A 112,370-nucleotide genomic window follows, 5' to 3' on the forward strand; every position below is an offset into this window, starting at 1 on the left:
AAGTAAACAACATTAAACAAAATAAACAGCGCAAAATACTATTCTTTTTCCCATCCAATATTCTGTTGATTTTCAGTTAGCAAACGATCGATTAAATTCCCGGTTTCCTATTTCGATGAATTCTCGTGGGTTCTCTGTGGCAGACTGTCTCTATGACTAATCAGACACCTAACTCCGATGTGGTTAACCTGGCTTCTTCTGAGGGCGAGGCTCAAGACAACTTCACTCCCGTAACGACCGAAGAGGGTAAGCTGCAACAGCTTATTGAATGGCTCGAAGAACACGTCTCGGCCTATTCCTACTTGAGCGAGGTTGTCCCGTTGGGTGCCTCTGAAGAAGACATCAGGAAGGCTCGTGCGTCAGTCAATGACCGCGGTGCTCGTATGCCCGACGCTATTATTCACGGTTCGATGATGGTCTTGGGGGCGGCCGTCAACCATTCTTCGCCATACCTTGCGTATGCCGATGGCAAGGTTGAAGTAACGGATACGACGGTGGGGGATAGTCCTAGCGTTCCGGTTCGAGTTTTTGTTCCGCAGGATCCAACCGGATCTGTGGTAGTTGCCGCACACGGTGGCGCTTTCTGGATGGGTGACGGCAGTCTGCGTGAGAATTCCTTCGGCCCAAATATGGCGGCCCTGGCAGCCCGATCCGGCGCAATTGTTGTGGATGTGGACTACCGGCTCGCACCAGAGCACAAGGTGTCTGAGGCCGTCAATGACATCGCGCGGGTAGTCACATCTGTCGCAGATGATTCGTTGCAGCTTCAGAAATTGGGTGCAATGCCCATCAGAGATCAGAACCCGATAGTTCTCTACGGTGTCTCTTCAGGCGGGCACAACGTTGTTTCCGCGGTAAACCAGATTAGTCAGGACACGCCGGTTGCTTTGTTGCTCGTTGCTCCGGCCCTAGACTTGCGTGGTGCGCCTGCGGTGTGGTTGCAGGCATTCTTCGGCACCTCTGACGATTCGGCAAAGGAAGTGTCACCGGGATTGCATGAGCCGTCGCGAAGCATGCGTGTCCACGTTCAAGCGGCCTCCCGCGATACTGTCGTTCGTCCAGCTACCGAGTACCTGAAGAAGGTCGAGGAGTCGGGCGGAGAGGCCTCTCAGGCGGAATTCTTGGCAACTCACCAGATTGCGGTTCCAAAGGTTCAGCGAGAGCAGATTACGGACGCGGCGCGGTTCATTTTAGAGGCCACTCACACGGAACGTGAGCTGCCAGAGGACCCGGCAGGTGAATACGATAAGGAAGCGATTGACCGGCAGAATGAAGAGTCCTGGGGCAAGAGCTAGCCAACCCGTTTCAGTTCCCAATGGCGCTCTCGCTGTGCATGTGAGCGCTGCGGAGGGGGCGCCGGTAGGGAAACCGGGGGCGGAGCTAGAACAGCTCAGTGCCAGAAGGCCGGGGGGCGAACAGGCCCCGACTAGTTCAGCGGCAGGAGGTTGCGCTTCGTTGCGTGGACCTCTTCCACCCGGTCGATGTTGCGTTCGAGGACATTCCAATCGTTGACCGGAATATTGCGCTGGGCTTGGGCAATGACTGACTTGTCAGGAGTGGACCACGCGAGGGGCACTGGGGTGATTTCATCGTAGAACTCGGTGCGGCTCTTATGCGTGCCGGCCACAGCAACAGCTGGCACCTTCGCGCCCACGCGGCGGGGAACCCCGGAAATCGTGGTGACAGTACGTGTAGCCAGGGCCGGGACGGGCTCTCCATCGGAGGGGTTTTTACGCATGTCCACCAAGGTCATCAGCACCATGGTTCGCTCATCCACACGCGCAATCATGGCCGGAACCAGCGGGGATTCGTCGTAAAGCTCTTGCGGATCCTTGATTGCGCGTCGCACCTGGAAGGTAACGCCGACGTAGAGAGTCGCGAGGGCGAAAAGCACAACCGCGCTGCCGATAACAAACGGCGTGCGGTCGAAAACTACTAGAACCAGCACAGCGCCGACGAGCAGCAGAGCAGAGAAAATGCCGGAGGAGATGAGCAGTCGGCGGGCATCGCGGTAGTACTCGTTGTTGGCGTTGGTGTGCTCGCGGTTGACGGGGAAGTGAAAGTTCATGGCAGTCCTTTAGTTATCCATTTTTCTAGGATTCCGAGCTAGCGGTGGAATCGCCGGGCAGGGTTGGGCCGAGGTACTCATCTGCGTCGATGATTCGGTAGGCGTAGCCCTGTTCCGCCAGGAAACGCTGGCGATGAGCTGCATATTCAGTATCGAGCGTATCGCGAGTCACCACCGAGTAAAAGACGGCGCCACCACCATCGGACTTCGGGCGGAGGAGACGCCCCAGACGCTGTGCCTCCTCCTGTCGGGAACCGAAGGTGCCGGAAATTTGCACAGCGACAGAGGCTTCGGGAAGGTCGATGGAGAAGTTCGCAACCTTGGAGACCACCAGCGTGTTGATCTCGCCGCGCCGGAACTTCCCAAAGAGCTCCTCGCGTTTGGCGTTGGACGTCTTTCCTTCGATGACATCGACGCCCAGTTCCTCGCCAATCTCTTCGAGCTGATCCAGGTAGGCACCAATCACCAGAGCGGGTTCGCCCTCGTGTCGGGCGAGGATCTGCTTGACGACGGGAATCTTCGTCGGCGTCGTTGCGGCCAGGCGGTACCTGTCGGAGGCTTCAGCTGTGGCGTAGAGCATGCGCTCGGACTCGGTCGGGGTCACGCGGACCTCAACGCAGTCAGCCGGTGCGATCCAGCCCTGGGCTTCGATGTCTTTCCATGGGGCGTCGTAGCGCTTCGGGCCAATCAGGCTGAAGACGTCGCCCTCGCGCCCATCTTCGCGCACCAGGGTGGCGGTGAGCCCCAGTCGACGGCGCGACTGCAGATCCGCGCTCATTCGGAACACAGGAGCGGGCAGGAGGTGGACCTCGTCGTAGATGATGAGGCCCCAGTCGCGGGAATCGAATAGCTCGAGTGCGCGGTATTCCCCCTTGGTCTTGCGCGTGACCACTTGGTAGGTCGCAATGGTGACGGGGCGAATTTCCTTCTTTTCGCCGGAGTACTCGCCGATTTCGTCCTCGGTTAGCGAGGTGCGTCGCAGCAGTTCGTCGCGCCACTGCCTACCGGCAACCGTGTTGGTGACCAGGATCAAAGTGGTGCGCTGCGCGTCTACCATGGCCGCCGCGCCGACGATTGTTTTGCCTGCGCCACAGGGCAGCACCACAACGCCGGAGCCGCCTTCACGGAAGGAATCAGCCGCCATGCGTTGGTAGTCGCGCAGTTCCCAGGTGTCGTCACCTCCGGTGCCCTGATCCTGCCAAGCGATGGCGTGTGCCTCACCGTCAATGTAGCCGGCGGTGTCATTGGCAGGCCAGCCGACCTTCAGCAGCTCCTGTTTGATTCGGCCTCGCTCGGAGGGGTGCACGGTCCAGGTGTCGGCATCGATTTGCTCACCGAGCATCGGGCGAATCTTTTTGTGCTTGGTCACCTCGGCCAGTACCGCAGGGTCGTGTGAGACCAGAATAAGGCCGTGAGCTGGATGCTTGGTCAGGCTCAGGCGACCGTAGCGGTCCATGGTCTCCGCGACGTCGATAAGCAGGGGCTGTGGGACGGGGAACTTGGAGAAGCGCTCGAGGACGTCGACCACCTGCTCCGCGTCGTGACCGGCGGCGCGGGCATTCCACAGCGCCAGCGGGGTGATGCGGTAGGTGTGCACATGTTCAGGAGCACGTTCGAGCTCCGCGAACGGTGCCAGCGCTGCGCGTGCCGCATCCGCCTCCGGATTATCGACCTCCAGCAGCACCGTCTTATCCGATTGGACGATCAGAGGACCCGTACCGAAACCCATTATCTCCTCGCCTCGCAGACATTCGAGCAAAAATAAGCTAAAGGTCAATTCTGCCACGATTACGCAGAAGATGCGGCACGGGCTCGAATCATCCCGAACCGCCACATTCGCTTTTGCATCGCTTTACGACGGTCCCCGCGCCCGCCGCCTAGTCGACAGGATGTACTTCGGTAATGCGATGCAGCAGGAAGCGCAGCACTTGGCTGGTGGCCGGGTCGATAGCATCGACCTGCCCACCGGAGACGGTGACTGGGCGCACGCGCTTGCGGCCGGGTTTGCCGTTGCGGTCAACGTAGCTTAGATACAGGTCGTCACCGTGGCGAGCCGCGCGCTGCAGAAGCTTGAATGCCTCGGTGCCGGAGGCGTAGTCGCTCGTGCCACCGGTGCTAGCGCTGGAACCGGCAGCCGTTCCCGTACCTGTCCCCGAATCCGCAGCCGAGCCAGAGACCCCAGCAGTGCTGCCACTGGCTGTAGCGCCACTGGAACTACCGGCGTGCTCGGCAGCACGGTTGCCATCGGCAATAACCGTCAACGCCTGGCTGATGCGTTCCGGTTCGGGCATCGTTGTACGCGCGGTGGGCACCGGAGCTGGCGCCTCAATGCGACAGGGAGCGCGACCGAGATCCAGTACCAAACCCTCTGCATCTTCGGCGATGATGGAAAAGCCCCCATTTCTAGCGGTCTCAATCACTTGGGCAAGCGGGGCCTGGCTAATCAGCACCGTTTCGGCAATCTTCCGTAACGCCAGGCTTTGTCCAGCCTGGTGGCTTTGGAAAGAGGCCAGCAGGGCCGGATCGTCACAGCGGATAAACGAAGCTGCGGGGCCACCGCGGAGACGACCGTGGCGGCGGGCGACGTCGTCAAGCAGATAGGTAATGGACTGCGGCACCTCGCCGACGGCGTAGCGCGAGAGAAATTCGGAGATATCGGCGGCGTTGATGCCGGCGTCGAGGGCATCGCGAAGGCTGTCTTCGGTCACGCGGTAGACGCTGGCGAGGCCGGGAGATTCCAGCTGCGCAATCGAACTGAGCATGCGTTCCATCTCCGGGGATGCGGGGCCCGGCACGACGATGGTGTTGTCCGCCTGGACCATCAGGTACGAGGCGTTCGGCGGCAAGAGGTTGTTACAGGCAGCACGCAGATTGTCGAAGGCCTCGGCGGTACCGGATTCGATGAGCGCGACCATGGCTTTGCCAACCTCGCTAAGGCCGACGGAAATCGTTTCCACACCAGGGTCGCGCACGACGATGCCGAGAGCGACCAGTTCGTCGACCACGCCACTGAGAGTCTCGTCCGTGCACCTCGCGTTGGTGATCGGGTAGTAGTAGGCGGCGCATTCACGCAGGTCGGTCAGAGCAACGACGTTGTTGTCGCTTGCCGACGACGCCACCTGCGCACAGCAGGCCAGCACCATTTCCCGGATTGACGGTACCCCGGAGAGCCGAGTTTGAGGTGAGAGCAGAGCAATGCGCTTGCCTTCCTCATTGAGCTGGTCGACCCGCCAGGGCGCTGCGTCGCTAGTGCGAGTGCCGACTGTCAAGCTCACCCACCGGTCAACCAGATCGGCGTCGAGGAAGCCGTCGGCTGCCAGCGTGGGTGCGAAATAGTCACCACCGGTGTCGTGCAGTGGCAGCGGATGCGGAGTGCCGACATGAACCAGGCCCGCTGCACCGAGGTTAGCCACGCCGCGAGCCAGCTCCGAGATGTCGACACCGAGCTCCTCGATGAGATTGCGGGTTTCCCGCACTCCGATGACACCGTTTTTCAAGGTCGGTGCGGGGTTGGTTCCCAGTAGGTCCAGGAGGTCAGTCGCCTGTCGCAAAGTTTCCCAGGCGGTGGCGGCAGCACGGTCGTTACCGCTGGCAATTACATGGGTAGCGGGGGTTTCGGGGCGCAGGGGGACATCGTCGTCGGCAAGCCCGACTCCACGCATAAGCGCGCGAACGGTGGCGGGTAGACGGACGGTGCCCTCGTCGATGCGTTCGAGCAGGCCGGCGTTGATGAGCGCTGGGACCGGCAGCGAGGGGTCGGCATCCGGATGAGCGTCCTTTGTGACGCCGAGACCTCCGGAGTTGGCGAGGGTGTCCAGGAGACGCTGCTGCCTGTCTGTGACCTTGGTGAGTGCCGTGCGTAGCTGGCTGCGGCTGGGGCCATCGGGATTGGGCAGAAGATACCAGCCGGGTGGCAACGAGGTGGCGACCTCATCGCTGAGACAGAAGTAGTCCTGCCAGGGCAGAGGCTTCTTGCGGGTGGACTTGCCGGTGAAAGTGCCGCGTGGGCCGGCGCCGTTTCCCCAGATGAGTCCGTATGCGCGCAGGGTATCGAGGCCTGTCCGAATATGTGCGGCCGTGGGCCGTTGATTGGCGGGAACCTCTGCTCGAGAGAGTAAGTCGAGAATGTAGTCGATGAGGGCGTCCGCAGTGACGGGTTCGGCGTCGGCACCGAGGTCAGCGGCAGCCTCAATGCAGGCGAGCTCCAGTGCGGGCAGTTTGGTCAGCGCGCGGGAGACAGAAGCGCGGAGCTGGAGCCTTGCCGCTAGCACCTGGGAAGACTTCGGCGGCGGCGACAGCGCATCGGGGCGATTGCTGAGGATAGTGCCCACAAATTGGTCTGGTTGACCTGCCAGCCAGTCGGAAAAGAGTGCAAAGGGGGTGGTGCTAGTCATGACAATCCCCACTTTAGTGAGGTTTAAGGAGGGGAGAAGGTGACTGGGGAGAAAATTTTTGGGATAATCTCAGCATGGCTAACGTTGCAAAGAAATCCTATGTCGATCCCGGCTGGCCGAAGGACCTCGAGCCTGGTCAGCACGCTGTTACTGAATTGATTGCTCACCACGCTGGTGCAGATTCGCCTTTCGGCGACATTGAGTTTCCGGTTGATCCGGAGACTTTGGGTTACGTGCACCCGACCACGGTGATTAACAAGTAATCTTTTATATTTTTAGCAGAGCTAGATCTGCAGGAGGCCCGCAGCCGTGACTGCTAGTTCAGTCGTGGCTGCGGGCTTCAAATATGAAACTGTGCGAGTTTATGACACTTTCAAGCCATTTTTCGGGCCATTTTTTGTCATAAACGCAGTCACTAACTCGCGTTGGCACGCGGTCGCCAGCCATAAACGCAGGCAGTAACTCACGCAGGCAGTAACTTACATTGGGCCGGTACCGCCAACCTGTTGAAGACAAATAGTAGCCCCGAAGGTGAATCACCCTCGGGGCTACTGTGATGAGCTGGCTAGCTCGAAAGCCTTAAATCAGACCCTGCAGCTTCGACAGGTCGAACGGAATGGCTGCGACCAGTTCCTGCGGAAGCTCAATCTGACCGGTCAGTGCACGGAACTCAGCGATGAGTGCCTGGGCGTCGGACAGGCTGTCGACGTTGGAGAGGCGGTCAGCGAACTGCTGGATCAGGTCGGTCTTGGAGTCGGAAGCAGCAGCTGCCGGAGCGGCCTGTGCGCGAACAGGAGCGACGCCCTGGCTCGGGTGCGGACGATCGGTCGGGCCGGAAGAGAGACCCAGGCTTGCGGAGCAAGCCGGCCATGCGCCCCAACCCTGCTGAGCCAGAACCTTCTCAGCAACGTAAATCTGCTGCTCGCGGGAAGCCTGATCAGCGGTCGAAGCGAACTCGTTACCACCGAAAGCGTTCCAGGTGCTTGCGGAGAACTGCAGGCCACCGTAGTAGCCGTTTCCGGTGTTGATGTGCCAGTTGCCACCGGACTCACACTGTGCCAGGCGGTCCCAGTCGGAGTCTGGAGCTGCAGAAGCGGTCGGTGCGAAGATAGCGGCACCGGCGCCGAGGATTGCGCCGGTCAGTGCAACCTTTGCCGAAGTGGAAGCGAAGGTGTTGGTCTTAGCTGCGTGGCGAGCCATATGAAAATTTCCTTTTCGTCGATTTTCTTTGTGGCGCCAGTGGGGCTAATGCAACCCCATCTCACTCTTATGGAAAGTTCTTCACGTTGTTGGTAGCGGGCCGATGTCATCGCACTGGAGTGAGATGAAGGCGATCTATGCGACTTCGTCCGTTAAACGTGTCGATTGCACACCGTAGCGGTTGGTAACGAAATAGTCACGCGAACCGCCGGATTCTTAATTTTGAGCGCAGGTTGGAAATATGGATAAAAGTAGGTGAAACTGCAGGTAGGAGATGTGACTGTTAGTGGTGATGTGTAAGTTAAAACATCATAATGTGATAAAGCTCACGTTATCGTCTTGTTATTTTTCCTGTTTTGGCGCGTCTCCGGCACTTGAAAAAGAGGCCATAAGAGATAGCCAAGAAGAACCAACGCTGGCAGTTCGTTGCAGTCTCTGTGCGTCAATCCGCGAGGGTGCTCGCTTCCCACAAATCCATCTTCCCTTTATGTCCCCATCTATGGGTATAATTGAGTTCTTTAGGTAATCGGAGGTGACGTGCACATGCACGCCGCTACCGCTGCCGCCACTTCGCACTAGTAAGCAGTAATAAATAATGTGTTCCCGGTTGGAGTGCGTCCCGTTTTGGTCGCACCTTAATTAAAGGAACACCATTAAGACAGCGCCCGGCCCGGCATATCCTCGCGGTCCTGTCTGGCCAAGCTCGCCTCAATCGAGCCTCTAACTCTGGCCGTTTGTGCGTGCGAGGACGGTGGCGAGTGCGGAAGAATTGCATCTCCGATCCGAAGACCCCGAAGGGCAGTCACCGCTGCCCAAGGGGAACGAGGTTGAGTGCCCCCAGTCGTAGGGCACGGGAAGGTTAGGTGGAAAGTGCCCATCGGTAAGGTCAGGTGGTACGACAAGGATCGCGGTTTTGGCTTCGTGTCGAATCCGGACGGTGAAGATGTCTACATCGGCAAGAACGTGCTGCCGAAAGGCGTGGAAGAGCTTGTAACTGGTCAGCGCCTGGAGTACGACTACGCTGACGGCCGCCCAGGCCCACAGGCCCTCCGGATCAAGGTGCTCGACGAGGGACCGCGCAGTGCCCGTCACCGCCGTGGCGGGGCAGGTGGGGGCGCAGGTGCCCGTCGTCAAGCGAAGAAGTACAGCCCCAGCGATCTCAACGGCATGATTTCGGACATGATTTCCATGCTGGAGTCGACGGTGCAGCGTGACCTGCGCGCCGGGCGTTACCCGGAGCGTAAGGACGGCCACCAGATGGCTGAAGTCCTGCGTGCGGTCGCGCGCGAGCTGGACTCGTAAGTCGTTAGAAGACGTGAAAACGCCCGCTCATGAAAGTGGAAAACCTCAGTGAGCGGGCGTTTTGCTGTGCTTTACGACGGTTCGTTGACGATCGACCAAGTAATACCGTAGGTGGTCTCTTCGCCCTCGGAGTTCTTTCCGATGAGCGCGGTGGAAACCTCCACGACCCCGAGTGGGGTGCGTTTGCCGGCAACAGCTGCGGAGCCAGCGATGGTCTCGGTCGTGGCTTCGCCCGGATCCTTGCGAGAGGTGGAGTTGACCGCATCGTCGGAGAAGAAGCGCTGCAGAGTCCAGGAGTTAGAGCCAACAGTGGAGCCGACGTTAACCTCAGCCGTCTCCTGCTCGCCCAGGGAGATCTTGGCGGCGTTGGCCTCAGTCGTGGTGCAGGCATTCTTCTCAAAGAGGTCGCAGACGCGGTAGGGAAGAACCTCTGTGGTTTCGCCGTCCTGGTTGACCTCGATGGACAGCGCGTGTGGGTCGTCGATTGCCTGGTTGGTCCACTTATTGACAGCAAGGACGATGCCGGTGACGACAAGACCCACCACGACAATAGCGCCGACAACCACGAACGCCTTACTATTCTGTTGCCAGCGGCGCCTACTCGATCCCATCAACTCTCACTTCCCGACATTCGTAACGGAATTGAAGCTACGTTCAGTCACACTAGCCGTTCTCGGGCCAGATACTGCTATTCACTCACGGTAACACGGTAGGCTGTGGGCCATTTCTTCCCTGTAAGCAGGAACTGACGGGTTCCATTGGGCGAGGTAGACGAAGAATCCGGCATCAGCGCAATGCCGTTGAGCACATCAACACTCTGTTGCTCTGCCGGAGAGAGCTGCGCGTACAGGTCGCGGAAGAGTTCGGTGGCATCGACGATGCCTGTGACCTTTCCGTCTTCTGGGTTGATGCGGTAGATGAATGGACTCTGCCAGACGTTGGCCCAAATCTCGCGGTGCGATTGCGGGGTGTTCGTTCCGTGTGAATCGCTCGAGCCCTCCGGATCTACGTCGGTGTCGACAGCGACGCACTCGAGTTCGTTGAGCCACGTTGTCTCCGTGCCTGCCGCAGTGACGGGCAGTTGACGCAGGGGCGAGAGGTCATCAGGGGAGCGGAAAGTGAGGGTGCCACTGCCATCGGAGGTCACGATGGTGTCATCGAAGGAGCACGCGCCCCAGCCCTCGGTGTCGAAGGGAACCTCGCGACGCTGCTTGAGAGTAGCCGCGTCACGTTCTATGGCGCGTCCTTCCTTCCACGTCAGCTGCCACACAGTATCTCCATGGCGGGTGATGCCCTCGCCGAAGAGGTCAGGCTGCAAATCTTCCACGTTGGTCGGCTCGGCCGCAGAGTTGTCGAGCCACTGCGGCAATCGGTAAATCTGGGACTCACCGTAGAGGCCGGTGCCCATCAACAAAGAACCATCGGGTTCGAACTCAAGTCCCTGGACAAAAGGCGCAGCGACATTCTTCTCCGTGGGAAGTGGCGGAGCCAAGACAGGATGGGACTGCTCGATGGTCAGTTTCAGTGTCGGAACGTCACCGAGCCCCGGCACCTTATCGGCACCGACCAGCTCGGAGGGATTAACCGATGCCGAAGTCGATCTCGGGGCGGTGCCGGAGTTCGAGTCCGCACTAGCTCCACTAGAAGGGGCCTCGCCTGAGGGATTGCCACCTGAACCAGTTTCAGCCGCACAACCGGCCAACAGGGCGGCGGTTGCTACTGAGAGGATGGCAGCTCGGGCCGTCGTAAAGCGTGATGCGTGAAAAGAGCGGGCGGGTTTTGCATCGCCCGACGGGAATCTGTCCATAGCTTCACTCTAGGATAGGAAACGTGACTGAAAATCGACGACGTTCCCGAAACAGCCGCCGACGGGGGAAGGTGATGAATCACCAGGCGGTCGACACCGCCCGTACCGCGATTGAAGAGCTCGGGGAGGGGCCTGCCGGCGCGCACACCGGTGTAAGTGTCGTAGGCGAGGGCGTTGCGGTGCATCGTTTTGCGGCTGACCTGCCCGGATATAGGGGCTGGGAGTGGCATGTGGTGGTCGCGTGCGCGCCAGGCACTCAACAGGCGACGGTCAGTGAAGTGGCTCTTGTCCCTGGCGAAACCGCGCTGCAGGCGCCCGAATGGGTTCCTTACGAGGAGCGGTTGCGCCCCGGTGACCTCGGTCCGCGCGATCTGTTGCCGGCTGCAGTGGGAGATGAGCGACTCGACGGCGATGACTTGCAGACCCGCACGTTGTCGGCGCATGGTGTGGAAGATACCGATCAGCGCTGGGTAGAGGGCGATACCGGCCCCGAGAGTGACTTTGCTCGGGAAGCATTGCACCGTTGCCGAACCTGCGCCTTTATGGTCCCGCTGACCGGGCCGCTCGGTAAGAACTGGGGAGTGTGTGTCAACGAATGGACATTCGATGCCACGGCCGTAAGCTTTGACCACGGCTGCGGTGCTCACTCAGCTATCCCGGAAGTAACGGGGCAGGGCGCACCGGTGGCGGAACCCTACCAGGATTCGCACCTGTAGCTTCCCGCCTAGGCAAACGCGATGACGAAGACGGTGCAGCTTCGACGCCACCGTGGCCCCAGAGACTGCACCGTTACGGCTTTCGGCACAAAAATTCCGCTTTGACACGGATCAACACGTGACACGGATAGTAAAGAGACTCTAGAGAGGCATAAAAAATGGACAAAGGTACGTCCACCTCTGCAATATCCTCAGATGAGGCGAAGGACTCCAAGCCTGCACGGTCGGGGAGCCATCTTTCAGCAGTGGACCGCTATTTTCACATCACGGAGCGCGGTTCGACGACCGTAACCGAGATTCGCGGTGGCGTAGTGACCTTCTTCGCGATGGCCTACATCATTCTGCTCAACCCGCTGATCCTCGGCAATATCGAGGATGTCAACGGCAATAGCCTGGGGATACCGCAGGTCGCCGCTGTCACCGCGCTCGCCGCGGGCGTCATGACCATTACTTTTGGTCTCTTTGCCAAGTACCCCTTCGGCATTGCGACGGGCCTGGGCATCAACACCCTGGTTGCCGTGACATTCGTTGCTAACGAGGGGCTGGCCTGGGAAGAAGCGATGGGCCTGGTCGTGCTGGACGGCGTGATTATCGTGCTGCTGGCGCTGACCGGATTCCGAACAGCTGTCTTCCACGCGATTCCGTCCGATATGAAGGCCGCGATGAGTGTGGGCATCGGCCTATTCATCGCCATGATTGGTCTGGTCGACGGTGGCCTGGTTCGCCGTATTCCCGATGCCGCGGGCACGACTGTTCCGGTGCAGCTCGGCATCAATGGCCAGATTGCCTCGTGGCCGACCGCCGTGTTCGTCCTCGGGCTGATTATCTGCGGCATCATGGTTGTCCGCAATATTCCAGGCGGCCTGTTTATCGGCATCGTGCTGAATACCATCATTGCGCTCGCAGTCGAGGCCTTGACGGATGCGGGCCCCTCCTTCGCTGATGGCAAGCCAGTGCCGACCGGTTGGAATCTCGCGGTGCCGACTCTGCCGGACCGTGTAGGTGGTATGCCGGACTTGTCCCTCGTTGGCGCTGTGGATTTTTTCGGCTCCTTTGCCCGCGTCGGTGCCCTCAGCGCCACCATGCTGCTGTTCACTTTGGTCCTGGCTAACTTCTTCGATGCCATGGGCACGATGACTGGTCTGGGCAAGCAGGCCGCACTTGTCGATGAAGACGGTGTGCTGCCGGACATGAAGCGCGCACTGGTTGTCGAAGGCACCGGTGCCATCGTCGGCGGTGCAGTCAGCTCCTCGTCGAACACTGTCTTTGTGGACTCCGCAGCGGGCATCGCCGATGGTGCACGCACTGGCCTTGCCAACATTGTCACCGGCATCCTCTTTCTAGCGGCGATGTTCTTCACCCCGCTTTATGAAATCGTGCCCATCGAGGCTGCCGCGCCTGTGCTGGTCATCGTCGGTGCCATGATGATTGGGCAGATCACCGAGATTGATTTCACCCGTTTTGACATCGCACTGCCGGCATTTTTGACTATTGTCACCATGCCATTTACCTACTCGATTGCAAATGGTATCGGCATCGGTTTCATCACCTTTGCTGCGATGGCTATCTTCTCGGGTCGTGCCAAGTCCGTGCACCCGCTGATGTGGATTGTCTCCGGCCTGTTCGTCATCTACTTCGCTGCCGATCCGTTCACCGCTCTGCTGGGCGGCTAAAGAGTTTCCATGAGTACCACCACATCCCTCGAACGCTTTGCGCCCATCGTCGTCGACGATCCCGCCGACAGCCGTCTCGATGACATCCGCAACCTCAACAAGTCCGATTCCCGCCCCGATTTGCCCGGTGGGAAGGGCCTGGTCATCGCCGAAGGCACGCTCATTGTGCCGCGGTTAGTGCGCTCACGCTTTCCGCTCCGCGCAGTCTTTGGTACTCGCCAGAAGCTCGCATTGCTTGCCGACGGACTGACCGCGAGCGAGGCCGATATTGCGGAAGCTGTGCCCTGGTTTGAACTCGACCGCGAGGTTCTGGCCGCAGCGGCCGGATTTGATCTTCACCGTGGCCTGCTGGCCACCGCTGACCGCGCGCCGGAGCTTTCGGTGGACCAAGTTCTGAGTGGAGCAACCACCTTGGCTGTGATGGAGGGTGTTGGGGACCACGAGAACATCGGGGCTCTGTTCCGTAACGCGGCGGGCATGGGCGTGGATGGGGTTGTCTTCGGCGCGGCCTGCGCCGATCCGCTGTATCGCCGCAGCGTGCGTGTTTCCATGGGGCATGTGCTGACAGTCCCATTTGCGACTCTGCCCGGTACTACGACCACCTGGCAGCGAAGCCTGGACCAGCTCAAAGAGCAGGGCTTCCGCGTGGTGTCGATGACCCCTGCGGGCACGGTGGACCTGTGGGATGCCATGGACACGGACAAGGTCGCGATTCTCGTTGGTGCTGAGGGGCAGGGACTTACCGAGCACGCGATGGCAGCCACCGATGTGCGTGCCCGCATTCCCATGTCACCGGGAACTGACAGCCTGAATGTGGCTACCTCCGCAGCGATTGCGTTCTACGAGCGACTACGCGTTCAGTCGCAGCGCGCAGGGCAGTAGAAACTATTTCCCGAACTTGCCTCGCGCCCGCTGCCAGGTGCGGCCAGCGAAGTTCTTGGCCTTAGCACCAAAGCGACTGAGCTCCTCCAGAAAGTCTCGGTTCGGCTCTGCGTTGTGAACTTCGTAGTCGTCGTAGGCGCGGTCAAGCTCTGCGCCAGACTCGGAGGAACCCGGCTCACTCATTAGCCCGCGCGGACTACGAGATGTCGAATACGAAGTTCCGGGAGCCGCACGACGGCCATCGACCGCAAAACCACTAACAGGGATATCTGTAGCGGGCGAATGCGGGTCGAATCCAAGCCAGTCGGTGATGACGGCGTCGGCAAGCTCTGTCGGAATGAACGGCAAACCGACCCCTTCGCGTGGACGTGAAGCCGTACCTTCGGAAGCGTCGGGTATTGGGCGGTGCTTGCCCGCCCAGAAGCTGCCCTCTGCGGGGCAGGGAAGACCGATGTCTTCCAGTGTGCGGTAGCGAGTAGCGGAGAAAGCGCGCTTGAGCTCACCATCGTGCCAATGCGCAAAGGCACCGAAGCCCGTGGATTTATTCGACACACTCGCGTAGACGTCCGTGGCGGCAATCTCCTGGCGCAGACGAGGCGACAGCTTGGACAGCTGCGAGACATCGTCGAGAACCGTCTGCAGTACGGCAACGCCTTCAAAGCCGCCGATGTAGTATTCGCCGTCACCGGTTTCCGCCGAGCGGTTGAGCGGGAAATCACCAATCGGTGTTACCGGCAGCGTCGAATCATAGAGAGCTAGGAAACGACGCCCGAAACCGCGGTCATGCTGAACACCTGTCTCCAGGGTTGCAGCAGGGTCATTGGTGCTGATAAACCAAATCGTGACTACACCGCGGCGAATCGCGGAGAATTCGAAATCAGAAGCGTTGCCACTGGTCATGGAGCTCATTGTCGAGGAAAACTCCTACTTCTTCGGGCCGTTCGGACGTACGCCGAGAAGCACATCCTCCCACGACGGCATGACAGTCTTCTTCTTGCGCTTCGGCTGCTCCGCGTCCGGGTGCTGCAAGAACTCCGCCTCGTCAACATCGTCGTCGGCGTCGCTTTGCGACGGAACGTCCTGCTCCCCGTGGCCTCGCTGCGGCTCCGCCGAAGACTGCCATGCGGCTGGCATCTCAGAGGTATCCGCGGTATCAGCAGCTCGATTGGCCTGCGGAGCCAAGTCTCGGTTGCGGCGGGCAAAGTCGGGGTCAATCAGCTCTGCTGCCAGCTCATTGCGAGCAATGGTGAGCGCGGAAAGTCCCTCCGCCTGGTAACTCCACTCGGCCACGTTGGTGGTGTGGCCGACATTCCAAGTAACCGTCACAATCCACTGTCCGCTCGGGTCGCGGTAGGCATCCCACGAGGCATCGGCGAGTTCCTGACCACGGGCGGCGAAAGCGGTGGCGAGAATCTCCCACAAGGACAACTTGGCCGGGCCATCAATGCGACGTGGCTTTGACTGCTTGCCGAGCTCCGCAATACGTGCGCGCTCCGCAAGCACCGGGTAGGCGAAGGACTCAATCTTGCGCGGCTGCATGCCGCTGTACTCAATGAGCTCCTCGACCGTCTGGCCGCTGCGAATGCGATCCTGAATCTCGCGCGGCGACAAAACGACACGAGGCTCTTCCAGAACTGGCTTCGGCGCCGTTGGAGTCTTTTTCGGTGCCCCGCCTGACGCACCGGAGTTGTCAGCCACCTCGCTGCCTTCGGCCGAGCCGCCGCTTGCAGTGGTGGCGTCCGCTGTGCTGCCACCAGTGGAACTTTCGTCGGTGGAACCGCTCTCTGCGGTAGCACTCTCCCCAGAGCTACCGCTGGCAGTGGCGGTGGTGGTGCTTGATCCGTCGGCAAGCGATGCGGAATCAGCTGCAGCAGGGGAACCGGTGGCATCGGCGAGCTCGAAGTGCTCGACCAGGAAAGTGCGCAGGTTCTCGTCGAGAGGCAGCGTGAAGCGAAGTCCCTCCTGCCGTTCCTGCTCGGTGATATCAGCGGGAACGAGAATCAGTGAATCGGTCACATCGCCGTCCAGAACTGGCTTCAGCTCCCTCATGCGAGAACCTCCTTGTTGGTCGACGTCATAAGTAATGCTCACTAATCATGGTAAACGACAAAACTCCCGCGTCACGGACAATTGGGGCAATGCCCTTGCGCGTGGCGCGGGAGTTAAGCGGCTGAGGCCGGTAAAAGGCGGCTGCTTTGCGACTAATTTGGCGTTACTTTGCAGTGGCCATGCCGCTACTTGGCAGCTGCCATGCTGCTAGCTGCTCTGCTATTACTTGGCAGCGTAGCCGTTGTCCAGAACCCAGTCGATAGCGCCAGTCAGACGACGGATGTCCTCCGGGTCGATGGCCGGGAACATACCGATGCGTAGCTGGTTGCGGCCCAGCTTGCGGTACGGCTCGATATCGAGGATGCCGTTGGCGCGCAGAACCTTGGCGATCTGTGCGGCGTCGATGTTGTCCTCGAAGTCGATGGTGCCGACGACCAGCGAGCGCTTCGCAGCATCGGTGACGAACGGAGTTGCCTCCGCGCGGTTCTCAGCCCAGTTGTAGAGGTGGGAGGAGGACTCGGTGGTGCGAGCGACCATGCCGTCGAGGCCGCCGTTGGCGTTCATCCACTTGACCTGATCAGCCAGCATCAGCAAAGTACCGACGGCCGGGGTGTTGTAGGTCTGGTTCTTGCGGGAGTTATCAACGGCAGTTTGCAGGTTCAGGAAAGCCGGGATGAAACGGTCGGAAGAATTGATCTTCTCAATACGCTCGATGGCAGCCGGAGACATTGCAGCCAACCAGATACCGCCGTCAGAAGCGAAGCACTTCTGCGGGGAGAAGTAGTAGACGTCAGCCTGGGACATGTCGACCGGGAGGCCGCCGGCGCCGGAGGTGGCGTCGATAGCCACGAGCTGGCCCTCGGAGCCTGCCGGGCGGGTGACCGGAACCATGGTGCCGGTGGAGGTCTCGTTGTGAGCCCAACCAATAAGGTCAACGCCCTCTTCACCAGCGACAACCTCAGGTGCGGAACCCGGCTCTGCTTCGATAATCTGCGGAGCGTCGAGCCACGGAGCCATCTTGGAGGCCTTGGCGAACTTGGAGGAGAACTCACCGTAAGTCAGGTGAGCGGACTTCTTCTCGATGAGCCCAAAGGTGGCAGCATCCCAGAAAGCGGTTGCGCCGCCGAGGGACAGGACAATCTCGTAGCCTTCCGGAAGCTGGAAGAGCTCAGCCAGACCCTCGCGAACGTCACCAACAACGTTCTTCACTGCCGGCTGACGGTGGGAAGTACCCATGATAGAGGTACCGCCGTCAACGATTGCCTGAATCTGCGCCGGGCGAACCTTCGACGGACCGCAGCCAAAGCGGCCGTCGCCGGGCTGGAACTCTTCAGGGAGGACTGGGAATTGATCGCTCATATGAGGCGCAACCTTTCAAAGTGTATTCAAAGTGAAGCTTGATATACAGCCGTTGTCTTCAAACTCTAGCGGTAATCGGGGGTACTTATCGCAAAAGGGTGGGGTTCAATTGCCCCCGCTTCCGTACTTTGCATAACAAAACAGGGTGGATTGACGTATTTGCAAAGTTTGCGAAGAATTTTTTCCAGTTTTGTTGGCGTTGAAAACTTAGCGATGTGGGGCCTCTGGTGGGCAGGGAGGGGTGGATTATTGTGGATTTAGTCGATGTGTTTTCGGGCGTTGGTTCGATGACTTTTGAACTTTTAAAGACATCGGCTGTTGAATGGGCTCCTGGTTAGTAAATGAGCAGTGACAACGTAATAAACCCGTTTTTTCATTTGCATTTCAGGGTGAAGAGGGGTCAAGATTGGGTAAGCCCAGGCTGCCCGAATGGGGTAGAGGGTGTTGCGCTGCTCACACTCTTTGATATTGTGTGTTCTAATCCACTGCAGGTGTCGGTTCTTTATGGTTACGACACGGTCGATGTGAACTAAGCAAACTTTTTCACTGGACAAGATGCAATGGAACGCAAATGTCGCGCATAATTGAATCATTGGAAACAATGCGACCCCGAAGGGGTGGCGTGGAGTTGGGAGGCAGCATGCTGTTTTCCGCTGTGCCTGCTTCCCCCGCACTCTGGAGTCGTTAAGAAGAATTTTTCTGTGAAAGGGAAGTTGTGGCTACTAAAGACGGCAAGGCTGTACTCCACTACCCGGGCGGCGAGTTCGAGATGGACATCGTCAAGGCAACCGAGGGTAACGACGGTATTGCTCTGGGCAAGATGCTCCAGGAAACTGGACTGACCACCTTCGACCCGGGCTACACCGCCACCGGTTCTACCGAGTCCAAGATCACTTACATCGACGGCGGTAACGGCATCCTGCGCTACCGCGGTTACCCGATTGAGCAGCTGGCTGAGAAGGCCACCTTCAACGAGGTTTCCTACCTGTTGATTCACGGTCACCTCCCATCTGAGGAAGAGATCGCACAGTTCAACCACGACATTCGTCACCACACCCTGCTGGACGAGGACTTCCGTCGCGCATTCAGCATCTTCCCGCGTGGCGCACACCCGATGCAGACCCTGGCTTCTTCGGTCAACATTCTGGCTTCCTACTACCAGGACGAGCTGGATCCGCTGAACGAAGAGCAGCGTAACCTGGCTGCAGTTCGCCTGATGGCTAAGGTTCCGATGCTGGCTGCATACGCTTACCGCGCATCCAAGGGTGAGCCGTACATGTACCCGGACAACAACCTGAACGCTCGCGAGAACTTCCTGCGCATGATGTTCGGTTACCCGACCGCTGACTACGAGGTTGACCCGGTTGTGGTTGACGCTCTGGACAAGCTGCTCATCCTGCACGCTGACCACGAGCAGAACTGCTCCACCTCCACCGTCCGCATGGTCGCTTCCTCCGGCGCTTCCATGTTCGTCTCCATCGCTGCTGGTATCAACGCTCTGTCTGGCCCGCTGCACGGTGGTGCTAACCAGGCTGTTCTGGAGATGCTCGAGGACATCCAGCAGAACCACGGTGGCGACGCTACCGAGTTCATGAACCGCGTAAAGAACAAGGAGCCGGGCGTCCGCCTGATGGGCTTCGGTCACCGCGTCTACAAGTCCTACGACCCGCGTGCAGCTATCGCTAAGAAGACCGCTCACGACGTGCTCGAGCACCTCGGTGGCGACGAGCTGCTGGATCTGGCCATGAAGCTGGAAGAGATTGCACTGGCTGATGACTACTTCGTCTCCCGCAAGCTCTACCCGAACGTTGACTTCTACACCGGCCTGATTTACCGCGCCATGGGCTTCCCGACGGACTTCTTCACCGTCCTGTTTGCCATCGGCCGCCTCCCGGGCTGGATTGCTCAGTTCAACGAGCAGGTCACTGACCCGGCATCGAAGATCAACCGTCCTCGCCAGATTTACACCGGCGAGACCGAGCGTGACTTCGTTCCGCGCGACCAGCGCTAAGGTTTTAGCGATTACCGCGTAGGGGTTCCTCGCGGGTAGCTCAGCATAGAAAGTCCAGCGTTGAAAACGCGAAAAGGCGCGTACTAGCCTTCGAAAGGTTGGTACGCGCCTTTTATTTTTCCTAGAATTTTAAGAAACCCCATTTGAGTTGGGTCCATTTAAGTTGGAATAATTGCCAGCTTTGATAAATGCCAACTGTGATAGGAGATTGTCTTGTCCAAGCCAGAACTCACTGCTAAGTCCGGTCCGGCTCCGACGGAACTCGTCATCAACGACCTCACTGTCGGTGACGGCAAGGAGGCCACCCCGGGTGCTCGCGTCGAGGTCCACTACGTGGGTGTTGACTACGAGACCGGTGAAGAGTTCGACTCTTCCTGGAACCGCGGCCAGTCCATCGAGTTCCCGCTGAACGGTCTGATTGCCGGTTGGCAGGAAGGCATTCCGGGCATGAAGGTCGGCGGTCGCCGCGAGCTGATTTGCCCGCCGGAGAAGGCTTACGGCCCGGCTGGTGCAGGACACTTCCTGTCTGGTAAGACCCTGGTCTTTGTCATCGATCTGTTGGACGTTAAGTAAAACTTCTCCCCGATAGTAAGGCCCCGGATCTCCAGCGGAGAAAGTGACTGCGTTTATGACGCTTCAGGCGTGAAAATTTGCCCAAAAGTGCCATAAACCCAGTCACTTTCTTGCTTTCTGAGATTGGGGTGGGGCTGAAGGCCTGAACCAGGCCCAAACCAGCCCCCGGCCCCCTACTCACCCAGTGCGAAGCGACGGTAGTGGTCGAAACGTTGCTCACGGCCAACGCGAGCCGGGTTCTTCTCCAGTTCCCAGAGGGCGTGCTCGATAGCGCTCAGGGCACGGCGGGGCAGTTCGGCCGGATCCGCAGGTTCGGCCACGATCTCGTCGATGACCCCGGTCTTCAGCATGGCCTCGGCGCCAACGCCCTGTTCCTCCATCATTTCTGGAGCATGCTCGGTGTCTCGGTAGATAATCGCCGAAGCACCCTCCGGAGGCAACGGAGACATCCAGGCATCGTGCATTGCCAGCACGCGGTCAGAGGGCAGCATGGCCAGCGCGCCACCACCGCAGCCCTGGCCGAGAATGAGAGACACGGTCGGGACCTTCAAGTTCACCAGCGTGGTCAAGGTGCGGGCAATCTCGCCGGCCATGGCATTTTCCTCGGCATCTTTGGTCAACTCAGCGCCGGGGGTATCAATGACCGTGACCAGCGGAATGTTCAGGCTCTCCGCAATGCGCATCGCGCGGCGGGCAAAACGCAGCGAACCCGGCCCCATTGGGTGTGTGCCCAGCGGCGGCTGGTTATGCCGGTCCTGGGCGACCAAAATCACCGGCCGCTCACCAATCCGCGCTAGGCGAGCCCGGACCGACAGCGATTTGTGGCCATCGCCAGTGCCGGAGATTGGCACGGAGCAGTCGACAAGGGCATCGATAATATCGCCGCCACCTGGACGAGAAGTATCGCGGGTGCGCAGGATAGCTTCCCAGGTATCGCGACCATCAATGTCTGCTGCTGGCGGTGGGGTGGGTTCGCTGGGGTCTCCGTCGGCAAGCACGTCGATGGTGCGGCGGACAGCGCCGCGCAGACCTTCGAGCGGAATGATGCCGTCGATAATGCCCTGCTTGAACAGGTTCTCGGAGGTCTGAACGCCTTCGGGCATGGGTTCGCCGGTAGCGAGCTCGACGACGCGCGGGCCGAGGAAGCCGAGAAGCGCGCCGGGCTCTGCGAAAGTGAAGTGACCTGCCGACCCCCACGACGCCATGACACCGCCGGTGGTGGGATTGCGCAGGTACACCAGGAAGGGCAAGTGAGAATCCTTGTGGCGCGCCACTGCGGTGGTAATAGAGATCATGAGCGCGAACGCCGCGGTGCCCTCCTGCATGCGAGTGCCGCCCGAGGTTGGTGAGAGCAACAGCGGCAGCTGCTCCGCGGTCGCGCGCTCGATGCTGCGGATAATCCGGCGAGCGGTAGCGGTGCCGATAGAACCGCCGAGGAAGCCGAACTCAGAACAGATGACGGCGACGCGCTTGCCGCCGACGGTGCCTTCGCCGGTGATAACGGCCTCATCGAGACCTGTTTTATCAGAGGCGCGGGACAGTGTGCCGCGGTAGGCCTCGTCGATGTCACCGTGCTCGGGCGCGCCGTCCCAGGATGTGAAACTTCCGTGGTCGAGGACGGTATCTATTACTTGTTGGGCGCTGATTCTAGCCATACCTCCACGGTAGTAAACAAGGGGTAAACCGGCTTAGTTGATGGTGGGCGGAAAGGGGTAGCGCTATTGTCGGAAAAAACATGTCCGCACTACCGAGGAGTCGAACCAATGCCGATTACTGAGCGCCTCACCGAGCTGGCTAATCAGCGGCCAAACGTATGTGTCGTCGGTTCCATCAACGCAGACCTGACTGTCACTGTGAAGCGCCTGCCGCATGGTGGTGAGACTATCGAGGGGAGTCCCTTGCGTATTCTGCCGGGCGGTAAGTCGGCGAATCAGGCGGCGACGGCTGGCAGGCTGGGCGCGGCCGTGGAACTGGTCGGCGCGGTCGGTTCGGATCCCAACGCACAGTTGCTGCGCGACGCGCTTACCGACGCTCACGTGGACATCTCCGCAGTTGAGACCGTCGACTCTGCCACTGGCACAGCCATGATTGTTGTTGATGATGCGGCGGAGAATTTCATTGTCATCTCCGCTGGCGCCAATGGTGAAGTCGATGCTGAGACGGTGCGCAGTCATGCGGACAAGATTCAGCGGGCGGGGTGCCTCGGTCTGTGTCTGGAGATTTGTGATGAGGCGGTCCTGGCCGCCGCGCAGATTGCCCACGATGCGGGCGTGCCGGTGGTGTTCAACCTGTCGCCGATTCGGGCGGTCAGTGAGGATCTGCTCGCGCTGGTCGATGTCCTCATTGTCAATGAGCACGAACTCGCAGCCATAATCGGCTGCGAGCGCGCGGTCGCCGGTTGCGAGCACGGTCAGTGGGACGCGGTTGGTCGCGCGCTTGCCGACGAACACGGGATTTCCACGGCCATTGTCACACTTGGTGGGGAGGGGTCTGCGGTCCTGAGGACGTCGGAAAGCGAGGTGTCAGTCACACGCATTCCGGCGCTGCCCATCGAGGTCGTGGATACCACGGGCTGCGGTGACGCGTACATGGGCACGGTCCTCACCGCGTTGGCCGCGGGCGATGATGTGGTGACGGCAGCTCGTCTTGCGGGGGTGGTCTCGGCTCATGCGGCGACAGGCGTGGGGGCGCAGACCTCCTATGGCGAGACAGGAAAAATCGCGCAGTTTGCGGCGGACCATGGGCTATAAGGTGCGCTGAGCAAACTACGCGATTGACGAATATTCGGTTTTAGGTGACTGTGGCCGAAGGGGCCACGCTCCTTTTTTGGCAGGGCTGGGGCTAGCTCTTGGCCGTTAGGGCTTTCTTCCAGCTGACCGCGGCACCGGTGCGCAGGACATTGCGCGGGTAGATCCAGGCTGCGAGTGCGATGACTGCGGCTACCGCCACAACCATGATTAGCAGTGAGGCAACCAACTGGAGTGCGGAGAAGTTGCCAACGGCATACTGCAACGGAGCGGTGGTGATGGAAACTGGCGGAATCCACGAGGCAATCTGCATGACGGTGGAGTCTAGCTTGCTCCAGCCAAACAGCGGAACATACATCGTAATCAGCGAGAACACCAGTACTGGCATCTGTGCGCCCTGGAAATCTTCCATACGGCTGACCAGTGATGCGGAGGCTGCATACAGCGCGGCGAAGAAGAAGTAACCGAGGATGAAGCACGGGACCAGCAGCCAGACTGCGGACCACGGGACATCGAAGCTCTCCGCCAATCCGGTAATCATGAGGGCAACTGCGGCGCTGGCGGTCAGCACGCTCATCATGATGATGCCGGCCAGGCCGGCTCCGAGGATCTTGCCGGCCAGCAGATGCGCCGGGCGGACTGTCGAGAGAATGATCTCGATGACGCGGGAGGACTTCTCCTCGATGACGCTGGTGGCCACTGCGCCACCGAAGACGAGGATGGCGGTCATCATTACCATCACACCGATTAGAGTGATGAGCATCGCAGGCATCTTCTCGTCTTTTGCTTCATCCAGGGATTCCACCGACACGGCCGCGCTTTGAGTCTTGGAGAAAAACTCGCCGGGGTTGATTCCGTTTTCGCTGAGCAGCATGGCTTCGTTCTGTTTCTGCAGCGACTCCTGCAGCATTGGGGCCAGCCAGGATGGGGCGTCGTCGGCAAGCAGCTTCCACGAGCCCTCCTTGCCTTCTGCGGTGTCGGGGACGAGAGCGGCGTCGGCATCGCCGTCGGTGACGGCAGCGCGAGCAGCCTTGTCGTCTGCCGCGGACGTAATCTCCAACGGTGACAGCGATGCCGTGGCAAATGCGCCGGCTGCGGCATCCGCACCTTCAGCGCCCTTCATTTCGGCGGTGGCGTCGGCGAGAGAGTCCGCGAACGGCGCTTCTCCGACGACCGCGATCTTGACAGCGTCATTATCGGACTTGGAAGTCATGTAGTCGGCAACGAAGATGCCGCCGACAGCCGCCACCGCCATGATGATGAGCGTGATTAGCGAGCTCTTCTTCAGCAGATGCTCGCGGAGTTCGCGGGCGAAAACAGTCTTGATGGCTGTTGAGGCGTTGTAGGTGTTGGTGCTCATTGCTGTACGGCCTCCTGGTAGAGCTCGGTAAGTGGAATTTGCAGAGGCCCAAACGAACGGACCGTTCCCGCTGCCATTGCGCTGTGCAGTAGCTTCTGGTCGGTGTCGACTGGGGCGTTGGAATCGAGGTGAACGACGGTGGAGCCGTGGGCATCGCGTTCCACGCTTGTCACGCCCTCGACGGTGGTAGCCCAATCCTGGGACGCACCATCGAGCTTGACGACGAAAGCCCGTGGGCCACGTGCTCGCAGCTCATCAACGGTGCCTTCCACGAGCATGCGGCCGTCGCGGATGATGCCGACGCGGTCACACATGCGCTCGACGAGGTCGAGCTGGTGGGAAGAGAACACAATCGGAGTGCCGCGGTCGGCGTACTCCTTGAGCACGGAGCTCATCACCTTGACCGCCACTGGGTCGAGGCCGGAGAAGGGCTCGTCGAGGACGAGTATCTCTGGGTCGTGGACGAGGGAGGCTGCCAGCTGCACGCGCTGCTGATTGCCGAGCGAGAGCGTGTCGACCTTGTCGTTGGCGCGTTCGGTGAGACCGAGGCGCGCCAACAAGTTATCGGCGTTGGACTCCGCGCGCTTGGTGGGCACACCGTGTAAGCGAGCAAAGTAAATCAGCTGCTTGCGGACCTCAGTCTTGGGGTATAGACCGCGTTCTTCTGGCATGTAGCCAATCGTGCGGCGTAGCGAGTCATTCATCGGGGTATCGCCGATGCGCACTTCGCCTTTATCGGTGGCCAGCACGCCGAGGGCAATGCGCATGGTGGTGGTCTTGCCGGCACCGTTGGAGCCGACGAAGCCGTAGATTTCTCCAGGGTGAACTTGGAAGCTCATGCCACGGAGAACCTGCAGGTCTCCGTAGGACTTCTCAAGCCCGTCAATAATGAGGCTGTTCATAGTGATCCTTAGATTGAGGAGTAAAGGGCAGGGGAGGGATGTGAGTTTTTGAACCCGTACTAGTCGTCCCGTAGGTTCCAGGCATAGACGACGGTGGGAAGCGAGGAAATGTAAAGGAAAGCGATAATTCCGAAGATCCCAAAGCTGTACGGAATGTAGTGTCCCCAGTCAGGTTGTGCGTTCAGAACATAGGTGCCCACCAGAACTAGAGCGAGGAAGGACACTAGGCCGAAGTAGAGGAAGCAGCGGTAAGTGAGTCCGCGCAGGTTCAAAATTTGTTCTTGCTGGTACTCGTCCAGCAGTGAGATGGGCGCACTGTCAACCATGTCGACTGTGATGTTGAGGCTGGTCCAGACGGCAATCGTAATGAGGGAAATCACTGGCCAGAGCAGAGAAAGCCAGCCCGGGAAAATATCGGTCAGAGTGCCGAGAAGCGCGATGCCGCTCAGCAGCATCAGCACAAGGCATACCTCGAATGCGATGACCAGCTTCCGCCGCGCCGCCTGGTTGCGCCACTTAGTCAGCCAGCCCGACATCTGCTCGACACGCTTTGTGTACTTCGCCTCGCGCCGGGCTTCTAGCTTCTCGAAAAAGTTCGGTGTTGCGTTTTCAGTCCGAATAGTTGGCATCGTTAGCTTTCCTTTCGGTATAGGGCAGAGGACATGGGCTTGAATTCCTCGCGAGAGAACACCGCCTCAACGGGGAGATCGAACACCGCGCAGATACGAAATGCCAGATCCAGGCTGGGGTAGTGGTCACCTCGCTCCAACGCGCCAATCGTTTGAGGATTGACCTCTACTTGTTTGGCTAGTTCTGCTCGGCTGAGTCCGTGTTCTGCCCGCAGCACTGAGATTCTGTTGAATATCGGTTCTTTGGGTTTAATCTTTGGGGACACACCTCAAAGTGTTGTATAAACACAACACTCCGTCAACTGTTTGCAATAAAATGAATGGCAATCACTTTTTTAAATCGCAGGTCAGCGGGGCAGAAAAAATCTAAAAAATTTTCAGTCCGTACACTCGGTTGGCATGACCACACTCGATCTGAAGTACGATGCAGCGACAACCGGAATTGCCAACGTGGAAATGGTTGATGGCAACGCCATCCCGATTCTGGGGTTTGGTACCTACAAGCTCGACGATGAGCAAGCGCGCGAATCCGTGCGCTACGCCCTGGAGCTCGGCTACCGCCACATCGACACCGCATCGCTCTATGGCAATGAGCGAGGGGTGGGGCAGGGTATTGCTGATGTGGTCGCTGCGAACGTCGTAAAGCGTGAAGATATCTTCGTGACCACGAAGGTCTGGAACGATGCGCAGGAGACGGCGGCGACGCGCGAATCCGTGCAGGCATCTTTGGATCGGCTCGGCCTTGACTATGTTGATCTGGTGCTTGTGCACTGGCCGGTGGAGAAGCAGGGGACGTTTGGGCAGTGCTTCGACGCGCTGCTAGAGCTCAAGCGTGAGGGGCTGATTCGCTCGGTTGGTGTGGCGAACTTCTATCCAGAGGTGCTCGACCAGCTCTCGGAGACTCCGGTGGTTAACCAAATTGAGCTGCATCCGCAGTTCCCGCAGGACGAGCAGATTGCAGACGATCGCCGTCGCGGCATCGTTACGCAGGCGTGGTCGCCACTGGGGCGCGCGAAGTACTTTGAGGGCTCGCCGATTGCTGAAATCGCAGACCGCCTGGGTAAAACTCCCGCCCAAGTTGCTATCCGCTGGCACCTCCAGCGTGGCATCGTTGCTATCCCGAAGTCGGGCACGCCGTCGCGCATCAAGGAGAACTTTCAGGTCACCGACTTTGAGCTCACCGACGAGGATATGGAAACGATTGCGTCGATGGCGCGTGCCGACGGGCGCCTGAGTGGTGATCCGCGGGTATTCGGCAACGAATGAGCGAATTTAGATTTGCTTATAGCTCCATCGCTATTGGTGTTTCGCGGGTAGCCTAAATGCTATGACGAACCCAGCATCTGAAATCCGCGTCGAAGCTGACGGCGCGATTGTCACTATCACCATTGATCGAGATCATAAGCGCAACTCCCTGACTGCCGACGTGTGCCGTGAGATTGCCGATGCGGTGGAAGCTGCCGCTGAGGTTCCAGAGCAGCGCGTTATCCTGCTGCGCGGCGAAGGCCGCGCTTTCTGCGCTGGTGCCGATTTGAGCGGTCAGCACCACGAAAATTCCTTCCATGAGCAGCTACGTCGGATGCTGCGCACAATTGAGGCCAGCCGTCTGGTGGTTATTGCGGATGTGCAGGGACCGGCCGTCGGCGCTGGCATGCAGCTGGCGATGGCAGCTGATTTACGCGTCGTTGGCGAGCGCGGTTGGTTTATGATTCCGCCGGTCAAGCTCGGTATCGCTGTCGATGCCTGGACTATTCGCCGCGTACGTGTACTCGTCGGCGGTGCCCGTGCCCGCACTATTTTGTTGGCGGCCGAGCGCATGGATCAGGAAGCCGCCCGCGGTTGCGGTCTGGCTTCCTACCTCGGTGGTCCGGACACGGCGGAGGAGGTAGCGCTCCGTATCGCCACCTACGCGCCACTGTCACTGGCCTACCACAAGGCAGTGCTCAACGACGATGAGACACATAGCCCGTTGAAGGACTACCAGCAGGAGCTCTACGACACAGTTTGGGCTTCCGAGGATGCTGCGGAGGCATCGAAGGCGCGAGCTGAAAAGCGCGAACCGAATTTCGTTGGCAAATAGGTCGAATAGGTTCAGCAACTAGGCGAATAGGGTAGGCAGTCATGGGCTCGTGGAAAACTCCCGACAGCGGTCTTACTCAACAGCAGGTCCAGCAACGCATCGAGTTGGGGCACGTCAACGAGCTGCCACCAACATCCGGGCGCAGTGTGTGGGACATCATCCGTGCCAATGTGTTTACCCGGATTAACGGTATTCTCGCTGTGTTATTTGCAGTCGTGCTCTATACCGGCTCAATCGTCAACGGTGCCTTTGGTCTGCTGATTATCGCCAATTCTATCGTCGGCATCATCCAAGAACTGCGTGCTAAGCGCACACTGGACAAGCTCTCCATTGTCGGACGTGCAAAGCCCATGGTCATTCGCGACGGAGAGCCGGCTCGCGAGATCGACCGCGAGTCCGTCGTCCTCGACGATCTCATCGAGGTCGGCCCCGGCGACCAAATCGTCGTTGACGGTATTCTCCGCTACGCCTCTGACGTGGCCGTCGATGAATCCTCTCTCACCGGTGAATCCGATGCCGTCGATAAGAGCGTTGGGGACATGGTCTACTCGGGTTCCTCGGTCGTGGTGGGGTCAGCGCGATATCAGGCCACCAAAGTGGGCAAGGAGGCTTACGCCGCCAAGCTCGCAGCTGAGGCCAACAAGTTCACGCTTGCTGATTCCCAGCTCTTCCGCGGCATCAACAAGATTCTGACCTACATTTCCTGGATTCTCATTCCCGTCGGCGCTCTGGCAATCTATACGCAGCTCTTTGTCGCCGGCGATGATCTCAATGATGCGCTACTGGGGATGGTCGCCACGCTGGTGCCCATGGTTCCTGAGGGGCTTGTTCTCATGACCACCATCGCATTTGCCCTCGGCGTGGTGCGCTTGGGGCGACATCGAGTGCTGGTTAATGAGTTGCCCGCCATCGAAGGTCTCGCGCGCGTTGACACCGTGTGCGTCGACAAAACCGGCACACTCACCGAAAACGCGATGCAGCTGGTGGAAGTCGATATCGTATCGGGTGACGGTACTTCCCGCGATGAGCTCGACTCTGTGCTCATCAATCTTTGCAAGCTCGACGATCGCCCCAACGCAACGGCTCGCGCACTGCTCAATGGGCTTGCGGACGCAGGGGACGTCGTAAAGCATGAGCAGACCGAAACCCGCCCCTTCACTTCAGCGAATAAGTGGTCGGCGCTGACGTATCACGGCGGTGCGACGTGGGTTTTCGGCGCGCCCGATGTGCTTGTCGACGACTCCGCGGTCGGCATGCAGAAAGCTCGGCAGCTTATGGAGGAAGGACTTCGTGTGCTCCTGCTCGCGCGGACCTCAGTTGGGGCAGATGGCCTGCCCGGCGGTGCGCTGCGGAAGAGTGGCGAGGTGGAGTTGGAGCCGGTCGCACTTGTCGTGCTAGGGCAGAAGGTGCGTTCAGATGCGGCGGACACGGTGGCCTACTTCTATGAAGAAGGTGTTGAGGTCAAGGTCATTTCTGGTGACAATGACCGCTCTGTGGGGGCTGTTGCACGTGAGCTGAAAATGGAGGGCGCTGACAATCCTGTCGATGCCTCTGAGCTTCCGGCGAGCCGCGATGAGAATAGCGAAGCCAAGCCCACCGAGATCCGCAACGAGTTTGCAGACATTGTGGAGTCGCGGCAGATCTTCGGCCGTGTCACGGCGGAGAACAAGCGCGATATGGTCCATGCGCTGCAGTCGCGCGGACATCATGTGGCGATGACCGGTGATGGCGTCAATGATGTGCTGGCACTGAAAGCGGCAAATCTGGGCGTGGCCATGGGTGATGGGGCGCCGGCAACACGTTCGGTTGCGCAGTTGGTGCTGTTGGATAATCGCTTCGCCGTGATGCCGATGATTGTGGCCGAGGGCCGTCGCGTCATTGGCAATATCGAGCGCGTGGCCAACCTCTTTTTGACGAAGACCATCTACTCGGTGGTATTGGCGCTGGCTGTGGGGCTGTGGGGGATGGATTACCCCTTCGAGCCAATCCACGTAACTATTACGGGCTGGTTCACGATTGGAATCCCGGCCTTCGTTCTGTCGTTGGCTCCTAACTGGGAGCGTGCGCGCGATGGTTTTGTGCGGCGCGTATTGCGTCTAGCGATACCGGCCGGCATTACGGTAGGCCTGTTGACCTTTATGTTTTGGCTGTGGGTAAACCCGGGAGTCGACGCCAGCGATGTGGCACGAGGGGAGGCATCGACTGCGACACTCATCGTGCTGATTGTTTCAGCATTTTGGGTTTTGGTGGTCGTGGCTAGGCCATACACCTGGTGGAAGGTGTTGTTGCTGGCGGTGTCGGCAGGTGCGTACCTGTTCATCTTCTCGGTTCGATCAGTGGCTTCGGTGCTTAATCTGTACTGGGTGGGGCAGGAGCTGTTGATTCCCGCGCTGATTGTAGGCGCCATCGGTGCGGCCATTATCGAGGCGCTGTGGTGGTGGCGTCAGAGTAGGCCATTGCCGGAAGAAGTGGAGAATACGAGCACAACAGCGTAAATGGGGGTAGTAAAAGGTCTCCTCAAGTATGCAGGTAATGGCGTTTTTGGGGGTGCCTTAAGGCTCGCTGAGAAGTAGTTAGTCGCATTTAACTTCTTTGCTAACTGTGTTCCAGGTAACTTTGTTTCAACACCTAATGAAAAGTGTGGTGCATGGCACACCAGTAGGGTGGCTGTGCTGAACCTCATTACGAACACCTGCATAACTTCCTGGAAAGGATTAGCCCGTGTCCGCAACTCCCATGCCGGCAGGCCGGCATAAGCCACAGGCGGCTGAGTACCGCTACGTGCAAAACTCAGCGCAGTTCCAAGAGCTCCGCTCTACATTCCGTTCATTCGCCATCCCGATGACCGTTGCAGGTCTGGTGTGGTACATCGCATTCGTTCTGTTTGCGACGTTTGCGCCGGACCTCATGGCAACTCCCGTACTGGGCAACATCAACCTGGGCATTGTCCTTGGTCTGCTCCAGTTCGTGACCACCTTCGCCATCACTTGGGTGTACATCAACTTCGCCAACAAGAAGCTTGAGCCGATGCAGGCAGAGCTGCGCGAGGCACTGGAAAGCGGAGAAATCGCTGAAATCGTCGCAAAGAAGGAGGCATAGACATGCTGACCAGTTTCTTTGCTGCAGATGACACTGCAGCAGCAGGTAACCCGATTCTCAACATCGCGGTCTTCGTCGCCTTCATTGTTGCGACCATGTTCATCGTTACTCGCGTGGGCAAGGGCGGAAACAAGGGAGCATCGGACTTCTACACCGGTGGTGCACAGTTCTCCGGTACCCAAAACGGTCTTGCCATCGCAGGTGACTACCTCTCGGCGGCTTCCTTCCTCGGTATCGTCGGCGCCATTGCGCTGACTGGTTACGACGGATTCCTTTACTCCATCGGCTTCTTCGTAGCCTGGCTGGTTGCGCTGCTGTTGGTTGCAGAGCCACTGCGTAACGTCGGTAAGTTCACCATGGCCGACGTGCTGTCCTTCCGTCTTAAGCAGCGTCCGGTCCGTACCGCAGCTGCTATCTCCACTCTCGCAGTGACCCTGTTCTACCTCATCGCGCAGATGGCCGGTGCAGGTTCCCTGGTCGCCGTGCTGCTCAACATTCACGACTCCACTCAGCAGTCCATCGTTGTCGCAGTCGTCGGCATCATCATGGTTGCCTACGTTCTCATCGGTGGCATGAAGGGCACCACTTACGTGCAGATGATTAAGGCCGTCCTGCTGGTCGGTGCTGTCATCATCATGACCCTGATCATTCTGGTGGGTGTTAAGGGCAACTTCTCCCAGCTACTGCAGGACGCAGTGGACATGCACGCGAGCTCCGACTCCATCGCCGAAAAGGGCTACGAAGCCTCCGCCATTCTTGAACCGGGTCTGAAGTACGGTGGCTCCTTCGTTCAGCAGCTCGACTTCATCTCTCTGGGCCTGGCGCTGGTGCTCGGTGTCGCTGGTCTGCCACACGTGCTCATGCGCTTCTACACGGTGCCGACCGCAAAGGAAGCTCGTAAGTCCGTGACTTGGGCAATCATCCTCATCGGTGGTTTCTACCTGCTGACCCTGGTGCTCGGCTACGGTGCAGCTGCACTCGTCGGTCCGGACCGCATCATGGCCGCGCCGGGCGGAGCCAACGCTGCCGCTCCGCTGCTGGCCTTCGAAATCGGTGGCTCCATCTTCATGGCAGTGGTCTCCGCAGTGGCGTTCGCTACCGTGCTAGCAGTGGTCGCTGGTCTGGCAATTACCGCTTCCGCTTCTGTTGGTCAGGACCTCTACCAGGCCGTGATCCGCAAGGGACAGGCAACGGAAGCCGAGCAGGTTCGCGTCTCCCGCATCACCGTTATCGTGCTGGGTGTTGTCGCCATTATCCTCGGCATCCTGGCCATGGGGCAGAACGTCGCCTTCCTGGTGTCACTGGCCTTCGCAGTGGCCGCATCCGCAAACGTTCCGACCATCCTGATGTCCCTGTTCTGGAAGCGCTTCAACACCGCAGGCGCAGTTGCCTCCATGTACACCGGTGTCATCGCCTCGCTGGTTCTGATTATCTTCTCCCCGGCAGTTTCTGGCAGCGAGTCCTCGATGATTCCGTCTGTTGACTTCTCCTGGTTCCCGCTGACCTCGCCGGGTCTGCTCGCAATCCCGCTGGCGTTCTTGGCGGGCATCATCGCCACCTTCATGGGTAAGCCGGATAACTTCGATGACCTGGCAGCTGAGATGGAAGTTCGCTCCCTGACCGGTGTCGGTACCGAGGCTGCGGTTGATCACTAATAACTACTGAGTCCTTGGCTGGCAACGCTGCCCGAACAGCTCAGCCAATCTCAATTAACTGAATTGACAAATGCAAAGGCCCCGCTATCGTCACTGGTAGCGGGGCCTTTGTAGTGGGCGCGGGGTCGTCGTCAAGCGTGTGCGAATCAGTGCATGATAGTTAATGGACGGGGGCTGTTGCCCTAGCTCCGCAGGGGCTCGCGGAAGCGGGCGCGGAGTCTTAGATATAAGGTGGGAAAGTAACAATCTGGTTTGCCCCACCGCAATAATTGGAGTGTGTATGACTGACAATTCTGGCGCTTCTGAGAACAACAATTCTTTCCGTAGCGCCCTGCATGATGAGCACGTAAGCCTTGGCGCAGAAATGCGCAATGTTGGTGGCTACGAAGTGCCGTTCCGCTACTCTTCGGAAATTGCAGAGCACAACGCAGTGCGTGAGGCCGTTGGTGTTTTCGACCTGTCGCTGATGGGTATTATCCGCGTCACTGGTGAGGATGCGGCGGCGTTTCTTGCACACTCCCTGATCTCGGCAATCAAGCCGCTGGCGTTGGGCCGTGCCAAGTACACCATGATTGTGCAGGAAGACGGCGGCATTATTGATGACCTCATCATTTACCGTCTCGGTAGTCACGAATTCATGCTGGTGCAGAATGCCGCAGCCGCTGAAGATGTGTACTCGACGCTGCGCGAGCGCGTTGGTGGCTACAACGTCGAGGTTGAGCGCATGAATGATAAGAATGTGCTCCTGGCCATTCAGGGGCCGAAGGCTGCGAAGCTTCTGCGCCGTCTGCTGCCGCAGGATCTGCACGCGACTCTCGATGGCATGAACTACTACTCTTGCACTCTGCTCGAGGTCGCAGGTGTGGAAATGATTGTTGCCCGAACCGGCTACACTGGTGAGGACGGCTTCGAGATCTTCCCGCCGGCTGACCGCGCCGTCGAGGTCTGGCGTGCAATCATTGCAGCAGGTGGCAAGGTGGAAAATCCGGAGGATCCGGCTGACAACGGCGCTGACCTCGGCCTGCTGCCGTGTGGTCTGGCTTGCCGCGACACCCTGCGTCTTGAGGCCGGTATGCCGCTCTATGGTTACGAGCTGACTCGAGACCGTACTCCGCTGGAGGCCGGCCTGAAGTCCATTATGGGGCCGACCAAGGGGCAGTTTATTGGTCGCAATGCACTTATTAATCGTCCGCAGTCGAAGGAGCTGCTCGTTGGTCTGCGTTTCTCCGGTGATGAAGCTCCGAAGCGTGGCACCAAGCTCATTGATGCGGAAGGTAACGAGGTTGGTGTGCTGACTTCCGCCAAGGTGTCGCCGACTTTGGGCCACCCCATCGGTTTTGCATATGTTCAGCGTTGGCAGTCCTCCACTGGCACTGAGCTGACCGTCGAAGGCACCGACATTACCGCCACCGTCGTGCCGACGCCGTTCTACAACCGCCGTCACCGCAAGTAGGGGAGCCCGGGTGCTTCGCCCGGGTGCTCCGCCGCATTGTGGCGGGCTCAGATCTGTTCAGGCTCGTCTCTTCGTATCTGTTGGGTAAATAAAAAAATCCGCTGCAGAATTTTTGCAGCGGATTTTGGTGTTTTAGGGCGAGCTAGCGCACCTCACCTAACTAAGTCCCGAGCCGACGAACCTCGCCGTCCGAGACGAACCTAGCGGAACAGGCCGGTGAGCCCTTGATTATCTTCGCTTGGCTGCTCGTCTTGCTCCGATTCCGATTCCGTCGGCTCGCCGGAGGTAGTCGGAGTCGTTGAAGTATCGGGCGGCGTGGAAGAATCAGAGGTCGTCGAGCTCTCCGTCTCACTAGTCTCCGTTGTGCTCTCGCTCGGAGTCGTCGGCTCAGGTTCCTGAGGCTGTGGCTCAGAGGTCGTCGAAGTAGTGGAGATCCACATTTGCTGCGATGTCGGGTTCGCGGGGGTTTGCTGCAGCACCGTCCACACCTCCTGCTCGCCGACTTGTGCGCATTCAAGATTCTGGCCGTTGGCGCTCATTCGTATTTCGCCGGTCTGGTTCGGGCACAGCTGCCCGATGCGCGGCGTACCGCCTTCTCGAACCTTTGGTCCCGTCGTCGTCGGCGAGCTTGACGACGACGCCGTGGTAAGCGAGCTTGACGACGAGGTTTGCGTAGCGGCAACCTCCTCGCCTTCGTTGTTGGCGCAGCTGGTGGCCGCGGCTGCGAAGGTGAGGAAGCAGCAGGCCAGCGCCAGGTGCCGGCGGTGATTGCGCCGGCTAGTAGTGAGTTGAGGGTGCTGTACGGCTGACAGCTGAGTTCGCGTATTCACATCCATCTCACTTTCTGGGCTTCTCGGGCCTGCGTTGCGTGGTTTAATTCTCGGCTTTCTGGGGCGGCGTCTCCTGAAAAACCACTGGGGGCGCCAGCTGTAGGTTTACTTGCCGAGTTACTGGCATGGAAGGAGCTGGCATCCAATAGATAGGTTGATTCAACCGGCAACTATACAGTCGACTTTTCGATTTGCATACTAGATGCTTCTAACCGTGGCAGATTGGGTGCGGCCAGAATCGAGAATTCGTCTGCGAAGCTATAAGTGATTTTTGATAGCATGTGCCCGATGAAACAGCGCATCTCGAATCGATTCTCCGTAAAGAGTAATGCGGATCTGTTCGCTCGGCGCAGTGGTGCGTGGATGCTGGATTCGTTCCTTGTAGGAATCTTTGTTGCCATCATTGTGGCACTTGGCAAACTTGCGTGGGAAGCAGCCACGGCGAGCTGGGCGCTGCCGAGCCCGCCAGAGTTCAGAATTTTGTATGGTGCCATTTTCCCAGTTGTCTTTTTCATTGTGCGCGTGGTTGCAGAGGCACGCGGTGAACAGACGTTTGGGAAAAGCTCATTTTTGCTACACGTTGAGCCAGCGTGGAAAGTAGACTCTGGGGCGACTCCGTTCGAAGCCGCTCAGCCAGAGGGAACATCGGAGCTCGAGTCAGGAGACGATTCTTGGCGCGGAGGTTGGCAGGCGGCGATACGTAATTGCTACCTATTGTTGATGATTTTCTTGCTTACGGATTTGGAGCCAATCGTTAGACTGTTTTTTGGTGTCCTGATGATTTGGGTTGCTGTTTGCCGCTGGCACCCATTCGACTGGTTGGCAGGAAAACGCGTCGTTGTTGAAAAAAGGGCGTAGCGAGCGCTAGCGTTCGAGCAAGCGTCAGGCCCTGGCTTGTTCCTCTTCGGCCTCAACCTCAGCGTTGAATTCTCGTTTAGAGGACTGCCACTGGTCTTCAGTCATGCCGATACGCCAATAGCCAGAGATTGAAACGTCCTTCTTCGGGACCTCAGATTCAACGAAGAGGAAGCGACGCAGTTCCTTAATCATCTCGGCGACACCGTGGATGAACCAGCTAGTTTTCTTACCCTCTGGAATACCCGCCTCGCGCACCGTGCGGGATAGCTCTGTGCCGTGGGTTGCGCCGTTGCGGAGAACCCAATGGATTTTCACGCCTTTTCGGCGCGAATTTGCGCAATATCGAACGGCCAGGAGTAATCAGCTTCCTTTGGCACAAACAGTAACTTGATGTAATGGTCGGTAAACTCCAGCTCCTTGCCCACAAATGCAGGCGAGTTCATGCTCAAACGAACAAGGTCTGGAGAGATCTGGCGACGTCCAATAACTGTTGCCTCGTGTGCCTTACGGGGCTTACGCTTCGGTGCTGCTTTAGCTAGGTCAGCCATAGTTGTCACTGTCCTTCAACAAGTTTTTGGGCTGTTATGTACTGCCGGAAGTCTACACGCCATACGATTAGGTAAGCCTAACACAAGTGTTGCTGGAAACTGTTGGGTGATGCGTTCTCAGGAGAGGGGGCGTAGTGGCCGGGCGTCAGAAAAACAAAGACCCCTCGCGCCCTATAAGTAAAAGGTCACGAGGGTATTTGTGCCCCAGAGAGGAATCGAACCTCCGACACCGGCTTTAGGAGAGCCGTGCTCTATCCACTGAGCTACTAGGGCAGTCATCTTCCGGGGAAGTAGCGGCAAAATCCTATCAACAGCTCCCGGAAAAATTACCTCATAACCTTAACGCATCTGCGAGCTCTAGTGGCAATTGGGTCCTCGGCCAGACGCGCAAACATGCAGGAAGTTTGCCATTACCCCCAAGTGTTTTTGCGCCCGGCGGTGCCGTCGAAAATCCGGCTAACATGGTTTATAACGAGCGACTTTCTTGCGCTTGCGGTCGCAACAGCGCTACTTATTTTCCGGTCGCTGTTTTGGAGGAGGATGACAAAATGATTAAGCCAACTTTCACGGATGTCAACGGTGTCAAGATTAAGTGCTCCATGACCACGGACTCAGACAAGCCGCACCTTCTGGTTTCGCGCATGGAAGATGATGGCTCTTTGACTCCGATTCTGGAGATGAACGTGTACGACTCCAAGTACATGGCCAACGCTTGCGAGATCTACCTGAAGCAGGCCGCTTCGGCTAACCTTCAGGGTTCGATGGCTGGCCTGTCTCCGGATGAGATGGCTGAACAGTTCGGTTACGAGGGAGATCCGACCAATCACTAGTCGAAACGACGCCGCCCGCACTCAGGCTGAGAGCCCTGTATACAGCGGGTATGTCGATGTAGACGTCATCGGAATCGGCGCCGGTAGTCCGAGCCACATTACGCTCGAGGCTATCGGCGCTCTTGCCGATGTTGACGTAGTTTTTGCTCTCGACAAGGGCGATGCCAAAGCGGACTTGTTGGCCGCGCGACAGGCAATCGTCGATAAGCATGCGCCGCACGTCGAACTCGTCGCCGTTCCCGACCCGCCACGTGACCGCACGCCCGACAACTATGGCGCAGTCGTCCGTGACTGGCACCAACGCCGCGCAGAGCTGCTTGCCGACGCCTTCGTCGCTCACCTCGGACGAGAGGGCAAGCGCCGCGGTGCGTTCTTGGTCTGGGGGGACCCCTCCTTGTACGACTCAACGTTGCGGATTTTGCAGCGCGTCCGCGACCTTGGGGTGGACGTGCGCTCGCGAGTTATCCCCAGTGTGACAGCGATTTCCGCGCTGACCGCAGCGCATGGAGAGTGCCTGAACCAGATTGGTAAGCCGGTGTTGATTACCACTGGTCGGCGCCTGGGGGAGCGCGCGCCTGGTACGGATGCGGTGGTAATGCTCGATGGTGGGGCAGCCTGGCTCGAGCACGCGGACCCGGAGGAAGAGATTCTCTGGGGTGCATTCCTGGGAACGGAGCTGGAGACGCTCCGCCGTGGTCGTGTTGGCGATGTCGGCGAAGAGATTGCGGAGCTGAAAAAGGAGCTACGTGCGGAGCACGGTTGGATTATGGATATCTACCTGCTGCGCTCCGGCGCCTAGGACTGAGCAGTCGCAGCCGCGCTAGTTCGGCTAGCTGACTTTCTTACCCAAGAAGCCCTCTGCCCATCGGTGGAGGGCTTTTTCGGCGGCTTCGACGCCGTCGGCGACGGTTACCTTGGTGAGGACCTGATCGTCGTTAGGCAACACGCGTGTGGGGTCGCCTGCAGGGCGAACGGTGATGCTGACATGGTCGGCGTCGATGACCTCGACCGTCGCTAATGCGAGCATCTCGACGTTCGTCTGCTCGGCAACTGCAAAGCGGTAGGCGGTGTCGTTTTCCCACTCGGTGGTGGAGTTGCGAAGGAACTCGGCGACGGAGTCAGGGGCTAATTCTGTAAGTAATTGGGTTGCGACCGGGGCGTCATCGACGCGGGAATCGTGGCGCAGGGGGCGGCAGTAGAAGCGGCCGGCATTTACTTCCATGGGTTCCATACCGTCCACTCTAGACGTCCTGAACAGTGTTTAAGGGCGTCGGGGGAGGGGCTGAAAAGAATCGAGCGGGGCTGGCTGCGAATCCCATCGCAACCAGCCCCGCTTAGAGCTTTAGAACTACTTCAGTTCCATCAGGACATCGCCCTTGCCGACACCCGAGCCAGCCTCGGTAGCCAGACCAGTGACAACGCCGTCCTTGTGAGCCTTGACTGGGTTTTCCATCTTCATGGCCTCAAGGACAACCACGGTGTCACCCTCGGAGACTTCCTGGCCCTCTTCGACGTTGACCTTAATGACGGTGCCCTGCATCGGAGCAACCACAGCGTCACCGGAAGCAGCCTTCTTGGAACCGCCAGCGCGCTTCTTCTTGCTCTTCTTCTTGGCACCAGCGTTGCCGCCACCCAGGGCCAGGTCGCCTGGCAGGGCTACCTCGACGCGGCGGCCGTCAATCTCGACAACAACCTTCTGAGCCGGGACGGTGTCGGTGTCAGCGTCAGAGTCACCGTCGTACGGAGCGATTGGGTTGTCCCATTCCTCTTCAATCCACTTGGTGTAGACGTCGAACTTCTCGCCGTCGCCGACGAAGGCTGGGTTTTCAACAATGTGGCGGTGGAACGGAATGACCGTTGCCAGACCCTCAACCTGGTACTCGGACAGGGCGCGAGCGGAGCGGCGCAGAGCCTCTTCACGGTTCTCGCCCCAGACGATCAGCTTGGCCAGCATGGAGTCGAACTGGCCGCCGATGACATCGCCCTGCTTGATGCCGGTGTCCATGCGGACACCCGGGCCGGACGGTTCGATGTACTTGGTGATGGTGCCCGGAGCCGGCATGAAGTTGCTGCCGGCGTCCTCGCCATTGATGCGGAACTCGAAAGCGTGACCGTGCATCTCCGGGTCTTCCTTGATGGACAGTTCCTTGCCTTCGGCAATGCGGAACTGCTCACGGACCAGATCGAGGCCGGTAATTTCCTCGGTGACCGGGTGCTCCACCTGCAGGCGGGTGTTGACCTCGAGGAAGTTGATCAGGCCGTCAGCGCCGACCAGGTACTCAACGGTGCCAGCACCGTAGTAGCCAGCCTCGCGGCAGATGTCCTTAGCGGACTGGCGCAGGCGCTCATCCTGCTCCGGGGTCAGGAACGGAGCAGGTGCTTCCTCGACGAGCTTCTGGAAACGACGCTGTAGAGAGCAGTCACGGGTGGAGGCGACAACGACGTTGCCGTGCTTATCAGCGAGAACCTGGCACTCGACGTGGCGTGCCTTGTCCAGGTAGCGCTCTACGAAGCACTCACCGCGACCGAAGGCGGCAACGGCCTCGCGAGTAGCGGACTCGTAGAGGTCAGCGACCTCTTCCATCTCGTGTGCGACCTTCATGCCGCGGCCACCGCCACCGAAAGCAGCCTTAATGGCGATTGGCAGACCGTGCTCCTTAGCGAACGCGACGACCTCGTCTGCATCCTTAACCGGTTCCTTGGTGCCTGGAGCCATCGGAGCGTCAGCCTTCAGCGCAATGTGGCGAGCGGTGACCTTGTCGCCCAGGGCGCGGATGGACTCTGGCGACGGGCCGATCCAGATCAGGCCAGCGTTCTCAACGGCCTCTGCGAAGTCGCCGTTCTCCGACAGGAAGCCGTAGCCCGGGTGGATGGCATTAGCGCCGGACTTCTTTGCGGCATCCAGAATCTTATCGAAGACTAGGTAAGACTCAGCGGAAGTGGTGCCACCGAGAGCAAAAGCCTCATCCGCCATAGTCACGAATGGAGCGTCCGCATCCGGCTCAGCGTAAACGGCGACGGAAGGAATGCCTGCGTCTTTCGCAGCGCGAATAACGCGAACGGCAATCTCGCCACGGTTGGCGACGAGAACCTTCGTGATTTTTTCAGTGGTCTGCTCGGACACGAAATCCTCCATTTTTCGTGGGCACCCCGAGAATTGGCCCTCGGGGCAAGGTTGCGACAGTCATTTGTAGGAATCACAAGCAGCACTGCAATTAACTGAGCGGTGAACCGCAATGCGGTTAACCACGCGGTAGCTAACAGCGTGTGACCCAATGCCTCCATTGTGTCACAGGTGCGGTAAGCAACCTCTTTTTGCTCGCTACATAAGGGGGTAGGGATTGTGACCTTGAGCAGCGTTCAAGTGGGTGTGGGGGCAGCTGAAGTGGCTATTTTCCGCCCAAAAATCTAAGTTTGCGGCTAAAATTACCACCTAAGAGTGCAACTGCCGCCCCCTTGATTGGGGGCGGCAGGGGGAATTAATTCTCCGCTGTAGTGCCAGTCGCTGACGCCGGGAAAACGGTGGGGAGAAGTGCCCACCGGTTGCGTCAATCGTCTACAGGCTTCCCGGCTCCGAACCGTGGGCGATGGGCATGCCAATCATGTTTCCCCACTCAACCCACGAGCCGTCGTAGTTGCGAACATTCTCGTGGCCGAGCAGGTGGTGCAGTACAAACCAGGTGTGCGCGGAGCGCTCGCCGATGCGGCAGTAGACAATCGCCTCATCTTCGAATTGGACGTGCGCGTAAATCTGCTCAAGCTCTTCGCGGTCGAGGAAACGCGAGTTCGGGTGAACGGACTGATTCCATGGAATGTTTACCGCGGTTGGAATGTGGCCACCTCGCAGGACGCCTTCCTGTGGGTAATCGACCATATGGGTTCGCGCACCGGCATATTCCTCCGGAGTGCGTACGTCGATAATCGGAGCCTTTTCAATGAGCTCACGTGTATCGCTGAAGTAGGCGCGCAGTGTCCTGTCGTCGCGCTCGACGACAGGGTAGTCAGTGCGTGGGTAGTTAGGGACCTCGAAGCTGGTGTCTCGTTCTTCAGTCATCCAGGCGTCGCGGCCACCGTTGAGAAGGCGCACGTCGGGATGTCCAAAAAGCTCGAAGACCCAGAGTGTGTAGGCGGCCCACCAGTTGGACTTGTCACCGTAGATTACGACGGTGTCGTCGCGCGAGATACCCTTCTCGCGCATGAGCTCGGCAAAGCCTTCGGCGTCGATATAGTCGCGGCGCACGGGGTCGTTGAGGTCGTGATGCCAGTCAATGCGAACCGCGCCCGGAATGTGTCCAATGTCGTAGAGCAGTGAGTCCTCGTCGGATTCAACAACGCGCAGACCGGGAGAGCCCAGTCGGGCAGCAAGCCAGGAGCTAGAGACGAGGCGCTCAGGGTGGGCGTACTGCTGGAACTGGGGGTGCGGGTCGTGCGGAACAGCCATCGGATACTCCCTTGGCGCAAGTTGGGTGGGTGGGACTTTCTGACGTTTATCGTCAATTGCATATCTAGTTTACGGGTCGCGTGGCGAACGGCGGAATAGTCCCCGGTGTGAGCGCTTTCCAACGGCAACAATTGCGTCCGCGGCCACCCCCTGGGATACGCCTCACAGTTGGGGGTAAAAGGAGTGTTTTCAGCGCGCTTGGAGTCCAGGTAGTGCCCTAAAATTTAGCTGAGAGTTAGCGCAAAAACTGTGTTGATTCGTATCACTGGAAAATGGGCTGAAATGGGCTATCTGCCTGGGTATTCGCTGCGTTACGGAGACAATTGAGTGCCGGAAGTCCATGTCTTTTCTTAAAAGGAGTGCCTGTGCACAAGAACATTGTTGTATTCGAGATCGAGGGCGGCTCGGACAAGTATTTCGACGGACACCGCAAGGACACCATGCCAATCGTCAACGCTATCCGCGAAGCCGGTTGGTCCGCTGAGGTCGTCTACTACCGACCAGAGTGGAAGGACGACCTGTACGACTACGTCTCTCAGAACTTCGACGGCTACATCTCCCGCGTTAACCCGGGCAACATCCCGGGTGGTGAGAGGGGCTACTTCGAGCTTCTGACCAGCCTCTCGGTCGCTGGTTTGGTCGGTATGTCCACCCCGGGCGAGATGATGGCTTACGGCGCAAAGGACGCACTGGTCAAGCTCAAGGATACTGACCTGGTTCCGTCTGACACCGCTGCTTACTACGACGTCGAGGCATTCCACAGCACTTTCCCGACCTCCCTGTCCTACGGCGAGCGCGTCCTCAAGCAGAACCGTGGCTCCACCGGGTCCGGCATCTGGCGTGTGCGCATCGCTGACGAAGAGGTTGCTAAGAACGTTGAGCCGGGCACCCCGCTGCCGCTGGACACCAAGCTGAAGTGCACCGAGGCCGTGGACAACCACACCGAGACTCGCGAGCTTGGCGAGTTCATGGATTTCTGTGACCAGTACATCATCGGCGATAACGGCATGCTCGTGGACATGCGCTTCATGCCGCGCATCACCGAAGGCGAAATTCGCATTCTGCTGGTCGGTCCGCACCCGGTCTTCGTGGTTCACAAGAAGCCGGCCGAGGGCGGCGACGCTTTCTCCGCAACCTTGTTCTCTGGCGCGAAGTACACCTACAACAAGCCGGAAGAATGGCAGGACCTCATCGATATGTTTGCTGAGGCTCGCCCCGTCATTGCTGAGAACCTCGGTGGTGACAATATCCCGTTGATCTGGACAGCTGATTTCATGCTGGCAGACGGCGAGGACGGCGAGGACACTTACGTTCTCGGCGAGATCAACTGTTCCTGTGTTGGCTTCACCTCCGAGCTGGATATGGGTATCCAGGAGCTCGTTGCTCAGGAGGCCATCAAGCGCGTTGAGGCTGCTAACAAGTAGTCTCCACAGCTAAGAAAGCCGCACCAATTTGGTGCGGTTTTTGCTTTACGACGTCCTTGCGATGCCTACCTATTCCAGAACTGGGAGACCGAATAGCCGTAGCGATACAGAGCTCGGCGCACGACAGGTAGCGACAGTCCGATCACACTGGATGAGTCGCCATTGATGCCATCGACAAACCAGCCGCCTAGAGCCTCCAATGTAAACGCGCCAGCGCACTTCAGTGGCTCGCCCGTCGCAGCGTAGGCGTGGATGTCCTCTTCTGGGACTTCAGCGAAATCGAGGGAAGTAATCGCCACCTCAAGGTGCTCGCCCTTTGGTGTCACGACACAGTGACCAGTAATCAGCTCAGCCGTCCGGCCGCTCTGTTGGTGCCAGCGCTCAATGGTCTTTTCTTCCGTGTGGGGCTTGCCCTGCAACTTTCCGTCGAGAAGCAGCATTGAATCCCCGCCAATGACAATGTCATTGGGGTAGGCCGGAGAGACAGCGTGTGCCTTGGCCTGTGCGAGTTCCTCGACGATGCGTACCGGCGATGCGTCCGGAAGGGCTGTAATCACGGCATCCTCGTCGACGTTGGGCGCTACTGTGATGGGCTCGATGCCTGCAGAGCGCAGAATGTGCAGTCGCGAAGGGGAAGTGGAAGCCAAGACGATTCGGGGGCTGCTCATAGTTAGTGATTTTAGTGAGGGCGGAATCGTAAAGCCTAATTTTTGTGACAAACATGCGTGGCTGGTGGGGCGCTATCAGAATCGTGGGGATCCATTGCTGGAGCTGTGGTGGGGGCTGCCATCGGTCTGGCGTTTGTGTATTTCCTGTTCAAGGTGGTGTGGCCAGCAGCTCGTAACCGCGATCAGCGTCGTCTGGACCGGGAGCTCGATGATGAGTTTGATGGCGAGTCGCTGGGTGAGTAGCGCCAGTAACAGGCAGTAGCCAAGACCAAGGCAGTAACAAAAACCAAAGCGCCACCGTCGGAAAACCCGATGATGGCGCTTCGTGCTAGCGAATCGACGCAGTTAGCGTGCGGTAACGACTACGCGGTAAACGGTAGCTGTACTAGTAGAAATGGACGTTGCGGAACGTACCCGGTACGTGCTGGTGCGGCTGGTGGAACCCCTCTTCCAGCCGGCCCCAGTCGTTACGCGGGCCGCGGTCCTCTGGGGCACCGCCAGCTGCTGCCATACCCGCGAACAAAAGCGCGAGCGTGGCAGTTTCAGCGTCAGACGGGTTGCCCTTGAGGACGGACATGAACGGTGCAGCCGGGACCGCAGCGGTGTCCTTGTCTTCGGTTGCTGGGGTGTTTTTGGAATCGGTCACAGCGGAATGTTCCCATGCTTCTTGGCGGGTACGTTAACAACCTTGCGATTCAACAGACGCAGACCCTCAATGATCTGGCCGCGGGTCTCGCTCGGCGGGATAACGGCGTCGATGAAGCCACGCTCAGCAGCCATGTACGGGTTGACCAGGGTGGCCTCGTACTCTGCCTCGTACTCCTTCTGCAGTGCGACGACGTCCTTGCCTTCGGCCGCAGCAGCCTTGAGCTCCTTGCGGTAGATGAAGCCGACAGCGCCGGAAGCACCCATGACCGCAATCTGAGCGGTCGGCCATGCCAGGTTGATGTCAGCGCCCATGTCCTTGGAGCCCATCACACAGTAAGCTCCGCCGTAAGCCTTACGGGTGATGACGGTAATCTTCGGAACGGTGGCCTCAGCGTACGCGTACAGTAGCTTGGCGCCACGGCGGATGATGCCGTCGAACTCTTGGTTGGTGCCCGGCAGGAAGCCTGGAACGTCAACCAGCATGATGATCGGAATGTTGAAGGCATCACAGGTGCGGACGAAGCGAGCCGCCTTCTCGGATGCCTTGATGTCGAGGCAGCCAGCGAACTGAATCGGCTGGTTGGCAACGAAACCTACCGAGCGGCCCTCCACGCGACCGAAGCCGATGACCACGTTCTGTGCGTAGTCCTCCTGAATCTCCAGGAAGTCCTCGTCGTCGACCAGGCGGGTGATGACGTCCTTGATGTCGTACGGCTGGTTCGGGGAGTCCGGAATCAGCGTGTCGAGCTCGAGGTCAGTCTCAGTGATGTTGTCAGCGATGGAGCCCTCGAATGGCTCAGCCTCCATGCGAGGAGCCTCAGCGCGGTTGTTGGACGGCAGGTAGCTGACCAATTCCTGAACGAATGTCAGAGCGTCTTCGTCATCAGCAGCGGTGTAGTGCGAAGTACCGGAGGTGCTCATGTGAGTGCCAGCGCCACCCAGCTCGTCCTGTGTGACCTCTTCGCCAGTGACGGTCTTAATAACGTCCGGGCCGGTGATGAACATCTTGGAAGTGCCATCGACCATGACAATGAAGTCGGTCAGAGCCGGGGAGTAGACGTGGCCACCAGCGCAGGCACCCATGATCAGGGAAATCTGTGGGATAACGCCAGAAGCCTGGGTGTTCCGGAAGAAGATCTGGGAGTAGAGGCCGAGGGAAACAACGCCCTCCTGGATGCGGGCGCCAGCGCCTTCGTTGATGCCGATAATTGGGACACCGGTCTTGATGGCCAGATCCATGATTTTGACAATCTTTTCACCGTAGACCTCACCGAGTGCGCCACCGAAGATGGCGCCGTCCTGCGAGAAGACACAGACCTGGCGGCCATCGATGGTGCCGTAACCAGTTACAACACCGTCGGTGACAGGGCGCTTGGCGTCGAGGCCGAAGTTCTTGGAGCGGTGACGCGCGAGTGCGTCCACCTCCACGAATGAGCCCTCGTCCAAGAGAAACTCGATGCGCTCACGAGCGGTCATCTTGCCCTTGTCGTGGACGCGGTCAATACCGGCCTGGCCCATTGGGGCCTGGGTCTCTGCGAGACGGGCTCGCAGATCGGCCAGTTTTCCAGCAGTAGTGGTCAAATCCGGGGTTTCACCGGTTGATGTATTTGCGGCAGTCGTCATGCCAACTAGTTTACGTTTCGAAAACGGGGGGAGGTAGTTGGGGGCAATCGCTGTTAACAAAAGTAGGGGTAATGACTAGCTCGTTGTTCAGCAAAAAGCCTGCTCTTACAGTGGAATATTGCCGTGCTTGCGCGCAGGCCACGGTACTTTCTTTGAAGTTAGAAGGCGCAGATTTTTTATCACCCGAGTTCGTGTCTCGGAGGGGAGGATGACTTCATCAATTAACCCCCGTTCGGCGGCGCGATAAGGCGTGAGCATGTGTTGCTCGTATCCCATTTCCAGTTCAGCAATGAGTTCTTTCACACTCTCGGGAGTGCCAAATCTATCGGCCGCTGGGTCTTTTGCGAGAGCTGCTTCGGTGGCGGTTCGAATCTCGGCACGATGGAGGAAGCGTACTGCGCCAGAGGCGCCCATCACGGCGATCTGTGCCGTCGGCCAAGCCAGATTTACATCCGCGCCGAGCCCCTTTGATCCCATCACGCAATACGCGCCGCCGTAGGCTTTGCGCATGGTGACGGTGATTTTAGGAACGGTTGCTTCTGCATACGCATAGAGCAATTTAGCGCCACGGCGCAGAATTCCCTGGTGTTCTTGATTCGAGCCGGGGAGAAAGCCTGGTACATCCACGAGAAAGACGAGTGGAATGTTGAAACAATCGCAGGTTCGAACGAATCGCGCGGCTTTCTCCGCTGCATCGATATCTAGGCAGCCCGCAAATTCCATGGGCTGATTAGCGACAAACCCAACGGATTGACCGTTGAGACGGCCAAGGCCAATTACGACATTGGCTGCCCGGTTTTCCTGGATTTCCAGGAACTCCGCATCGTCGCAAAGCGCGTAGATGACTTCATGCACGTCGTACGGCGTGGAAGGGCTGTCGGGAATGAGACTGTCGAGGGTGCGATCGGTGTCGGTGATCTCGTCACTGGCATTGGAATCCCAACTGGGCGCGGGGGAGGTTGTGTTGTTGGGGAGGTAGTCGAGCAAATCGCAGACCCAGTCGAGTCCATCCTGCTCGCTAGTGGCGGTGTAATGGGAGTTTCCGGCGAGCTCCATATGGGTGTCGGCGCCGCCAAGCTCGTGCTGGCCGATCTTTTCGCCAGTGACCGTTTCAATTACGTCAGGGCCGGTGACAAACATGCGGGAGTTTTCCTCCACCATGACAACGAAGTCCGTCAGCGCTGGGGAGTAGGCATTTCCACCTGCGCAGGCACCAAAAATGACTGAAATCTGCGGAATGACGCCGCTGGCACGAACGTTGTGGTGGAACGTCTGGGCAATAAAGTCCAGTGAGACTGCGCCATCTTGGATGCGGGCGCCGGCACCTTCGTACATGCCAATAACGGGACGGCCGGTAGTGATGGCAAGGTCCTGAATCTTGACCATCTTTTCGCCGTAGACCTCTCCGAGTGCACCACCGAAGATTGTGCCGTCCTGAGAGAAGATGCAGACCTCACGGCCGTCTATGGTTCCCCAGCCGGTGATAATTCCGTCAGTCACGGGGCGTTTGGCTTCCATTCCAAATGCGGTAGTGCGGTGGCGGGCTAGCGCATCGAATTCGACAAAAGACCCTTCGTCCAGCAGGTAGTCAATGCGCTCGCGGGCATTCATACGCTCAGTCAGTTTGAGCTTGTCGTAGCCTCGCGACCCCATCGGAGTCAGTGCAGCAGTGCGTCGGCGTAGAAGGTCTTCATTGAGAAAAGCGGTGGTGTGTTGCTCCGCCGTCAAACGTGAGGAAATAGTCATGTTATGGAATGTAGTGTTTGAGAAGGAAAATAGTAAAGCGGGTGAGCTGTGATGATTCTCACGCTGTCGTCCCCTTGAGAAAGGCCTCGACGCGCTGAATCCGGCCATAGCGCTAGACTGCTGTGCATGACCGACCCCCGAATTGTTGCTTCCCGCAAGCCTCTTGATGCCGCGCGTGTGCGCGCAGCCGCGCCGGGCTGGAGTTCCATTGAGGTTGTCGAAACCACTGGTTCGACCAATGCCGATCTTCGGAAACAGGCGGCACTGGGGCAGGTGGCAGATCTCAGTGCGCTCATCGCCTCGGAGCAGACCGCAGGTCGCGGTCGGCTGAGCCGTAGTTGGACAGCTCCGGAAGGTGCATCCATTGCGCTCAGCACACTGCTGCGCCCGCAAGGGCTCGCACCGGAGCAGCTGGGGCTCTTGCCCTTAGTCGCAGGTCTCGCAGTCGTCGATGCTGTTGTAGAGGTCGTGGGTCTGGTGCCTGAGCGCGTATCCCTGAAGTGGCCGAACGATGTCCTCGTTGACGGTCGTAAGCTCTGCGGAATTCTGGTAGAGGCTGCTTCGCTGACACCACCAGCTCTCATTCCAGGAATCGGCATCAATGTTTCTCTGCAGGAAGACGAGTTGCCTGTGCCACACGCCACTTCGCTATACCTGGCGGGCGCAGACAATCTCGACCGCGACGACATCTCCGCTGGTGTGCTGCGTGCGCTGGGACGTCGTCAAGCACAGTGGCGAAAGGGCGATGCTGAGTTGCTGCGGGACTACGAGGCGGTGTGCGCGACCATCGGCTCGAACGTGCGCGTGGAGTTGCCGGGGGATCGCGTGCTGGTCGGCAAGGCGGTTGGTGTGCGTGCCGACGGCGAATTGATTGTCACCGACGAAGCTGGCACAAGCCACTTTGTTGCGGCCGGTGACGTGTTCCATGTTCGTGCCACTGACGGCGGCTATGCATCCCCGCAGACTGACTCGGACCGGAGGTAGTGCTGTATGGCCTTTCCCGATGATGAGTTGGACACGCGCGAGGCAATTCTGCTGGACACCAATCCAACTTTTGGTCGGCTGGTGTGGCCGCTCTTGGAGCTCATGGTTATCACCGGCGTCTGCTGGTTGCTGATTGGCTTTATCGACGGCCCTGCGATTGCTCCGGGAGACTTACAGGGTGTGCGTCAGCTGCTGCTGTTTGCGTGGCTGGGGCTTATTCTCTGGCGTGTTGTTCGTCCGGTACTAAGTTGGCTGGGGGAGCGGTTTGTGCTGACTGATAGGCGGATTATTTTGCGCCGCGGCATTGTACGTCCGCAGGTGGTCTCGATTGATCTGCGTTCGGTGCGTGCGGTCAATCGCAAAGGCGGAGTGTTGTATCTGCAGACACGCAGTTTCGGCCCGCCGCTGGCTGTGGAAGATATTCCCAGCTCTCGTAAGGTGGCGAAGTTGGTCTCCCGGTTGACTTAGAATTTTGGGTCATAACCTACAATCAGGGGTGTGATTGCTTCGGATACCCCTGAAAACTCCACTAATTCCACTTCTGATTCCGCTGCAGCGCTAACTGTTGCGCAGCACCCCGCGCATGCTGATGGCGTGCCGGTTGTGGCGGTGATTGGTGATGGTCAGCTGGCTCGCATGATGCAGACTGAGGCCATTGAACTGGGACAGTCCATCCGTTTGCTTGCCGGTTCGCCGGATTCTTCCGCAGCGCAGGTGTGTGCGGACGTTATCATCGGCGACTACCACGTCTGGGAGGACGTTGAACGCACTGTCGCTGGTGCGCAGGCCGTGACTTTTGACCATGAGCACGTTCCCACCGATTTTCTCAACAAGCTGACCGAGATGGGCTACTCGGTTCAGCCTCAGCCTTCAGCGTTGCTGTACGCGCAGGATAAGCTGCTGATGCGCCAGCGCCTGGAGGAACTGGGTGCTCCGGTACCTGCGTACGCTGCTATCGAGTCCGTCCAGGATGCCGAGGCCTTCTTCGACCGCGTTGACGGCGCCGTCTGCCTGAAGGCCCGCCGTGGCGGTTACGACGGTCACGGCGTGTGGTTCCCGAAGGACCGCGAGGACCTGCGCACGCTTGTCGACGAACTGTTGGGCAAGGACGTGCCGCTGATGGCCGAACGGAAGGTCGCGCTGGTTCGCGAGCTGTCGGCCATGTGTGCCCGCACACCGTCGGGTGAGGTCAAGGCCTGGCCAGTCCTCGAGTCTGTGCAGCGTGACGGCATCTGTGTTGAGGCAATCTGCCCGGCGCCGGGGCTTTCCGACGAGCTTGCGAGCACGGCCGAAAGACTCAGTGTGACCATCGCTTCCGAGTTGGGAGTAACCGGTGCGCTGGCAGTTGAGCTGTTCGAGACCGTCGATGCCGATGGCAATCCGGAGATCTACGTCAACGAGTTGGCGATGCGCCCGCACAACACTGGCCACTGGTCGCAGGACGGCTGTGAGACCAGCCAGTTTGAGCAGCACCTGCGTGCAGTTGCTGATATGCCACTGGGTTCCACTCGCCCGACTGCGCCGGTGACGGTGATGGTCAATACGCTCGGTGGTGATGAGGCCTCGGATGTGCCGATTGCGCAGCGCTTTGCTGAGGTTTGGCGCCGCTTCCCATCGGTGAAGATTCACTGGTACGGCAAGGATTGGCGCCCAGGACGTAAGCTGGGTCACGTCAATCTGTGTGGTTATGACGCAAGCGCGGAGGGCATTGCCGAGACCCGTCGAATTGCCAACCTAGCTGCTGGTTACGTAGTCGATGGAGTATGGGCAGACGGCTACACGGCATGAAGCTAGCGCCGATTAAAGCTAGTGCCTTTAAAAATTAGATTGCTATCTCAAGGAGACAACATTGGCTGAAGCAAACCAGGTGGCAAGCCCGAAGCTGGCCAACGCAACCGGTCCGTTGGTTGGTCTGATTATGGGGTCGGACTCAGATTGGCCGACCATGGAGCCGGCAGCTGAGGTACTGGCTGAGTTCGGAATTCCGTTTGAGGTAGGCGTGGTCTCTGCGCACCGTACTCCGGAACGCATGATTGATTATGCAAAGTCGGCCGCTGATAAGGGCTTGCGCTGCATTATTGCAGGTGCCGGTGGTGCTGCGCACCTACCGGGCATGGTGGCGTCTGCCACTCCGCTGCCGGTTATCGGCGTGCCCCGTGCACTCGAGAACCTGGAGGGCGTCGACTCGCTGCTGTCGATTGTTCAGATGCCGGGCGGCGTTCCGGTGGCAACCGTCGGCGTGGGCGGCGCTAAGAATGCTGGCCTGCTGGCTGTGCGTATCCTCTCGGCTGGTTACCCGGAGCTCATTGTGGCGATGGAGAACTACCAGGCCAATATGCGCGATGAAGTCCTGGAAAAGGACGAGCGCCTGCGCAAGAAGCTGATGGGTGAGTAGGGCGTCCAGCCAGCCCCCACGCTACCCGCGCATATGAACTGCGGGGTAGTGGAACGTGTCCGGGTCGGCGGTCTCCCAGGCTTCGGCCCAGTTGTGGAAGCGAGTTCCGCTCAGCAGCTCGCCTGGCTGCAGCCAGTTGTAGAGCTCCGCGTAGGTCTCACCGACCTGCTCATTGGTGCGCCGCAGCAGATGGGATGGCCCCAGCTCAGAGAAGCTATTCAGGCCCATCGATGCCAATAGGCTAGCTGCTTCCGCGACCGTGGCATTGTGATAGTTGGCCACACGCTGACCCTTGTCGTCGACATCCAAAGCCTTCCACAGACTCGGATCCTGGGTAGCCACACCCACCGGGCAGGTGTTGGTGTGACATAGCTGAGATTGAATACAGCCGGTGGCCATCATCATGCCACGAGCTGAGTTCACAAAGTCAGCGCCAATACACATGCGCTTAACAATGTCGAAGCCAGTAATGACCTTGCCGGATGCACCGAGCTTGATGCGATCTCGCAGACCGGCACCTACGAGCGCGTTATGGACGAGAATCAGACCGTCGGTAAGCGGCAGGCCAACGCGGTCGGAGTATTCCAGCGGCGCAGCGCCGGTGCCGCCTTCAGCGCCGTCGACGATGATGAAGTCTGGCGTGATGTTCTCTTCCAGCATGGCCTTGCACACGGCGAGGAACTCGAGCTGCGAGCCGACGCATAGCTTGAAACCGACCGGCTTGCCACCGTTGAGCTCGCGCATTGTGCCCATAAAACGAACAAGTTCACGCGGGGTGGAGTAGACACGGTGGTACGGCGGACTCATTACGCCCTTGCCAACTGGCACGTGGCGAGTAGCGGCGATCTCCTCATTGACCTTGTGGCCTGGCAGCATGCCACCGAGTCCCGGCTTTGCCCCCTGGCTAACTTTCAGATAGGTAGCCTTGACCTGCGAAATCTTAGCCTTTTCGCGGAACAGCTCCGGATCGAAGTCGCCATCCTCCGTACGCGCCCCGAAGTAGCCGGAACCCAGCTGCCAGTAGATGTCCGCACCGTACTTCAAGTGGTAAGGGCTGATAGCGCCCTCGCCAGTGTCCTGCACGAAATTGCCCAGTTTCGCGCCCTTATTCATTGCCATGACAGCGTTCGGGGACAGGGAGCCAAAACTCATGGCTGAAATATTGAAGATCGACGCGGAGTACGGCTGGGTGCAGTCCGGACCGCCAATATCTACGCGGGGATCTTCGATGACGTGCTGGCTCGGTGCCATGGAGTGGCGGACGTATTCGTAGCCAGGGGCGTTAATTTTGCGTTCAGTACCGAAGGACTTCTTTGAGGACAGCCCCTTCGCACGCTCGTAGACCACGGTACGAGTATCGCGGTCGAACGGAGCGCCGTCGAAGTTGCGCTCGATAAAGTACTGCTGCATCTCGGGGCGAATGGTCTCGCCCATGTAGCGCAGATGGCCAATGACCGGGAAGTTCCGCAAGATGGAGTGCTTCTTTTGAAGCATGTCATAGATAGCCACAACATCCAGGAAGAGGATGAAAGCCATCAGAATCCACCACCACGGGCTCAGATCCCATACAGCCAGTGCGCCCAAAACATTGATGAGGGCAAGAATCGCGAGAATATATGGTCGGGTAATCACAATTTCCAGATTATCGCGCCTGCCGAGAGCGCCTCTCGTCGGAGGGGATGTGATTAAATCACACGGGCTTTTTCGGCCGTAGAAATAGCAGCGACACGCTCGGTATCGCCGCCGCGCACGACGACGGCAGCACCGCCCTGAACCCAAGCCGACAGCACATTACGCGCCCATCTATCTCCGCTGACCTGTGAAGAATCAGGCACCAGCCAGCCGTCGGAAACGACGCGGGAACCGGGCGTGAGCTGCATCTCGTCCGCGTAATCGCCAGCTGATGAAAGCAGTTCTGCAGCCGACTTCTCCCCAATAACGGGGGTTTGGTCGGAGTCCGGGCCTGCGCCTAGATATGCGTCTGGGTGGAAACGAACTTCCGGACCGAAGTCAATGACTCCCGGTGGAATATCATCACCACATTCCACGACACCGCGGCCAAAGGGATCGTCGGTAAGCACTGCGATATAGGCGTCTGGGAACTTCTCTTCCCACGTGCTGACGTTAGTGACGGTGGTGAAAACAACCAGCGGCTCCTCATCACTAACGGTGACGCCAGCGCGCTCGCAGCCAAGAATGATACAGGCGGACTGCCAGATTAGTGGTAGATCAATCCATGCCTGGTCCCCGGCGACGAGGTCGAACTCATCGTGCAACATGTTGGCAATCTTGCAGGCCCAATTGTCCAGGGTCTGCGCCGACAAATCGGTACGACCGCCAGTAGTTTCGTCATAACAGGTCAAACGAGGCACCGATGGGTCGGCCTCGAGAAGTGTCTTCAGAATCTCCACGTCCCCAAGGGTAACGAGAATTGCGCGATGCCGTCGGCGTGAAGACCTAGCCTCCTAACTCAGCAGCAGGGTGAACAGCAGAACCGTCGGCAAGCAGGCGATTGTCGTAATCACGCCACAATCGCGTGCCTGCTCAAGGTTCCGGCCGAAGCGGGACGCGAATGTGTAGACATTTTGAGCAGTCGGCAAACCGGCGATAATCACGGCTGCCAGCAGCGCATGCCCGCTGAGTCCAAAGACGAAATGGCCGAACAGCAGAGCGAACGCTGGGTGGAGGAAAAGCTTCAGAGTCGACGCCACTACGACGGCGCGACGAGGGGAGTGGCCTGCTTCCATAAACGGCATACCATGCAGGCTGATACCGAAGGCCAGAAGTGCCATAGGCACCGCCGCCTGCCCCAATAGCCCCACCGGATGTGCCACGAACTGAGGTACTTCGATAGCAAACGCATTAATCGCAAGCCCCACCATCGCAGCCAGAAAAATAGGATTTTTCAGCGGAGCCATGATGACATTGCGGGGTCGAAAGCGGCCGCGGTTAGTGAGGATCTCCAGCACCGTCATGGAAGCGGGCGCATAAAAAGCAATCTGAAAAATAAGGGCCGGGACGACGGCGGTAGCGTCGTGAAGCACCGCGACCGCGATGGGCACACCGAGATTAGCGACGTTGTTGTAACTCGACGACATCGCGCCGACCACAGCATCAGCGCTGCGCTGTTTGAACATGGGTGCCACAAAGATTCGGTAGCACGCCGCCGTGGTCAAGGCAGACAGTGCCGCGACACCAAACGCCGAACCGAAGATGTTCGCCGAATCCGCCGTCGCGAGCGTGTGCGCGAGCATGCACGGCATCGCGATCCAGAACACGATCATGTTCAGGGTAAAAGATGCCCGCTTATCGACGATCTCACTGCGCCCAAACAGCCAGCCAACAATGATCAGTACTGCGACGGAACCAAAGCCGGTGAATATTTCGGTGAGAGCGGGCATAAGTGCATATTTTAGACAATAAAAAACGGACCCAATCCAATCCCCTCGGTGGGGAAGGACTGAGTCCGTTTTACGCTGTTATCGCATGTATCGTCATGCGGCCAGCGCGTAAATAAGGCCTTTCGGCGGGTATTCGAATGATCGGCTCCCGCCGACCAGCCATCTTTAGCGGCTGGTGAACGGCAGGAGTGCCATCTCGCGGGCGTTCTTCACAGCGGTAGCGACCTGGCGCTGCTGCTGCGGAGTCAGACCGGTGACGCGGCGAGAACGAATCTTGCCACGGTCAGAGATGAACTGGCGGAGCAGGTTAATGTCCTTGTAATCAACCTTCTCAACGCCTGCGGCCTTGAGTGGGTTCTTCTTCGGGCGGCGGGACTGCTCCATCCGCGCCTTCTTGTTAGAGTGATTGCGCTTCATTGGTGCTCCTCGACTTACCAGCTGGACTTACGGACGCCCGGGAGTTCGCCACGGTGGGCCATCTCACGAACGCGGACACGGGACAGGCCGAACTTGCGGAGGTAGCCACGCGGGCGACCATCTGCAGCGTCACGGTTGCGAACGCGAATCGGGGACGCGTCACGCGGCTGACGGTTCAGCTCGTACTGTGCGTCCATGCGCTCTTCGTCAGTGGAGTGCGGGGACTTGATGATGCGCTTCAGTTCAGCGCGACGTTCTGCATAACGAGCGACGATTTCCTTGCGCTGCTCGTTCTTGGCAATCTTGGACTTCTTAGCCATGAGTTAGCGCTCCTCGCGGAATTCGACGTGCTTGCGGACAACCGGATCGTACTTCTTAATGGTGATACGGTCCGGGGTATTGCGCTTGTTCTTACGGGTCACGTAGGTGTAACCGGTGCCCGCAGTGGACTTCAGCTTGATGATTGGACGAATGTCATTACGTGCCATTTTTAGATCTTCTCCCCACGTGCACGAATCTGAGCAACAACAGCTTCGATACCGTACTTGTCGATGGTCTTCAGACCCTTCGGGGACACATTCAGAGTGATGTGACGCCCCTCAGAGGCGAGGTAGAACTTCTTACGCTGCACGTTGGGGTTCCAACGGCGCGACGTGCGCCGGTGGGAGTGGGACACGGTCTTGCCGAAAGACGGCTTGCGTCCCGTAACCTGGCAAATCGCCGACATAGGGATTCCTTTGCTTCCTTGCCGCCCAATGCCGACATCACTGGTGCGCCACGCCGGATTATTGAGTAACCAAGGATTCCACCTGGCCTTTTCCGGGGCGCTGCCCATTGACACTCGACGCTGAGCGCGTAAACGAATAACTAGACAACAGCGAGAGAACAGTTTACACACGAGTTGCGGGATAACCTAATCGCTGTTCCACTGTGGTTTTCTTGGTGCAAATCTCTAATGTCGTCATAGAGTTCGTGCTTGTTGACGGGCGCCCGCCTGTCGACGGGCGTTAGCGCAGAGTCCTTTTTTTAATTTTTGGGCTCGAGCCTGTAATATTCCATCGAGTGTCACATGCCGGTTTGTAGAAATATTGACCTGGTGCGTGTCATTGTAAGTCGTGTTCGTACCCAACTCAGGCACGATTCTCCCGCTGTTAGCTGGGTGAAAGCGACCTGAAGTTCAATCCTGAGGGAAACGAGAATTAATGAAGAAGGACATCCATCCTGATTACCACCCGGTGGTTTTCAAGGACGCAGGCACGGGTCACTCTTTCCTTACCCGTTCCACCGCCACCTCCGACCGCACTGTCGAGTGGGAAGACGGTAACGAGTACCCGCTGATCGTCGTTGACGTCACCAGCGAGTCGCACCCGTTCTGGACCGGTGCTCAGCGTGTCATGGACACCGCTGGTCGCGTCGAGAAGTTCCAGCGTCGTTACGGTAACCGCATTCGCCGCGCGAAGAAGAACTAAGAATAGGAGGGGAATAAGAAAATGGCAGTACCAAAGCGTCGCATGTCGCGAGCTAACACCCGCGCCCGCCGTTCCCAGTGGAAGAGCAACAACGTCGCTCTCCAGGAAGTCAAGGTAAACGGCCGCGTCTACAACGTTCCTCGTCGCATCGCCAAGGCTGTTCAGCTCGGCCTGGTTGACGTCGAGAAGTTCTAACGCGCATCTTTAAGGATGCTGACATCGTTCCTCGCTGAATCCCAGAGCGCTTTGAGCGTGCAGAGTGCGTTCAGTGCGTAAGGAACGGTTGATAAAGAGCTTTTAACCTCACCCCATCGCTTGTACTTGGCGATGGGGTGAGGTTTTTCAGTTGTATGGCCCAGTTTTTGCGAGCTCTCTCACGAAGAATCTGTGTCACATTTACACTCACCTTATATTTTCAAGGCACAATGGGCAGTATGAAGATTTTGGTAGTTGATGACGATCAAGCGGTACGCGAAGCGTTGCGGCGATCGTTGACTTTTAATGGCTACACGGTCGAGCTCGCTGAGGATGGCGCAGAGGCCTTGGAAAAGATCGCCAAGGATCGTCCGGATTTAGCCATTCTGGATGTCATGATGCCGAAGCTCGACGGCCTCGATGTTTGCCGTCGGCTTCGCAGCGAAGGCGATGATTTGCCGGTCATGATGTTGACTGCACGTGATTCGGTCTCCGAGCGCGTAGCTGGTCTTGATGCCGGCGCAGACGACTACCTGCCTAAGCCTTTCGCATTGGAAGAGCTACTCGCTCGTGTGCGTTCACTCCTTCGTCGTTCTGCTTTGGAAGTGCCTGCGATGGAAGATGCCGCAACTCTGCAGTTTGAGGATCTCTCCCTTGACCCGGAAACTCGTGAGGTCTTCCGCGGTGAACGCCGCATTAGTCTCACTCGTACAGAATTTGCGCTGCTGGAATTGCTGATGAGCAACCCTCGGCGTGTACTCTCCCGTACCGCCATTTTGGAGGACGTCTGGGGGTATGACTTCCCGACGTCCGGAAATGCGCTTGAGGTCTACATTGGCTACCTGCGTCGCAAGACTGAGGCAGAGGGAGAGCCGCGTCTGATTCACACTGTGCGTGGTGTCGGTTATGTGATGCGGGAGACCGCACCGTGATGTTGCGCCGTCGTCGTTTGACCGGCGGTGGCGTGCAATCAGATCAGCGTTCCGCCACCGAGGTCACCCCGGGACAAGGTGCCGGTGAAAAGCAAGAGAAGTCCGCGGATGCTGAGAGGACGGTAGGGGAGTCCCTCGTTGATCTGCCCCGGAGTTCGCGTATCCCTTCACTGCGTTGGCGGCTGACCATTTTGACGGCGCTCATTGTGGCGATGTCTGTGGGGCTGATGACGTTGGCTGCGTTTTTTACTGTGCAGGCAACGCTGTACCGCGAAGTGGATAGTAACCTCCGTAGCCAGGCGGAAAAACTGCTTATGTCCCCGTATGCGTCGGAGTTTGCCATTGGTCCCTCTTTTGAGGCGGACTCAAACAGGATTCTGAACCCCGATTTGGATGCGGTGTACTTTGCCCACGGCAGTGTGGCGGGTAAGGGCGGTGGCTCAATCTCTATTGGTGGTCCGGAACTCGCAGTGTTGCGAGGGAATCGCCAGGAATCGATTCGTACCGATGAGTACAACGGCCGTCGTGTATATGCCGTCCGCGCCGAAGATGGTGCGACGCTGATTCTCTCGCAGGACTTGAACTCGACGCAGTCGGTCTTGAAATCGCTCGGTGCAGTGCTGCTGAGTATTTCTGCAATCGGAATTCTCTTCGCCATCGGATCAGGTATTACGGTGGCAACAACGGGTCTGCGTCCGGTCACTCGGTTGCGCATTGCCGCGGAGCGAGTAACGGAGACCGATGAGCTGCGCCCAATCCCTGTGGAGGGCGACGATGAGCTTGCGCGCTTTACCCGCAGCTTCAATGAGATGTTGGCTGCACTTCAAGCGTCGCGCATTAAGCAGGCGGAGCTGGTTGCAGATGCTGGTCATGAGTTGAAGACCCCGCTGACGTCGTTACGCACAAATATTGAACTGCTGATGATGGCCTCCCGCTCGGGAGCGGCAATCTCGGATGCGGATCGCGCGGATCTGGAAGCTGACGTCATCGCACAGCTGGAAGAGTTGTCGACATTGGTTGGTGACCTCGTCGATTTGGCACGCGAAGATGGGCCGCAACAGGTTATTGAACATGTCGATGTCGATGAAATCATTTCCACGTCGTTAGCGCGTGTTGAACGTCGTCGGCCGGATATCACTTTCGACGTGCAGACCACTCCGTGGTATGTCTACGGGGATCCGGCGGGGCTTGGCCGGGCAGTTTTGAACTTGATGGACAACGCTGCAAAGTGGTCGCCAGAAAATGGCACCGTGCGGGTTCGTCTGACGCCACTCAGCGAGGTTGTCGCTGAATTCACGGTGGCGGACTCGGGGCCGGGTATCCCGAAGGAAGATCGTCACAAGGTCTTCGAGCGGTTCTACCGTTCCATTCAGTCACGGTCTATGCCTGGATCCGGCCTGGGGTTGGCCATTGTGAAGTCAGTCATCGTCCGCCACGGGGGCACGATTACTGCCGATGAATCCGACGATGGCGGTGCTTTGATGCGGGTGACGCTGCCGGGCAGCCCGTACAGCGGGAGAGATGAAGACTCCGATTCAGCTCAAGAGCCTAGCTAGAAACGCATATCCCCACGTCAAAGTCGATGTAATCCCCGCTGCGTGCGGCCTTTTAAGGAAGTGCGTGGCGGGGATTCGGTGTTTCATTCGGGGAATTTTCGGCGAGACTGCAGACTGCTCTCAGCCAATTGTTAGACAGACAGTGCAAGGTATTACGTATGAGCAACTCTTTCAACGATTCCTCGCGAGGAGATGAGCGGGGACACTACTCCTCGCAGTCTCACAACTTCAGCGAGAACCGTGCCATGGGGGATGCTGGTGAGACAAGCCAGTTTTCTGTCAATGAGCGCGGCTGGGAGAATTCCCACTACAACACCATCCCGTCTCAGCCGAACGGCGCTTACGGAGGCGGTTCAGAGTGGGACGTTCCGGCCAATCAGCAGAAGACCAAGGGTGCCCAGGGGGCTAAGGGCATGGGGGCGCTGGCAGTCGCTGCCCTGATGCTGTGCTCGGCCGGTATTGGTGGCGGTGTCGGCGCATGGGTAGTTCACAACTCGCAGTCGTCGGTCCCCGCGGACAACGCGCTGGATAAGCCTGCGGAAACCCGCCAGGTAGCAGCAGCTGAGGGGTCCGTGGAGAAGGTCGCGCAGAAGGTCCTTCCCAGTGTCGTCTCCATCACCACTGCCTCGGAGCGGGGCACGGCGTCGGGGTCAGGCTCCATTCTGTCGTCCGACGGTCTGGTCCTGACGAATAATCACGTCGTCGCAGGCGCGGGCCCGGACGCACAAATGGAAGTCTTGCTGGCCGACGGCACGACGCACTCGGCAACTCTGGTTGCAGGGGATGCAGCTACTGACATCGCCGTTATTCGAATTGAAGGTGTCAACGGGCTGCGCCCAATTTCACTGGGCAATTCCTCGCAGGTCCAGGTTGGCCAGGAAGTGGTGGCCGTTGGCTCGCCACTGGGACTGACCTCCACCGTTACGCAGGGCATTGTCTCCGCTAAGAATCGTCCGGTCACCGCCGCGGGTGAAGACGGTCAGTCCTCGGTCATTGATGCAATCCAGACCGACGCGGCGATTAATCCGGGTAACTCCGGTGGAGCGCTAGTGGATATGGAAGGCAACCTTATCGGTGTGCCCAGCGTGATTGCCTCTAACAGTGCGGGATCGGAGCAAGCGGGCAGCATTGGCCTTGGTTTCGCTATTCCGGTTAATCAGGCTCGTCGCATAGCGGAAGACCTGATTGATTCCGGTAAGGCCCGGATGCCTGTCATTGGTGCCCAGATTGATTCGCGTCCGATTGCACGTGGTGCACTGGTGCGGGAGGTAACGCCAGGCGGCCCAGCTGACAAAGCGGGACTGAAAGACGGTGACCTGATTACCAAGGTTGATGACCGCACACTTGACAACGGCGTTGCACTAATTGCGGCTATCCGCTCGCATCGGATCGGGGATTCTGTCACACTTACAGTTACAGATGAGCGAGGCGGCAACGAGCGAACAGTCGATGTCACCTTGGCAGAAGCCCAGGATTGATAAGCAGCGTGGTGGAGTAGTAGCTCACCATCTGTAAAAGATTTTCGAGTGAAACTTCGAGTGTAGAGCTGTGGGAGAAAGCGAGTTAGAGCAGATGAGTGAAACTGTGAGTACTGAGCCAAGTGACGTTAACCTCGCTGAGATGGAGCGTCTTATCAACGACGACGGCCAGGTCCGAAATGCGTTTGTAGTCCTCGTGGGCGATCATTTCGAGAACCCGGATGCTGCGGCTTCGCTCATGGTTGAGCTGTTGGAAGAAGACGGCTACTCGGTCGATGCTGTGGTCAGTACGGGTGCAGTGAAGCGTGAGATCCGGAAGGCGCTCGATACCGCTGTTGTTGGTGGCGCGGATTTGGTCGTCACGGTGGGAGGCGTTGGCGTTGGGCCTCGTGCGAAGACCCCGGATGCCACTCGCAAAGTTCTCGATGTACGACTGCAGGGCATTGAGCAGGCTATTCGTAACTCCGGTATGGGAGCCGGCGCCTTGGATGCGGGGCTGTCACGCGGGTTGGCTGGTGTGTCCGGTCAGACGGTGATTATCAATCTCGCGGAGTCGCGCGCTGCAGTGCGCGATGGCATGGCGACAATTCTCCCGCTGGTCTCTCATGTGCTTGATGATCTCTGCCGCTGGAGCGTCTAGGAATGGGCGACGCCAATCAGCCCAATCAGCCCGAGCAAGCTGCGCCGCGCAGTGGCAGTCGTAGGCAACGTCGTCGCGCAGGTGCACCGGCGAAAAACTTTGCCCAGTCGCGCAGTGCGAAAACCGCGCGCACAGTGCGCTATCACGATGAATCTCCGGAGGATGCTCGTGGTTTTGATGCGGACTACTGGACAAAACAGCGCCCACCCCATTGGGGATGAGCGCTGTGCAAAGGCGTTAGTTGGCTTCTTGTCGGAAGGTCTCAACTAACAGCTAGAGGCTAGTTCAGTTCCGACTTCGGCTTGCCGTTCTGTTCTGCCAGCAGGTCACGAATCTCGGTCAGCAGGTCAGCCTCGGTGACCTCCGGCTCAGCGGAGGTCTCCAGGCGAGCCTCACGCATCGAGTTGAACTTGTTCATCGGAGCAACGATGACGAAGTAGACAACCGCTGCGACCAGCAGGAAGTTGATTACTGCGGTGATGACAGCTGCAAAGTCAAGGTAGGTCGACGGGTTGCCGCTGATGATTTCGAAGCCAAGGCCAGTAACCTCAGCGCCACCGATGGTGTTCAGCAGCGGCTCGAGCAGGCTTTCGGTGAAAGCAGTGACGATTGCGGTGAACGCAGCACCGATGACAACACCGACCGCCAGGTCGATGACGTTGCCGCGCATGATGAACTCTTTAAAGCCCTTAAGCATAGGAAATTTCCTTCTGTAGAAACGGAACAAACCAAACGAGACCTGTGAGTCATCGCGTAGCTCAATGCAGGCCCATACGATTTCAGAAACAGGGAAGTGCGCTGTCCGGCAGTGTCACTCTTCTTAGTTCTAATCGTAATTTTGAATTGCCGAGCCATTGTATCCCGACACCAAGTTATGGGACAAGTCAACTTTCTACGGAAAACGCTGTTCAGGGCCATGAAATCTTGTAATCAGTGAGACTTTGGTCACTAACCCGAGAGTAACAGTGTGAGCGGGGACGTTAGCGATGTCGCTGCCACCACCTCCGCGGCACCAGTGGGCAGTGCAACCAAAACCACCTCTTCGTCGACGATGTTGACCACCTTTGCCCCGTGTGCAAGCGGCGCTGCCATCCCGCGCTCATCCGCGGTCGACACAATATCCACGCTGTCACCAGTGCGAAGAGCGGACACGATGCCCACATCAGTCAACGTGATGGCAATAATTTTGCTTTCCGACATCCCAGTCAACGACTTGGCTAGTGATGGGCCGACCATTCGCTGCTCTGTAAGTATCTCTCCTGGTGACATGCCGGTGGCCAGGGTGCGTCCCCGCACAGCAGCGATGTCCGTTACGGCCCCGCCAGGAACGAGATCCCGGGGAATGTCCTTGAAAGCCACATCTTGTTCTGCCACCGATGCGCCACCGGCAATGGATTTGGCGCTAATCATGACCCGGATATGGCCGCTGCGAGGTGTCAATGACTCCACCGCCGCCAGTCCGACGGCACATAGGAAAACTGTGACTGCAACTATTCGCCGAATAGTTGCGGGGCGGGGCTTTCGGAATGGACGCGGAAACCGGGACGAGTGTTTTGGGTTCATATTAAGTTAGGCGCGAAAAACCCGGAATCGGTTCCATTAAACCTGTGAAATCCCCGCTGGCGTGATCACATAATCGGCGGGAACGTCGTGCTCATCGTAGGCAAGCTCCGTGCGCAACTCGGTGTCGAAAACCGCAACAGCGATGACAGCAGCTCTCGCCCCATCCGTATCGCCGTCGCGTCGAGCGAAAACCAAGCTGCGATCGTAATAACCAGCGCCACGCCCTAACCGCATCCCAGTTTGGGGGTCGGCCGCAACTGCCGGCAGAATAATGGCGTCGGCAACACCTAGCTCCTTCGGGCCGGCGGCGCTTTCCATCGAAACAGGTTCCAAGAGTCCAAATCGCCCTTTGCTGAAGCCGTCGGTGTAGTAACCCCAGTGCAGCGGCTGTGGCGGACCGGGCGGGCAGACGGGAAGCAGAATTCGTGCTCCGGGAACCGCGTTGGCCAAAGCCTCCACAAAGCCCTGGCCGGGCTCACCATCAGTCGAACTAGAAACGCTTGCACCGGGCTCGTCGCCAGCGGGGACATAAGCGGCGATGACGGGTTTTGTGAGGTCACCGACGGTATTGGATAACCATTCTTGCAACCGCTGTACCAGTGCTTCGTCGTCAAGCATGCGCTCACGCTGCCCCTTGGCGGCGCGTGCGGCGAGTACCTCGTGCCGTGTGCGGGTTTTGAAATCGGACGTGGTTTCGGGAAGCGGAGCCATACCTGCAAACCTACTCTGTCAGGTAGGGGAGCGGCCTCGGTCGTCAGCGCAGGAGAAAATTTCTGATTGACGCGTTGAAAAAAGCGGGGTCAGCCTCCGAGCAAATGGAAGTTATATAGGTATCGTTGCCATTATGGTCTCATCGTCTAAAGAGTCTGGTTCGGACATGACTACTCCGGTTCGAACTGTCATCGTTCCTGCCGCGGGCATGGGTACGCGATTCTTGCCTGCCACCAAGACAGTGCCGAAAGAATTGCTGCCCGTGGTTGATACGCCGGGCATCGAGATGATTGCTGAAGAGGCCGCCGCCACTGGTGCGCAACGCCTGGCTATTGTCACGGCGCCGAGTAAGGATGGCGTGCTGGGACACTTCGACCCACGCCCGGATCTTGAGCAGACTCTCGCCGAGCGTGGCAAGGACAAAATTGCAGCGAAGGTACGCCGCGCCACCGAGGTCATTCGCGTGGAATCCGTTGTCCAAGATCGACCGCTGGGCCTGGGGCATGCGGTGTTGGTCGCAGAGCCGCTGCTCGAAGACGATGAGGACAGCGTTGCTGTCATGCTTCCCGACGATCTCGTGCTCCCAGTGGGCGTGATGGATCGCATGACGGAAGTGCGCGAGCGCTTTGGCGGCTCGGTGCTATGTGCGCTGGAAATTCCTCACGAAGAGGTCTACAACTACGGTGTCTTCGATATTGAGGACGCCACCCCGGCGGAGTCGGGTGAGCTCGGTGAGAACGCGGCTGATGCTGATGCTTGGGACGATGTGAAGCGAGTCAAGGGCATGGTGGAAAAGCCGGACCCTGCGGATGCTCCATCCAACTTCGTGGCAGTCGGACGTTACTTGCTCGATCGTGCCATCTTCGATGCGCTGCGCCGCATCCCGCGCGGTAAGGGCGGCGAATACCAGCTCACCGATGCAATTGAGCTGCTGATTCAAGAGGGGCATCCGGTTCATGTGGTCGTCCACAAGGGGTTCCGCCATGACCTGGGAAATCCTGGTGGCTTCATTCGCGCTTGCGTAGACTTTGGACTCAGGCATCCGGACTACGGCGAGGGGCTGCGCGAGTATATGCAGCAGCGTCTGGCGCAGGATGAACAGGCTTAAAGCCTTTTTATAGAGGCTGTACTTATCTAGAGGCTTGTACTGAGAAGCTGAATAGCCATAAAGCGCACCGCGGGTTGGTGCCGAGGAAGGTAAAACATGCGTTCTGTGGAAGAACAGTTGGCGGCAATCACCGCGCACGCTGTGATGCCTGATCCTGTGCGCGTTGCTATTTCGGAATCCCTCGGCATGCTGTGCGCTGAAGATGTCATCGCAGAGCAGCCGTTGCCGGGATTCGTGCAGTCAGCAATCGATGGTTATGCAGTGCGCGCTGTCGATATCGTCGGCGAATCTGGTTCTTTACCTCCGGATGCGCGTCAGAGTGATGTTGATTTTCGCGAGGTCGAGCTGCCTGTTGTCGGTGAGGTGACAGCCGGCTCTCACCACCCGATGCGTCTCCAGCCGAAGCAGGCCGTGCGCGTACAAACTGGTGCGCCGCTGCCATCGCTTGCCGACGCTGTCGTGCCCCTAAACTGGACCGACCGCGGTGGCCGTCGAGTTAATGTTCTCCATCCGGTCTACTCCGGTGACTTTGTGCGGAAGGTCGGCGACGACGTGCAGCCGGGTGACGTGGCGGTGTCTTTGGACTCGGTAATTTCGCCGTCGCAGGTTGGATTGTTGGCAGCAGTGGGGCGTTCGAAGGTTTTGGTGCACCCCAAGCCGCGTATGTCCGTGATTTCCATTGGTAATGAGTTGGTCGATGTTGACCGCACGCCAGGCCTCGGTCAGGTCTACGACGTCAACTCCTACGCGTTGGCAGCAGCCGGCCGCGATGCTGGGGCCGAGGTGCACCGAGTGGGTATTGCCACCGGTGAGCCCCGTCGCATCCGGGAAATCATCGAGGGCCAGCTCATTCGCAGTGAGCTCTTGGTCATCACGGGGGCTGTCGGCGGTGCCGCGGGTGAGCAGATTCGCCGTGTGCTGGCTGAATTGGGCGAGGTTGATGTTTCCCGCATCGCTATGCATCCTGGTTCGGTCCAGGGCTTTGGTCTGCTGGGAGATGACAAGATTCCAACGTTCCTGCTGCCGTCGAACCCGGTCGGCGCATTGGTCGTTTTTGAGGTTATGGTTCGTCCCCTCATTCGACTGGCCCTGGGTAAGCGCAATCCTCGCCGCCGCGCTGTCACAGCTCGTGCTGTCGGCCCGATCGAGTCGGCGGAGAAGCGTCGCGGGTATATCCGTGGTCAGCTCATGCGTGACCGTGAGACCGGCGAATACATGGTGCAGCCGCTGGGAGGTTCCGGCGGTGCGCAAGCCCACCTTCTGGCCGGCATGTCGGAAGCCAACAGTCTCATCGTGATTCCGGAAGACGTGCTACACGTGCGTCCTGGAGATGTCGTTGACGTGCTGTTCATGGCGCGCCAAGCCTAACCACACCCCACTACCGCGAGTATCGTTGCTGTGCGTACTTCCCGTCTAATAACCAGTGGCGGCCGAGTCCGCCTGCGTGTGCCAGAGCGAACTGATGCCTCTACATGGCGGGCACTGCGGCTGCGTGATGAGCCCATTTTGCGGCCTGTGGAGCCAACCCTCGACGACGACTGGGATAACGCCCACAAGGTTTCCGTTTTCCGCCGTAACCTTCGCAGTTGGCGTCGTTCAGAGGCGGCGGGGGAAATGTTTGTTTCCACCATTGAGGTAGACGGCCAGTTCGCCGGCATGCTCACGCTCGGAGGCATTACGCCTTTCCCCGTCGCTCACGCCTGGATTGGCTATTGGGTCGGCAGCAGCTTTACATGTGGAGGAGTCGCCACTGCTGCAGTGGCGTTGGCGTCGGATTATGCCAAGAAAGTTGGCGTCCACCGAATTGAAGCGACTGTGTTGGACAGCAATGTCCCGTCGATACGCGTGCTGGAAAACTGTGGGTTCGAGTATGAGGGCGTGGCGCGGGAAGCCTTCCATATGGATGGTGCGTGGCGCGATCATCTGACCTATGCGCGGGTGGGGGAGGACAGTGCAGTGGACCTCATCGTGGCGAGTGGTCGTGCGCAATATGAAGAGGCGGAGAAATACCCACCGCAACGGCGCGCCTGAGTAGTCTGAGCAGCGCACGCCGATAGGGTGATGACAACTCTACTATTGGGCGAGTTCGCTCTAGATACGCTGGCTGCCTTCGTAAATGCCTCTGTGGAAGGGCATGTGGGCGGTGTATTTGGGCCGGGGAGAGACGGCGAAACCCCGGGCGAAGTCGCAAGGAGACGCAGAATATGTCAACTTCTCTGTTGCTGATACTCATCGTTGTACTGTGGCTGTTTGTGCTGGCCCCGCTGGTGGTCAATACGCGCAAGCCGATTCGTCGTACATCCGATGCGCTAGGTAAGACCCGCGTGCTGCATCGTGGTGGCGAGGAGCTGGCCACGACGCGCCGCCGTCCGTCTTTTAAGGAGTCGGACGTGCGCGTGGCCGAAGAAGTCGACGATTCTCTCGAAACCGTTGACGCGCAGGTCGACGATGACTTCGATGTCAGCGACGTGCTTATCGACGACACCGTGGACGAGGCGGCCGACCCGGCCGTCGTCGACGGCGATATCGTCTACGAGCTGGAAGCAGCAGATGCAGAGGAGGAGGCCCCGCAGGCGGATGATTCCGCTACCGAGGAAGCCACTGCTGAGTCTTCTGACCGCTCTGACATGGACGTATCCGATGATGAATCTGCAGACCAGTCGCTACAGGCTGTCGTTGATGACGAGGATGCTGAATCTGACTCCGCCGTCGCCTCCGCCGAAGGTGACGTGGTTCGTGCAGATGAGTCTTCTTCCGATGTGAGCGTTGACGTTCGCCGTCAATTCGTCGACGCCGATGACTTGATGTTCGAAGATGCTGTTGAATCTGACGCTGATTCCGGTGCCGCGGCTGACGCTGAGCACGTTGACGCTGAGGCTCTCTCTGAGACTGAAGAGGAAGCAGACACCGTAGACGAGCAGGCAGAACTCGATGCGACCGTCGAGAACGACAGTGACCACGCTGTCGAGTCCAACGATGACGCAGTCGCTGTCGATGACACCTTGACCGAAGATGATTACGCGTTCGCTGAGAAGCGCCGTGGTCGCGGTGGGTTCGATCCGATTTCGGATGCCCAGTACGCTGAGACTCGCTTTGCTCGCCGCCGCCGTTCTGTTGCTGGGCTGGCAGCGTTTATCGCAGTCACGGTCATCATCGCTGCTTTCGCCGGTGGTTGGACCTGGTGGATTCCACTGGTCGGCGTCGGCTTGATGACCCTGTACCTGGTCAACCTGCGCCGCACCGTGCGTGCAGAGCAGGAACTGCGGGCTCGCCGAATTCGCCGTATGAAGATGGCCCGCCTCGGTGTGCGTAACCGCGAGGATGATGAGCTGGGAATTCCACAGCGACTGCGCCGTCCCGGCGCGGTAGTAGTCGAGCTTGATGATGAGGACCCGGATTTCGCAGATCTGGCCTACACTGACTACCGCTTTGATGACGACGATTACGACGAAATGCCGCAGGCTCGCGTGAGCTAGTCCTGTGAGCTGAGCCGTAGAACAACCTTAAAGTTGTCTGAGCACGTCAGCGCGATTTTTTGTTAGAAACTCGGCCTGTTACGATGTCACTACCTAAGACATGACACACCGGGTGTGTTTGGCGGAAGGCTTCTCCCGAGGGGTTGGGAGAAGCCTTTTTGCATGTTAAAGTCGCTGGCCTTTCGCTGCCGCAGTGCTACCGTGCTTTGACCGTGCCGTCGGGTAGCATGTCCCTCATGGATCGACCGGTAATGCGCGATATCGCGCTCGTGATTCTCCGCCTAATACTCGGAATTATCTTCATCTGCCATGGCTGGGACAAGATTTTTATCACCGGTATTGACAAGACGACCGGTTACTTTGTCGCTGCGAATATCCCGCAGGCGCACTTGACGGTCTGGGTTGTCGCTCTAGTCGAACTGGTCGGAGGCGCGTTGCTGATTCTGGGACTCTTGGCCCCGACGGTGGCGATGGTCTTCATCATTGAAATGATTGGTGCCTGGTGGTCGATGCACCTGGGCAATGGTCTGTTTATCCGTGACAACGGTGCGGAGCTCGTGATGTCACTCATCGGTGGGCTGGTGATGATTTTCGTTTTCGGAGCCGGCCGTTTCAGCTTGGACAGGCAATTCATCAGATAAGACCTCATTAGGTACAACCCCCTTAAGAGTTAAAAGCGGAGGAGATTCCCCGTGGAGTGCGAGGAAATTCGCGCAGCATTGTCAGCTCGCCTCGATGGCGAGCAGGCAAGTATTGCCGATGAAGTCATCGATGCCCATCTTGGGGCCTGCGAGGAGTGCCGAGCTTGGTACGAGCGAGCGGTGCGGCTGAACCGCGCCCTTACGGTTGGGCCTGCCGATGGTATGCCGGAGGTTTCCACGGATGATCTCTCGGAGCGCATTTTGGTCTCCATCGAACCGGAGCGCCGCCGGCGTGAGCGCGCATGGCTGCTCATAGCCGGCACCGCCCGCGGGGTGCTCATTGCGTTGGGACTTTGCTGGGCGGTCTGGGGGATTGCGACGCTGGTAGACGCCTCCGACATGATGACGCTTGGACTTTCCTCGACACAGCCGCAGGACGGTGCAGGAATCGCAACAAGCACGGGAGCGCCTATCGACGGTTCCACTGCCACCGTTGACCCAATGGAGCTCGGAGCACGCCTTGCCATTCAACTCGCGGCAATTCGGCTTGCATTGGCAGTGGGATTGTTCTGGGCTGCTTGGCGGCCGCGCGCTGCCATGGGCATGGCGCCGGTCTACGGTGCCGTCGCCACGTTCAGCATCGGTTTTGGTATTCGTGACATTCTCATCGGTGCCCAGGGAGCATCAGAGATCGCTGGCCTGGCATTGATGTTTGTCTCCGCTTTGACGCTGGCCGTTGTGTGGCTGGGCGGCTATACGCCGACGGCAATCGCACAGGCATGGCGGGCCGCCTCGGGGTTGCCGGTCACAGGCGTGCCACCACAGCGGGACTAGCTCCAAGATGGCAACCAGAACCGCCATTCAAAGTGGTTGAGAGGCAGCGGGTAGCCGGTCAAAATTGGCAGCCAGAACACAAACGCGGTCACCACTAGTGCGGCGTGCGTGCCAACGATTACCAACCCCACCGGCTTACCGCCGGGCCGCCAGTGTGAGAGATCGTCGGCAAGCAGAGCAAAGGCGATGAGTACGAATGGAATCAGCGCGGTGGCGTAGAAAAAGTACATCTGCCGGTCGTAGCCGATGACCCACGGCAGCCACGAGGCGAGGAAACCGATGACGGGCAGCGCGTAGCGGCCGTCGCGGCGGCCGAGCCAACGCCATGTGGCCCACAGGACCACGGGGACCAGCAACCACCAGATGGGCGGGGTGCCAAAGAGCATCATCCAGCCCTTGCACTCCTGGCCGCCACTGCAGGTGGTTTCGGTGGAGTAGTAGAGCATTGGCCGCCAACTGACCAGCCACTCCCAAGGCTTGGACTCCCAAGGGTGTTTGTGGCCATTAGAGGTGGTCAGCTCGGCGTGGAACTTCAGCACGCTGTTTTGGTAGTGCAGGTAGTTCTGCAGGGCCTCGGGAAGCCAGTCGGTGCCGGGGAGTCCCGTATCGCGGTCTTCGGGTGAGACATGGCGATAGACCGACGTTTCTTCGGCGAACCAGGAACGCCAACTTAAGAAGTAAACGCCCAGCGGGACTACCACCAGATCACGCAACGCCGGGGCGGTATCACGGGAGAGTGCGCCGAGCACGGGTTTGTGCGCACCGGCATTCTTGCGGGAGACCAGATCCGTGAAGACGGACCACAGACCGAATGCGGCCATGTAATACAGGCCAGACCACTTCACCCCGGTGGCAAGCCCCAGCATGATGCCGGCGAGCAGTCGCCACCAGCGATAACTGAGATAGGGGCCGAAACTACCTAGCTCCGTGGCGGATTCCAGGCGCTTGCGGGCATCGGCCTGGTCGATGAGAAGTGCCCACGCGGCCGCAGTGATGAAGAAGGTCTGAATCATGTCCAGCATGCCGACCCGGGAGGAGACAAACAGCACTCCGTCGGCAAGCGCATAGAGACCAGCGATACCCACTGCCAACCGCGAGCCGCGAGAGATGCGTCGGACGATGTCCATGAGCAGCAGTATGACCAGCGTGCCACACACCGCCGACATAAACCGCCAGCCCATTGGTGAGTAACCGAAGATCCATTCGCCCAAGGCGATGACCTGCTTGGCCACTGGCGGATGCACAATCAGACCGTAGCCGGGATTGTCCTCAATGCCAGACGAGATGGGGTCGCGGGTGGACTCCAGAATCTGCCATGCTTGCGGCACATAGTGCTTTTCATCGAAGAGCGGGGTGCCATTGTCGGTCTTGGCAGCAAGCCCGATGAAACGGGTTAGCGCTGCGACGATTCCGAGAACCACAAAAGTGGCGGTATCCCATTTGTCCCACCGCCGCAGTGGCGGCAGCGAGGGCACCGGGGGAATCGGGCGCAGGAAACGCTTTTTCGCGCGGCGCTCGGTTTCCGGTGGTGGGGTTAAAGCGGCATCGGTCACGAATGTCAGTTTAAGCTATGGAATCATGACGCATTCGGCATCGAACTTCCAACCGCACGAGAACGCGCCTCTTAGCGAGGCAATGACGCTGGCTCCTGGCATCACTCTGGTGGCAACGCCGCTGGGCAATATCGCCGATGCCTCCGACCGCTTGCGCGGTGCGCTTATCGACGCCGATATCATCGCCGCGGAAGACACCAGGCGGGCACGCAACCTGGCCACAGCGCTGGGCATTTCCCCCAAGGGGAAGTTTGTTTCGAACTTCGATCACAACGAAGAGAGCCGCACTGAGTCGCTGATTCAGGCGGCGAAGGCGGGACAGAAAGTCATTGTGGTGACCGATGCGGGGATGCCGGTGGTGTCGGATCCTGGCCTGGCTGTGGTGGCGGCTGCACATGATGCGGGCGTGCCGGTGTCCTGTGTACCAGGACCGAGCGCGGTGACTACCGCATTGGCTCTCAGTGGTTTGGGTGTCGGCCACTTTTGCTTCGATGGTTTTGCACCTCGTAAACAGGGGGCGCGCCGGGCATGGTTGGAATCACTGAAGACAGAGAAGCGGGCCTGTTGTTTCTTTGAGTCGCCGCATCGGTTGGCTGTTACGTTGGCCGATGCTGCGGAGATTTTGGGTGAGGAGCGGCGCGCGTCGGTAAGCCGTGAGTTGACCAAGCGTTTTGAAGAGACTCGCCGTGCGACGCTGGGGGAGTTGGCGGCGTGGGCGGAGGAAGGTGTCCGCGGCGAAATTACGGTGGTGATTGAAGGCGCGGGGCAGCAGGCAACGGAGGTATCCACGGAGGGCTTGGTTGACCGCGTGGAGGAGCTCGTGGCTGATGGCATGCGACTGAAGGATGCCGCGAAGCAGGTTGCAGCAGAGGCGGGAATGACGAAGCATCGAGATCTCTACCAGGCCGTTTTAGCAGCTCGGGACGAAAATCGTTAACTGATTGTTACTTTGTGGCGGAAAATGTTCAAGCGCACGCCAGTGAACAGGGTAAACTCCGTTATTGGAAGTTTTTTGCAACCCATAAAAAATGAGGAAAACCTGAGAGAATCCACATCCTGAGTTGAAATCCCAGGTCAATGGTGGACATGGTGGAGGAATGACGAATCCACCAGAGCATGAAATACAACAAGAAGTAGGGGAGTCAGTCGTCGGCGAAGTCAGGGCCGACGATTCTCACGCTCCCGTGAACCTCGGGGTTACCATCCCCGCCGTTGTCGCAATTCTGGCAATCATCGTCTGGGGCCTGGCGTGGCCGGATAGTTTCTCTACGTTCGCATCTAGCTCTCTGAACTGGGTCGTGGAGAACATCGGCTGGCTGTTTATCTTGGCCAGTACCGTCTTTGTCTTCTTCATTGTGTCCATCGCGATTTCCAAGTTCGGTCACATCCGCTTGGGCAAGGACAACGAGAAACCCGAGTTTTCCACGCCTAGCTGGATTGCCATGATGTTCGCCGCCGGTATGGGCATCGGTCTGATGTTCTACGGTGTCGCTGAGCCGCTGACCTTCTATCGCGATGGCGTGCCGGGCCACGAGCCGAAGGAAGTCGGTACCGCCATGGCTTCGACGATGTTCCACTGGACTCTGCACCCGTGGTCGCTCTACGCCATCGTCGGTCTCGCAATTGCTTACTCGACCTACCGCCTCGGCCGAAAGCAGCTGATTTCGGCGGCGTTCATCCCGCTCATCGGCGCACGTCGCGCTGAGGGATGGTTGGGCAAGCTTATCGACGCGCTTGCGATTTTTGCCACCGTCTTCGGTACGGCAGCTTCTCTCGGTGTTGGCGTACTTCAGATTTCCGCCGGTTTGGAAATCAACGGGTTCAACGCCATCAAGGGCGCACCTTTGTGGATTGGTCTTATTCTCGTTCTGGGCTGTGCCTTCTTGGCCTCTGCACTGTCGGGCGTGGGCAAGGGCATCCAGTACATCTCGAACTTCAACATGGTTGCCGCAGGTCTGCTGGCTCTGCTGGTGTTGGTCCTCGGCCCTACCGTGGTGATTCTGAACCTGATTCCGACCTCCATTGGCAGCTACCTGGATTCCTTCTTTGAGATGGCCTCCCGCTCCAGTGCTTCCGCTGACGGCACCGCCGGTGAATGGCTCTCTTCCTGGACAATCTTCTACTGGGCCTGGTGGATTTCCTGGTCGCCGTTTGTCGGTATGTTCATCGCACGTATTTCTCGCGGCCGTACTATCCGTGAGTTCGTCTTCACCGTCGTCGCAGTTCCGTCGATTGTCTCTGCAGTGTGGTTCTCCATCTTTGGTGGCACCGCCATTACCCACGAGCAGCAGGGTGCGTCCATCTACGGTGACGGTTCGGCCGAGAGTCAGCTGTTCAATCTGCTGGAATCCTTGCCGGGTGGCGCGATTACCTCGGCTATTGCAATGATTCTGCTGGCTACCTTCTTCATTACCTCGGCGGACTCCGCCTCCACCGTGATGGGCACCATGAGCCAGTTCGGTCGACTCACAGCGTCGCGCACGGTCACTGCTATGTGGGGTATCTTCACCGCTCTGATTGCCATCGTCCTATTGGTCACCGGTGGCAGCGATGCCCTGTCGAACCTGCAGAACATCACTATTTTGGCGGCAAGCCCGTTCGTCATTGTTATCTTGGCGCTGATGGTTGCGCTGGTTAAGGGGCTTTCCGACGATCCGATGTACCTCGATGACAAGGAACAGCGTCAGTTTGCCCTGCGCATGGCTCGTGAGCGCCGCTTGGCGGAAGCGGCCGAACAGCGCGAGCGCCGCCGTGCTCGTAAATTGCGCAATTAGCTTTCCAACAGCAGCGGTGCGGCCTTGGCCTCAATCTCGGCCCATTCGCCCTCGGGTGTAGACCCGATGGTGATGCCACCGCCGATGCCAGCTTCGACCCGAACTCTCCCCGAGTTCGGGTCTTTTGTGTACTCAGCGGTACGAATACCGACATTGAGCTCAAGTGCATCCCCATGGGCCGCACCAATCGCGCCGCAGTGAGCGCCACGGGGTTCGGGTTCCCATTCGCGCAGAAGCTCAATCGCTCGCAGCTTCGGTGTACCGGTGACTGAGGCCGGTGGGAAGCAGGCTTCGATGAGCTCAGCGTGGCTGAGCTGATCGGGAAGTTCCGCGGAAACTGTGGAAAAGAGGTGCCACACGCCCGGTGCCGGACGCACACTGAGCAGGTCTGTGACCTTCACGGTGCCGGTCTTGGCAACTTGACCGAGGTCATGGCGCACCAGGTCGACAATCATGATGTTCTCGGCGACATCCTTGTCGCTGCGCAATAACTCGTTCGGGGACCGGTCAGCGGGAATCGTGCCTTTGATGGGAGTTTCAGTCACGCTTGTGCCTGCGCGGATGAGGAACTCCTCAGGGCTCAGCGAGGCCAGGATTGGAATTCCAACGTCGAGATTGCCGGGCAAGAATGCTGCTCGAGCCGGTTGATACCGCGCCACGCGGGAGGAAAACCACGCGCCGGCGTGGGCTAGTGCAGAGTCGCTCGCTGCCAGCTCCGCGTGAAAGCGTGTGGAAATGCAGGTTTGATACACCTCGCCTGCGGCAATTGCCTCCTTACAGTTTGTCACCGCAAGCTGGTGGTGTTCTCGGTCGCCTTGATCCCACTCCAGTGGTGTGGCCGCGGGGAGCGCGTCGGCACGCGTGTCTTCGTGCGAGTAGTTGATGGCCTCCTGAAGGGCTTGGAAATCCGGATTGAAGGGGTCACCGGTGCCGGGGCCGTCGAAATGCCACGTGCCGTCGTCGGCAAGCAACGCGACGCAGGTAGCGACCCCGTGCGCGCTGGTGCCGGAGTAGGGGCGGAACCCAAAGATCCACGCATCGGGGTCGGGGCTGGTGAAAAGCGCTGCCGACTCGCAGGCAGTGAGCTCGACGTTGGCGGCGAGAACCGCGCGATAACCGAACCAGGAGCCGATGAGTGCGGCGGGACGATGACCGGCAGCGATAAGACGCGCCAGCGCAGTGGTCGCACGCGAAGTGAAGTCAGCAGCCGAGCCGGAGGAGGTAGACCGAGTGGACATAGAACATAAGCGTAGTGACTGCGCATGCGTGCGATGATGGTAGGGGACAGTTCATGTGGACTTCATGAGGACTCCGTAAGGGACACAGTTCATCGCGATGGCAGGTCATCTATTACCCTGTTAGATATGTCTCGCATTTTCACAGCAGTTGCGTGGCCGTACGCTAACGGTCCGCGACATATCGGCCATGTTGCAGGTTTCGGAGTCCCCTCGGACGTTTTCGCTCGCTACCAGCGAATGATTGGCAATGACGTGCTGATGGTCTCCGGTACTGATGAGCATGGCACGCCGCTGCTTGTGCAAGCAGAGAAGGAAGGCGTTTCTGTCCAGGAATTGGCCGACCGTTACAACCGCCAGATTGTGCAGGACCTCGCGGGTCTGGGGCTTTCCTACGACCTGTTTACGCGCACTACCACGCGCAACCACTACGCGATTGTCCAGGAGCTCTTCCGCGGGCTCTACGAAAACGGCTACATGGTCAAGCAGACCACGATGGGGGCGATTTCCCCGTCGACCGGGCGCACGCTGCCGGACCGTTACATCGAAGGTACCTGCCCAATTTGTGGCGCTTCCGGTGCCCGTGGCGACCAGTGTGACAACTGCGGTAACCAGCTTGACCCGGCCGATCTGATTGATCCGGTGTCGAAAATCAACGGCGAGACCCCGAAGTTCGTTGAAACTGAGCACTTCTTGCTCGACCTGCCAGCGCTGGCAGAGGCCTTGACCGAATGGCTTCAAGAGCGCAAGGACTGGCGCCCAAATGTGCTGAAATTCTCCCTGAACATCCTGAAGGACATCCGTCCGCGCGCAATGAGCCGCGACATTGACTGGGGTGTTCCGATTCCGCTGGAGGGCTGGTCGGAAAACGGAACCAAGAAACTCTACGTTTGGTTCGACGCTGTCGTCGGTTACCTATCCGCTTCCATCGAGTGGGCCTGGCGCATCGGTGACCCGGAAGCGTGGCGCAAGTGGTGGAATGACCCGGAGGCGCTGTCCTACTACTTCATGGGCAAGGACAACATCACCTTCCACTCCCAGATTTGGCCGGCTGAGCTGCTGGGCTACCGTGGCGAAGGTTCCCGCGGAGGCAAAGTCGGGGAGCTCGGTGAGTTGAACCTGCCGACGGAGGTCGTCTCCTCGGAGTACCTGACCATGTCGGGCTCGAAGTTCTCCTCTTCCAAGGGCGTTGTCATCTATGTGAAGGATTTCCTGGCGGAGTTCGGTCCGGATCCGCTGCGCTACTTCATCGCCATGGCTGGTCCGGAAAACCAGGACACCGACTTCACCTGGGATGAGTTTGTCCGCCGCGTGAATAACGAGCTGGCCAACTCCTGGGGAAACCTGGTCAACCGCACCGTGTCCATGGCTTTCAAGAACTTCGGTGAGGTGCCAACTCCGGGCGAGCTCACCGACGCTGACCGTGAACTGCTCGACCTGGCTGAGCGCTCCTTCGCCGAGGTGGGTGACGCACTTGCGCTATCCCGTTTCCGCGCTGGTATCACTGCCGCAATGCACCTGGTCGGGGAGGCGAACGCCTACATTGCTGCGCAGGAGCCGTGGAAGCTGGCGAAGGACGAGTCCCAGCGTGAGCGTCTCGCCACTGTGTTGTGGACAGCGCTGCAGGTAGTCAGCGACGCCAATGTCCTGCTGACCCCGTACCTGCCGGAAAGCGCGCAGAAGGTCTTCGAGACCCTGGGTGGCGAGGGCATCTGGGCCGCAATGCCAGAAGTCCAGGAAGTCCAGGACGACATGCCGGTCGAACCGGTCGGCGCAGACTTGCCGGCAGAGGGCAGGAGCTACCCAATCATCACTGGTGATTACGTCAATCAGAAGGCCGCCTGGCATCGCTTCGACATTGAGCCGGGTACGCAGCTTGCAAAGCCGAAGCCGATTTTCTCCAAGCTCGACTCGGAGTTGGCTGAGCACGGCCCTGAGTGGGCACAGGTGAAGTAGGGGCGCAGTAGAGGAATGGGAAAGCGCAAACGCAAAATTGCAGAACCCGCGGAGTATCTCACTCCGCTGTTTGACGCCCACACGCATCTCGCGTCCTGCGGGGCGCAAACTCCGGAGGAGATTGCGGCTCTCATGGACCGTGCCGCCGCAGCGGGCGTCGTCGGAGTTTGCACGGTCGGCGATGGCATGCCGGAAACCGAACTGGCCTTTACCGCCGCACACGCGCACCCCAACGTCTGGGCCGCCGCTGCCATCCATCCGACGCGCGCACACGAGCTTGACGACGACGCCAAGGCCCGTCTGACCGAAATGGCTGCCGACCCCAGGGTTGTGGCCGTGGGCGAGACGGGATTGGATTGGTACTGGTTGGATTCTCTCGACGGCTGCGCGTCGAAGAGCGAACAGCTGGCTGCGTTGCAGTGGCATATGGAGCTCGCAGCAACCGTCGGCAAGCCGTTGATGATTCATAACCGCGACGCCGATGAAGATCTGATGGCGGCGTTGGACGGCTATGAGAACACGGTCATCTTGCACTGCTTCTCCTCGCCCATTGAGGTTGCCCGCGAGGCCATTGCGCGCGGTTACCTGCTGAGTTTTACCGGAAACGTGACCTTCAAACGCAATGATTACCTGCGGCAGGCTGTGGCTGAGGCGCCGGCGGAGCAGCTGCTGGTGGAAACCGATGCCCCCTACATGACCGCGGAGCCGTTCCGAGGTGCGCGCAATGAGTCAACTTTTATCGGTCATCAGGCGCGTGCGATGGCTGCGGCCCGAGAAATCGGGGCGGAGGAGATGGCGCAGATTTTGACGGATAACGCACGTCGGGTGTACGGCATTTAAGCACGTGTCGGCGTATTGTCGCCCTGAGCTGTGGAAATGCAGCCGGGGCGGTTTGTTGTATTTCCCGTCACTTTTATCGATATATTTTAGACAACACTGAATCTTTACCGTACTGTTACAAACTGTATTTCTTTCATCTGATAGCTGCCCATCCTCCGAAAGGCTGTGACGAACCCCGTGAGTGCTGCGAAGAAGCGTCATCTCAATCGTGCTAACGACGGAGTCTCCACTTCGTCCAAGATCGCTGCTGGCGGTCTGGTCGCTGCTGTTGCTCTGGGTGGCACTGTCGCAGCATCCAACTACGACACCATCACCGTCGAAATTGACGGCAAGGTCGAGCAAATTGCAACCTGGTCCAAGGATGACAAGGCCATTTTGGAGAAGGCTGGTGTCGAAACCACCGGCGGAGACCTGGTTCAGCGTCAGGGCGACCTCACGGACGGCGGCAAGCTGGTCTACCGCTCTGCCAAGCCGGTCACGATGATTGTCGATGGCAAGCCGCAGGAGCACAAGACCAATGCCATCACTACCGATGAGCTGATTGAAGGTCTGAAGAAGCAGGGGCTCATCTCCGATAAGGACAAGGTCGAGGTCGAAAAGGGCGAGATTTCCGCTAAGGGGGTCGAACTCGACGTCGTTCGTGCCAAGAATATTGTGCTTCACGACGATGCCAAGGACATCGACCTGACCGTCCCGGCTATGACCGTCGGTGATGTACTGGCACAGCGTGGCATTGAGCTGCGTGAAGACGACACCGTTGAGCCGGGTCTGGATGCGCCGGTCACTGAAGGCATGCGCATCGCGCTGTCTCGTCTGATTGATAAGACCATCACCGAGACTGAGGAAATTCCAGCTCACGAGAACATCATTGAAGATGATTCGATGTTCGAAGACGAGCGCATCGTTGAGCAGGAGGGTGAGCCGGGCCAGGTAGAACGTCAGGTCAAGGTCACCTCTCGCGACGGCGAAGAGCTCGGACGCGAGGTCCTGGAAGAAAAGGAGCTAAAGGCTCCGGGTATCTCCACTATCCGCCAGGGCACTAAGTCTCGCATCGCAGCTCCGGCCGCTGGCTACGGTGTGTGGGATCAGCTGGCCCAGTGTGAGTCCGGCGGTGACTGGGCTATCGATACCGGTAACGGTTTCTCCGGTGGTCTACAGTTCACCGATTCCACCTGGGCAGCTTACGGCGGTACTGAGTACGCACCGCGCGCATCGCAGGCTTCCCGCGAGCAGCAGATTGCTGTCGCTGAGCGCGTCCAGGCTGGTCAGGGTTGGGGTGCATGGCCCGCTTGTACCGCTTCCATGGGGCTTCGTTAAAGCTAGTTCAGACTAGCCAAACGAGCTAAACCTATTTTTTCTTTTGACCCCGTAGTATCTAACTGTGACTAAAGCAGAAGTTTCTTTCCTGGGGCCGGTCGAAGTACGTGACCTGGCGGCGCAGTTGGATATTGTCCCGACGAAGAAATTGGGGCAGAACTTCGTCCACGACGCCAACACCGTGCGTCGAATTGTCGCTGCGGCGGACTTGCCGGAGGATTCCTACCCTGTTGAGGTCGGTCCCGGCTTGGGCTCGCTGACCCTGGGATTGCTCGAACACTGCGGCCGTGCCGCGGCTGTCGAAATCGATCCGCGGTTGGCGGAGCGTTTGCCCCAGACAGTCGCCGAGCGCGCCGAGGGCTGTGAACTCGAGCTCATTGAGAAAGATGCGCTGAAGGTCAGCCGCGAGGACTTTCAGACCTCGCCGGATGCACTGGTGGCTAACCTTCCGTACAACGTTTCGGTACCGGTACTGCTGCACATGCTTGCCGAGCTCCCCACCATCCGCCGCGTGCTCGTGATGGTGCAGTCTGAGGTCGCTGACCGGCTGGCGGCTCAGCCGGGCTCCAAGATTTACGGCGTCCCCAGCGTCAAGGCCGCCTACTACGGCACAGTGCGTCGCGCCGGTGCCATTGGTCCGCACGTCTTTTGGCCGGTCCCGAAGGTTGATTCCGGGCTCGTTCGCATTGACTGCTACGCCCGCTCCGACGCTCCTGAGAACTCCAATGCCGCCGATGCCCCCGAGGCTCCGTGGGAGATTTCGCCGCAGTTCCGCGCGCGACTTTTCCCGCTTATCGACGCTGCTTTTGCGCAACGCCGCAAGACCCTCCGTGCGGCCCTATCAGGGATTTACGGATCTGGTGCCGCAGCCGAAGAGGCGCTTATGGCAGCGGGGATTGACCCCAAGCAGCGAGGAGAGAAGCTCGAAATTGCTGATTTCGTTCGCCTCGCTGAGGTCTCACGAGACCAGCGCTTTTAACAAAGGACAGGCGATCGTTCCCCATGCACCGTGACGACAACCCCAACAGGGCCGAAATCGGCCGGCGCGAACCGCGCGGCCTGGCTTGGACTAAGTTCTGGCCTGACGACGACGGCTGGGTGTGCAACTGCATAGTTTTCCGAGGCGACCGCTTGCTGCTTCTGCTGCGTGAATACGAGGGCTTCCTCGGGGGACAGTGGGATTTGCCCGGTGGCAAGCTCGACGCGGGGGAGGAGCCCGCGGAGGCCGCTGTGCGCGAACTGCGTGAAGAGGCCGGCCTGCGCGCAGCGGAGGTCAGCGAATTTGCCCACTATTCCAATCCGGACTTGGGCGGGGAGAATTTCCGCTTCCACACGGTGACCTTTCTAGTACGCGAGGCTGACGACACGCAGAATGTCCAGCTCAGCGGCGAGCATCCGGAGTTTAAATGGGTAACCCGAGAGCAGTTCGATGAGCTGCCGGTGGCCTGGTATGTCCGGCGTGTGCTTGGCAAGGTCGAATGGGGCACAATAAATACTCATCATGGCGAATCTGATTAATTGCGAGAATATTTCTAAGTCCTTCGGGCTCAAGACTCTGCTCGACGGCGTCAGCCTCGGCGTTCAAGAGGGCGACCGCATCGGTGTTGTCGGTTTGAACGGTGGCGGCAAGTCCACACTGCTGAAGATTCTGGCAGGCGTGGAGCCAGCGGACTCCGGACGTATTTCGCGAGCCAACGACATGACCATGGCGCATGTCACCCAGGGCGCCGAGCTCGACCCGAATTCCACCGTGTTCGAGTGCGTCATTGCACCGCTGGGACTCGCTGAACACGAGTGGGCAGGAAATGCTTCCATCCGTGAGGTCCTCGATGGCATCGGTATCAATGACCTCGGTATGGATACCAAGGTCGCCAATCTCTCCGGTGGTGAGCGCCGTCGCGTTAACCTGGCGGCCGCACTGGTCCGCGATCTTGATCTGCTCATTCTCGATGAGCCAACCAACCACCTCGATATTGAGGGTGTGCAGTGGTTGGCCGATCATGTTCTTTCGCGCCGGGCAGCCCTGGTCGTCGTCACGCACGATCGTTGGTTCCTGGATACCGTTGCCACGAAAACGTGGGAAGTCCACGACGGTACCGTCGATTTTTACGATGGCGGTTACAACGACTGGACGTTCGCGCGTGCCGAGCGTGCGCGCCAAGCCGATGCCGCCGAGCAGCGTCGCCAGAACCTTGCGCGTAAGGAACTCGCGTGGTTGCGCCGGGGTGCGCCGGCCCGCACCTCGAAGCCTCGCTACCGCATCGAAGCAGCTGAGGCTCTCATCGCCGATGTCCCGGCGCCGCGTGATTCCGTGGAGCTGATGGCGTTTTCGCGGCGTCGACAGGGCAAGGTGGTCGTAGAGCTAGAGCATGCGTCCCTGGAAACGCCCGATGGTAGGGAATTGCTTAACGACGTCACGTGGCGTCTGGCCCCCGGCGAGCGCATTGGCCTGGTCGGTGTCAACGGCTCGGGTAAGACGACCTTGTTGCGCGCATTGGCGGGAGACTACCCCTTAAGCGATGGCAAGCGGATTGAGGGCAAGACGGTGCGCCTGGGTTGGCTGCGACAGGAGCTCGATGATTTGCCGCTGGATATGCGTGTGCTCGACGCTGTGGAGGACGTGGCGACCTACATTGACCTGGGCAGGAAGCAGATTAGCGCCTCGCAACTGGCGGAGCGACTGGGTTTTTCCCCGAAGCGGCAGCGCACTCCAATTGCAGACCTCTCCGGTGGTGAGCGTCGCCGCTTGCAACTCACACGCGTGTTGATGAGTGAGCCGAACTTCCTGCTGCTCGACGAGCCGACGAATGACCTGGATATTGACACGCTGCAGGAATTGGAAGATCTGCTGGACAATTGGCCGGGCACACTGGTGGTCATCTCTCACGACCGCTACCTGATTGAGCGTATTGCCGACTCGACCTGGGTCCTCTTCGGCGATGGCGAGCTGACGAACTTGCCTGGCGGGATTAGTCAGTACCTCCAGCGTCGCGCACAGCTGGCCGACTCGGCCGCTAGTGGCGGTGCCTCTCAAGCAAATGCCGGTAGTCCGCAGACCCGTGGCGCAGCTTCAGAGGAGGATACCTCGAAGCTCTCGGCCGCGGAAGCTCATGCTGTCCAGAAGAAGATGAGTGCCCTGGAGCGGAAGATGGCGAAGCTCAGCCAGCAAGAAAGTGAACTGCATGCGCAGATGGCGGAAGCGAGTGCTGATGTAGCCAACTTGGACACACAAAAGCTGGCGGACCTCGATCGCCGTGCTGCGGAGGTGGCTGAGCAGAAGGCAGAGCTGGAGATGGAGTGGCTGGAGCTAGGGGAGCAGCTCGAGGGCTAGCACCTCACTTCAGCTACTAGCCGAACACCCTAGGTATGAGCCGGGTACTCGTGGTCAGCGTGCCCGGTTCTTTCAATCTGCACCGTGGCGTGTTCAATCCCGTGGACGTCGTGAAGCAGTGCCTGCGCACGGTCGAGTAATACGTGCTCGTCGCCATCAGGGAGCGTGTCGCAGCGCACGAGGTGGACAGAAGCCAACAGGTCATTGCCATTGAGGGACCAGACGTGGAGGTCGTGGACATCGGCCACTCCATCCAGATCAGACAGGTCAGCAGTAATTTTCTCGGTGTCGACGCCCTCCGGGGTGTACTCCAGCAGCACGTGAAGGCAGTCGCGCACCAGAATGGCAGCGCGCGGGACAATGAAGAGCGCAATCACGATAGAGACCACCGAGTCGATGGCCGTCCAACCGGTGTATGCAATAGCGATAGCGGAGATAATGACGGCGACCGAACCAGCGGCGTCGACAAGCACATGGAGATATGCGCCGCGGACGTTGACGCTTTCCTTGGCAGCACCCGCGAGCAGAAACGCCGCAATAACGTTGGTCAGCAGGCCTATGACCGCGATGATGAGCATCGACATGGTCTGAATTTCAGATTGTTCCACTGACCCGAATCGCCGGATTGCGCCCCAGAGAATCACAGCGGCAATGATGAAAACTGTCAGCCCGTTGACGAGAGCAGTCAGAACTTCAACACGACGGTACCCGTACGTCGCGCGGTGATTGGCTCCGCGCTGGGCGATAGCCAAACCGGCGACCGCCATAAGCAAGCCCGCGGAGTCCGTCACCATATGGCCGGCATCTGCCAGCAGCGCCAGTGAACCCGAAACCAAGCCACCGATGAGCTCGGCGAGAAAAACGACAAGAGTTAGACCCGCAGCCGCGAGCAGGCGGCGGGCAGGAGTATTCGCGGGGTCAAAATGAGCGTGGTCATGGCCGTGACCGTGGCCGTGTGAATGACCGTGGCCGTGTGAGTGGCCAGAGTGTTCAGTCGTGTCCATAACCCCTAATGATAACAGGGTTATTCAGCCTCCGGAAGATAGCTGTCAGCCCACGCATAAATCAGGTCAGCGGCACGCGCAGCGGACTTAGCGCGAGTGAGCAAGTGGTCCGCGCGATCCAAGCTCATCAGGGATTTTGGATAGCGAGATACCTGGAAAATTTTCTGTGCACTGTCGATACCGACGGTTTGGTCGGTCGGGGAGTGCAGAATCAGAAGCGGCTTGCGCAGCTGGCTGAGATAGACCTCCGGGTTGTAGTCCGCCAACACTTCCAGGAACTCACGGGAGATGGGAATGCCACGACCTTCAATCTGCAGAACCTGCGTGCCGTGCTCATCGACCGTCGAAATGTCCCCGGCGATGCGCACAATCGAGTGTGCCGGATCGAAGGGTGCACCGATTGTCGCTACCGCCTTGACCTTCGGCATATCGTGGCCGGCGTTCAGTGCCGCTGCGCCACCGAGCGAATGCCCAATTAGCAGTGACGGCGCCTCGAATTCTGCCTCCATGAACTTGTAGGCAGCCTTGAGGTCATCAATGTTGGTCTGGAACGTCGTCTCGCCGAAATCGCCAGTGGACTGCCCAAGGCCAGTGAAGTCGAACCGGAACGCTGCAATGCCCTTCTTCGCCAGCGCCTTACAGGTGCGTGACGCGCCGGGCACCATCCGATTACACGTGAAGCAATGACCAAATAGCGCCCACGCGCGTGGCTTACCGTCCGGCAGATCAATCGATGCAGCTAGAGTCTCGCCTGTCGATCCCGTGAATTTTAGGTGCTTTGTTGGCATAGGTTATATCCGCGTCTCAGTGTGTGCTCAATGTGTGTACGTTTTCGCTTTACGACGCCCGTTGTGGTGGCGACCGTACGCAATATTAAGCCCGGGTGCCACAAATAAGTGAGGGATTGGGCGAAAAATTCGACCAATCCCTCAATCTCCTAGTGGCTGTGAGTTAACGCACCGGAACCCCTGGCCCCAGCGGAATGCCCGCGAGGTACCACACGACAAAGAATAGGAACCAGCCCACCATCATGCACAGCGAGTACGGGATAGCCAGCGACATCAGCGTGCCGACCCCCGCAGGCTTGTAGTACTTCTGCAGGAAGGTCAGTGCCAGCGCAAAGTACGGCGACATCGGTGTAATGATGTTGGTCGGGGAGTCACCAATACGGAATAGCTGCTGGGAGACCTCCGGGGAGACGTTGACGTACATCAGCATCGGCACTACGACCGGCGCCATCAACGCCCACTGTGCGGAGCCCGAGGTAATCAGCAGGTTGAGAACAGCCACCATCAGGACGAAGGCAGCAAAGAGCAACAGCGGCGGCAGATCCGCCTTGGTCAGGAATTCGGAGCCCTTGATAGCGGTCCACTGGCCGATATTGGACCACTTGAAGTAGGCCGTGAACTGCGAAACAGCGAAGAAGAGCACCATCATTGTGGTCAGTGTGCCCAGGCCACGTTCCATGAAGGCGGGCACATCTGCAGAGGAGGTGATGGTCTTGGCGCCGATGCCGTACGCAATACCGACCACGGCGAAGAAGAGGGCAATGGACACCACGACGTCGGTAAGCAGCACGGAATTCAAGATGCCGTCGCCTTCGCCGCGCAGAGGCGAACCCGGGATGAACAGAGCGGCGAACCACAGCGCAAGGAAGATAACAGCGGCGATGTTGCCGTAGCGCAGGCCATGGCGTTCGGAGTCGTTTAGAACGAGCTTATCGCGGCCGCTGTTGGAGCTGCTAGACGCGGTGTCCTGCTCCTTTTTCTTAGCGTTTTCCTCAGCAGCCTCCTCCGAAGCGCCCGGCTTAGTGAACTCGGCAGCTTCGTGGTCAATATGATCGTCGTGGATGGTCTTTGCCACGTGCTTGGTGATGAACAGCTCAGTAACAGCCGTAATAATCAGAGCCAGCACAATGGACGAAGCCATGGTGAAGAAGTAGTTGGCCAGAGGTGAAACCACGTATTCCGGATCCACGAAGTGCGCCGCATGCGTGGAGATACCCGCCAGCAGCACATCGGTGATGTTGAGCACCAGCGACGAATTGAACCCGGCTGACGAGGCGGCAAAGGCGACCATCGCACCGACAATGGGGTTACGACCAACTGCGGCGAATGAGGCGGCACCCAGCGGAATGAGAATCACGTAGACGGCATCAGAAGCGATCGAACCAGTCACGCCGGCCAGTGCGACAATGAATGTCAGCAGGACAGGGGAGTGCACCTTGGAAATTGCCGCGCGGATTGCCGAGCCGATGTAACCGGAGTACTCCGCAATTGCGACACCGAGCATGCACACCAGAATCAGGCCAACTGGTGCGAAGTCCGTGAAGTTCGTTACCGCCTCAGAAACCATCTTTTGCAGGTACTCTGCGGTAGCAAGGCTTTCCACCTCGATGATGTCACCCGACGCGGGATCCTTGGCCTGCATACCCGCAGCCTCACCGAGCCACGAAGAAACGATGACTACACCGGCAAGAATCACGAATAGCCAAAATGGATTTGGCAGTGCGTTGCCGATACGTTCCAGTGTTGCTAGGAACCCCTTTGGCTTCGGTGGCGCTTTGTCCGGTTCCAACGTTTTTGACTGTCCCATATATATAAAGATCCCTCTGTGTTAGACGTTGGTAAAAGGTTAGGGGAAAGTAAGTTGCGTCACAACGTAAAAGGCCAGAGGCATATGTATGTCGGGTGCGAGCAGGCGCATAAGGGAAAGTTAAGGGAATAGCTAGGGAATAGCTGTCGTGCACCTTCTTCGACTAGAGTTAAGCAGGTTATGGGCAAGAAGAAGTCGAAGAAAGAAAAGGTCAGCGCCAACAACGCGGTGGTGGCCACCAATCGTCGTGCCCGCCATGACTACAACATTCTGGACACCTACGAATGCGGTGTCGTTCTCGTGGGCACTGAGGTCAAGGCGCTGCGCGAGGGCAAAGCATCGCTTAACGACGCCTTCGCGACCATCGACGACGGCGAAGTGTGGCTCCGCGGGCTGCATATCCCGGAGTACTCCTACGGTTCGTGGACTAATCACTCACCGCGTCGCTCGCGCAAGCTGTTGTTGCACCGCAAGGAGATTGACACCCTGTGGGGCAAGGTCCGCGATGGCAACAACACGCTTGTGCCCCTGAAGCTGTATTTCACCGACGGCCGCTTGAAGGTCGAGCTCGCACTCGCCCGCGGTAAGCAGGACTATGACAAGCGCCAGGACATCAAGCGCCGCACGGAGGAGCGCGAAGCTACTCGTGCGCTGGGCCGCCGTGTAAAGGGCATCAAGGGGTAGCGTGCTTTGCGACGAGGTTTGTTGACTTTTCTCGTCGTAAAGCGTTATTCTTGAACATCCTTTGAGTGCTACGCACATTCCCGCGCTCGAAGGCGTTGTATGGGGCTGACATGGTTTCGACACCGTACAGTGAGCCAGGGGAAGCGTGCCGGTGCAGGCTAGAGACCACCGTTAAGCGTCGTAGCAACTGATTAAGCGCCGAGAACACTCAGCGCGACTACGCTCTCGCTGCCTAATTAAGCGACTAGCGTGTCTGTCAGGCCGGGCTTGCCCTTTGGCCCGGACCCTGGCATCGACTTAAAAGGGCTCGCCCGATGGGTGTGCCGTAAGGCTCATCGGGGATCTTCTTACTTGCGGCTGGGCCCGTCATTCGGACATGTTTGCCTGAGCCGAAGGGTCGAGTAGAGGCGATCGTGCGAACTGCGCACGGAGAAGCCCTGGCGAGTTGGCGGTGGACCCGAGTTCAATTCTCGGCAGCTCCACAGATTAAAATCCCCGGTCATTACGGCCGGGGATTTTGCTTTTATATTTTTTATATCGTGTAGTCGCTTTTCCCATCATCCGTCAATGGAACGCAGACAATTCGGATCCAAGCCTCCAAGTCGGCGGCAGATTCGCAGTACCAGAAGATTATTGCACTACTGCAGGAGGTTATCGACCTAGCAACAATTCTCTACGCCCTCCGCGCGCTGAAGGGAAGAGAACGCGTTAAGGTCACTGCAGAAGCGGACGTGGCGGAAGCGAAAGTGTAAAAACTGGAGCCCGCAGCGCAAGGGATAGCAAAACCCTCGACCACACTTTTCAAAGCGGGACCGAGGGTTTTTACATTCCAAAACGCCTGAGCGGCGTCGGGCAACCTTAGAAGGTGCTCTTGTAGACGTTGGCGATGGTGGTGCCAGTAACTGCCGAACCGTGGAAGGTCGGGTGGTTGGTCATGTTGTAGGAAGCAACGTCAGTATCCAGAATTGCCGAGACTTGACGCTCACCGTCCGGGCCGCACATTGCGACATCGATGTTGGCAATGTTCTTCATGTTGACGAAACCGATGCCGGACTCATTTGCAGCGCGCTCCTGACGGTTCTGCAGAGCCATCTCAAACTGGTGCATGCCGGCAGCCGGAATGTGCGGTGCAAAACCTGCGGCGTTGACCGGGCAGGCGTAGTGAGTCGGGTCATTCGAGGTGAAAGCTGGGTAGCCAATCAGCATGACGCGAGCAGTTGGGTTAGCGGCCTTGATTTTCTGCACCGCGGCAACAACGTTGGTGGTGTACAGGTCATCCTGAACCGGCATTGGCAGCACAGCGCCCTGCATTGCGTCATTGGCGCCAACGTAGATGGTCACCAGCTGGGTAGCCGGGCCGAGGGAGCCCTGAGCGATAGCGTTGTCAACCTGGCCCATCAGGGACTTCTGCGGCTGAGTCGGCATGAAAGCGGTAGTGCCGTTGCAGGAGTAGTCGTGCAGTTCAAGGCCAGTCTCGCGAGCAACGTGAGAGCCGATGTTCGAAACCGAAATTGGGCAGCCACCACGGCCCGGCACGGCCGGATCGGACTGGCCCGGGTTAGCAGCGAAGGAATCGCCGAAGGCAACGTAGTTACCAGTAGGAAGAGCGTTGGCAACACCACCAGTCAGGAGGGAGGCTGCCAGCGCAGAAGCTGCAGCTGCCGAGGCTGCTGCACGGCGAACAACGTTGTTCTTCATAATTAAAAACCTCTTAGTTGAAAACCAATAGAAGGAAAAACTCGCGCTACACTCGCGATTTCTTCGCCACATTCGCCCGTCCCTGGAAGAATCCGAGTCCAACAGAACCCAGTCCGACAGAACCCTGAGCGGATACTTAGAGACGCGCCTTTATCACTTTGTTATACAACTAGGTTCTAGTCCTGATGTCAACCGGAATCAGCTAGTTATAAGGATATTCGGCGCTCTTAATGTCTCTTGTCTGTCTCTTATCGCTGGTAGGTGGATTTATGAGTTACTTCCGAACGTGGAATACAGCGCAGCGATGACACCATCGGCTACCCCAGAACCATCCTTTAGTTCAATCTCATCTTCAGCGAAGGGACCACGCTCATCCAGCTCCGCTTCCGTGGGGCGTGGCTGAATCAGCGTTAGGTGTGGCCCCTCACTGATAACGCCACTGAAAAGACGTGCCTGACGAGCCGCCTCGCCATCCGCCTGTGCCCGCACCTCGTCTACGGATGCTCCCTCAAAACTGTCCGCCTGCTCCGGGGAAAGGACTATAATTTCCTGCGCTAACACGGCACCGACGACACCTGCCGGCCACGATGTTCGAGCGATAAAGTCCGCCAACTCAGGGCTACCACCTTCAATTCCCTCGGGGAGAGGCTCCTGCGCAACGACAGTCAGCGGGGCGCTGTCAATCAGCTCGTCGGCAAGCACGTCGGCAAGCGCGGCGGTGGGGACGAGGGCGAAGAGACTCGGAGCACGGTCCCAACCTTCGGCGTGGACGTATTCGACAGCCTCGCGCACGGCGCGATTGAGTGCCTGCTGGCTGAGATGAGTCTGTGTGCCGTTGTTTTCGCTCATGACGCTTGACGACGCCCCTTTCCTGGCAACGCTGTTTAAACAGCATCCTTAGTCAATTGTTAGGAACTTTATTTAGAGTAGATGACAGATAAGCGTACGTTCGACTTGCCAGCTCGCTGGTAAGTCAAGCTCAACTTGAACAGGAGAGACGTTGTCTCTAAACCAGACTCGACCGAGACGATCGGCGGGTGGCCGCCCGGGGTGGCTGGCAATTACCGTGTTGGTGATTGCCGCGCTGACCTTTGTTATTCCCATCGCCGTCAATTTTTATACGGACTTTCAGTGGTTCGGTGAAGTGGGCTATCGAGGGGTATTCGCCACCACGTGGCTCACTCGTATTGTCCTGTTTATCACCGTAGGCCTAATAACGGGTGCACTGACATTTCTATCTATGTGGTTGGCGTGGCGCTCGCGTCCCGTCGACCTCGGGCTGACGGATCCACGCAGCCCGCAGGCAGTGTACCGACGGATGGCTGAATCTGGTTCGAAGTCGATGTTCACCACGCTGCCCGTTGTATTCGGCGTACTCGGTGGCCTTGTGGGGCAGGGCAATTGGCAGACGGTGCAGCTGTTCTTAAACCGGCAGTCCTTCGGTGAGACTGACCCGCAGTACGGCAAGGACTTGGGCTTCTATGCATTCCAGTTGCCGCTGTGGTCGTACATCGTTTCGACGCTGGTTGTCCTGGTAGTTATTGCGTTCCTGCTGTCGCTGGTGACACATTACTTCCTTGGTGGCATCCGCCCAGGTAACCCGACTACAGGGGAGAAGACCCGCGTTTCCAATGCGGCTCGTGCGCAGTTGGCGTGCTGGGCCGGTGTTTTCATGCTGCTCAAGGCTGTGTCTTACTGGCTGGACCGCTATGAGCTGCTGAATAACAAGCAGAAAACCTTCACCGGTGGTTCCTACACCGATATCAATGCGCTGCTGCCGGCAAAGATTACGCTGCTGGTCATCGCAATTGTCGTGGCCGCTGCATTCTTCGCTTCTATCTTCCTGCGCAACCTCTCCATTCCGGCGTTTGCCACAGTGCTGATGCTGGTCTCCGCGGGGCTGATCGGCGTGGCCTGGCCGATGGCAGTTGAGCAGTTCTCGGTTAACCCGAACCGCGCTTCCAAGGAACGTGAATACATTGCGCGCAACATTGAATCGACGCGCTACCACTACGGGCTTACCGACGACAAGGTGAAGGTCGAGCGCGACTGGGGCGTTCCGGCTGAAAAGGAAGGCGATAAGGAGGCGGCAAAGGAAGGTGCGGATTCGATTTCGCGCGATGCCGCGACATTGGCCAATATCCGAATCCTGGATCCGGAGGTCCTGCCGCGTACTTTCACTCAGCAACGTCAGCTGAAGAACTTCTACGGTTTCTCCGATCCGCTTGCCATTGACCGCTACCAGATTGATGGGGAGTCCCGTGACTTCATTGTCGCTGCTCGTGAGCTGAACCCGCAGACTCTGCAGGGCAACCAGACTGACTGGATTAACCGTCACACGGTCTACACTCACGGCAATGGTTTCGTTGCTGCGCCGGCTAATAAGGTTGACGAGGTTGCCTCCGAGTCCGGTTCCGCCCGCGGTGGTTACCCGCTGTACACCGTGGCTGACCTGTTCGAGTCCGAGGACCCGAACGGCATGAACCTGAACCTGAAGCAGCCGCGTATCTACTACGGTCCGGTTATCGCCAACAGCGATGCCGACTACGCGATTGTCGGTGGCAATGGTGACGGCAAGGACTACGAGTACGATGCTGACGGCCGAAACTTCACCTACGACGGTGAGGGCGGTGTTGGCGTTGGCGGACTTGCCAGCCGCATGATTTTCGCCACCCGTTACCAGGAACTCAACATCCTGCTGTCCGACCGCATTGGGTCGGACTCCAAGATTATCTACAACCGCGATCCGCGTGACCGTGTTCAGAAGGTCGCCCCATGGCTGACTACCGACACCAAGACGTACCCGGCTGTAGTCGATGGCCGTATGAAGTGGATCGTCGACGGCTACACCACGCTGGCCAAGATGCCGTACTCCCAGCGCATGAGCCTCCAGGAAACCACGCAGGACTCCATTAACCCGGATGGCACTCCACGCCCGCTGCCGAACAGCGAGGTCAGCTACATCCGCAACTCGGTCAAGGCAACCGTTGACGCCTACGATGGCACCGTTGAGCTCTACGAGTTCGATGAGAAGGATCCGGTGCTCAAAGCTTGGGAAGGTGTCTTCCCGGGTGTGGTGAAGCCGAAGTCGGAGATTTCCGAGGAACTGCAGGAGCACCTGCGTTACCCGGAGGACTTGTTTAAGGTTCAGCGCGAGCTGATGGCCAAGTACCACGTCAGCGATCCGGGCGTGTTCTTCGCCAATGACTCCTTCTGGTCTGTCCCGTCCGACCCGACCGCACCGGAAGACAAGAACCTCTCTCAGCCGCCGTACTATGTTGTCGCTTCCGATCCGGAGAGCGGCAAGCCGAGCTTCCAGCTGATCTCTGCATTCCGTGGACTGGAGCGTGAGTTCCTCTCCGCTCAGATGAGTGCTTCCTCCGAGCCGGAGACCTACGGCCAAATCACTATTCGTGCCCTGCCGACCAACACCCAGACCATGGGTCCGCGTCAGGCGCAGGACACGATGATGTCCGCAGATGAGGTCGCCCAGGACCGTACCCTGCTCGAGGGTACGAACGTGGTCACCAACGGTAACCTGCTGACGCTGCCGGTCGGCGATGGTGAGATTCTCTATGTCGAACCGGTCTACACCCAACGCAAGGGGCAGGAGACCGCATTCCCGAAGCTGTTGCGTATTCTCGTCGCTTACCGCGGTCAGGTGGGCTACGGCGCTACGGTCACTGAGGCTCTGAGTCAGGTCGGTATCGATGCTTCCGCCGTGACCAAGGTCCGCGGTGAGGAAGAGGCTGAGGAGCAGCCGTCGGATAAGGACAAGGACGCCGCCGACGCTGAGTCCGACGACGAGGCACCGAAGGAAGAGCGCAAGGTTGATGTCGCTGCGCGTGACGACGCCGCTCGCCGTATCTCCGACGCGCTAAAGAAGCTTAACGACGCCCAGAAGAACGGTGACTACGCAGCCCAGGGCCAGGCACTTGCCGAGCTCGACCGCGCTGCCGCTGACTACCAGAAGGCCAACGGCCAGTAAGGTTTACAGAGAGTAAGGCTTGCAACGGGAGATTAGCCGAGAATCATAGGTTCTTATGGTTCGCAGAGTCCCCAGGTTGTAGCGAAACTGGCTATGACCTGGGGATTGGTCTTTGTTGGAAGGTCCGTGCTACAGTTACATCTCGTTGGCCGGAGAGGTCAGCACCCGCTGTGAGTGCTTGTAAAAGCCAGGACAGTTGACGCGGGGTGGAGCAGCTCGGTAGCTCGCTGGGCTCATAACCCAGAGGTCGTTGGTTCGAATCCAGCCCCCGCCACTAAGAAGAGACCCCTACCGGTGTAAACGCTGGTAGGGGTCTTCGTTATTCGGGGGTCAAATCACCGCTTGGGGCTTAAGCCGTTGGGCAGTCGTTGGGTCTGACGAACTCGCGCACTTCACAACCGGGCATTGAAGGACGGTCGTCAAAATGCAGCGTGAGGCGCTGCTCGATTAGTCGGCCTGAAGGTACTTAGCTTGAGGAGTTGCTGGGTTGATTCTGGCCGATTTGCCTCAGCTCATGTACGCGCTGCTAGCTTTCGGTTTCACATATCGATGAGTTATTCACTTATGGATACGCTGGAGCGCATCGATGGGTGAATCATGCATCGATAAGTGAGCGCAATACTGGCAAAACGGTGGGCAGACAGCTGACAGACAGCTGCCAGACAGGCTTGGACTCCCACGGTGGGCTCGAAATGTGGGCGGATGTGGAGTGACTCGTTCCTTTTTTTCGCCCCTTCATAAAGAATTCTACGAAGTCTTGGCTTTCGATTTCTTCAGCCAGATCATTGGCGGAATCAACAGAGCCAGGCCACCGATAAGTGCGACCTCACCGAATCGTCGATTCTTAGAAAAATTGGAATAAAACCATAGGATTATCTCACGATTGTACGTCAGTTACCGAGAGATTTTATGGCTTCGGTCACTATTAAGTTCCTCGCATGCACGATAAAAGCCGCCTACCCAGTACTTTCCGGGGAGGCGGCTTGTGGTTGTGGTTAGACGGTTCTACTGTCGGCCATTCCTAATGCGCGACCAGGCTGCTGCGACAACCAGGCCAACGCACGCGATGGCGAGGTAACCCCACATGTGATCGGCGCTGGTCTGAATGGTCTTTGGCGGAGCAGGAGTGTTCTCCGCGGTCAGCACGCTTTCTGTGTCTCGGCCAGAGGTGATGTCATCGATCCAGTCAGCCGTGCCAGCGAGGGTGGTGATAGCTGCGCTGGGGGAGGGTAGGTCAGGATCGCCATTGGAGGTTCCGGCAGTAGCCAGGCCCGCGAGCTTGCCGTCGACGAAGAACGGGCCGCCGGAGTCACCGCCCTGCATACCCGCGCCAGAGACGGAATGTGCGTCCAGGATGGCGCTTTGAATCATTGGCATCATGGCAGCGTCGGCTGGGATGCTTTCCGTTCCTGCGGGGATCGACTCGGTTTTGGAGTCATCTGGCTTTACTGCATCCGGCTTAGCTGCACCCGGCATTGCTCCGCCTGGCTGCATCTCCATTGATTCCATGGCATCGCCCGGAACAGCTTCGCCCGGAACAGCCTCACCTGGAGTGGCCCCATCTGGAGCAGCCTCACCTGGAGTTCCATCAGCCGGTGCTCCGCCCAGCAGTTCCTTGACGACCATCTTGGTCATCGGAAGCTGGCCGGATCGGGCCATCGACGAGCTGCTGCTCCAGCCGTAGAGAGTTCCCGTCTGCCCAGGTGTTGGGATATCGCGGGAAACCTTCGCGGGTGTTGCGTCAGTGACCTTTTGAGCCAGGTGAAGCAACCCCGCATCAGACATTGGAGACAGCGCCCAAGAATCGGCATCGTAGACCTTCCCGCCGATGCGGGCCTGGGTCCCTTCGTTGTTCACAGACTCCAGGCAGTGGCGTGCAGTGAGTACCCACTGGTCGGCAACCAGCGTTCCGGTGCAGTCGCCGAAATTGCCGATTTTGCCAATCTTCAGCGCGGCCACAGAACTGCTTTCAGCATTTGCGGGTGCGGGTTCGCCGTTTTCCAATGCAAGAGCTGGGGCTGCAGATAGAAGCAGGGTGCTGCTAACAATTGCTGCGATGGAAAAAGATGTTTTCTTCACGGTTATTTCCCTTTCCCAGAAGGAACAATGGCCTTGATTGCGGTGGCAACGAGTTTTTCGGCAGGGCCCTGTCCGACAAATTTCTTCCAGAGGCTAGCAATGACGAGGAAGAATACGATGAAACCTGCTGCGGACAACGTGGAATGCAATAGCACATTCTGTTGCCAATAAAACGCGGTGAGAACGTGCAGGATGTAGATAGTCAGTGACATTGTTCCCATAGCCGCGAATGGGTAAACCACAGCTGGGAAACGATCGCCTACGAACAGGCACAAGTGCAACACAACAGCGGCAACAGCGACGGAGAGAATGATTTCGCCGAAGACGCCAGTGTGTCCGGTAAAGCGGAGCCAGCCAGCAATCTCGGGATTAAATCGGAAGTACATGCCGACGGCAGTGATGACAACGCTGACAGCGGTAACAATCCAGCTCAACCGAGTATTGGCGCTGGTCTCAGAGGTGGAAGTGCTTTGCAGGTGACCGCGTAAGTAGACGTCGTAAAGCAGCATGCCGCCGATGAAATATGCAATCCACGCGAGTAGCGGATAAATTTGTGGCAGCGTCATAGGCGCGTACTTGATTGTGGCGGCGATGGTTGCGGCGATGAAGAAGCAGACTCGCCACCAGGTTCCGAGCGCTGGCATCCAGGAAACCAGCATCATTACCAGGCCCATGATGACGAGGACCACCTGAATTTCTCCACCGACCGGCAATAGTGCCAGGCCGATGAGAATGATAAGGGCACCGCGGGTGATTAGACGCAAGAAGGTAGTGCTGCTGTAATTACGGCCGATGATCATCATTGTGGCGCCGGCGATGATGGCGAACAGTGATGAGGGTAGGCCAGAGAGCACAACCTTTGTGCTCCAAAGTAGTGAGGCCATATGGACAATAATCATGCCGATGATGGCGAGTGAGCGCGCTATATCAAGCCCCACGATTCGGGTAGGTTTATTCACCCCAGATTTCTCCTTTACTACAACTTATAGGGAGGTGCTCTTTGGTAAAAAGCACTCTCTACAAACGGCGTATTGAAAACGACTTTCTAGTTGTAGCAATCGAATCTGACAATACATTAAGTGATTATGTGTAAAACACAGTGTTTCGTCTGTGTTTTCTCTGGGAAACTAGCGCGTTCAAAGAGCCCAGAGACACGCGTAACCTAGTGGCATGACATCGATGCTGACGAGTTTCACCTGGGCTGAGGTGCCAGGAGTCTTCCTCGCGTACCTGTTGATTATTGCCATCCCCACCGCTCTCGCGTGGGTGGGTACCGCGTGGCTGGCCAAAAAGTCCGGCGAGCGCATCGCATATGGGCACACGGTTTTCGTCTTTGTCGCCGCATTCTTAATCTGCTTTTGTACGCTCGCGTGGATGCCCGAGGGTGAATACAACTACTCGCCATGGCAGGTTTTCTGCAGTGGCTTCGCGATGGTCATCCTCACTGCCTCTGCCATGATGCGCGTGCCCGCCCCAACTCTGAACCTGCTGCCCACCTGGTGGGCAGCGGTCGCCGGCTATACCCTGTGCTGGAGCATCATCGCCGGCACTGACGACATCACCGGGCTTTGGGGAGTCGGTCTGATATTCCTGCTCCTCGGTCTCATCGCAGGCGTCGGCGCAGTCGTGTGGCTTACGCTGGCGATAAGGAGGCTTTTGTTGGATTCTGCCGCTTAGGGATTCTTAGTGGAACGGAGTTCGACAGCTAACTTGTCGATACGGCGCTCGAGGTCATCGCGAATCAGGTCCATGCGTTCTTCTCCGTCGATGCCTCGTTTTGAAGGCTCGTCAGTAAGCCAACGCTCGAGTGAGCCTTGAGCGTCCGAGGGGAGCTCTACATGAGCGGCATCGCCGATGATGACAACACGATCTGCAGTCCGGAGAATCGTGGAGTCAATGGGCTTTGGTGATGCACCGTCCATAGAGGCGCCGATTTCTGCAACTGATTTGGCTGCAAGCGCATTGGTAGTAGTTTTGGGGTTCGTTCCTGCTGAAAGGGCGGTGAACTGCGTGGCATATTTTGCACGCGCAATGGCCTCGGCCATCTGGGATTTACCGGCATTTGCCACGCAGATGAAAAGTACCTTCGGGATTTCCTTCATTTCAGAACCCTTTTTCTATAGTTTGTCCGGTACGGAAAGGTCATTGGGGAAAAGGCGCGGCCCGAGCCAGCGGGTGACGTAGACAAGTGCAACGAGTACGGGTACTTCAATAAGTGGTCCAATCGTTCCCGCAAGTGCTTGCTGGGACAATGGGCCGAAGGTGCCAATCGCAACCGCAATTGCCAACTCGAAGTTATTCCCGGCAGCCGTAAAGGCAATCGATGCGGAGGTTGCGTAGTTCATGCCCGCGGCCTTGGCCGAAGTGAGAGCGATTGCGAACATGGCGAGGAAGTAGATCACTAGTGGTAGCGCCACTTTCGCAACGGTCCAGGGATTCTCAAGAATCTGCTGTGACTGAAGCGCAAAGAGCAACACGATTGTGTATAGAAGGCCGGCAAGCGCCAATGGCGAGATTTTGGGCAAGTACTCATTTTCATACCAGTCGCGACCACGGGTGCGTTCACCAATTATGCGTGATGCTGCGCCAGCTAGAAGCGGAATACCGAGGAATACCACTACGGATAGTGCGATTGCCCAAAAAGAAAAGGTGGCGGAAGTGGTTTCCAGTCCCAACCAGGAGGGCAGAATCTGCAGGTAGAACCACCCTAGAGCGCCGAACATGAGAATTTGAAATAGCGAGTTTACGGCCACCAGTACGGCAGCGACTTCAGTATCGCCGCAAGATAGGTCGTTCCAGACCAAAACCATTGCAATGCAGCGGGCGAGACCGACGATGATCACGCCAGTGCGCAGTTCTGGACTATCACTGAGGAATATCCAGGCAAGGGCGAACATCAGTGCGGGGCCGAGAATCCAATTGAGGAAGACTGTGATGCCCATCAGCTTCCTGGATGTCAAAATTTTGCCCGTTTTGTCGTATCGAACCTTTGCGAGCGGTGGGTACATCATGACCAGCAAGCCGATGGCGATTGGTACGGAAATTGTCGCAATTTTTGCCTCTGCCAGCCAGTTCACAAGTGACGGTGCAATTTTGCCCAGAATGAGGCCAATTGCCATTGCAGCTGCAATCCATAGCGGCAAGAAGCGATCTAGGAAGCTGAGTGACTTTGTAGTCTGTGTCATAGTTTCCTGTGTAACCAATATATCGATGATTGTCAATATATTTAGAGGGGAGGCCGTGTAGCCTCAACAGGTATGGACGAAATCTCAGAATGCTGTGCACTTGGCGGTCGGCCTCTCGACGCGGCGGAAGCGCAGGCTGCGGCAACGCTCTTCAAAGCGCTGGCGCAACCGGCGCGCCTGCAAATTTTGTCTCAGCTCGCTGCCGCTGGCTGTAGCCCGATGACCGTGGGGGAGCTGGCCGCTGTTTCTGGGCTTAGTCAGCCTACGGTGTCGCATCATTTAAAGACCATGGCGGATGCCGGGCTGCTAACTAGATCTAAGAGTGGACGGGTAGTAACCCATGAGGTACGCCCTGAGGTATTTGCTGAGCTGCGACGTATCCTGGATATCGGTCACGCGGACGGGAGGTAGTGAGCCGCTCGTCGCAAATTGCGATAGGTTGGAAAACTCTGGTTACCTATTCAGGCGCTTGACGACGGCGTCGTGAAGCAACCCATTCGTCGCAACCGCGTCCCCGCCGTGCGGCCCGTTGACACCCGCTAGAGAAGTGAAGCGGCCGCCAGCTTCCTCCACCAGAATCGCAAGAGCTGCCAGGTCCCACAGGGAAACCTCCGGCTCCGCGGCGACATCGACCGCACCCTCCGCTACCAGGCAGTAGGAGAAGAAGTCGCCATAGCCGCGCAGGCGCCAGGCGTCATCGGTGAGACCGATGAAGTTGTCGCGCAAATCGCGCTCGGCCCAACCTGTGAGCGAAGAGTTGGAGATTGAGCAGTCCGCGACATCTGCTACCTTCGAGACTTCAATGCGGCTCTCAGCGGCTTCCCGGCCGCCGACCTGCACGCGCTTGAATGCGCCGTCGCCCTTGGACGCCCACCAGCGACGTCCCAGCGCAGGGGCGGAAACCACGCCGACAACCGGCTTGCCGTCTTCCAACAGGGCAATCAAGGTGGCCCAGACCGGGACATTGCGCACGAAGTTCTTCGTGCCGTCGATGGGGTCGATGACCCACTGACGGCCCTCAAACACAGCTTCGCCACCGAATTCTTCGCCGAGGACCTCATCGCTCGGGCGCTTGTCCGACAGAATCTCGCGGAGCAGCTTTTCGCACGCGATGTCGGCATCGGAGACCGGTGTGAGGTCGGGCTTGGACTCGACGACTAGATTGGCCGCCTCGAAGCGGGACATCGTTAGGTCATCGGCTGCGTCGGCAAGCGAGAGCGCGAGGGCGAGATCTTCGGAGTAAGAGGTGGTCATGGCCGAAATTCTAGCGCAGAACCTCACGTAGCTCTGCGACCTGGCCACTCGAGCCCGCGAGCTTCCAGCGCCCCACCGACGTGCCTTCGCCGCCTGCGCCCGTAATAAGTGCATATCCAGGCAGCCAGTCCCAAGCCGCGACGTCGCGCTGGAACCATACGCCGATGCGACCGTCGGCCACGCCGGCCATATCTACTGACGCTGAGCCCAGAATGCGCCAGGTAGCGCTGCGGGACACTGCATCCAGCCAGGACTTTGTGGCTGTGACCTCGGATTCCCCGCTCGAGCTCACCACTGTGGTGTGGAGGTAGGTCGCTGCGCAGACTTCCGAAAGCGGGTGGTCAGTGACCCGGAGATCGTCAACAGTGCCGTCAATGTTGATACGAGTGGTCGGCAGATTGGGGCCGCCAATCCAGCTTTCGCCCGTTGCCGGGCGATGCACCGCACCGAGGATGACCTCATCCGGATTGCTCGCATCGCCCATAACCAGCGCCAACGCACTGCACCAGTAGTCCGAACCAGTGGTGAAATTGTAGGTGCCATCGACAGGGTCAATCACCCACGTGCGACCCGATTGGGATTCCTTCGCCGACCCTTCCTCGCCAAGAATGCCGTCCTCCGGGCGGAGCGCGGCCAAGGCCTCGACGACGAACTTCTCCGCTGCGCGGTCGGCCGCGGTGACGACGTCGGAAATCGATGTCTTGTACTCCGTGACCAGGCCTTCGTCGCGCATGCGAGCAGCAATGGCAGCGGCACGCTTCACGATGGCAACCGCAACACTGGTATCCGATGCCACAATTGACTCGGAAACTTGGGAGAGAAAGAGTTCTAGGTCTTGGCTGGAATCTTGGCTGGCGGTGGATTCAGACATACGTCCTATTGTGCACCGAAACAGGAGGTATAGCTAAGGTAGTACCCGTGAACCCGGATCTGAATGCTGACCTCAAAGAACTCGACGCGACGCTGACCACCATTGAGAAGGTGGTCGATGTCGACGAGCTTTCCGACCGGATCAGGGAGTTGGAAGCCCAGGCCGCCGACCCGTCGCTGTGGGATGACCCCGACCACGCGCAGCAGGTCACCAGTGCACTGTCGCAGGTGCAGGCGAAGAAGAAAAAGATTGACTCGCTGCGCGGGCGCCTCGACGATCTCTCCGTGATGTACGAACTCGCGGAAGAGGAGGGCGACCCCGACGCCGTCGAGATGGCCGATGCCGAACGCGCTGAGCTGCGTGCCGACATCGAATCCCTCGAGGTCACGACGATGCTTTCGGGGCCTTACGACGAGCGCGAGGCGGTCATCAACATCCGCTCCGGTGCCGGTGGCGTGGATGCCGCTGACTGGGCCGAGATGCTCATGCGCATGTACCTGCGCTGGGCCGACAAACACGGGCATAAGGTCGAGGTTTACGACACGTCCTACGCTGAAGAGGCCGGTATTAAGTCCGCTACTTTCGTCGTCCATGGCGAGTACATGTACGGCACCCTCTCGGTCGAGCAGGGCGCACACCGTCTGGTTCGCATCAGTCCTTTTGATAACCAGGGGCGCCGCCAGACTTCCTTCGCCGAGGTAGAGGTGCTGCCGGTCGTCGAGGAAACAGATCACATCGACATCCCCGAGTCAGATTTGCGTATCGACGTCTACCGCTCCTCCGGCCCAGGCGGACAGTCGGTGAACACCACGGACTCCGCGGTCCGGCTTACACACGTCCCAACCGGCATAGTGGTGACCTGTCAGAACGAGAAGTCGCAGCACCAAAACAAGGCATCTGCCATGCGCGTTCTGCAAGCGAAGTTGCTGGAGAAGAAGCGCCAGGAAGAGCGCGCGGAGCTGGACGCCCTTGGCGCCGGTGGTAATGCCTCGTGGGGTAACCAGATGCGCTCTTATGTGCTGCACCCGTACCAGATGGTGAAGGATCTGCGTACCGAATACGAAGTCAACAACCCACAGTCGGTCCTCGACGGGGACCTCGACGGGTTCATCGAGGCCGGTATTCGCTGGCGCATGGCCCAGCAGTCCGAAGGGGAGTAGTGCTAGAAGGGCGGTTCGTCTTCGGGCGCTTCCGGTGCCTTGGGTGTTTCCGGTGTGGTGGGCTCGTCGGCTTCTCCGTTTCTCTCGTTTTTGTTCATTCCCAGTTCTTCGCGAGCCTGATTTGTCAGCTCCTGTGATTCGCGGAGGTGTTCCAACCTCTGCTCGTTGTATTCCTTGAGTGTCTGTGCTTTCTTTGTCTTGCGCAGGTCGAAAGAGTAGCGACCGTGGCCGGAGAGCGGTCCTGTTTCTGTACTGATAAGCGCAGCTTTTTCGGTGCTTTGATCAGTGGCGGAGGTCCAGTACTCCACGCCGTCGATATCGCGCACGACATTCCAAAGACCGGCCGTTTTTAGATTGTGGTGCCGGCGGCATAGGCAATGGAGGTTGGGCGTTTCGGTTTGGCCACCTTCTTCGGGATTCTCGTGGTTATACGGCTGAATGTGGTCGATGTCGCACTTCGTTGCATCGACATCGCATCCGGGAAAGCGGCAGGTGCCGTCTCTACCTTGGACGTAAGTACGCTGTCTCTCTGTTGGCGAGTACTTTTCCGTTTTCTCGTCCGCTAGTAGCCGGATGCTAGTGACTCGATCGATCCAGGATTCAGTGGCGATTTTGTTGATCCACCCCAGACCGCCGATCCATGCCTCCTGTGGCTTGTCTTGAGTAAGTGGGCAGTACAGATTCAACGTGGCGGTGACCTGAGCAGTCCCGTGCAGAAGGTGTGAAAAAGCCTCGACGAAGTCGCAGTCCTGATCAGCGGTAATTTCTTCCAAGACCTTCTGAAACTCAATTGCCCGCTCAGGCATCAGTTCCATGGTGACTTCAGTGAGGTTGTCCTTTAACTCGAACTTTATAGATTCGCCAGCTTTTTGCTCGATGCCTTTTTGAAACGAAGTAATCGGCGGGTCGTACTCATTTTTAGGGCGCAATAGCGGGCTGACTTCATTAATAAATCGCTGAATATTCTGTTGAAGACTCCGAACCCCGCGAAGAACTTCACCATCGACTCGCGGCGTGATCAGTTCGAGGAGATGGTCTTCGAAATATTTCACAGTAGAGGCGTCATCCAAGGGGAGGAGGGCTGTGGCAATGACCCGCATGTGGGGAAGCGGTAGCTGTGCGCGTTTGAGCAGAAGCTCTTTCAACCGCGGGAGCCGCTCTAGCTGCATCCCGATATCGATGTACTGGAGTGTTCTCCCGCGCGACATGCCAAGAGCTGGAGCGATTTTGGCGATGTAATCTTCGACATCTTTTGTTGAAGAAGACGGAACACAAGCAAGGGCAAGCTGCAGATCAGCTCGATTACGGCCAATTCCAAGACGTGCTGGTGCTGTTTGAGAAATCTCATGGTGAAAGCGTGGCGCTGTTGCTTCCATCGCCGCAGCGTAAGTGCGTTTCCGTGGTATATGTTCCCCGCTGGCCATTGTTGAATCCCCCTGAAAGATAAGGCCTGGATGTTGAAATGTTGAAATAAGGAAGAGGTAGGGAAAATATTTTCGACTAACTCTGAGTGTCAGTTTTCCGAGCTTTAAGCAGCTCGGCGACGTTATTTGGTGTTTTTAATCCTCGCGTTTAATCTTTCATCGCTCATTTTAATCGAACATGTAGGCGAAGTAAAGGGGGGTAGAGATTCTTGAGAAAATTCTTTCGAATACTGTCGTAGCGTGCACTTCTGTGTGGTCGCGCGCTCTGGGGGGGGCAATGTCACCTAGCTCCGCAGCCTCGCTATTCCGGCGCCCAATTCCACGCATTCCAGAGTGACTTGAGTGGCTTAAGTGATTAGAGTGTCTATCTATGATCACTTTCGACGGGGTTACCAAGTCCTACTCGACTTCTAGCCGACCAGCTCTCGACGATGTTTCAGTCCACATAGATAAAGGTGAGTTTGTCTTTCTTATTGGACCGTCGGGCTCTGGTAAGTCGACATTCCTGCGCCTTATGGTGCGTGAAGAGAAAGTGGATTCAGGAAAACTGACGGTTGCAGACCAGGATTTGACTAAGATCTCTCGCCGCAACATCCCGAAATTGCGTCAAAAGGTGGGGTACGTCTTCCAGGACTTCCGCCTGCTGCAAAAGAAGACCGTGTACGAAAATGTCGCGTTCGCATTGCAGGTTATTGGCAAGCCGAAGGCGAAAATCGACAAAGCTGTTCCGGAAACGCTTGAAATGGTCGGGCTCTCGGGCAAGGAAAATCGCTACCCGCACGAGTTGTCGGGTGGTGAGCAGCAGCGCGTTGCCATTGCTCGCGCCTTCGTCAACCGCCCGCTCATCTTGCTTGCCGACGAGCCCACCGGCAACCTCGACCCAAGCACTTCCGGTGACATCATGCTCTTGCTTGACCGCATCAATCGCATGGGGACGACCGTTATCGTGTCGACTCACGACAACGATGCCGTCGACTCCATGCGTCGCCGCGTGTTGGAGCTGGAGCTGGGGCGTCTCGTGCGTGACGACGCCACGGGTGTTTACGGCCTGAACAATTAACAGACAGTCCATCGGTAGAAGAACTCATTCGAAAGGTATTACTGACCTATGAAGACTCGCTTTGTCCTCGGTGAGGCTTTCTCCTCCTTGGGCCGAAACATCACGATGACCATCGCGATGATTATTACGACCGCGGTGTCGTTGGCGCTGCTTGCGACCGGCATCCTGGTTACTGAGCAGACCAGCCGCACGAAGGATCTCTATCTCGATCGCGTAGAAGTGCAGATCGAACTGAATGAACAAATCTCCGCCGAGGACCAAACTTGCTCCTCGCCGGAGTGTGCTGAGGTCGTCGGCAAGCTTGAAGAGACTGACGGCGTTGATTCGGTGACCTTCCGAAATCGTCAGCAAAACTTTGACCACTTCGTGGAGATGTTTAAGGATAGCGACCCCGTGCTCGTAGAAAATGCGACGCCGGAGTCGCTGCCTGCTGTCGTGATGGTGCGTCTGAGCGACCCGACCGATGTCAGCCCGCTGGATCCGATTCGGGAGCTGCCACAGGTCGACCACGTTACTGACCAGCATGAAGAGATCGGTACTGCAGCTCAGAACCTGGACTCGGTGCGAAATGCGACCTTCCTGCTGGCGGCGGTGCAGGCCGTTGCCGCTGTGTTCCTGATTGCGAACATGGTCCAGATTGCGGCGTTCTCGCGTCGTAAGGAAGTTGAGATTATGCGCATGGTCGGTGCCAGCCGCTGGTTCACACAGGCGCCGTTCGTCCTCGAGGCGGTGATTGCGTCGCTGATTGGTGGTCTGCTGGCCATCGGTGCGCTGTTCCTGGGTAAGGCGACGGTCATCGATCCGGCGCTGAGTAACCTGTACAAGGCACAGCTTCTGGCGCCGCTGACCAACGGCGATATTGGTGTGGTGGCGCCAATCGTGGTCATTATCGGCATGGTCTTTGCTGGGCTTGTTGCGCAGGTCACGCTGCGTTTTTACTCGCGTGACTAGGGCTCCAATTAGGTTTGCGATTAGACCCCTCGGTTAAACCCGGTGAATAGGGTCAGGGCAGGGTGCCAGGTAAGCTGAGGACTATGAATAATGACGACGTCCAGCGCCCACCGAAGCTCGACAAGAAGGCTTATGAGGCCGAGCTCAAAAAGCTCCAGGCAGAGCTCGTCGAAATGCAGCAGTGGGTGGTAGAAACCGGTGCCCGAATTGTCATCGTGATGGAGGGTCGTGACGCCGCCGGCAAGGGGTCGGCCATTAAGCGCATCACGCAGTACCTGAATCCCCGTACCTGTCGCATTGAGGCTCTGCCGGCTCCGACGAGCCGTGAGCAGGGTCAGTGGTACTTCCAGCGTTATGTCGAAAAGCTGCCGACTGCCGGCGAAATCGTGATTTTCGACCGCTCCTGGTACAACCGCGCCGGCGTTGAGCGCGTCATGGGCTTCTGTACCTCGCAGGAGTACCGTCGCTTCCTGCACCAGGCTCCAATCTTCGAGCGTCTGCTGGTTGAAGACGGCATTATCCTGCGCAAATACTGGTTCTCCGTGTCGGACGAGGAGCAGGTTGCTCGCTTCAAGTCCCGTCGTGAAGATCCGCTGCGCCGCTGGAAGCTCTCGCCGATGGACCTGGAGTCCATCACTCGCTGGGAGGACTACTCCCGCGCTAAGGATGAGATGTTCATCCACACTGATATCCCGTCCGCACCGTGGTTCACGGTTGAGTCCGAGGACAAGAAGCGCTCGCGTATCAATGTCATCAACCACCTGCTGACCACCATTCCGTACGAGCACATTCAGCGGGATGTTCCGGAAATTCCGGAGCGTCCGGAGTCTGAGGGGAGCTACGAGCGTCCGCCGCGTACTGAATTCCGCTATGTGCCGGACGTTGCCGCGAAGCTCGAAGCTGACCGTGTGAAGGGTGCAGGCAAGTCCGATAAGAAGGGCAAGAAGCACAAGAAGGGCAAGAAGAGCAAGAAGAAGTAGCTTCTTTGTTTAGGCAGTTCTCGCGGCCGTCAGTCGTTCCATCAAGCCAGAGCCTTTCCATAGATAGTTATCTGTGTCACACTGGGTGGCATGACTGCTACTGATAACGGTTCTGGCACGGCACGCACCGAGGTTGATGAGCCAAAGGTGCTGCGAGAAGTCCACGGGCGATCTGGTCACCTTCGGTTGAACAGGCCGAAGGCACTTAATTCACTCGATTTAGATATGGTCACCGAGGTCGTCGAGGGGCTCCGCGCATGGCGTGACGACGACTCGGTGGATCACATTGTTGTTTCATCCGGTCACCCCAAGGCGTTTTGTGCCGGTGGTGACGTGCGCGCAGTTCGGCAGGCTGTGCTCGATGGTGTTCCGGAGCAGGGGGAGAAGTTCTTCCGGGACGAGTACGAGATGAACGCGATGATTGCGGAATTTGCGCAGTCCAAACCATATATCGCGATTATTGATGGCATCGCTATGGGGGGTGGCCTGGGAGTTTCCATGCACGGCTCCCACCGAATCGTGACTGAGCGAGCCAGCGCCTCCATGCCAGAAATGGCAATCGGCTTTGTTCCCGATGTGGGCATTACCTATTTTTCGCAGCATGTGAACACTCAGTTGGGCGGACCCTCGCCCGCGATTGCTCGGTTTGCAGGACTGACCGGTTACCGCCTAACTGCGGCGGACATGCTGTGGGCTGGATGGGCAACGCATGCGGTGCCATCCGCGCAACTGGACGAGTTCGTCGCGGCACTGGACCGAGACGGAATTGATTCGGCGCTTGCGGAGTATGCGCTCGATGTGGACTCGGCTGAGGCTCGTGAGCTGCTCGGTGAGCCGCAGCTGGCCGAGTGGAGCGATTGCATCGAGGCCTGCTTCGGCGCTGATAGCTGGTTGGAGATTGAGCGTGCTCTCAACGAAGCCGCTGAGGCTGGCTCCTGTGCGTCGTCAACAGTGGAGACCTTCCGCGATCTGCTGGCACCCGCCAACCCGGAGAGTCTCGTGGCGGCAGCGGAGCTCTATGCAGCGAACGCGGGTCCGGGGGTTACGCTGCAGGAGGCTCTGAACCGGGAGATGAAGCTCGGCGCTTACATGCGTCAGCACCCCAATTTTGCCGAAGGCGTGCGGGCGGTTTTGGTGGACAAGGACCGCGACGCCACCTTCAAGCCCGCCTCCGTTCAGGAGGTCGATGTCGAGGGGATTCGTCAGCACCTGAGCTAAACAAAACTGTGACGGCCCGTAGTCGGCGCGAAGTCATCGGCAATCATGGCCGCCAATTCGAGATAGCTCTGGGTAGTGGCGGGCTGGAGATTGTCCAGCTCGATATTCGCGCCATTCGCAATGTGCGGGTCATAGGGGATGACCTGCACTGCGCGGCAGCGCTGGGCAAATAGTTCGTGCACGGTCTCTGTGGACAGCCCCTGTTTATTTAGCTCGTTGACCACCACGACAGTGGTAGAAACCAGCCGTTCGAAGCCGTGCGCTGAAAGCCAATCCAACGTCGTCCAGGCGCTTTTCACGCCGTCCAGTGCGGGCGTGGTGACCAGCACCAGGCAATTGGCCGCAGAAAGAATCGAAGCGGCGATGGGCTGCGTCAGGCCGGTACCACAATCAGTCAGGCTCACATTGTAATGACGCCGAAGGATGTCGAGGGCTGCGCAGTATTCACCGTCGGAAAGCGCGATCGTCGATGTCGGGTTTTGGTCGCTGCCGACAACCTCCAGGCGCGATGGAGTGTGAGATGTGTACGCGCGGACCTGCGCATATTTGTCCGTATCCGGGGCTCGGAGCAGATCGCGAATTGATGCGGGATTGGCCGCGGTGACGCGTGCGCCGAGGGTGCCAAAGTCCGGATTCGCGTCGATTGCGACGATTCGGTCACTGCGCAGGCTTGCAAGCGTGGCGCCCAGGCACATGGTTGTCGACGTCTTGCCGACGCCACCTTTCACGCTGACAACAGCGATGTTGTAGTCACCGTAGATAGGCTGTCGCACCCGCTCTATCAGCTCGCGTTGCTTGCGTGCCGACGATGATTCCCGCGGCGAAATTGCGCCCCAGGTAGCCTTATGAACCCAGCTGCGCCAGCCCGACTGTGGTGCCTGCCGCGAGTTCAGGCTAACCGCCAAGTCTGAGACGGAAACTGCGTGAGTGACTGCGTGTTTGGTGGAAGTCATAGACTTCGTCCCCTCCCCAAAATTCCCCAAAGTTTATCCCCGCCGTTGTTTTTACCATGCGGCCAGGACCACGGCGAGCCCAAAGACAGCATCGAGAATTCCGACCTGTTTGGGTGTCCACGGCTTAGCGCGGCGAGCACCGGAGATTGGCATGGCAAAAGACCTGATGAGAAGCCCAATGGTGACAATGGGCACACCGATGCTGATGAGATTCCGGTCGCGGAGCAGGATCCACCCGATGATGGCCGCAGCGGTAATGAGGGCGTGGTAGGTGACCGAGCCAATGAGCCACTGTCGGCTGCCGCGTTTGCGAATCATTGTTTTCACATAGGGCACGGTGCCGACGAAATATCCAGCGTAGATAGCCGCAATTGCCCAGGCTTTCGGGGTTGGCCCGGCGATAATGGGCACCATGAGGCTGGCGGCTAGAACAGTGGAGACACCAGAGAGAAGTGAGCGCGGTCGGCGCTGGTAGGTCTCCCAAATAGCGATAGCGGCAAGAGGGGCGATGAGGGCGACCCAGGTGAGAAGGGAAACGTCGGCAAGCAGAGTGATGCAGCCAGCGACGGCGGTGAGCGCGGTGTATGTGGCGGCGGGTGCCAGATGGCGGCGTTGGCGACGAGAGCGGAGCCAGACGCTGACGGCGAAAAATGCGAAGTAGCCGAGCAGCCACGTCGCGGTTACGGCAAGGCCTGTCCATGTGGGGTTGAGCGCGAGTGCAGTCAGCGGGGGAATGGTGACCATGAACCAAGCGCCGTGCTGGTCCGGAACCCAGCCAGCGGAGCGCTTGTGGTGGGAGCAGCGGGCGGGGCGGGAAGGACGTGGCTGGCGGGGCTTTTGGCTCATACTACGCATTATAGATTCGTAAATATGTCGGGACTGTATTAGATCCTCATTGAATAAAATGCACATGCGCACAAGGCGACAGTGCTAACGTTGAACTCGCATTCTCAGGGCGAGGTGAAATTCCTCACCGGTGGTGAAGCTGCGGCTGACGCAGACAAGTCCACGAGCGCCCTACCTGTGGCCAGAAGGGTCATCAGGTAGGGGACAAGCAGATTTCGGTTGGAATCCGAAACCGACGGTCATAGTCCGGATGAAAGAGAAGGAGTTGAATAATTCGTGGAATACGTGTCGGATTTTTTGGTGGGTTTCCTCACTGCACAGCTCAGTGTGGCGGGAGCACCAATCTTAATTCGAGAAATTGTTGGTAACCTCTTTGGCCTCGCGTGTGCCTTCCTAGGTATGAAACGCAAGGTATGGGCCTGGCCGGTCGGCATTATCGGAAATGCCTTGCTGTTTACCGTCTTCCTCGGCGGAGTTTTCCACACGCCGCAAAATCTTGATCTCTATGGCCAGGCTGGGCGTCAGGTCATGTTTATCGTCGTCAGTCTCTACGGGTGGTTCAGCTGGGTCAAGAGCCGCAATCAGAGCGGTGATGAGGTCGCAATTGAGCCGCGGTGGGCGACGGCAACGGAACGCATTGGGATGATTGCCGTGGCTATCTTCGCCACAGTGATCTGTGCCAATGTCTTTGAGATGCTGGGCTCGTGGGGGCCATGGGCCGATGCCTGGATTTTCGTCGGTTCGATGCTAGCGACCTGGGGCATGGCCCGCGGCTGGAACGAATTCTGGCTGATCTGGATTGCCGTTGACGCCGTGGGAGTGCCGTTGCTGCTCAAGGGTGGCTACTACCCGTCAGCAGCGCTGTACCTCTTCTACGGATGCTTCGTTATTTGGGGCTTTGTCTCCTGGGTTCGACTCGAGCACCAGCACGACAATAACCAGCAGAAGAGCTCCGAGACCGACCAAGTACCGGCTTTGGCAGCAGCCGAGCGGTAGGATAGTCCAGGTGAGCTTCCGACCAGATAACTCCCGTACCAACCGCGCCCATCAAGCCGAAGAGCGTGCCCGCAGTCTCGTGCAGGACGTCCTCGACCGCGAGGAGCGGGTACGCAACAATCTGGCCAGCGCTGATGTCGACCCGTGGACGATGCGTTTCGTCGTCGATGAGTCGATTTCTGAGGGCGCAATCATCACCTGGCGCAATGAGGCCACTCGTGCCCGCCGCATCATGCGCCGCTACGACATTCAACGGGGCTACCGCGAGAAGTTGCGCGAAGTTGAAAAGCGCATCGATGCCATGTTGCACCTCGCGGAGTCGCTGGAGGAATCGTGGGACGCCGCGGCACACGCTTCAAAGAGGCTTTCCGACGCGGAGGCCCGCGATGTCGCCGCCTTTGAGCGTGAGCGCGAGCGGCAAAATGACGCGGCAGAGACTAAGCGTCAGCGTGAGGAGAAGGTCCGCAAGTTCCGTCGGAAAGCGGAAAACATTGCTACCGACGCGTGGGACGCGGGCCGTGACGCGCTGGAGAAGCTGCCGCCACTGTCGTCTTCGTTGAAGGACATCGCGGCCAAGTTCCGTTCGCGGGGCTCGGAGGAGGAACCGCGCGAGGTACGCCGGGCAACCGCCCGCGACCTACGCAAGGAGCCTCCGCTGCCGGAGGACTAGTATTCCTCGGACTTAGCTGCCTGAACCACTTCGGCGAGCTTGGAAATCTCTTCGTGAGAAGGCCTAATATCTGGATGCGTACGGCAGTAGTCCAACAGCAAGTAACCGGCCGTGCGAATGCGACGATGCCCATCCCAGTGCGGAGCGGCGATTTTGGGGTCGTTGGTGGCCAGAGACGAGATGGCCTGGCGCTCGCTGAGCAGCTCGTACTGGAGATCGCGACGAATATCGAGTGCCTGATTCGGAGTGCCGGTTAGCAGCGCGCCGAGAAGAGCACCCATCTGTCGATAGCAGCGCGGAATATGACGCAGGTAGTGCTTCTCAATGCTCTCGGTCGGCCAGAAGTGCAGGACAGCGAGAGCCAGCGCGCAGGCGATACCGACTTCCAAAACACGATCGGTCACAATCGGTGCGAGCTCGCCAGCGACATTTCCGCCCAGCAGCAGCGCCAGCGGAGTGGTGACGATCGTCGTCAGCGCATAGTTCTTCACCACGAGAATCTCCGCGCCGAATTGGCAGGCTGCAAGCGCGATAAGTAGCGTCCAGCTGTCCAGGCCAAAGGAAAAGAGCAGCGCATAGAGGAAAATGCCGATAATCGAGCCCACCATGCGGTGAATTCCTCGAATCGAACCGGCGGTGCGGTCGGGGCCCCACTGTAGAGTCATCAATGCGCTGACCACCGCCCAGTCAGGCCGGTCAAGACCGACTAGCACGCTGATGAGACCAGCTAAGCCGCCAGTAATAGCCACCTTTGTCGCAGTCATCGACGCGTGAGAATAGCGCTCGAAAGAGCGGAAGACTCGGTAGCTTACGCTTGGCCGAGCGAGTGGAATGGTTGTCTGTGTCTCGTCGATAAGGTTAGGTGTGTCCACGATGTCCACAGCGCTGCCGTGCACGCCCAAGCGGCCGCGGATAGCAATCAGTCGCTGATGAGCAGCGATGACACGGTTGACCAGTTCCGTATGGGAGGGCTTGACGATTTTGCTGCCACGGATGATGCCTGCGTCGGCAAGCGATTCCCATGCGTCGGTGAGTGCAGTTTGCGCCTGGTGATGAACGGCGAACGATGTCGAGTCTGATTTTTCCATCGCCTCGATGGCTGATTCAAGGGATTGGACGGCCGCCATCTCGGGGCCGTGCGGATTCCATAACCGCGGTGCCATGCCGATGACTATCGCCGAAAGCACACCAACGGTAGCCCACATGGCGGTTTCAACCGGGTTGAAGCCAAGGCGGGCGACCATTGTGGTACCGCCTGAGACCATCACAATGAAGAATGAACCTGGTGGTGGCAGGCGCAGTGCGTTTTGGATAAAGGCGCCGGCGGTAGCCAGCGTCGTGGTAAAAAGTGCGATGAGCAGCAGCCATAGATTACTGTCGCCGGAAGCGATCTCACTGTGGACCACTGATCCAACAAAACTGCCGGACATAACGCCGGCGACCAGGCACAGTCCGGCGATGGCCATCACGCGCAGGCGACTGCGGTAGGGGTGGCCTTCGCCATAGATGACCACGCAACCACCAGCGGCGATAAGGAGCATCTCCGAGCCATGGCCGGTGAGAAGTGCCACGGCACCCGGCAGGAATAGCGCGAGTGCTGCGCGGAGGGCACCGGGCCATCTCTGCGCACGGGAGTGGAAGGCAGTAAAAAGCTGCCATGCACTTGGTTGCGGAGGAAGCTCAACCGTTTGGCTCAATGTTGGTGAAATCTCCTTATCTCTATTGGGTTGTTATTGGCGCTGCCGCTGTGTGCAACCGAGAACTTTAGTCAGCGACCAGCGTCTCGAGCGTGAACTCCGGGTGCTCCTTCTCAATGAATGACAGCTTCCACTTGTCGCCGAAGAGGGCGATGAGGGCGCCGTCGGAACGCGTGAAGATCTCCACGCCGCGTTGCTTTGCAAGCTCCGGCGCGGTCTCTTCGTCCGTGCGGCGGGCGACGGAGTAGGGGATGGGATCTGCGATGGTCTCGACGTTGTACTCGTTTTCCATGCGCGCCATCATCACCTCGAACTGCATCGGTCCGACCGCGGCCATGACCGGGGCGGCATCGCCGCGGGCATCGTTGCGCAGAATCTGCACCACGCCCTCGGCATCGAGCTGGTCGACAGCCTTGCGGAACTGCTTGTACTTGCCCAGGCTCTTGGCGCGCAGGGTGCGGAAGTGCTCCGGCGCGAATTGAGGCATTGGCTTGAATTGAACCTTGCGGCCCTCGTAAATGGTGTCACCCGGCGCCAGCGAACCCGCATTGACCAGGCCGACAATGTCGCCCGGGTAGGCCGTCTCCACGGTCGAACGCGTCCGACCGAACACTGTCAGGGCGTACTTTGTAGAAAAACTGCGTCCCGACTGCGCATGCGTGACCTGCATGCCGCG

Annotated in this window: 106 protein-coding genes, 2 tRNA genes, 1 other RNA gene, 1 pseudogene and 1 riboswitch (1 of these 111 running past the window's edge); of the genes and pseudogenes, 58 read left to right on the forward strand and 52 right to left on the reverse strand. The window is 58.6% G+C overall.

The features are described from left to right. Positions 1 to 152 precede the first annotated feature (152 nt). Complete coding sequence (locus HMPREF2860_RS08295) at positions 153 to 1,295, forward strand: alpha/beta hydrolase (RefSeq protein WP_070585953.1); 1,143 nt, start codon at positions 153 to 155, stop codon at positions 1,293 to 1,295. A gap of 131 nt (positions 1,296 to 1,426) precedes the next feature. Here HMPREF2860_RS08295 and HMPREF2860_RS08300 read toward each other — a convergent pair whose 3' ends face one another. The 3 genes from HMPREF2860_RS08300 to HMPREF2860_RS08310 all read right to left on the reverse strand — a co-directional run bounded on the left by HMPREF2860_RS08300 (position 1,427) and on the right by HMPREF2860_RS08310 (position 6,462). Further along, on the reverse strand, positions 1,427 to 2,068 hold the full coding sequence (locus tag HMPREF2860_RS08300; RefSeq protein WP_038626431.1) for a DUF3239 domain-containing protein: 642 nt from the start codon (positions 2,066 to 2,068) through the stop codon (positions 1,427 to 1,429). A gap of 25 nt (positions 2,069 to 2,093) precedes the next feature. Next, the gene (locus tag HMPREF2860_RS08305; protein ID WP_070628808.1) at positions 2,094 to 3,797 is read right to left on the reverse strand and encodes a DNA repair helicase XPB; all 1,704 of its coding nucleotides are present in this window, start codon (positions 3,795 to 3,797) and stop codon (positions 2,094 to 2,096) included. Positions 3,798 to 3,945: 148 nt separating this feature from the next. Beyond that, positions 3,946 to 6,462: a helicase-associated domain-containing protein gene (locus tag HMPREF2860_RS08310; protein WP_070628809.1), complete on the reverse strand. Its 2,517-nt coding sequence runs from the start codon at positions 6,460 to 6,462 to the stop codon at positions 3,946 to 3,948. Positions 6,463 to 6,536: 74 nt separating this feature from the next. Between HMPREF2860_RS08310 and HMPREF2860_RS08315 the strand changes: the two genes are divergently transcribed. Beyond that, on the forward strand, positions 6,537 to 6,725 hold the full coding sequence (locus HMPREF2860_RS08315; RefSeq protein ID WP_016423317.1) for a hypothetical protein: 189 nt from the start codon (positions 6,537 to 6,539) through the stop codon (positions 6,723 to 6,725). A gap of 316 nt (positions 6,726 to 7,041) precedes the next feature. Here HMPREF2860_RS08315 and HMPREF2860_RS08320 read toward each other — a convergent pair whose 3' ends face one another. Beyond that, the gene (locus HMPREF2860_RS08320; protein WP_038626426.1) at positions 7,042 to 7,662 is read right to left on the reverse strand and encodes a transglycosylase family protein; all 621 of its coding nucleotides are present in this window, start codon (positions 7,660 to 7,662) and stop codon (positions 7,042 to 7,044) included. An 870-nt stretch (positions 7,663 to 8,532) separates the two neighbouring features. Between HMPREF2860_RS08320 and HMPREF2860_RS08325 the strand changes: the two genes are divergently transcribed. Further along, positions 8,533 to 8,964 carry a cold-shock protein gene (locus tag HMPREF2860_RS08325; protein ID WP_038626424.1) on the forward strand — a complete coding sequence of 144 codons (432 nt, stop codon included), beginning with the start codon at positions 8,533 to 8,535 and terminating at the stop codon, positions 8,962 to 8,964. A gap of 71 nt (positions 8,965 to 9,035) precedes the next feature. Here the strand turns inward: HMPREF2860_RS08325 and HMPREF2860_RS08330 are convergent, their stop codons facing one another. Next, positions 9,036 to 9,575, reverse strand: coding sequence for a DUF2771 family protein (locus HMPREF2860_RS08330; RefSeq protein ID WP_239393053.1), 540 nt, complete (start codon positions 9,573 to 9,575; stop codon positions 9,036 to 9,038). Between the two features lie 77 nt (positions 9,576 to 9,652). Next, positions 9,653 to 10,771 (reverse strand): glutaminyl-peptide cyclotransferase, encoded by a 1,119-nt coding sequence (locus HMPREF2860_RS08335; protein WP_070560175.1) that lies wholly within the window; start codon positions 10,769 to 10,771, stop codon positions 9,653 to 9,655. A gap of 23 nt (positions 10,772 to 10,794) precedes the next feature. Between HMPREF2860_RS08335 and HMPREF2860_RS08340 the strand changes: the two genes are divergently transcribed. The 3 genes from HMPREF2860_RS08340 (at position 10,795) to HMPREF2860_RS08350 (ending at position 14,042) form a co-directional block, all read left to right on the forward strand. Further along, the gene (locus tag HMPREF2860_RS08340) at positions 10,795 to 11,487 is read left to right on the forward strand and encodes a DUF3027 domain-containing protein (protein WP_239393054.1); all 693 of its coding nucleotides are present in this window, start codon (positions 10,795 to 10,797) and stop codon (positions 11,485 to 11,487) included. Positions 11,488 to 11,645: 158 nt separating this feature from the next. Next, positions 11,646 to 13,160, forward strand: coding sequence for an NCS2 family permease (locus HMPREF2860_RS08345; protein WP_070560173.1), 1,515 nt, complete (start codon positions 11,646 to 11,648; stop codon positions 13,158 to 13,160). Between the two features lie 9 nt (positions 13,161 to 13,169). Continuing rightward, the gene (locus HMPREF2860_RS08350; RefSeq protein WP_049180904.1) at positions 13,170 to 14,042 is read left to right on the forward strand and encodes a TrmH family RNA methyltransferase; all 873 of its coding nucleotides are present in this window, start codon (positions 13,170 to 13,172) and stop codon (positions 14,040 to 14,042) included. Positions 14,043 to 14,045: 3 nt separating this feature from the next. On the opposite strand, the gene HMPREF2860_RS08355 is transcribed toward HMPREF2860_RS08350, so the two are convergent. The 3 genes from HMPREF2860_RS08355 to serC form a co-directional block, all read right to left on the reverse strand. After that, the gene (locus HMPREF2860_RS08355; RefSeq protein ID WP_070560171.1) at positions 14,046 to 14,951 is read right to left on the reverse strand and encodes a DUF6928 family protein; all 906 of its coding nucleotides are present in this window, start codon (positions 14,949 to 14,951) and stop codon (positions 14,046 to 14,048) included. Positions 14,952 to 14,966: 15 nt separating this feature from the next. Further along, the gene (sepH, locus tag HMPREF2860_RS08360; RefSeq protein WP_038626410.1) at positions 14,967 to 16,091 is read right to left on the reverse strand and encodes a septation protein SepH; all 1,125 of its coding nucleotides are present in this window, start codon (positions 16,089 to 16,091) and stop codon (positions 14,967 to 14,969) included. Positions 16,092 to 16,313: 222 nt separating this feature from the next. Then, the gene (gene serC, locus HMPREF2860_RS08365) at positions 16,314 to 17,450 is read right to left on the reverse strand and encodes a phosphoserine transaminase (protein WP_049180907.1); all 1,137 of its coding nucleotides are present in this window, start codon (positions 17,448 to 17,450) and stop codon (positions 16,314 to 16,316) included. A gap of 715 nt (positions 17,451 to 18,165) precedes the next feature. Between serC and HMPREF2860_RS08370 the strand changes: the two genes are divergently transcribed. Then, positions 18,166 to 19,461: a citrate synthase gene (locus HMPREF2860_RS08370; RefSeq protein ID WP_038626406.1), complete on the forward strand. Its 1,296-nt coding sequence runs from the start codon at positions 18,166 to 18,168 to the stop codon at positions 19,459 to 19,461. 213 nt (positions 19,462 to 19,674) lie between these two features. Continuing rightward, on the forward strand, positions 19,675 to 20,034 hold the full coding sequence (locus HMPREF2860_RS08375) for an FKBP-type peptidyl-prolyl cis-trans isomerase (RefSeq protein ID WP_005511805.1): 360 nt from the start codon (positions 19,675 to 19,677) through the stop codon (positions 20,032 to 20,034). A 173-nt stretch (positions 20,035 to 20,207) separates the two neighbouring features. On the opposite strand, the gene HMPREF2860_RS08380 is transcribed toward HMPREF2860_RS08375, so the two are convergent. Further along, positions 20,208 to 21,689 carry a carboxyl transferase domain-containing protein gene (locus tag HMPREF2860_RS08380; RefSeq protein WP_049180908.1) on the reverse strand — a complete coding sequence of 494 codons (1,482 nt, stop codon included), beginning with the start codon at positions 21,687 to 21,689 and terminating at the stop codon, positions 20,208 to 20,210. Positions 21,690 to 21,797: 108 nt separating this feature from the next. On the opposite strand from HMPREF2860_RS08380, the gene HMPREF2860_RS08385 reads away from it, so the two are divergent. Beyond that, complete coding sequence (locus HMPREF2860_RS08385; RefSeq protein WP_070628810.1) at positions 21,798 to 22,784, forward strand: ribokinase; 987 nt, start codon at positions 21,798 to 21,800, stop codon at positions 22,782 to 22,784. A 91-nt stretch (positions 22,785 to 22,875) separates the two neighbouring features. On the opposite strand, the gene HMPREF2860_RS08390 is transcribed toward HMPREF2860_RS08385, so the two are convergent. The 4 genes from HMPREF2860_RS08390 to HMPREF2860_RS08405 are packed head-to-tail and all read right to left on the reverse strand — an operon-like array spanning position 22,876 to position 25,938. Beyond that, positions 22,876 to 24,141 carry an ABC transporter permease gene (locus tag HMPREF2860_RS08390; protein WP_070628811.1) on the reverse strand — a complete coding sequence of 422 codons (1,266 nt, stop codon included), beginning with the start codon at positions 24,139 to 24,141 and terminating at the stop codon, positions 22,876 to 22,878. After that, a complete protein-coding gene (locus HMPREF2860_RS08395; RefSeq protein ID WP_070628812.1) occupies positions 24,138 to 25,043 on the reverse strand; it encodes an ABC transporter ATP-binding protein in 906 nt (301 codons plus the stop codon). The genes HMPREF2860_RS08390 and HMPREF2860_RS08395 overlap by 4 nt, the downstream gene beginning before the upstream one ends. Before the next feature lie 59 nt (positions 25,044 to 25,102). Continuing rightward, positions 25,103 to 25,672, reverse strand: coding sequence for a hypothetical protein (locus HMPREF2860_RS08400; protein WP_070628813.1), 570 nt, complete (start codon positions 25,670 to 25,672; stop codon positions 25,103 to 25,105). Between the two features lie 2 nt (positions 25,673 to 25,674). Continuing rightward, entirely contained in the window at positions 25,675 to 25,938 is a 264-nt protein-coding gene (locus tag HMPREF2860_RS08405; RefSeq protein WP_042388879.1) for a helix-turn-helix transcriptional regulator, read from the reverse strand. A gap of 133 nt (positions 25,939 to 26,071) precedes the next feature. Here HMPREF2860_RS08405 and HMPREF2860_RS08410 point away from each other — a divergent pair, with 133 nt between their 5' ends. The 6 genes from HMPREF2860_RS08410 (at position 26,072) to gcvT (ending at position 33,959) form a co-directional block, all read left to right on the forward strand. Beyond that, entirely contained in the window at positions 26,072 to 26,938 is an 867-nt protein-coding gene (locus tag HMPREF2860_RS08410) for an aldo/keto reductase (protein ID WP_070628814.1), read from the forward strand. Positions 26,939 to 26,999: 61 nt separating this feature from the next. Beyond that, complete coding sequence (locus HMPREF2860_RS08415) at positions 27,000 to 27,752, forward strand: enoyl-CoA hydratase (RefSeq protein WP_070628815.1); 753 nt, start codon at positions 27,000 to 27,002, stop codon at positions 27,750 to 27,752. 41 nt (positions 27,753 to 27,793) lie between these two features. Continuing rightward, a complete protein-coding gene (locus HMPREF2860_RS08420; protein ID WP_070628816.1) occupies positions 27,794 to 30,247 on the forward strand; it encodes an HAD-IC family P-type ATPase in 2,454 nt (817 codons plus the stop codon). 226 nt (positions 30,248 to 30,473) lie between these two features. Then, positions 30,474 to 30,851: a DUF485 domain-containing protein gene (locus HMPREF2860_RS08425; protein WP_070628817.1), complete on the forward strand. Its 378-nt coding sequence runs from the start codon at positions 30,474 to 30,476 to the stop codon at positions 30,849 to 30,851. A 2-nt stretch (positions 30,852 to 30,853) separates the two neighbouring features. Next, positions 30,854 to 32,506, forward strand: a complete 1,653-nt coding sequence (locus HMPREF2860_RS08430; protein WP_070628818.1) for a solute symporter family protein — start codon at positions 30,854 to 30,856, stop codon at positions 32,504 to 32,506. Positions 32,507 to 32,786: 280 nt separating this feature from the next. Then, complete coding sequence (gene gcvT, locus HMPREF2860_RS08435; RefSeq protein ID WP_070628819.1) at positions 32,787 to 33,959, forward strand: glycine cleavage system aminomethyltransferase GcvT; 1,173 nt, start codon at positions 32,787 to 32,789, stop codon at positions 33,957 to 33,959. A 200-nt stretch (positions 33,960 to 34,159) separates the two neighbouring features. Here gcvT and HMPREF2860_RS08440 read toward each other — a convergent pair whose 3' ends face one another. Further along, positions 34,160 to 34,795, reverse strand: coding sequence for a hypothetical protein (locus tag HMPREF2860_RS08440; protein ID WP_070628820.1), 636 nt, complete (start codon positions 34,793 to 34,795; stop codon positions 34,160 to 34,162). A gap of 282 nt (positions 34,796 to 35,077) precedes the next feature. Here HMPREF2860_RS08440 and HMPREF2860_RS08445 point away from each other — a divergent pair, with 282 nt between their 5' ends. Further along, a complete protein-coding gene (locus HMPREF2860_RS08445) occupies positions 35,078 to 35,647 on the forward strand; it encodes an RDD family protein (RefSeq protein ID WP_070851979.1) in 570 nt (189 codons plus the stop codon). Positions 35,648 to 35,671: 24 nt separating this feature from the next. Here HMPREF2860_RS08445 and HMPREF2860_RS08450 read toward each other — a convergent pair. Both HMPREF2860_RS08450 and HMPREF2860_RS08455 read right to left on the reverse strand, forming a co-directional pair. Beyond that, positions 35,672 to 36,195 (reverse strand): annotated as a pseudogene (locus HMPREF2860_RS08450) (SIP domain-containing protein). A gap of 200 nt (positions 36,196 to 36,395) precedes the next feature. Next, positions 36,396 to 36,468: transfer RNA gene (locus HMPREF2860_RS08455), tRNA-Arg, on the reverse strand. 275 nt (positions 36,469 to 36,743) lie between these two features. On the opposite strand from HMPREF2860_RS08455, the gene HMPREF2860_RS08460 reads away from it, so the two are divergent. Both HMPREF2860_RS08460 and cobF read left to right on the forward strand, forming a co-directional pair. Next, the gene (locus HMPREF2860_RS08460; protein ID WP_016423292.1) at positions 36,744 to 37,025 is read left to right on the forward strand and encodes a cg0963 family protein; all 282 of its coding nucleotides are present in this window, start codon (positions 36,744 to 36,746) and stop codon (positions 37,023 to 37,025) included. Then, positions 36,976 to 37,824 (forward strand): precorrin-6A synthase (deacetylating), encoded by an 849-nt coding sequence (cobF, locus tag HMPREF2860_RS08465; RefSeq protein WP_070560159.1) that lies wholly within the window; start codon positions 36,976 to 36,978, stop codon positions 37,822 to 37,824. The genes HMPREF2860_RS08460 and cobF overlap by 50 nt, the downstream gene beginning before the upstream one ends. Before the next feature lie 30 nt (positions 37,825 to 37,854). On the opposite strand, the gene HMPREF2860_RS08470 is transcribed toward cobF, so the two are convergent. From HMPREF2860_RS08470 to HMPREF2860_RS08480, 3 genes are all read right to left on the reverse strand, one after another. Then, entirely contained in the window at positions 37,855 to 38,256 is a 402-nt protein-coding gene (locus HMPREF2860_RS08470; protein WP_038626372.1) for a hypothetical protein, read from the reverse strand. 117 nt (positions 38,257 to 38,373) lie between these two features. Then, a complete protein-coding gene (locus tag HMPREF2860_RS08475; RefSeq protein WP_070560157.1) occupies positions 38,374 to 40,161 on the reverse strand; it encodes an acetyl/propionyl/methylcrotonyl-CoA carboxylase subunit alpha in 1,788 nt (595 codons plus the stop codon). 420 nt (positions 40,162 to 40,581) lie between these two features. Beyond that, positions 40,582 to 41,466 carry a sulfurtransferase gene (locus tag HMPREF2860_RS08480; RefSeq protein WP_070560154.1) on the reverse strand — a complete coding sequence of 295 codons (885 nt, stop codon included), beginning with the start codon at positions 41,464 to 41,466 and terminating at the stop codon, positions 40,582 to 40,584. A 365-nt stretch (positions 41,467 to 41,831) separates the two neighbouring features. Between HMPREF2860_RS08480 and HMPREF2860_RS08485 the strand changes: the two genes are divergently transcribed. Next, on the forward strand, positions 41,832 to 42,890 hold the full coding sequence (locus HMPREF2860_RS08485; RefSeq protein WP_049171326.1) for a Cj0069 family protein: 1,059 nt from the start codon (positions 41,832 to 41,834) through the stop codon (positions 42,888 to 42,890). A gap of 65 nt (positions 42,891 to 42,955) precedes the next feature. Here the strand turns inward: HMPREF2860_RS08485 and HMPREF2860_RS08490 are convergent, their stop codons facing one another. Continuing rightward, entirely contained in the window at positions 42,956 to 43,558 is a 603-nt protein-coding gene (locus tag HMPREF2860_RS08490) for a Maf family protein (protein ID WP_070560152.1), read from the reverse strand. A 108-nt stretch (positions 43,559 to 43,666) separates the two neighbouring features. Here HMPREF2860_RS08490 and HMPREF2860_RS11340 point away from each other — a divergent pair, with 108 nt between their 5' ends. Continuing rightward, on the forward strand, positions 43,667 to 43,801 hold the full coding sequence (locus tag HMPREF2860_RS11340; RefSeq protein ID WP_255463394.1) for a hypothetical protein: 135 nt from the start codon (positions 43,667 to 43,669) through the stop codon (positions 43,799 to 43,801). 142 nt (positions 43,802 to 43,943) lie between these two features. Here the strand turns inward: HMPREF2860_RS11340 and HMPREF2860_RS08500 are convergent, their stop codons facing one another. The 3 genes from HMPREF2860_RS08500 to HMPREF2860_RS08510 form a co-directional block, all read right to left on the reverse strand. Further along, positions 43,944 to 44,204, reverse strand: coding sequence for an acyl-CoA carboxylase epsilon subunit (locus HMPREF2860_RS08500; RefSeq protein ID WP_038626359.1), 261 nt, complete (start codon positions 44,202 to 44,204; stop codon positions 43,944 to 43,946). Continuing rightward, positions 44,201 to 45,829, reverse strand: coding sequence for an acyl-CoA carboxylase subunit beta (locus tag HMPREF2860_RS08505; RefSeq protein ID WP_038626357.1), 1,629 nt, complete (start codon positions 45,827 to 45,829; stop codon positions 44,201 to 44,203). Before HMPREF2860_RS08505 ends, HMPREF2860_RS08500 begins: the two co-directional genes overlap by 4 nt. Positions 45,830 to 45,934: 105 nt before the next feature. Further along, the gene (locus HMPREF2860_RS08510; RefSeq protein ID WP_038626355.1) at positions 45,935 to 47,575 is read right to left on the reverse strand and encodes an acyl-CoA carboxylase subunit beta; all 1,641 of its coding nucleotides are present in this window, start codon (positions 47,573 to 47,575) and stop codon (positions 45,935 to 45,937) included. Positions 47,576 to 47,701: 126 nt separating this feature from the next. Here HMPREF2860_RS08510 and HMPREF2860_RS08515 point away from each other — a divergent pair, with 126 nt between their 5' ends. The 4 genes from HMPREF2860_RS08515 to purE all read left to right on the forward strand — a co-directional run bounded on the left by HMPREF2860_RS08515 (position 47,702) and on the right by purE (position 50,954). Continuing rightward, entirely contained in the window at positions 47,702 to 48,559 is an 858-nt protein-coding gene (locus tag HMPREF2860_RS08515) for a biotin--[acetyl-CoA-carboxylase] ligase (protein ID WP_080972820.1), read from the forward strand. A 6-nt stretch (positions 48,560 to 48,565) separates the two neighbouring features. Then, positions 48,566 to 49,027, forward strand: a complete 462-nt coding sequence (locus HMPREF2860_RS08520) for a YdbT family protein (RefSeq protein WP_070560150.1) — start codon at positions 48,566 to 48,568, stop codon at positions 49,025 to 49,027. A gap of 30 nt (positions 49,028 to 49,057) precedes the next feature. Continuing rightward, entirely contained in the window at positions 49,058 to 50,347 is a 1,290-nt protein-coding gene (locus tag HMPREF2860_RS08525; RefSeq protein WP_083300193.1) for a 5-(carboxyamino)imidazole ribonucleotide synthase, read from the forward strand. A gap of 130 nt (positions 50,348 to 50,477) precedes the next feature. Beyond that, positions 50,478 to 50,954: a 5-(carboxyamino)imidazole ribonucleotide mutase gene (purE, locus tag HMPREF2860_RS08530; RefSeq protein WP_038629135.1), complete on the forward strand. Its 477-nt coding sequence runs from the start codon at positions 50,478 to 50,480 to the stop codon at positions 50,952 to 50,954. Between the two features lie 21 nt (positions 50,955 to 50,975). Here the strand turns inward: purE and HMPREF2860_RS08535 are convergent, their stop codons facing one another. The 7 genes from HMPREF2860_RS08535 to rpmB form a co-directional block, all read right to left on the reverse strand. Further along, positions 50,976 to 52,586: an FMN-binding glutamate synthase family protein gene (locus HMPREF2860_RS08535; RefSeq protein WP_038626348.1), complete on the reverse strand. Its 1,611-nt coding sequence runs from the start codon at positions 52,584 to 52,586 to the stop codon at positions 50,976 to 50,978. 53 nt (positions 52,587 to 52,639) lie between these two features. Beyond that, positions 52,640 to 53,365, reverse strand: coding sequence for a TIGR03089 family protein (locus HMPREF2860_RS08540; protein WP_038626346.1), 726 nt, complete (start codon positions 53,363 to 53,365; stop codon positions 52,640 to 52,642). Positions 53,366 to 53,419: 54 nt separating this feature from the next. Then, positions 53,420 to 54,355 carry an AEC family transporter gene (locus HMPREF2860_RS08545; protein WP_038626344.1) on the reverse strand — a complete coding sequence of 312 codons (936 nt, stop codon included), beginning with the start codon at positions 54,353 to 54,355 and terminating at the stop codon, positions 53,420 to 53,422. A gap of 165 nt (positions 54,356 to 54,520) precedes the next feature. Beyond that, positions 54,521 to 54,772, reverse strand: a complete 252-nt coding sequence (rpsR, locus tag HMPREF2860_RS08550; protein WP_005511410.1) for a 30S ribosomal protein S18 — start codon at positions 54,770 to 54,772, stop codon at positions 54,521 to 54,523. Between the two features lie 14 nt (positions 54,773 to 54,786). Beyond that, entirely contained in the window at positions 54,787 to 55,092 is a 306-nt protein-coding gene (gene rpsN, locus HMPREF2860_RS08555; RefSeq protein ID WP_005511414.1) for a 30S ribosomal protein S14, read from the reverse strand. Between the two features lie 3 nt (positions 55,093 to 55,095). After that, positions 55,096 to 55,260, reverse strand: a complete 165-nt coding sequence (gene rpmG, locus HMPREF2860_RS08560; protein WP_005511413.1) for a 50S ribosomal protein L33 — start codon at positions 55,258 to 55,260, stop codon at positions 55,096 to 55,098. 2 nt (positions 55,261 to 55,262) lie between these two features. Then, on the reverse strand, positions 55,263 to 55,499 hold the full coding sequence (gene rpmB, locus HMPREF2860_RS08565) for a 50S ribosomal protein L28 (protein WP_016423274.1): 237 nt from the start codon (positions 55,497 to 55,499) through the stop codon (positions 55,263 to 55,265). Between the two features lie 475 nt (positions 55,500 to 55,974). Between rpmB and HMPREF2860_RS08570 the strand changes: the two genes are divergently transcribed. The 7 genes from HMPREF2860_RS08570 (at position 55,975) to HMPREF2860_RS11205 (ending at position 61,263) form a co-directional block, all read left to right on the forward strand. Next, on the forward strand, positions 55,975 to 56,241 hold the full coding sequence (locus tag HMPREF2860_RS08570; RefSeq protein ID WP_005511390.1) for a type B 50S ribosomal protein L31: 267 nt from the start codon (positions 55,975 to 55,977) through the stop codon (positions 56,239 to 56,241). Positions 56,242 to 56,262: 21 nt separating this feature from the next. Beyond that, complete coding sequence (gene rpmF, locus HMPREF2860_RS08575; RefSeq protein WP_005511439.1) at positions 56,263 to 56,436, forward strand: 50S ribosomal protein L32; 174 nt, start codon at positions 56,263 to 56,265, stop codon at positions 56,434 to 56,436. Between the two features lie 239 nt (positions 56,437 to 56,675). Further along, positions 56,676 to 57,368, forward strand: a complete 693-nt coding sequence (locus HMPREF2860_RS08580; protein WP_005511429.1) for a response regulator transcription factor — start codon at positions 56,676 to 56,678, stop codon at positions 57,366 to 57,368. Then, entirely contained in the window at positions 57,368 to 58,924 is a 1,557-nt protein-coding gene (locus HMPREF2860_RS08585) for a HAMP domain-containing sensor histidine kinase (RefSeq protein ID WP_038626342.1), read from the forward strand. The genes HMPREF2860_RS08580 and HMPREF2860_RS08585 overlap by 1 nt, the downstream gene beginning before the upstream one ends. 158 nt (positions 58,925 to 59,082) lie before the next feature. Beyond that, complete coding sequence (locus HMPREF2860_RS08590; RefSeq protein ID WP_070628822.1) at positions 59,083 to 60,402, forward strand: S1C family serine protease; 1,320 nt, start codon at positions 59,083 to 59,085, stop codon at positions 60,400 to 60,402. A gap of 142 nt (positions 60,403 to 60,544) precedes the next feature. Then, positions 60,545 to 61,042: a MogA/MoaB family molybdenum cofactor biosynthesis protein gene (locus tag HMPREF2860_RS08595; protein WP_224786613.1), complete on the forward strand. Its 498-nt coding sequence runs from the start codon at positions 60,545 to 60,547 to the stop codon at positions 61,040 to 61,042. Positions 61,043 to 61,044: 2 nt separating this feature from the next. Beyond that, entirely contained in the window at positions 61,045 to 61,263 is a 219-nt protein-coding gene (locus HMPREF2860_RS11205; RefSeq protein ID WP_080972822.1) for a hypothetical protein, read from the forward strand. 59 nt (positions 61,264 to 61,322) lie between these two features. Here HMPREF2860_RS11205 and mscL read toward each other — a convergent pair whose 3' ends face one another. From mscL to HMPREF2860_RS08610, 3 genes are all read right to left on the reverse strand, one after another. Then, on the reverse strand, positions 61,323 to 61,739 hold the full coding sequence (mscL, locus tag HMPREF2860_RS08600; RefSeq protein ID WP_038626335.1) for a large-conductance mechanosensitive channel protein MscL: 417 nt from the start codon (positions 61,737 to 61,739) through the stop codon (positions 61,323 to 61,325). Between the two features lie 251 nt (positions 61,740 to 61,990). Next, on the reverse strand, positions 61,991 to 62,452 hold the full coding sequence (locus tag HMPREF2860_RS08605; protein ID WP_224786612.1) for an SAF domain-containing protein: 462 nt from the start codon (positions 62,450 to 62,452) through the stop codon (positions 61,991 to 61,993). Between the two features lie 189 nt (positions 62,453 to 62,641). Further along, entirely contained in the window at positions 62,642 to 63,316 is a 675-nt protein-coding gene (locus tag HMPREF2860_RS08610; RefSeq protein WP_038626331.1) for a 5-formyltetrahydrofolate cyclo-ligase, read from the reverse strand. 133 nt (positions 63,317 to 63,449) lie between these two features. On the opposite strand from HMPREF2860_RS08610, the gene HMPREF2860_RS08615 reads away from it, so the two are divergent. The 6 genes from HMPREF2860_RS08615 to HMPREF2860_RS08640 all read left to right on the forward strand — a co-directional run bounded on the left by HMPREF2860_RS08615 (position 63,450) and on the right by HMPREF2860_RS08640 (position 69,375). Further along, positions 63,450 to 64,424 (forward strand): UTP--glucose-1-phosphate uridylyltransferase, encoded by a 975-nt coding sequence (locus tag HMPREF2860_RS08615; protein ID WP_038626329.1) that lies wholly within the window; start codon positions 63,450 to 63,452, stop codon positions 64,422 to 64,424. A gap of 96 nt (positions 64,425 to 64,520) precedes the next feature. Further along, the gene (glp, locus tag HMPREF2860_RS08620) at positions 64,521 to 65,792 is read left to right on the forward strand and encodes a molybdotransferase-like divisome protein Glp (protein ID WP_005511382.1); all 1,272 of its coding nucleotides are present in this window, start codon (positions 64,521 to 64,523) and stop codon (positions 65,790 to 65,792) included. 30 nt (positions 65,793 to 65,822) lie between these two features. Next, positions 65,823 to 66,455: a GNAT family N-acetyltransferase gene (locus HMPREF2860_RS08625; protein WP_038626327.1), complete on the forward strand. Its 633-nt coding sequence runs from the start codon at positions 65,823 to 65,825 to the stop codon at positions 66,453 to 66,455. Positions 66,456 to 66,628: 173 nt separating this feature from the next. After that, a complete protein-coding gene (gene glpR / locus HMPREF2860_RS08630; protein WP_070560148.1) occupies positions 66,629 to 67,900 on the forward strand; it encodes a divisome protein SepX/GlpR in 1,272 nt (423 codons plus the stop codon). 236 nt (positions 67,901 to 68,136) lie between these two features. Further along, the gene (locus tag HMPREF2860_RS08635) at positions 68,137 to 68,541 is read left to right on the forward strand and encodes a DoxX family protein (RefSeq protein WP_038629133.1); all 405 of its coding nucleotides are present in this window, start codon (positions 68,137 to 68,139) and stop codon (positions 68,539 to 68,541) included. A 51-nt stretch (positions 68,542 to 68,592) separates the two neighbouring features. After that, a complete protein-coding gene (locus tag HMPREF2860_RS08640; protein WP_038626324.1) occupies positions 68,593 to 69,375 on the forward strand; it encodes a zf-HC2 domain-containing protein in 783 nt (260 codons plus the stop codon). Here the strand turns inward: HMPREF2860_RS08640 and HMPREF2860_RS08645 are convergent. Then, positions 69,372 to 70,928 carry a dolichyl-phosphate-mannose--protein mannosyltransferase gene (locus HMPREF2860_RS08645; protein ID WP_038626322.1) on the reverse strand — a complete coding sequence of 519 codons (1,557 nt, stop codon included), beginning with the start codon at positions 70,926 to 70,928 and terminating at the stop codon, positions 69,372 to 69,374. The two genes, HMPREF2860_RS08640 and HMPREF2860_RS08645, sit on opposite strands and share 4 nt — an antisense overlap. Positions 70,929 to 71,010: 82 nt before the next feature. Here HMPREF2860_RS08645 and rsmI point away from each other — a divergent pair, with 82 nt between their 5' ends. Both rsmI and HMPREF2860_RS08655 read left to right on the forward strand, forming a co-directional pair. Further along, a complete protein-coding gene (gene rsmI, locus HMPREF2860_RS08650) occupies positions 71,011 to 71,865 on the forward strand; it encodes a 16S rRNA (cytidine(1402)-2'-O)-methyltransferase (RefSeq protein WP_187401012.1) in 855 nt (284 codons plus the stop codon). A gap of 160 nt (positions 71,866 to 72,025) precedes the next feature. Continuing rightward, positions 72,026 to 73,702 carry a BCCT family transporter gene (locus HMPREF2860_RS08655; protein ID WP_038626318.1) on the forward strand — a complete coding sequence of 559 codons (1,677 nt, stop codon included), beginning with the start codon at positions 72,026 to 72,028 and terminating at the stop codon, positions 73,700 to 73,702. Here the strand turns inward: HMPREF2860_RS08655 and HMPREF2860_RS08660 are convergent. Then, the gene (locus HMPREF2860_RS08660) at positions 73,699 to 74,940 is read right to left on the reverse strand and encodes an aminodeoxychorismate synthase component I (RefSeq protein WP_038626316.1); all 1,242 of its coding nucleotides are present in this window, start codon (positions 74,938 to 74,940) and stop codon (positions 73,699 to 73,701) included. The two genes, HMPREF2860_RS08655 and HMPREF2860_RS08660, sit on opposite strands and share 4 nt — an antisense overlap. Positions 74,941 to 75,066: 126 nt before the next feature. Here HMPREF2860_RS08660 and metG point away from each other — a divergent pair, with 126 nt between their 5' ends. The 6 genes from metG (at position 75,067) to HMPREF2860_RS08690 (ending at position 82,381) form a co-directional block, all read left to right on the forward strand. Then, the gene (metG, locus tag HMPREF2860_RS08665; protein ID WP_038626314.1) at positions 75,067 to 76,893 is read left to right on the forward strand and encodes a methionine--tRNA ligase; all 1,827 of its coding nucleotides are present in this window, start codon (positions 75,067 to 75,069) and stop codon (positions 76,891 to 76,893) included. Between the two features lie 15 nt (positions 76,894 to 76,908). Next, positions 76,909 to 77,733: a TatD family hydrolase gene (locus HMPREF2860_RS08670; protein ID WP_038626313.1), complete on the forward strand. Its 825-nt coding sequence runs from the start codon at positions 76,909 to 76,911 to the stop codon at positions 77,731 to 77,733. A 177-nt stretch (positions 77,734 to 77,910) separates the two neighbouring features. Further along, positions 77,911 to 79,050, forward strand: a complete 1,140-nt coding sequence (locus HMPREF2860_RS11370) for a resuscitation-promoting factor (RefSeq protein WP_038626312.1) — start codon at positions 77,911 to 77,913, stop codon at positions 79,048 to 79,050. Positions 79,051 to 79,114: 64 nt separating this feature from the next. Next, positions 79,115 to 80,029, forward strand: coding sequence for a 16S rRNA (adenine(1518)-N(6)/adenine(1519)-N(6))-dimethyltransferase RsmA (gene rsmA / locus HMPREF2860_RS08680; RefSeq protein WP_070560143.1), 915 nt, complete (start codon positions 79,115 to 79,117; stop codon positions 80,027 to 80,029). Between the two features lie 23 nt (positions 80,030 to 80,052). Further along, a complete protein-coding gene (locus HMPREF2860_RS08685; protein WP_070560141.1) occupies positions 80,053 to 80,568 on the forward strand; it encodes an NUDIX hydrolase in 516 nt (171 codons plus the stop codon). Beyond that, entirely contained in the window at positions 80,552 to 82,381 is a 1,830-nt protein-coding gene (locus HMPREF2860_RS08690; protein ID WP_070560139.1) for an ABC-F family ATP-binding cassette domain-containing protein, read from the forward strand. Before HMPREF2860_RS08685 ends, HMPREF2860_RS08690 begins: the two co-directional genes overlap by 17 nt. Positions 82,382 to 82,410: 29 nt before the next feature. Here HMPREF2860_RS08690 and HMPREF2860_RS08695 read toward each other — a convergent pair whose 3' ends face one another. From HMPREF2860_RS08695 to HMPREF2860_RS08705, 3 genes are all read right to left on the reverse strand, one after another. Further along, on the reverse strand, positions 82,411 to 83,385 hold the full coding sequence (locus tag HMPREF2860_RS08695; protein ID WP_070560136.1) for a cation diffusion facilitator family transporter: 975 nt from the start codon (positions 83,383 to 83,385) through the stop codon (positions 82,411 to 82,413). A gap of 20 nt (positions 83,386 to 83,405) precedes the next feature. Next, positions 83,406 to 84,173, reverse strand: a complete 768-nt coding sequence (locus tag HMPREF2860_RS08700) for an alpha/beta hydrolase family protein (RefSeq protein WP_005511397.1) — start codon at positions 84,171 to 84,173, stop codon at positions 83,406 to 83,408. 163 nt (positions 84,174 to 84,336) lie between these two features. Beyond that, positions 84,337 to 85,980, reverse strand: coding sequence for an AbgT family transporter (locus HMPREF2860_RS08705; RefSeq protein WP_080972824.1), 1,644 nt, complete (start codon positions 85,978 to 85,980; stop codon positions 84,337 to 84,339). 180 nt (positions 85,981 to 86,160) lie between these two features. Between HMPREF2860_RS08705 and smpB the strand changes: the two genes are divergently transcribed. Continuing rightward, positions 86,161 to 86,664 (forward strand): SsrA-binding protein SmpB, encoded by a 504-nt coding sequence (gene smpB / locus HMPREF2860_RS08710; protein WP_038626299.1) that lies wholly within the window; start codon positions 86,161 to 86,163, stop codon positions 86,662 to 86,664. 101 nt (positions 86,665 to 86,765) lie between these two features. After that, positions 86,766 to 87,149: a transfer-messenger RNA gene (gene ssrA, locus HMPREF2860_RS08715) on the forward strand. Between the two features lie 373 nt (positions 87,150 to 87,522). Here the strand turns inward: ssrA and HMPREF2860_RS08720 are convergent. Continuing rightward, complete coding sequence (locus tag HMPREF2860_RS08720; protein WP_038626297.1) at positions 87,523 to 88,362, reverse strand: GDSL-type esterase/lipase family protein; 840 nt, start codon at positions 88,360 to 88,362, stop codon at positions 87,523 to 87,525. Between the two features lie 267 nt (positions 88,363 to 88,629). After that, positions 88,630 to 89,211 carry a PPA1309 family protein gene (locus tag HMPREF2860_RS08725; RefSeq protein ID WP_049180920.1) on the reverse strand — a complete coding sequence of 194 codons (582 nt, stop codon included), beginning with the start codon at positions 89,209 to 89,211 and terminating at the stop codon, positions 88,630 to 88,632. A 151-nt stretch (positions 89,212 to 89,362) separates the two neighbouring features. Between HMPREF2860_RS08725 and HMPREF2860_RS08730 the strand changes: the two genes are divergently transcribed. Together HMPREF2860_RS08730 and HMPREF2860_RS08735 are read left to right on the forward strand one after the other, a co-directional pair. Next, positions 89,363 to 92,350 carry a UPF0182 family protein gene (locus HMPREF2860_RS08730; RefSeq protein ID WP_049180921.1) on the forward strand — a complete coding sequence of 996 codons (2,988 nt, stop codon included), beginning with the start codon at positions 89,363 to 89,365 and terminating at the stop codon, positions 92,348 to 92,350. A gap of 200 nt (positions 92,351 to 92,550) precedes the next feature. Next, positions 92,551 to 92,624, forward strand: a tRNA-Met gene (locus HMPREF2860_RS08735). Positions 92,625 to 93,355: 731 nt separating this feature from the next. Here HMPREF2860_RS08735 and HMPREF2860_RS08740 read toward each other — a convergent pair. Next, a complete protein-coding gene (locus tag HMPREF2860_RS08740; RefSeq protein WP_070628823.1) occupies positions 93,356 to 94,429 on the reverse strand; it encodes a trypsin-like serine protease in 1,074 nt (357 codons plus the stop codon). A 2-nt stretch (positions 94,430 to 94,431) separates the two neighbouring features. Then, positions 94,432 to 95,388 (reverse strand): DUF418 domain-containing protein, encoded by a 957-nt coding sequence (locus tag HMPREF2860_RS08745; protein ID WP_070628824.1) that lies wholly within the window; start codon positions 95,386 to 95,388, stop codon positions 94,432 to 94,434. A gap of 211 nt (positions 95,389 to 95,599) precedes the next feature. On the opposite strand from HMPREF2860_RS08745, the gene HMPREF2860_RS08750 reads away from it, so the two are divergent. Further along, a complete protein-coding gene (locus tag HMPREF2860_RS08750) occupies positions 95,600 to 96,106 on the forward strand; it encodes a hypothetical protein (protein WP_038626279.1) in 507 nt (168 codons plus the stop codon). Here the strand turns inward: HMPREF2860_RS08750 and HMPREF2860_RS08755 are convergent. Both HMPREF2860_RS08755 and arsB read right to left on the reverse strand, forming a co-directional pair. Continuing rightward, positions 96,103 to 96,531, reverse strand: coding sequence for an arsenate-mycothiol transferase ArsC (locus HMPREF2860_RS08755; protein ID WP_038626277.1), 429 nt, complete (start codon positions 96,529 to 96,531; stop codon positions 96,103 to 96,105). The two genes, HMPREF2860_RS08750 and HMPREF2860_RS08755, sit on opposite strands and share 4 nt — an antisense overlap. A gap of 15 nt (positions 96,532 to 96,546) precedes the next feature. After that, positions 96,547 to 97,614, reverse strand: coding sequence for an ACR3 family arsenite efflux transporter (arsB, locus tag HMPREF2860_RS08760; RefSeq protein WP_038626275.1), 1,068 nt, complete (start codon positions 97,612 to 97,614; stop codon positions 96,547 to 96,549). Between the two features lie 72 nt (positions 97,615 to 97,686). Between arsB and HMPREF2860_RS08765 the strand changes: the two genes are divergently transcribed. Then, on the forward strand, positions 97,687 to 98,025 hold the full coding sequence (locus HMPREF2860_RS08765) for an ArsR/SmtB family transcription factor (protein WP_016423238.1): 339 nt from the start codon (positions 97,687 to 97,689) through the stop codon (positions 98,023 to 98,025). Between the two features lie 42 nt (positions 98,026 to 98,067). Here the strand turns inward: HMPREF2860_RS08765 and hisN are convergent, their stop codons facing one another. Both hisN and HMPREF2860_RS08775 read right to left on the reverse strand, forming a co-directional pair. Beyond that, positions 98,068 to 98,868, reverse strand: coding sequence for a histidinol-phosphatase (gene hisN, locus HMPREF2860_RS08770; protein ID WP_038626273.1), 801 nt, complete (start codon positions 98,866 to 98,868; stop codon positions 98,068 to 98,070). Between the two features lie 10 nt (positions 98,869 to 98,878). Further along, a complete protein-coding gene (locus HMPREF2860_RS08775) occupies positions 98,879 to 99,739 on the reverse strand; it encodes an inositol monophosphatase family protein (RefSeq protein WP_070628825.1) in 861 nt (286 codons plus the stop codon). A gap of 47 nt (positions 99,740 to 99,786) precedes the next feature. Between HMPREF2860_RS08775 and prfB the strand changes: the two genes are divergently transcribed. Next, positions 99,787 to 100,899 (forward strand): peptide chain release factor 2, encoded by a 1,113-nt coding sequence (gene prfB / locus HMPREF2860_RS08780; RefSeq protein WP_070628826.1) that lies wholly within the window; start codon positions 99,787 to 99,789, stop codon positions 100,897 to 100,899. A 2-nt stretch (positions 100,900 to 100,901) separates the two neighbouring features. On the opposite strand, the gene HMPREF2860_RS08785 is transcribed toward prfB, so the two are convergent. Further along, positions 100,902 to 102,275, reverse strand: coding sequence for an HNH endonuclease signature motif containing protein (locus HMPREF2860_RS08785; RefSeq protein ID WP_239393075.1), 1,374 nt, complete (start codon positions 102,273 to 102,275; stop codon positions 100,902 to 100,904). Between the two features lie 418 nt (positions 102,276 to 102,693). Between HMPREF2860_RS08785 and ftsE the strand changes: the two genes are divergently transcribed. The 4 genes from ftsE to HMPREF2860_RS08805 all read left to right on the forward strand — a co-directional run bounded on the left by ftsE (position 102,694) and on the right by HMPREF2860_RS08805 (position 106,532). After that, positions 102,694 to 103,383, forward strand: a complete 690-nt coding sequence (gene ftsE / locus HMPREF2860_RS08790; RefSeq protein ID WP_038626265.1) for a cell division ATP-binding protein FtsE — start codon at positions 102,694 to 102,696, stop codon at positions 103,381 to 103,383. A gap of 48 nt (positions 103,384 to 103,431) precedes the next feature. Beyond that, positions 103,432 to 104,334, forward strand: coding sequence for a permease-like cell division protein FtsX (ftsX, locus tag HMPREF2860_RS08795; RefSeq protein ID WP_038626263.1), 903 nt, complete (start codon positions 103,432 to 103,434; stop codon positions 104,332 to 104,334). Between the two features lie 83 nt (positions 104,335 to 104,417). Beyond that, positions 104,418 to 105,314 (forward strand): polyphosphate kinase 2, encoded by an 897-nt coding sequence (ppk2, locus tag HMPREF2860_RS08800; RefSeq protein WP_049181362.1) that lies wholly within the window; start codon positions 104,418 to 104,420, stop codon positions 105,312 to 105,314. A gap of 90 nt (positions 105,315 to 105,404) precedes the next feature. Beyond that, complete coding sequence (locus HMPREF2860_RS08805; protein ID WP_049181361.1) at positions 105,405 to 106,532, forward strand: 3-hydroxyisobutyryl-CoA hydrolase; 1,128 nt, start codon at positions 105,405 to 105,407, stop codon at positions 106,530 to 106,532. Here the strand turns inward: HMPREF2860_RS08805 and HMPREF2860_RS08810 are convergent. Both HMPREF2860_RS08810 and HMPREF2860_RS08815 read right to left on the reverse strand, forming a co-directional pair. Beyond that, on the reverse strand, positions 106,529 to 107,485 hold the full coding sequence (locus HMPREF2860_RS08810) for a MinD/ParA family ATP-binding protein (RefSeq protein ID WP_049181359.1): 957 nt from the start codon (positions 107,483 to 107,485) through the stop codon (positions 106,529 to 106,531). The genes HMPREF2860_RS08805 and HMPREF2860_RS08810 overlap by 4 nt on opposite strands. A gap of 51 nt (positions 107,486 to 107,536) precedes the next feature. Continuing rightward, positions 107,537 to 108,331 carry a YwiC-like family protein gene (locus tag HMPREF2860_RS08815; protein ID WP_065422984.1) on the reverse strand — a complete coding sequence of 265 codons (795 nt, stop codon included), beginning with the start codon at positions 108,329 to 108,331 and terminating at the stop codon, positions 107,537 to 107,539. Between the two features lie 96 nt (positions 108,332 to 108,427). Next, positions 108,428 to 108,597, forward strand: a riboswitch (FMN riboswitch). Positions 108,598 to 108,607: 10 nt separating this feature from the next. On the opposite strand from HMPREF2860_RS08815, the gene pnuC reads away from it, so the two are divergent. Both pnuC and HMPREF2860_RS08825 read left to right on the forward strand, forming a co-directional pair. Beyond that, the gene (pnuC, locus tag HMPREF2860_RS08820) at positions 108,608 to 109,327 is read left to right on the forward strand and encodes a nicotinamide riboside transporter PnuC (RefSeq protein WP_049181354.1); all 720 of its coding nucleotides are present in this window, start codon (positions 108,608 to 108,610) and stop codon (positions 109,325 to 109,327) included. Positions 109,328 to 109,337: 10 nt separating this feature from the next. Next, positions 109,338 to 109,997 carry a hypothetical protein gene (locus HMPREF2860_RS08825; protein WP_016423226.1) on the forward strand — a complete coding sequence of 220 codons (660 nt, stop codon included), beginning with the start codon at positions 109,338 to 109,340 and terminating at the stop codon, positions 109,995 to 109,997. Here the strand turns inward: HMPREF2860_RS08825 and HMPREF2860_RS08830 are convergent. Both HMPREF2860_RS08830 and HMPREF2860_RS08835 read right to left on the reverse strand, forming a co-directional pair. Beyond that, the gene (locus tag HMPREF2860_RS08830) at positions 109,994 to 111,694 is read right to left on the reverse strand and encodes an FUSC family protein (RefSeq protein ID WP_038626251.1); all 1,701 of its coding nucleotides are present in this window, start codon (positions 111,692 to 111,694) and stop codon (positions 109,994 to 109,996) included. The two genes, HMPREF2860_RS08825 and HMPREF2860_RS08830, sit on opposite strands and share 4 nt — an antisense overlap. A gap of 67 nt (positions 111,695 to 111,761) precedes the next feature. Further along, positions 111,762 to 112,370, reverse strand: partial view of a peptide chain release factor 3 gene (locus tag HMPREF2860_RS08835; protein ID WP_038626248.1) — the end only. Its footprint extends 1,038 nt past the window's final position; the window shows 609 of its 1,647 coding nt (coding positions 1,039–1,647); its start codon lies beyond the right edge, outside the window; its stop codon occupies positions 111,762 to 111,764.

Source organism: Corynebacterium sp. HMSC064E10, assembly GCF_001812505.1.
In the GTDB taxonomy this organism is placed as follows: Bacteria; Actinomycetota; Actinomycetes; order Mycobacteriales; family Mycobacteriaceae; genus Corynebacterium; species Corynebacterium amycolatum.

Excerpts from the sequence above, each read along its gene's own strand:
- HMPREF2860_RS08295 (WP_070585953.1), top strand. The coding sequence starts at position 153 with ATGACTAATCAGACACCTAACTCCGATGTGGTTAACCTGGCTTCTTCT.
- HMPREF2860_RS08300 (WP_038626431.1), bottom strand. The coding sequence starts at position 2,068 with ATGAACTTTCACTTCCCCGTCAACCGCGAGCACACCAACGCCAACAAC.
- HMPREF2860_RS08305 (WP_070628808.1), bottom strand. The coding sequence starts at position 3,797 with ATGGGTTTCGGTACGGGTCCTCTGATCGTCCAATCGGATAAGACGGTG.
- HMPREF2860_RS08310 (WP_070628809.1), bottom strand. The coding sequence starts at position 6,462 with ATGACTAGCACCACCCCCTTTGCACTCTTTTCCGACTGGCTGGCAGGT.
- HMPREF2860_RS08315 (WP_016423317.1), top strand. The coding sequence starts at position 6,537 with ATGGCTAACGTTGCAAAGAAATCCTATGTCGATCCCGGCTGGCCGAAG.
- HMPREF2860_RS08320 (WP_038626426.1), bottom strand. The coding sequence starts at position 7,662 with ATGGCTCGCCACGCAGCTAAGACCAACACCTTCGCTTCCACTTCGGCA.
- HMPREF2860_RS08330 (WP_239393053.1), bottom strand. The coding sequence starts at position 9,575 with ATGGGATCGAGTAGGCGCCGCTGGCAACAGAATAGTAAGGCGTTCGTG.
- HMPREF2860_RS08335 (WP_070560175.1), bottom strand. The coding sequence starts at position 10,771 with ATGGACAGATTCCCGTCGGGCGATGCAAAACCCGCCCGCTCTTTTCAC.
- HMPREF2860_RS08345 (WP_070560173.1), top strand. The coding sequence starts at position 11,646 with ATGGACAAAGGTACGTCCACCTCTGCAATATCCTCAGATGAGGCGAAG.
- HMPREF2860_RS08350 (WP_049180904.1), top strand. The coding sequence starts at position 13,170 with ATGAGTACCACCACATCCCTCGAACGCTTTGCGCCCATCGTCGTCGAC.
- HMPREF2860_RS08355 (WP_070560171.1), bottom strand. The coding sequence starts at position 14,951 with ATGAGCTCCATGACCAGTGGCAACGCTTCTGATTTCGAATTCTCCGCG.
- sepH (WP_038626410.1), bottom strand. The coding sequence starts at position 16,091 with ATGAGGGAGCTGAAGCCAGTTCTGGACGGCGATGTGACCGATTCACTG.
- serC (WP_049180907.1), bottom strand. The coding sequence starts at position 17,450 with ATGAGCGATCAATTCCCAGTCCTCCCTGAAGAGTTCCAGCCCGGCGAC.
- HMPREF2860_RS08380 (WP_049180908.1), bottom strand. The coding sequence starts at position 21,689 with ATGGCTAGAATCAGCGCCCAACAAGTAATAGATACCGTCCTCGACCAC.
- HMPREF2860_RS08385 (WP_070628810.1), top strand. The coding sequence starts at position 21,798 with ATGCCGATTACTGAGCGCCTCACCGAGCTGGCTAATCAGCGGCCAAAC.
- HMPREF2860_RS08390 (WP_070628811.1), bottom strand. The coding sequence starts at position 24,141 with ATGAGCACCAACACCTACAACGCCTCAACAGCCATCAAGACTGTTTTC.
- HMPREF2860_RS08395 (WP_070628812.1), bottom strand. The coding sequence starts at position 25,043 with ATGAACAGCCTCATTATTGACGGGCTTGAGAAGTCCTACGGAGACCTG.
- HMPREF2860_RS08400 (WP_070628813.1), bottom strand. The coding sequence starts at position 25,672 with ATGCCAACTATTCGGACTGAAAACGCAACACCGAACTTTTTCGAGAAG.
- HMPREF2860_RS08410 (WP_070628814.1), top strand. The coding sequence starts at position 26,072 with ATGACCACACTCGATCTGAAGTACGATGCAGCGACAACCGGAATTGCC.
- HMPREF2860_RS08415 (WP_070628815.1), top strand. The coding sequence starts at position 27,000 with ATGACGAACCCAGCATCTGAAATCCGCGTCGAAGCTGACGGCGCGATT.
- HMPREF2860_RS08420 (WP_070628816.1), top strand. The coding sequence starts at position 27,794 with ATGGGCTCGTGGAAAACTCCCGACAGCGGTCTTACTCAACAGCAGGTC.
- HMPREF2860_RS08430 (WP_070628818.1), top strand. The coding sequence starts at position 30,854 with ATGCTGACCAGTTTCTTTGCTGCAGATGACACTGCAGCAGCAGGTAAC.
- gcvT (WP_070628819.1), top strand. The coding sequence starts at position 32,787 with ATGACTGACAATTCTGGCGCTTCTGAGAACAACAATTCTTTCCGTAGC.
- HMPREF2860_RS08440 (WP_070628820.1), bottom strand. The coding sequence starts at position 34,795 with ATGGATGTGAATACGCGAACTCAGCTGTCAGCCGTACAGCACCCTCAA.
- HMPREF2860_RS08445 (WP_070851979.1), top strand. The coding sequence starts at position 35,078 with ATGAAACAGCGCATCTCGAATCGATTCTCCGTAAAGAGTAATGCGGAT.
- HMPREF2860_RS08460 (WP_016423292.1), top strand. The coding sequence starts at position 36,744 with ATGATTAAGCCAACTTTCACGGATGTCAACGGTGTCAAGATTAAGTGC.
- cobF (WP_070560159.1), top strand. The coding sequence starts at position 36,976 with ATGAGATGGCTGAACAGTTCGGTTACGAGGGAGATCCGACCAATCACT.
- HMPREF2860_RS08470 (WP_038626372.1), bottom strand. The coding sequence starts at position 38,256 with ATGGAACCCATGGAAGTAAATGCCGGCCGCTTCTACTGCCGCCCCCTG.
- HMPREF2860_RS08475 (WP_070560157.1), bottom strand. The coding sequence starts at position 40,161 with ATGGAGGATTTCGTGTCCGAGCAGACCACTGAAAAAATCACGAAGGTT.
- HMPREF2860_RS08480 (WP_070560154.1), bottom strand. The coding sequence starts at position 41,466 with ATGGCTGTTCCGCACGACCCGCACCCCCAGTTCCAGCAGTACGCCCAC.
- HMPREF2860_RS08490 (WP_070560152.1), bottom strand. The coding sequence starts at position 43,558 with ATGAGCAGCCCCCGAATCGTCTTGGCTTCCACTTCCCCTTCGCGACTG.
- HMPREF2860_RS08505 (WP_038626357.1), bottom strand. The coding sequence starts at position 45,829 with ATGACGACTGCCGCAAATACATCAACCGGTGAAACCCCGGATTTGACC.
- HMPREF2860_RS08510 (WP_038626355.1), bottom strand. The coding sequence starts at position 47,575 with ATGACTATTTCCTCACGTTTGACGGCGGAGCAACACACCACCGCTTTT.
- HMPREF2860_RS08515 (WP_080972820.1), top strand. The coding sequence starts at position 47,702 with ATGACCGACCCCCGAATTGTTGCTTCCCGCAAGCCTCTTGATGCCGCG.
- HMPREF2860_RS08520 (WP_070560150.1), top strand. The coding sequence starts at position 48,566 with ATGGCCTTTCCCGATGATGAGTTGGACACGCGCGAGGCAATTCTGCTG.
- purE (WP_038629135.1), top strand. The coding sequence starts at position 50,478 with ATGGGGTCGGACTCAGATTGGCCGACCATGGAGCCGGCAGCTGAGGTA.
- HMPREF2860_RS08545 (WP_038626344.1), bottom strand. The coding sequence starts at position 54,355 with ATGCCCGCTCTCACCGAAATATTCACCGGCTTTGGTTCCGTCGCAGTA.
- rpsR (WP_005511410.1), bottom strand. The coding sequence starts at position 54,772 with ATGAAGCGCAATCACTCTAACAAGAAGGCGCGGATGGAGCAGTCCCGC.
- rpsN (WP_005511414.1), bottom strand. The coding sequence starts at position 55,092 with ATGGCTAAGAAGTCCAAGATTGCCAAGAACGAGCAGCGCAAGGAAATC.
- rpmG (WP_005511413.1), bottom strand. The coding sequence starts at position 55,260 with ATGGCACGTAATGACATTCGTCCAATCATCAAGCTGAAGTCCACTGCG.
- rpmB (WP_016423274.1), bottom strand. The coding sequence starts at position 55,499 with ATGTCGGCGATTTGCCAGGTTACGGGACGCAAGCCGTCTTTCGGCAAG.
- HMPREF2860_RS08570 (WP_005511390.1), top strand. The coding sequence starts at position 55,975 with ATGAAGAAGGACATCCATCCTGATTACCACCCGGTGGTTTTCAAGGAC.
- rpmF (WP_005511439.1), top strand. The coding sequence starts at position 56,263 with ATGGCAGTACCAAAGCGTCGCATGTCGCGAGCTAACACCCGCGCCCGC.
- HMPREF2860_RS08580 (WP_005511429.1), top strand. The coding sequence starts at position 56,676 with ATGAAGATTTTGGTAGTTGATGACGATCAAGCGGTACGCGAAGCGTTG.
- HMPREF2860_RS08585 (WP_038626342.1), top strand. The coding sequence starts at position 57,368 with ATGTTGCGCCGTCGTCGTTTGACCGGCGGTGGCGTGCAATCAGATCAG.
- HMPREF2860_RS08590 (WP_070628822.1), top strand. The coding sequence starts at position 59,083 with ATGAGCAACTCTTTCAACGATTCCTCGCGAGGAGATGAGCGGGGACAC.
- HMPREF2860_RS08595 (WP_224786613.1), top strand. The coding sequence starts at position 60,545 with ATGGAGCGTCTTATCAACGACGACGGCCAGGTCCGAAATGCGTTTGTA.
- HMPREF2860_RS11205 (WP_080972822.1), top strand. The coding sequence starts at position 61,045 with ATGGGCGACGCCAATCAGCCCAATCAGCCCGAGCAAGCTGCGCCGCGC.
- mscL (WP_038626335.1), bottom strand. The coding sequence starts at position 61,739 with ATGCTTAAGGGCTTTAAAGAGTTCATCATGCGCGGCAACGTCATCGAC.
- HMPREF2860_RS08605 (WP_224786612.1), bottom strand. The coding sequence starts at position 62,452 with ATGATTAGCGCCAAATCCATTGCCGGTGGCGCATCGGTGGCAGAACAA.
- HMPREF2860_RS08610 (WP_038626331.1), bottom strand. The coding sequence starts at position 63,316 with ATGGCTCCGCTTCCCGAAACCACGTCCGATTTCAAAACCCGCACACGG.
- HMPREF2860_RS08615 (WP_038626329.1), top strand. The coding sequence starts at position 63,450 with ATGGTCTCATCGTCTAAAGAGTCTGGTTCGGACATGACTACTCCGGTT.
- glp (WP_005511382.1), top strand. The coding sequence starts at position 64,521 with ATGCGTTCTGTGGAAGAACAGTTGGCGGCAATCACCGCGCACGCTGTG.
- glpR (WP_070560148.1), top strand. The coding sequence starts at position 66,629 with ATGTCAACTTCTCTGTTGCTGATACTCATCGTTGTACTGTGGCTGTTT.
- HMPREF2860_RS08635 (WP_038629133.1), top strand. The coding sequence starts at position 68,137 with ATGGATCGACCGGTAATGCGCGATATCGCGCTCGTGATTCTCCGCCTA.
- rsmI (WP_187401012.1), top strand. The coding sequence starts at position 71,011 with ATGACGCTGGCTCCTGGCATCACTCTGGTGGCAACGCCGCTGGGCAAT.
- HMPREF2860_RS08655 (WP_038626318.1), top strand. The coding sequence starts at position 72,026 with ATGACGAATCCACCAGAGCATGAAATACAACAAGAAGTAGGGGAGTCA.
- HMPREF2860_RS08660 (WP_038626316.1), bottom strand. The coding sequence starts at position 74,940 with ATGTCCACTCGGTCTACCTCCTCCGGCTCGGCTGCTGACTTCACTTCG.
- metG (WP_038626314.1), top strand. The coding sequence starts at position 75,067 with ATGTCTCGCATTTTCACAGCAGTTGCGTGGCCGTACGCTAACGGTCCG.
- HMPREF2860_RS08670 (WP_038626313.1), top strand. The coding sequence starts at position 76,909 with ATGGGAAAGCGCAAACGCAAAATTGCAGAACCCGCGGAGTATCTCACT.
- HMPREF2860_RS08685 (WP_070560141.1), top strand. The coding sequence starts at position 80,053 with ATGCACCGTGACGACAACCCCAACAGGGCCGAAATCGGCCGGCGCGAA.
- HMPREF2860_RS08690 (WP_070560139.1), top strand. The coding sequence starts at position 80,552 with ATGGCGAATCTGATTAATTGCGAGAATATTTCTAAGTCCTTCGGGCTC.
- HMPREF2860_RS08695 (WP_070560136.1), bottom strand. The coding sequence starts at position 83,385 with ATGGACACGACTGAACACTCTGGCCACTCACACGGCCACGGTCATTCA.
- HMPREF2860_RS08700 (WP_005511397.1), bottom strand. The coding sequence starts at position 84,173 with ATGCCAACAAAGCACCTAAAATTCACGGGATCGACAGGCGAGACTCTA.
- HMPREF2860_RS08705 (WP_080972824.1), bottom strand. The coding sequence starts at position 85,980 with ATGGGACAGTCAAAAACGTTGGAACCGGACAAAGCGCCACCGAAGCCA.
- smpB (WP_038626299.1), top strand. The coding sequence starts at position 86,161 with ATGGGCAAGAAGAAGTCGAAGAAAGAAAAGGTCAGCGCCAACAACGCG.
- HMPREF2860_RS08720 (WP_038626297.1), bottom strand. The coding sequence starts at position 88,362 with ATGAAGAACAACGTTGTTCGCCGTGCAGCAGCCTCGGCAGCTGCAGCT.
- HMPREF2860_RS08725 (WP_049180920.1), bottom strand. The coding sequence starts at position 89,211 with ATGAGCGAAAACAACGGCACACAGACTCATCTCAGCCAGCAGGCACTC.
- HMPREF2860_RS08750 (WP_038626279.1), top strand. The coding sequence starts at position 95,600 with ATGACATCGATGCTGACGAGTTTCACCTGGGCTGAGGTGCCAGGAGTC.
- HMPREF2860_RS08755 (WP_038626277.1), bottom strand. The coding sequence starts at position 96,531 with ATGAAGGAAATCCCGAAGGTACTTTTCATCTGCGTGGCAAATGCCGGT.
- arsB (WP_038626275.1), bottom strand. The coding sequence starts at position 97,614 with ATGACACAGACTACAAAGTCACTCAGCTTCCTAGATCGCTTCTTGCCG.
- HMPREF2860_RS08765 (WP_016423238.1), top strand. The coding sequence starts at position 97,687 with ATGGACGAAATCTCAGAATGCTGTGCACTTGGCGGTCGGCCTCTCGAC.
- hisN (WP_038626273.1), bottom strand. The coding sequence starts at position 98,868 with ATGACCACCTCTTACTCCGAAGATCTCGCCCTCGCGCTCTCGCTTGCC.
- HMPREF2860_RS08775 (WP_070628825.1), bottom strand. The coding sequence starts at position 99,739 with ATGTCTGAATCCACCGCCAGCCAAGATTCCAGCCAAGACCTAGAACTC.
- HMPREF2860_RS08785 (WP_239393075.1), bottom strand. The coding sequence starts at position 102,275 with ATGGAAGCAACAGCGCCACGCTTTCACCATGAGATTTCTCAAACAGCA.
- ftsE (WP_038626265.1), top strand. The coding sequence starts at position 102,694 with ATGATCACTTTCGACGGGGTTACCAAGTCCTACTCGACTTCTAGCCGA.
- ftsX (WP_038626263.1), top strand. The coding sequence starts at position 103,432 with ATGAAGACTCGCTTTGTCCTCGGTGAGGCTTTCTCCTCCTTGGGCCGA.
- ppk2 (WP_049181362.1), top strand. The coding sequence starts at position 104,418 with ATGAATAATGACGACGTCCAGCGCCCACCGAAGCTCGACAAGAAGGCT.
- HMPREF2860_RS08805 (WP_049181361.1), top strand. The coding sequence starts at position 105,405 with ATGACTGCTACTGATAACGGTTCTGGCACGGCACGCACCGAGGTTGAT.
- HMPREF2860_RS08810 (WP_049181359.1), bottom strand. The coding sequence starts at position 107,485 with ATGACTTCCACCAAACACGCAGTCACTCACGCAGTTTCCGTCTCAGAC.
- HMPREF2860_RS08815 (WP_065422984.1), bottom strand. The coding sequence starts at position 108,331 with ATGAGCCAAAAGCCCCGCCAGCCACGTCCTTCCCGCCCCGCCCGCTGC.